The 112,449-nt window shown below is 72.4% G+C and carries 102 protein-coding genes and 1 pseudogene (1 of these 103 only partly in view); 49 read left to right on the forward strand and 54 right to left on the reverse strand.

Annotated features, from left to right (window positions below; genetic code table 11):
- The first annotated feature begins 128 nt into the window (after window positions 1-128).
- The 3 genes from ACNAW0_RS10375 to ACNAW0_RS10385 all read left to right on the forward strand — a co-directional run bounded on the left by ACNAW0_RS10375 (window position 129) and on the right by ACNAW0_RS10385 (window position 2,045).
- A complete protein-coding gene (locus tag ACNAW0_RS10375) occupies window positions 129-1,343 on the forward strand; it encodes a helix-turn-helix transcriptional regulator (RefSeq protein ID WP_416287534.1) in 1,215 nt (404 codons plus the stop codon).
- A 187-nt stretch (window positions 1,344-1,530) separates the two neighbouring features.
- Window positions 1,531-1,770, forward strand: coding sequence for a hypothetical protein (locus ACNAW0_RS10380; RefSeq protein WP_416287535.1), 240 nt, complete (start codon window positions 1,531-1,533; stop codon window positions 1,768-1,770).
- Window positions 1,767-2,045 carry a hypothetical protein gene (locus ACNAW0_RS10385; RefSeq protein WP_416287536.1) on the forward strand — a complete coding sequence of 93 codons (279 nt, stop codon included), beginning with the start codon at window positions 1,767-1,769 and terminating at the stop codon, window positions 2,043-2,045. Before ACNAW0_RS10380 ends, ACNAW0_RS10385 begins: the two co-directional genes overlap by 4 nt.
- A 205-nt stretch (window positions 2,046-2,250) precedes the next feature.
- Here ACNAW0_RS10385 and ACNAW0_RS10390 read toward each other — a convergent pair whose 3' ends face one another.
- From ACNAW0_RS10390 to glgA, 4 genes are all read right to left on the reverse strand, one after another.
- Complete coding sequence (locus tag ACNAW0_RS10390; protein ID WP_416287537.1) at window positions 2,251-3,741, reverse strand: M48 family metallopeptidase; 1,491 nt, start codon at window positions 3,739-3,741, stop codon at window positions 2,251-2,253.
- Window positions 3,742-3,818: 77 nt separating this feature from the next.
- Window positions 3,819-5,921, reverse strand: a complete 2,103-nt coding sequence (glgB, locus tag ACNAW0_RS10395) for a 1,4-alpha-glucan branching protein GlgB (protein WP_416287538.1) — start codon at window positions 5,919-5,921, stop codon at window positions 3,819-3,821.
- The gene (locus tag ACNAW0_RS10400; protein WP_416287539.1) at window positions 5,909-8,005 is read right to left on the reverse strand and encodes a maltotransferase domain-containing protein; all 2,097 of its coding nucleotides are present in this window, start codon (window positions 8,003-8,005) and stop codon (window positions 5,909-5,911) included. Before ACNAW0_RS10400 ends, glgB begins: the two co-directional genes overlap by 13 nt.
- A 63-nt stretch (window positions 8,006-8,068) precedes the next feature.
- Window positions 8,069-9,271 (reverse strand): glycogen synthase, encoded by a 1,203-nt coding sequence (gene glgA, locus ACNAW0_RS10405; RefSeq protein ID WP_416287540.1) that lies wholly within the window; start codon window positions 9,269-9,271, stop codon window positions 8,069-8,071.
- Between the two features lie 95 nt (window positions 9,272-9,366).
- Here glgA and glgC point away from each other — a divergent pair, with 95 nt between their 5' ends.
- The 3 genes from glgC (at window position 9,367) to ACNAW0_RS10420 (ending at window position 12,919) form a co-directional block, all read left to right on the forward strand.
- A complete protein-coding gene (glgC, locus tag ACNAW0_RS10410; protein WP_416287541.1) occupies window positions 9,367-10,599 on the forward strand; it encodes a glucose-1-phosphate adenylyltransferase in 1,233 nt (410 codons plus the stop codon).
- Between the two features lie 29 nt (window positions 10,600-10,628).
- Window positions 10,629-12,272, forward strand: coding sequence for a phosphoglucomutase (alpha-D-glucose-1,6-bisphosphate-dependent) (gene pgm / locus ACNAW0_RS10415; RefSeq protein ID WP_416287542.1), 1,644 nt, complete (start codon window positions 10,629-10,631; stop codon window positions 12,270-12,272).
- A gap of 128 nt (window positions 12,273-12,400) precedes the next feature.
- A complete protein-coding gene (locus ACNAW0_RS10420) occupies window positions 12,401-12,919 on the forward strand; it encodes a DapH/DapD/GlmU-related protein (RefSeq protein WP_416287543.1) in 519 nt (172 codons plus the stop codon).
- Window positions 12,920-12,943: 24 nt separating this feature from the next.
- Here the strand turns inward: ACNAW0_RS10420 and ACNAW0_RS10425 are convergent, their stop codons facing one another.
- Entirely contained in the window at window positions 12,944-13,873 is a 930-nt protein-coding gene (locus ACNAW0_RS10425) for an NAD(+)/NADH kinase (protein ID WP_416287545.1), read from the reverse strand.
- A 154-nt stretch (window positions 13,874-14,027) separates the two neighbouring features.
- On the opposite strand from ACNAW0_RS10425, the gene ACNAW0_RS10430 reads away from it, so the two are divergent.
- From ACNAW0_RS10430 to ACNAW0_RS10455, 6 genes are all read left to right on the forward strand, one after another.
- Complete coding sequence (locus tag ACNAW0_RS10430) at window positions 14,028-14,984, forward strand: NAD-dependent epimerase/dehydratase family protein (RefSeq protein ID WP_416287546.1); 957 nt, start codon at window positions 14,028-14,030, stop codon at window positions 14,982-14,984.
- Window positions 14,981-16,447, forward strand: a complete 1,467-nt coding sequence (locus ACNAW0_RS10435) for a lipopolysaccharide biosynthesis protein (protein WP_416287547.1) — start codon at window positions 14,981-14,983, stop codon at window positions 16,445-16,447. The genes ACNAW0_RS10430 and ACNAW0_RS10435 overlap by 4 nt, the downstream gene beginning before the upstream one ends.
- A 64-nt stretch (window positions 16,448-16,511) precedes the next feature.
- Complete coding sequence (locus ACNAW0_RS10440; RefSeq protein WP_416287548.1) at window positions 16,512-17,519, forward strand: glycosyltransferase; 1,008 nt, start codon at window positions 16,512-16,514, stop codon at window positions 17,517-17,519.
- 87 nt (window positions 17,520-17,606) lie between these two features.
- Window positions 17,607-18,764, forward strand: a complete 1,158-nt coding sequence (locus tag ACNAW0_RS10445) for a glycosyltransferase (RefSeq protein ID WP_416287549.1) — start codon at window positions 17,607-17,609, stop codon at window positions 18,762-18,764.
- A gap of 2 nt (window positions 18,765-18,766) precedes the next feature.
- Window positions 18,767-18,952, forward strand: a complete 186-nt coding sequence (locus tag ACNAW0_RS10450) for a hypothetical protein (RefSeq protein ID WP_416287550.1) — start codon at window positions 18,767-18,769, stop codon at window positions 18,950-18,952.
- A 113-nt stretch (window positions 18,953-19,065) separates the two neighbouring features.
- Window positions 19,066-20,490, forward strand: a complete 1,425-nt coding sequence (locus ACNAW0_RS10455; RefSeq protein ID WP_416287551.1) for a hypothetical protein — start codon at window positions 19,066-19,068, stop codon at window positions 20,488-20,490.
- An 86-nt stretch (window positions 20,491-20,576) separates the two neighbouring features.
- Here ACNAW0_RS10455 and ACNAW0_RS10460 read toward each other — a convergent pair whose 3' ends face one another.
- Genes ACNAW0_RS10460 through ACNAW0_RS10470 form a run of 3 tightly spaced genes read right to left on the reverse strand, consistent with a single transcriptional unit; the run spans window position 20,577 to window position 23,883 of the window.
- Window positions 20,577-21,491 carry a dTDP-4-dehydrorhamnose reductase family protein gene (locus ACNAW0_RS10460; RefSeq protein ID WP_416287552.1) on the reverse strand — a complete coding sequence of 305 codons (915 nt, stop codon included), beginning with the start codon at window positions 21,489-21,491 and terminating at the stop codon, window positions 20,577-20,579.
- Window positions 21,488-22,753, reverse strand: coding sequence for a glycosyltransferase family 4 protein (locus ACNAW0_RS10465; RefSeq protein WP_416287553.1), 1,266 nt, complete (start codon window positions 22,751-22,753; stop codon window positions 21,488-21,490). The genes ACNAW0_RS10460 and ACNAW0_RS10465 overlap by 4 nt, the downstream gene beginning before the upstream one ends.
- A gap of 35 nt (window positions 22,754-22,788) precedes the next feature.
- A complete protein-coding gene (locus ACNAW0_RS10470) occupies window positions 22,789-23,883 on the reverse strand; it encodes a polysaccharide biosynthesis protein (protein ID WP_416287554.1) in 1,095 nt (364 codons plus the stop codon).
- A 180-nt stretch (window positions 23,884-24,063) separates the two neighbouring features.
- On the opposite strand from ACNAW0_RS10470, the gene wecB reads away from it, so the two are divergent.
- Complete coding sequence (gene wecB, locus ACNAW0_RS10475; RefSeq protein ID WP_416287555.1) at window positions 24,064-25,188, forward strand: non-hydrolyzing UDP-N-acetylglucosamine 2-epimerase; 1,125 nt, start codon at window positions 24,064-24,066, stop codon at window positions 25,186-25,188.
- Between the two features lie 14 nt (window positions 25,189-25,202).
- On the opposite strand, the gene ACNAW0_RS10480 is transcribed toward wecB, so the two are convergent.
- Genes ACNAW0_RS10480 through ACNAW0_RS10490 form a run of 3 tightly spaced genes read right to left on the reverse strand, consistent with a single transcriptional unit; the run spans window position 25,203 to window position 27,707 of the window.
- A complete protein-coding gene (locus tag ACNAW0_RS10480; protein WP_416287556.1) occupies window positions 25,203-25,847 on the reverse strand; it encodes an acetyltransferase in 645 nt (214 codons plus the stop codon).
- Window positions 25,844-26,986: a DegT/DnrJ/EryC1/StrS family aminotransferase gene (locus ACNAW0_RS10485; RefSeq protein ID WP_416287557.1), complete on the reverse strand. Its 1,143-nt coding sequence runs from the start codon at window positions 26,984-26,986 to the stop codon at window positions 25,844-25,846. Before ACNAW0_RS10485 ends, ACNAW0_RS10480 begins: the two co-directional genes overlap by 4 nt.
- Before the next feature lie 19 nt (window positions 26,987-27,005).
- Window positions 27,006-27,707 carry a sugar transferase gene (locus ACNAW0_RS10490; protein ID WP_416287558.1) on the reverse strand — a complete coding sequence of 234 codons (702 nt, stop codon included), beginning with the start codon at window positions 27,705-27,707 and terminating at the stop codon, window positions 27,006-27,008.
- 196 nt (window positions 27,708-27,903) lie between these two features.
- Here ACNAW0_RS10490 and ACNAW0_RS10495 point away from each other — a divergent pair, with 196 nt between their 5' ends.
- On the forward strand, window positions 27,904-28,914 hold the full coding sequence (locus ACNAW0_RS10495; protein ID WP_416287559.1) for a DUF389 domain-containing protein: 1,011 nt from the start codon (window positions 27,904-27,906) through the stop codon (window positions 28,912-28,914).
- On the opposite strand, the gene ACNAW0_RS10500 is transcribed toward ACNAW0_RS10495, so the two are convergent.
- Complete coding sequence (locus ACNAW0_RS10500; RefSeq protein ID WP_416287560.1) at window positions 28,877-29,308, reverse strand: hypothetical protein; 432 nt, start codon at window positions 29,306-29,308, stop codon at window positions 28,877-28,879. The two genes, ACNAW0_RS10495 and ACNAW0_RS10500, sit on opposite strands and share 38 nt — an antisense overlap.
- A 221-nt stretch (window positions 29,309-29,529) precedes the next feature.
- Window positions 29,530-31,980, reverse strand: coding sequence for a Tex family protein (locus ACNAW0_RS10505; protein ID WP_416287561.1), 2,451 nt, complete (start codon window positions 31,978-31,980; stop codon window positions 29,530-29,532).
- A gap of 142 nt (window positions 31,981-32,122) precedes the next feature.
- Here ACNAW0_RS10505 and ACNAW0_RS10510 point away from each other — a divergent pair, with 142 nt between their 5' ends.
- Window positions 32,123-33,385 carry a nucleotide sugar dehydrogenase gene (locus ACNAW0_RS10510; protein ID WP_416287562.1) on the forward strand — a complete coding sequence of 421 codons (1,263 nt, stop codon included), beginning with the start codon at window positions 32,123-32,125 and terminating at the stop codon, window positions 33,383-33,385.
- A 65-nt stretch (window positions 33,386-33,450) separates the two neighbouring features.
- Window positions 33,451-34,962, forward strand: a complete 1,512-nt coding sequence (locus ACNAW0_RS10515) for a deoxyguanosinetriphosphate triphosphohydrolase family protein (RefSeq protein ID WP_416287563.1) — start codon at window positions 33,451-33,453, stop codon at window positions 34,960-34,962.
- A 1-nt stretch (window position 34,963) separates the two neighbouring features.
- Here ACNAW0_RS10515 and ACNAW0_RS10520 read toward each other — a convergent pair whose 3' ends face one another.
- The 4 genes from ACNAW0_RS10520 to ACNAW0_RS10535 all read right to left on the reverse strand — a co-directional run bounded on the left by ACNAW0_RS10520 (window position 34,964) and on the right by ACNAW0_RS10535 (window position 40,035).
- A complete protein-coding gene (locus ACNAW0_RS10520) occupies window positions 34,964-36,106 on the reverse strand; it encodes an MBL fold metallo-hydrolase (RefSeq protein ID WP_416287564.1) in 1,143 nt (380 codons plus the stop codon).
- 551 nt (window positions 36,107-36,657) lie between these two features.
- Window positions 36,658-37,419 carry a succinate dehydrogenase/fumarate reductase iron-sulfur subunit gene (locus ACNAW0_RS10525; RefSeq protein WP_416287565.1) on the reverse strand — a complete coding sequence of 254 codons (762 nt, stop codon included), beginning with the start codon at window positions 37,417-37,419 and terminating at the stop codon, window positions 36,658-36,660.
- Window positions 37,416-39,350, reverse strand: a complete 1,935-nt coding sequence (locus ACNAW0_RS10530) for a fumarate reductase/succinate dehydrogenase flavoprotein subunit (protein ID WP_416287566.1) — start codon at window positions 39,348-39,350, stop codon at window positions 37,416-37,418. The genes ACNAW0_RS10525 and ACNAW0_RS10530 overlap by 4 nt, the downstream gene beginning before the upstream one ends.
- 1 nt (window position 39,351) lies before the next feature.
- Window positions 39,352-40,035 carry a succinate dehydrogenase cytochrome b subunit gene (locus ACNAW0_RS10535; protein WP_416287630.1) on the reverse strand — a complete coding sequence of 228 codons (684 nt, stop codon included), beginning with the start codon at window positions 40,033-40,035 and terminating at the stop codon, window positions 39,352-39,354.
- Window positions 40,036-40,112: 77 nt separating this feature from the next.
- On the opposite strand from ACNAW0_RS10535, the gene ACNAW0_RS10540 reads away from it, so the two are divergent.
- Window positions 40,113-41,051 (forward strand): LysR family transcriptional regulator, encoded by a 939-nt coding sequence (locus tag ACNAW0_RS10540; protein ID WP_416287631.1) that lies wholly within the window; start codon window positions 40,113-40,115, stop codon window positions 41,049-41,051.
- A gap of 28 nt (window positions 41,052-41,079) precedes the next feature.
- Here the strand turns inward: ACNAW0_RS10540 and ACNAW0_RS10545 are convergent, their stop codons facing one another.
- The 3 genes from ACNAW0_RS10545 to hrpA are packed head-to-tail and all read right to left on the reverse strand — an operon-like array spanning window position 41,080 to window position 46,627.
- Complete coding sequence (locus tag ACNAW0_RS10545; RefSeq protein WP_416287567.1) at window positions 41,080-41,385, reverse strand: zinc ribbon domain-containing protein; 306 nt, start codon at window positions 41,383-41,385, stop codon at window positions 41,080-41,082.
- A gap of 15 nt (window positions 41,386-41,400) precedes the next feature.
- The gene (locus ACNAW0_RS10550; RefSeq protein ID WP_416287568.1) at window positions 41,401-42,537 is read right to left on the reverse strand and encodes an RNA-guided endonuclease InsQ/TnpB family protein; all 1,137 of its coding nucleotides are present in this window, start codon (window positions 42,535-42,537) and stop codon (window positions 41,401-41,403) included.
- Between the two features lie 49 nt (window positions 42,538-42,586).
- Entirely contained in the window at window positions 42,587-46,627 is a 4,041-nt protein-coding gene (gene hrpA / locus ACNAW0_RS10555) for an ATP-dependent RNA helicase HrpA (protein ID WP_416287569.1), read from the reverse strand.
- Window positions 46,628-46,725: 98 nt separating this feature from the next.
- On the opposite strand from hrpA, the gene ACNAW0_RS10560 reads away from it, so the two are divergent.
- Complete coding sequence (locus tag ACNAW0_RS10560) at window positions 46,726-47,193, forward strand: cytidine deaminase family protein (protein ID WP_416287570.1); 468 nt, start codon at window positions 46,726-46,728, stop codon at window positions 47,191-47,193.
- Here the strand turns inward: ACNAW0_RS10560 and ACNAW0_RS10565 are convergent, their stop codons facing one another.
- A complete protein-coding gene (locus ACNAW0_RS10565; RefSeq protein WP_416287571.1) occupies window positions 47,194-47,553 on the reverse strand; it encodes a YciI family protein in 360 nt (119 codons plus the stop codon).
- A 178-nt stretch (window positions 47,554-47,731) separates the two neighbouring features.
- Between ACNAW0_RS10565 and ACNAW0_RS10570 the strand changes: the two genes are divergently transcribed.
- The 4 genes from ACNAW0_RS10570 (at window position 47,732) to ACNAW0_RS10585 (ending at window position 51,837) form a co-directional block, all read left to right on the forward strand.
- A complete protein-coding gene (locus ACNAW0_RS10570; RefSeq protein ID WP_416287572.1) occupies window positions 47,732-48,778 on the forward strand; it encodes a FecCD family ABC transporter permease in 1,047 nt (348 codons plus the stop codon).
- A 109-nt stretch (window positions 48,779-48,887) separates the two neighbouring features.
- Window positions 48,888-49,937 (forward strand): FecCD family ABC transporter permease, encoded by a 1,050-nt coding sequence (locus ACNAW0_RS10575; RefSeq protein WP_416287573.1) that lies wholly within the window; start codon window positions 48,888-48,890, stop codon window positions 49,935-49,937.
- Window positions 49,938-49,942: 5 nt separating this feature from the next.
- Entirely contained in the window at window positions 49,943-50,857 is a 915-nt protein-coding gene (locus ACNAW0_RS10580) for an ABC transporter ATP-binding protein (RefSeq protein ID WP_416287632.1), read from the forward strand.
- Window positions 50,858-50,892: 35 nt separating this feature from the next.
- The gene (locus tag ACNAW0_RS10585; RefSeq protein WP_416287574.1) at window positions 50,893-51,837 is read left to right on the forward strand and encodes an ABC transporter substrate-binding protein; all 945 of its coding nucleotides are present in this window, start codon (window positions 50,893-50,895) and stop codon (window positions 51,835-51,837) included.
- 55 nt (window positions 51,838-51,892) lie between these two features.
- Here ACNAW0_RS10585 and ACNAW0_RS10590 read toward each other — a convergent pair whose 3' ends face one another.
- The 6 genes from ACNAW0_RS10590 to trmB all read right to left on the reverse strand — a co-directional run bounded on the left by ACNAW0_RS10590 (window position 51,893) and on the right by trmB (window position 59,927).
- Entirely contained in the window at window positions 51,893-53,863 is a 1,971-nt protein-coding gene (locus ACNAW0_RS10590; protein ID WP_416287575.1) for a zinc ribbon domain-containing protein, read from the reverse strand.
- A gap of 136 nt (window positions 53,864-53,999) precedes the next feature.
- Window positions 54,000-54,581: a hypothetical protein gene (locus ACNAW0_RS10595; RefSeq protein WP_416287576.1), complete on the reverse strand. Its 582-nt coding sequence runs from the start codon at window positions 54,579-54,581 to the stop codon at window positions 54,000-54,002.
- 187 nt (window positions 54,582-54,768) lie between these two features.
- Window positions 54,769-55,416, reverse strand: a complete 648-nt coding sequence (locus ACNAW0_RS10600; protein ID WP_416287577.1) for a hypothetical protein — start codon at window positions 55,414-55,416, stop codon at window positions 54,769-54,771.
- A 118-nt stretch (window positions 55,417-55,534) separates the two neighbouring features.
- Window positions 55,535-56,545: a CehA/McbA family metallohydrolase gene (locus ACNAW0_RS10605; protein ID WP_416287578.1), complete on the reverse strand. Its 1,011-nt coding sequence runs from the start codon at window positions 56,543-56,545 to the stop codon at window positions 55,535-55,537.
- Window positions 56,546-56,603: 58 nt separating this feature from the next.
- Complete coding sequence (locus ACNAW0_RS10610; protein WP_416287579.1) at window positions 56,604-59,108, reverse strand: DEAD/DEAH box helicase; 2,505 nt, start codon at window positions 59,106-59,108, stop codon at window positions 56,604-56,606.
- 102 nt (window positions 59,109-59,210) lie between these two features.
- Window positions 59,211-59,927: a tRNA (guanosine(46)-N7)-methyltransferase TrmB gene (gene trmB / locus ACNAW0_RS10615; protein ID WP_416287580.1), complete on the reverse strand. Its 717-nt coding sequence runs from the start codon at window positions 59,925-59,927 to the stop codon at window positions 59,211-59,213.
- A 112-nt stretch (window positions 59,928-60,039) separates the two neighbouring features.
- On the opposite strand from trmB, the gene ACNAW0_RS10620 reads away from it, so the two are divergent.
- Window positions 60,040-60,648 (forward strand): hypothetical protein, encoded by a 609-nt coding sequence (locus ACNAW0_RS10620; RefSeq protein WP_416287581.1) that lies wholly within the window; start codon window positions 60,040-60,042, stop codon window positions 60,646-60,648.
- A gap of 8 nt (window positions 60,649-60,656) precedes the next feature.
- A complete protein-coding gene (locus tag ACNAW0_RS10625) occupies window positions 60,657-61,328 on the forward strand; it encodes a class F sortase (protein ID WP_416287582.1) in 672 nt (223 codons plus the stop codon).
- 153 nt (window positions 61,329-61,481) lie between these two features.
- Here ACNAW0_RS10625 and ACNAW0_RS10630 read toward each other — a convergent pair whose 3' ends face one another.
- From ACNAW0_RS10630 to ACNAW0_RS10645, 4 genes are all read right to left on the reverse strand, one after another.
- The gene (locus tag ACNAW0_RS10630; RefSeq protein WP_416287583.1) at window positions 61,482-62,873 is read right to left on the reverse strand and encodes a S1 family peptidase; all 1,392 of its coding nucleotides are present in this window, start codon (window positions 62,871-62,873) and stop codon (window positions 61,482-61,484) included.
- A gap of 80 nt (window positions 62,874-62,953) precedes the next feature.
- On the reverse strand, window positions 62,954-63,292 hold the full coding sequence (locus ACNAW0_RS10635) for an antibiotic biosynthesis monooxygenase family protein (RefSeq protein ID WP_416287584.1): 339 nt from the start codon (window positions 63,290-63,292) through the stop codon (window positions 62,954-62,956).
- 17 nt (window positions 63,293-63,309) lie between these two features.
- Window positions 63,310-64,107 (reverse strand): exodeoxyribonuclease III, encoded by a 798-nt coding sequence (locus ACNAW0_RS10640; RefSeq protein ID WP_416287585.1) that lies wholly within the window; start codon window positions 64,105-64,107, stop codon window positions 63,310-63,312.
- Window positions 64,108-64,202: 95 nt separating this feature from the next.
- Window positions 64,203-65,123 (reverse strand): proteasome assembly chaperone family protein, encoded by a 921-nt coding sequence (locus ACNAW0_RS10645; protein WP_416287586.1) that lies wholly within the window; start codon window positions 65,121-65,123, stop codon window positions 64,203-64,205.
- A gap of 426 nt (window positions 65,124-65,549) precedes the next feature.
- Here ACNAW0_RS10645 and ACNAW0_RS10650 point away from each other — a divergent pair, with 426 nt between their 5' ends.
- Window positions 65,550-66,503, forward strand: a complete 954-nt coding sequence (locus tag ACNAW0_RS10650) for a peptidase M23 (RefSeq protein ID WP_416287587.1) — start codon at window positions 65,550-65,552, stop codon at window positions 66,501-66,503.
- A gap of 80 nt (window positions 66,504-66,583) precedes the next feature.
- Here the strand turns inward: ACNAW0_RS10650 and ACNAW0_RS10655 are convergent, their stop codons facing one another.
- A complete protein-coding gene (locus tag ACNAW0_RS10655) occupies window positions 66,584-67,453 on the reverse strand; it encodes a GDSL-type esterase/lipase family protein (RefSeq protein WP_416287588.1) in 870 nt (289 codons plus the stop codon).
- A gap of 223 nt (window positions 67,454-67,676) precedes the next feature.
- Here ACNAW0_RS10655 and ACNAW0_RS10660 point away from each other — a divergent pair, with 223 nt between their 5' ends.
- Window positions 67,677-67,940 carry a DUF6343 family protein gene (locus ACNAW0_RS10660; protein WP_416287589.1) on the forward strand — a complete coding sequence of 88 codons (264 nt, stop codon included), beginning with the start codon at window positions 67,677-67,679 and terminating at the stop codon, window positions 67,938-67,940.
- 12 nt (window positions 67,941-67,952) lie between these two features.
- Complete coding sequence (locus ACNAW0_RS10665) at window positions 67,953-69,365, forward strand: NADP-dependent succinic semialdehyde dehydrogenase (protein ID WP_416287590.1); 1,413 nt, start codon at window positions 67,953-67,955, stop codon at window positions 69,363-69,365.
- Window positions 69,366-69,401: 36 nt separating this feature from the next.
- On the opposite strand, the gene ACNAW0_RS10670 is transcribed toward ACNAW0_RS10665, so the two are convergent.
- The gene (locus tag ACNAW0_RS10670; protein WP_416287591.1) at window positions 69,402-69,935 is read right to left on the reverse strand and encodes a GNAT family N-acetyltransferase; all 534 of its coding nucleotides are present in this window, start codon (window positions 69,933-69,935) and stop codon (window positions 69,402-69,404) included.
- A 12-nt stretch (window positions 69,936-69,947) separates the two neighbouring features.
- The gene (locus ACNAW0_RS10675; protein WP_416287633.1) at window positions 69,948-71,204 is read right to left on the reverse strand and encodes an MFS transporter; all 1,257 of its coding nucleotides are present in this window, start codon (window positions 71,202-71,204) and stop codon (window positions 69,948-69,950) included.
- 215 nt (window positions 71,205-71,419) lie between these two features.
- Between ACNAW0_RS10675 and ACNAW0_RS10680 the strand changes: the two genes are divergently transcribed.
- On the forward strand, window positions 71,420-71,824 hold the full coding sequence (locus ACNAW0_RS10680; protein ID WP_416287592.1) for a VOC family protein: 405 nt from the start codon (window positions 71,420-71,422) through the stop codon (window positions 71,822-71,824).
- A 42-nt stretch (window positions 71,825-71,866) separates the two neighbouring features.
- On the opposite strand, the gene ACNAW0_RS10685 is transcribed toward ACNAW0_RS10680, so the two are convergent.
- The 7 genes from ACNAW0_RS10685 to ACNAW0_RS10715 all read right to left on the reverse strand — a co-directional run bounded on the left by ACNAW0_RS10685 (window position 71,867) and on the right by ACNAW0_RS10715 (window position 77,908).
- Window positions 71,867-72,469 (reverse strand): HAD family hydrolase, encoded by a 603-nt coding sequence (locus ACNAW0_RS10685; protein WP_416287593.1) that lies wholly within the window; start codon window positions 72,467-72,469, stop codon window positions 71,867-71,869.
- A 57-nt stretch (window positions 72,470-72,526) separates the two neighbouring features.
- Window positions 72,527-72,838 carry a hypothetical protein gene (locus ACNAW0_RS10690; RefSeq protein WP_416287594.1) on the reverse strand — a complete coding sequence of 104 codons (312 nt, stop codon included), beginning with the start codon at window positions 72,836-72,838 and terminating at the stop codon, window positions 72,527-72,529.
- Between the two features lie 15 nt (window positions 72,839-72,853).
- The gene (locus ACNAW0_RS10695; RefSeq protein WP_416287595.1) at window positions 72,854-73,174 is read right to left on the reverse strand and encodes a DMT family transporter; all 321 of its coding nucleotides are present in this window, start codon (window positions 73,172-73,174) and stop codon (window positions 72,854-72,856) included.
- A 123-nt stretch (window positions 73,175-73,297) separates the two neighbouring features.
- Entirely contained in the window at window positions 73,298-73,816 is a 519-nt protein-coding gene (locus ACNAW0_RS10700) for a putative immunity protein (RefSeq protein WP_416287596.1), read from the reverse strand.
- 101 nt (window positions 73,817-73,917) lie between these two features.
- Window positions 73,918-74,115 (reverse strand): DUF397 domain-containing protein, encoded by a 198-nt coding sequence (locus ACNAW0_RS10705; RefSeq protein ID WP_416287597.1) that lies wholly within the window; start codon window positions 74,113-74,115, stop codon window positions 73,918-73,920.
- Window positions 74,103-74,828, reverse strand: coding sequence for a Scr1 family TA system antitoxin-like transcriptional regulator (locus ACNAW0_RS10710; protein ID WP_416287634.1), 726 nt, complete (start codon window positions 74,826-74,828; stop codon window positions 74,103-74,105). Before ACNAW0_RS10710 ends, ACNAW0_RS10705 begins: the two co-directional genes overlap by 13 nt.
- A 470-nt stretch (window positions 74,829-75,298) precedes the next feature.
- The gene (locus tag ACNAW0_RS10715; RefSeq protein WP_416287598.1) at window positions 75,299-77,908 is read right to left on the reverse strand and encodes a glycoside hydrolase family 9 protein; all 2,610 of its coding nucleotides are present in this window, start codon (window positions 77,906-77,908) and stop codon (window positions 75,299-75,301) included.
- Between the two features lie 221 nt (window positions 77,909-78,129).
- On the opposite strand from ACNAW0_RS10715, the gene ACNAW0_RS10720 reads away from it, so the two are divergent.
- From ACNAW0_RS10720 to ACNAW0_RS10730, 3 genes are all read left to right on the forward strand, one after another.
- The gene (locus ACNAW0_RS10720; protein ID WP_416287599.1) at window positions 78,130-79,269 is read left to right on the forward strand and encodes an RNA-guided endonuclease InsQ/TnpB family protein; all 1,140 of its coding nucleotides are present in this window, start codon (window positions 78,130-78,132) and stop codon (window positions 79,267-79,269) included.
- A 15-nt stretch (window positions 79,270-79,284) separates the two neighbouring features.
- Window positions 79,285-79,590, forward strand: coding sequence for a zinc ribbon domain-containing protein (locus ACNAW0_RS10725; RefSeq protein WP_416287600.1), 306 nt, complete (start codon window positions 79,285-79,287; stop codon window positions 79,588-79,590).
- A gap of 64 nt (window positions 79,591-79,654) precedes the next feature.
- Window positions 79,655-80,380 carry a PP2C family protein-serine/threonine phosphatase gene (locus tag ACNAW0_RS10730; protein WP_416287601.1) on the forward strand — a complete coding sequence of 242 codons (726 nt, stop codon included), beginning with the start codon at window positions 79,655-79,657 and terminating at the stop codon, window positions 80,378-80,380.
- 6 nt (window positions 80,381-80,386) lie between these two features.
- Here ACNAW0_RS10730 and ACNAW0_RS10735 read toward each other — a convergent pair whose 3' ends face one another.
- Window positions 80,387-82,990 (reverse strand): ATP-dependent RNA helicase, encoded by a 2,604-nt coding sequence (locus ACNAW0_RS10735; RefSeq protein WP_416287602.1) that lies wholly within the window; start codon window positions 82,988-82,990, stop codon window positions 80,387-80,389.
- Window positions 82,991-83,190: 200 nt separating this feature from the next.
- Between ACNAW0_RS10735 and ACNAW0_RS10740 the strand changes: the two genes are divergently transcribed.
- From ACNAW0_RS10740 to ACNAW0_RS10750, 3 genes are read left to right on the forward strand one after another with little or no spacing between them, the layout of a single operon-like run.
- Window positions 83,191-83,817, forward strand: a complete 627-nt coding sequence (locus ACNAW0_RS10740; RefSeq protein WP_416287603.1) for a GOLPH3/VPS74 family protein — start codon at window positions 83,191-83,193, stop codon at window positions 83,815-83,817.
- 47 nt (window positions 83,818-83,864) lie between these two features.
- Window positions 83,865-85,388, forward strand: a complete 1,524-nt coding sequence (locus ACNAW0_RS10745; RefSeq protein ID WP_416287604.1) for an APC family permease — start codon at window positions 83,865-83,867, stop codon at window positions 85,386-85,388.
- On the forward strand, window positions 85,385-85,975 hold the full coding sequence (locus ACNAW0_RS10750; RefSeq protein WP_416287605.1) for a GNAT family N-acetyltransferase: 591 nt from the start codon (window positions 85,385-85,387) through the stop codon (window positions 85,973-85,975). Before ACNAW0_RS10745 ends, ACNAW0_RS10750 begins: the two co-directional genes overlap by 4 nt.
- A 152-nt stretch (window positions 85,976-86,127) precedes the next feature.
- Here ACNAW0_RS10750 and ACNAW0_RS10755 read toward each other — a convergent pair whose 3' ends face one another.
- Window positions 86,128-86,952 (reverse strand): SigB/SigF/SigG family RNA polymerase sigma factor, encoded by an 825-nt coding sequence (locus tag ACNAW0_RS10755; RefSeq protein ID WP_416287606.1) that lies wholly within the window; start codon window positions 86,950-86,952, stop codon window positions 86,128-86,130.
- A gap of 289 nt (window positions 86,953-87,241) precedes the next feature.
- Between ACNAW0_RS10755 and ACNAW0_RS10760 the strand changes: the two genes are divergently transcribed.
- Window positions 87,242-88,000 (forward strand): hypothetical protein, encoded by a 759-nt coding sequence (locus tag ACNAW0_RS10760; protein ID WP_416287607.1) that lies wholly within the window; start codon window positions 87,242-87,244, stop codon window positions 87,998-88,000.
- A 154-nt stretch (window positions 88,001-88,154) separates the two neighbouring features.
- On the forward strand, window positions 88,155-88,283 hold the full coding sequence (locus tag ACNAW0_RS10765) for a hypothetical protein (RefSeq protein ID WP_416287608.1): 129 nt from the start codon (window positions 88,155-88,157) through the stop codon (window positions 88,281-88,283).
- A 49-nt stretch (window positions 88,284-88,332) separates the two neighbouring features.
- Here ACNAW0_RS10765 and ACNAW0_RS10770 read toward each other — a convergent pair whose 3' ends face one another.
- On the reverse strand, window positions 88,333-89,319 hold the full coding sequence (locus ACNAW0_RS10770) for a pirin family protein (RefSeq protein WP_416287609.1): 987 nt from the start codon (window positions 89,317-89,319) through the stop codon (window positions 88,333-88,335).
- Window positions 89,320-89,329: 10 nt separating this feature from the next.
- Complete coding sequence (locus ACNAW0_RS10775) at window positions 89,330-89,812, reverse strand: MarR family winged helix-turn-helix transcriptional regulator (RefSeq protein WP_416287610.1); 483 nt, start codon at window positions 89,810-89,812, stop codon at window positions 89,330-89,332.
- Window positions 89,813-89,949: 137 nt separating this feature from the next.
- Here ACNAW0_RS10775 and ACNAW0_RS10780 point away from each other — a divergent pair, with 137 nt between their 5' ends.
- Entirely contained in the window at window positions 89,950-90,537 is a 588-nt protein-coding gene (locus tag ACNAW0_RS10780; RefSeq protein ID WP_416287611.1) for a DUF1684 domain-containing protein, read from the forward strand.
- Between the two features lie 12 nt (window positions 90,538-90,549).
- On the opposite strand, the gene ACNAW0_RS10785 is transcribed toward ACNAW0_RS10780, so the two are convergent.
- Window positions 90,550-91,131, reverse strand: coding sequence for a general stress protein (locus tag ACNAW0_RS10785; RefSeq protein WP_416287612.1), 582 nt, complete (start codon window positions 91,129-91,131; stop codon window positions 90,550-90,552).
- A 116-nt stretch (window positions 91,132-91,247) separates the two neighbouring features.
- Here ACNAW0_RS10785 and ACNAW0_RS10790 point away from each other — a divergent pair.
- Window positions 91,248-93,095, forward strand: a pseudogene (locus ACNAW0_RS10790) (glycoside hydrolase family 15 protein); the annotation flags it as partial.
- Between the two features lie 18 nt (window positions 93,096-93,113).
- Here ACNAW0_RS10790 and ACNAW0_RS10795 read toward each other — a convergent pair.
- A complete protein-coding gene (locus ACNAW0_RS10795; RefSeq protein WP_416287613.1) occupies window positions 93,114-95,255 on the reverse strand; it encodes a SpoIIE family protein phosphatase in 2,142 nt (713 codons plus the stop codon).
- Window positions 95,256-95,393: 138 nt separating this feature from the next.
- Between ACNAW0_RS10795 and ACNAW0_RS10800 the strand changes: the two genes are divergently transcribed.
- On the forward strand, window positions 95,394-95,843 hold the full coding sequence (locus tag ACNAW0_RS10800) for a hypothetical protein (protein WP_416287614.1): 450 nt from the start codon (window positions 95,394-95,396) through the stop codon (window positions 95,841-95,843).
- Window positions 95,844-95,871: 28 nt separating this feature from the next.
- On the opposite strand, the gene ACNAW0_RS10805 is transcribed toward ACNAW0_RS10800, so the two are convergent.
- From ACNAW0_RS10805 to ACNAW0_RS10820, 4 genes are all read right to left on the reverse strand, one after another.
- Window positions 95,872-96,132, reverse strand: coding sequence for a hypothetical protein (locus tag ACNAW0_RS10805; RefSeq protein ID WP_416287615.1), 261 nt, complete (start codon window positions 96,130-96,132; stop codon window positions 95,872-95,874).
- Window positions 96,133-96,182: 50 nt separating this feature from the next.
- Complete coding sequence (locus tag ACNAW0_RS10810) at window positions 96,183-96,644, reverse strand: SRPBCC family protein (RefSeq protein ID WP_416287616.1); 462 nt, start codon at window positions 96,642-96,644, stop codon at window positions 96,183-96,185.
- A 52-nt stretch (window positions 96,645-96,696) separates the two neighbouring features.
- The gene (locus ACNAW0_RS10815) at window positions 96,697-97,113 is read right to left on the reverse strand and encodes a DUF2795 domain-containing protein (protein ID WP_416287635.1); all 417 of its coding nucleotides are present in this window, start codon (window positions 97,111-97,113) and stop codon (window positions 96,697-96,699) included.
- An 86-nt stretch (window positions 97,114-97,199) separates the two neighbouring features.
- Entirely contained in the window at window positions 97,200-98,180 is a 981-nt protein-coding gene (locus ACNAW0_RS10820; protein ID WP_416287636.1) for a YihY/virulence factor BrkB family protein, read from the reverse strand.
- A 172-nt stretch (window positions 98,181-98,352) separates the two neighbouring features.
- On the opposite strand from ACNAW0_RS10820, the gene ACNAW0_RS10825 reads away from it, so the two are divergent.
- A complete protein-coding gene (locus ACNAW0_RS10825) occupies window positions 98,353-98,772 on the forward strand; it encodes a ChaB family protein (protein ID WP_416287617.1) in 420 nt (139 codons plus the stop codon).
- 61 nt (window positions 98,773-98,833) lie between these two features.
- Here the strand turns inward: ACNAW0_RS10825 and ACNAW0_RS10830 are convergent, their stop codons facing one another.
- Entirely contained in the window at window positions 98,834-100,267 is a 1,434-nt protein-coding gene (locus ACNAW0_RS10830; RefSeq protein WP_416287618.1) for an aldehyde dehydrogenase family protein, read from the reverse strand.
- Between the two features lie 72 nt (window positions 100,268-100,339).
- Here ACNAW0_RS10830 and ACNAW0_RS10835 point away from each other — a divergent pair, with 72 nt between their 5' ends.
- Entirely contained in the window at window positions 100,340-101,938 is a 1,599-nt protein-coding gene (locus tag ACNAW0_RS10835; protein WP_416287619.1) for a phytoene desaturase family protein, read from the forward strand.
- Between the two features lie 51 nt (window positions 101,939-101,989).
- Here ACNAW0_RS10835 and ACNAW0_RS10840 read toward each other — a convergent pair whose 3' ends face one another.
- Entirely contained in the window at window positions 101,990-102,757 is a 768-nt protein-coding gene (locus tag ACNAW0_RS10840) for a polyprenol monophosphomannose synthase (protein ID WP_416287620.1), read from the reverse strand.
- Between the two features lie 253 nt (window positions 102,758-103,010).
- Here ACNAW0_RS10840 and ACNAW0_RS10845 point away from each other — a divergent pair, with 253 nt between their 5' ends.
- From ACNAW0_RS10845 to ACNAW0_RS10880, 8 genes are all read left to right on the forward strand, one after another.
- Window positions 103,011-104,702 carry an HAD-IIIA family hydrolase gene (locus ACNAW0_RS10845; protein ID WP_416287621.1) on the forward strand — a complete coding sequence of 564 codons (1,692 nt, stop codon included), beginning with the start codon at window positions 103,011-103,013 and terminating at the stop codon, window positions 104,700-104,702.
- On the forward strand, window positions 104,699-105,673 hold the full coding sequence (locus tag ACNAW0_RS10850) for a glycosyltransferase (protein WP_416287622.1): 975 nt from the start codon (window positions 104,699-104,701) through the stop codon (window positions 105,671-105,673). The genes ACNAW0_RS10845 and ACNAW0_RS10850 overlap by 4 nt, the downstream gene beginning before the upstream one ends.
- A complete protein-coding gene (locus tag ACNAW0_RS10855) occupies window positions 105,658-106,875 on the forward strand; it encodes a glycosyltransferase (RefSeq protein ID WP_416287623.1) in 1,218 nt (405 codons plus the stop codon). The genes ACNAW0_RS10850 and ACNAW0_RS10855 overlap by 16 nt, the downstream gene beginning before the upstream one ends.
- Window positions 106,875-107,639 carry a D-sedoheptulose-7-phosphate isomerase gene (locus ACNAW0_RS10860; RefSeq protein ID WP_416287624.1) on the forward strand — a complete coding sequence of 255 codons (765 nt, stop codon included), beginning with the start codon at window positions 106,875-106,877 and terminating at the stop codon, window positions 107,637-107,639. The genes ACNAW0_RS10855 and ACNAW0_RS10860 overlap by 1 nt, the downstream gene beginning before the upstream one ends.
- Before the next feature lie 11 nt (window positions 107,640-107,650).
- The gene (locus tag ACNAW0_RS10865) at window positions 107,651-109,147 is read left to right on the forward strand and encodes a PfkB family carbohydrate kinase (protein ID WP_416287626.1); all 1,497 of its coding nucleotides are present in this window, start codon (window positions 107,651-107,653) and stop codon (window positions 109,145-109,147) included.
- 156 nt (window positions 109,148-109,303) lie between these two features.
- Window positions 109,304-110,032 carry an SDR family oxidoreductase gene (locus ACNAW0_RS10870; protein WP_416287627.1) on the forward strand — a complete coding sequence of 243 codons (729 nt, stop codon included), beginning with the start codon at window positions 109,304-109,306 and terminating at the stop codon, window positions 110,030-110,032.
- Window positions 110,029-111,012, forward strand: coding sequence for a glycosyltransferase family 9 protein (locus ACNAW0_RS10875; protein WP_416287628.1), 984 nt, complete (start codon window positions 110,029-110,031; stop codon window positions 111,010-111,012). The genes ACNAW0_RS10870 and ACNAW0_RS10875 overlap by 4 nt, the downstream gene beginning before the upstream one ends.
- A complete protein-coding gene (locus ACNAW0_RS10880; RefSeq protein ID WP_416287629.1) occupies window positions 110,996-111,982 on the forward strand; it encodes a DNA topoisomerase IB in 987 nt (328 codons plus the stop codon). The genes ACNAW0_RS10875 and ACNAW0_RS10880 overlap by 17 nt, the downstream gene beginning before the upstream one ends.
- 205 nt (window positions 111,983-112,187) lie before the next feature.
- Here ACNAW0_RS10880 and ACNAW0_RS10885 read toward each other — a convergent pair whose 3' ends face one another.
- Window positions 112,188-112,449 carry the 3' portion of a helix-turn-helix domain-containing protein gene (locus ACNAW0_RS10885; protein WP_416287637.1) on the reverse strand. Its footprint extends 809 nt past the window's final position, so the window shows 262 of its 1,071 coding nt (coding positions 810-1,071); its start codon lies beyond the right edge, outside the window — the gene reads right to left on this strand; its stop codon occupies window positions 112,188-112,190.

Here is a 112,449-nt window from a genome sequence, read left to right on the forward strand (position 1 = left end):
GCACTTATCCCGCGAATTTAAGGCGCAGGATACTAGCGACGTAGCTCAGTCCTGACGCACGTCCACCGATCATGACCAATGGGGCGTACGGTCAGGGGTACATGACGTACCCCGCGCGGAGGTGCCCGATGGTAGACCAGTCCGCCCCCACCCCCGGTCAGCGCGTTGAACGGCTCCGCCGCGCCGCCGGCATGTCCCAGAAGACGCTCGCGGGCCTGGCCGGCCTCAGCCCCACGACGGTGAAGTTCATCGAGAATGGCCGCCGGTCGCTGACGCTGAACGCGGCGCAGAGGCTCGCCCCGCACCTCAACGTTCACGATCTGGCCGACCTGTTCGGACCGCAGGTCACGCTCTCCCTCGACGGCCGGCCCAGCCACCCTGCCGTCGACGACGTCCGGAAGGCCCTCACCGCCTGGCACATCACCGTCGCCGGCGAGCCGGAGTCGCCGGAGTACCTGCGTGGGGCCGTCGACTCCAGCTGGCAGACCTGGCACACCAGCCGCCACCAGCGCACCGAGGCCGGCCTGCTCCTGCCCGGCCTGCTCGACGCCACCCAGCGCGCCGCCCGGCTGCACACCGGCGAGGCCCGGCGGACCAGCCTCGCCCTGCTCGCCCAGGCATATCACCTTGCGCAGGCGTACCTGGCCTGGCACGGCGACCGGGAGCTCTGCTGGCTGACCGTCGACCGTGGCATGGCCGCCGCGCTCGACGCCGACGACCCGCTCGCGATCGCGGGATCCATCTGGTATGCCGCGCACCTGCTCCGCGCCGTAGGCCGTGGAGACGAGGCGCTGGAGCGGCTGAGAGACGCCCGCCAGGTGATCGAGCCGCGGGTGGCCGACGGTGGCAGCGAGTACGCGGAGATGCTCGCCGACCTGCATCTCTGCATGGCTCTGACCCGGGCTCGCACCGGCGACCAAGGCGCCTGGACGGACTGGGACACTGCCCGACAGGTTGTCGAGCGGGCACTCCCCGAGGGGTACGTCGGCCTGCGCACGCGCGTGTCCCGGCCGCTGGTTGACGTGTACGCGGTGATGTGCGCTGTCGACCTCGGCGACCCCGACGAGGCGCAGCGACGTGCCCACGCGCTCGACCCGGCGTCGATCCCGTCGACCGAGCGGCGCGCCCGCCACCTGGTCGAGCTGGCCCGCTCCGCCGACCTTGAGGGAGCTCGGGAGGCGACGCTGCACCTGCTCACCCGGGCGGAGGCGATGTCACCGGAGACGGTTCGTTACTCCCCGGCGGCACAGGACATGGTCGACCGGCTGACTCGGGAGGCACCGGCGGCAGTGCGTGGCGAGGCGGTCGACCTGGCCCGCCGGATCACCGCCATGCAGCCGTAGAAGAGGTACACCCCGTCACCGGGTACGCCGCGTACCCATTTATTGCTGCCCGGCTACCTACCGTCACCGGTACTGATGACGGCGGGATTAGCACGCGTACGACGACTCGCCCCGCCGCCCGGATGGCGGGCGCGTGCCCATCCCCGTTGGACACAGGCCCGCGCCCCCGGAGGCAGGGAGGCAACCCGTGGCGGCGCCCATCCGAGCGCTGATACGGCGACTGGCCGGCCGGCCAGAGCCGGTACCGCCCGACACCGGCCAACGTATCCAGGCTCAAGAGCAGGCCGACGTCAAGCGGCGGCTGCTCCGCCAGGCAGGCGACCTCCGGTCCTTGAACGGTCCGGCGCTGATCCCGGCCGTGTCGCCGCTGATGATCCCGGAACAGCTCCAGCGGGCCGGTGACCGTGACGTGGAGGGCCTCCGATGACGGCCCGGCCAGCCCGCGCCGCCCGTGCGGTTGACGCCCTCGACGGGCGGCTGGGCGGCGGCGGGCATCAGCCGGAGCGGCCGAGGTGGGACTGCCTATCGTGCCGTCAGCCGTGGCCGTGTCCGCCCGCACGGGTTCAGCTCGGCGAGGCGTATGGGCCCGACCGGATCGGGCTGGCCATGTACCTGGGCGCGCTGCTGTTCGTGGCCGTCGGCGAGATTCCTGCCGCGAGCCCCGGCGAGCTGTTCGAGCGGTTCGTGGCATGGACGCGTTGACCCGCCAGCGTGTCCGCTGTCTTGGCTGCGTCGACGGGATCACCACCACTGAGCATCAGTGCGCCGGGGATCGGGAGCTGGTGCCGTACGGCGGAAAGTGCGGGTGCACCCGATCCGGCTGCGGACCCAACGCCAGCGACCGCCGGCCGGCTCGGCGCCGTACCACCGGAAGGGCGACCGGCGAGAGTGGGCGGCAGTCCGATGGTCAGGCGGTGTGAGCGGTCGCCGGGGTGGCCGACAACCGGATCCCGAGAGCGGCGAGTCGTTCCCGGGCGGCCGGCACGGTCGCGGGATCGGCCGCCAGCTCCACGAGTTCTCCCAGCGGTAGCGGTTCACCCGCCGTGGTGAGCAGCTCGGGCGGGCCGGACCAGGAGTGCCGCCACGCCGCAGCGCCGGAGTCGACCGCCGCCGCCTCCACCGCGCCCTCGAAGGCCGCCGTCAACGCCTGGAGGCCGTCCTCGCCGTCGGCGTCGGGCGTGAGTTCCCGGGCCAGGTCGGCGTACCGGTCGGCGGCGAAGAGGTCCAGCAGCAGGTCGAGATCGTCATCGGGTCGCCCGGTCAGCCGCGCCGCCGCCTGATACAGCGGGTGGGCGAGACCCCGCGCGGACAGGTACGCCAGGGTGGGGCCGAGCCGGTCCCAGGGCAGCAGCCGGACGCCGGGCCGCTCGAAGAGACCCGCCTGGAGCTGACGGCCCGTCGCGTCGGGTTCGAGGAGCAACACGGCCGCGGGGCGGCCGTCCGGCGCGACGGACACGTCCGGTACGAAGCGCAGCGCGGCGATCCGTTCGCCGATCGGCGGGTGGGACTCCCACCAGGCCGGCTCGGCCGGGGCCACCTCGACGCTGCGCTCGCGGATCTCCTCGCGGCACTCGGTCAGATACGCGACGAACCCGCCGAACAGGTCCTCCGGGAGGTGCCCGCGGTCGTAGGCGGGCAGCACATGCCGCTCCAGGTACTCGTCCCAGGCGGTGGCCACCACCCGGATCTCGAGCAGTGCGCTGACCATGGCGTCGCGGCCGGCGGCGCCCACGGCGTACCCGTCCGCCTCGAACTCCAGCTGCCGGCTGACGGCCTGCTCCACAGCTACGTACAGCTGGGCGTACCCGGAGAGGATCGCGCGTAGCACGCCGTCGGTGGTGTGCCGCACGGTCTCGCCGATCACCATCCGGCCCCGGTGGGCGAGGCGCACGGTCGCGGTGTGCTGCCCGGAGAAGTGCCCCATCTCGTGCGCGAGGACCGCCCGCAACTGGTCGACGGTGTACGCGCGCAGCAGCGGCAGCCCGACGATCACGGCCCGCCAGCCGGGGACCAGGCCGAAAAGTTTCGCGTCCTCGGTCACCGCGGCGTTCGCCTCGGCGACCAGCCGGATCTCGTCCGGCTCCTGGGTGCCGACCCGGGCCGCCAGGTCCCGCACGATCTCCCACAGCTCCGGCGCCCGCTCTGGGGTGAGCCGGACACCGGCCGGCGGGGGCGGACGCAGGGCCAGTACTCGGCCGAAGGCGAAGATCAGCACGAGGAGCAGGGCGATGGCGGCGCCGACCACCAGCGGCCGGATGCTGGTGGGGGCGCCGGAGCCGGCCCAGTCGGTGCCGTAGCCCAGGCCAAAGGCACCGACCGCCACGACCAGCCCGACCGCCAGTACGTAGAAGCCGATGAGCAGTGCGACGGACAGCATGGCCCGCAGCGTGGTCTTCATCCGTCGTTCCTCCCGTGTGTGCGGCGAGCAGGCTATCGACGGAGAAGGATGCGGAACAAGACCCTTTCCGGCCGGGATCAGGTGCGGCGGAGCCAGAGGACGCCGAGCGGCGGTACCCGCAGCGACGCCGATGCCGACATGCCGTGCCAGGGCACGCTCTCGGCGTGCACCGTGCCGAGGTTCCCCACGCCCGACCCGCCGTAGTGGTGGGCGTCGGTGTTGAGCACCTCGGTCCAGGCGCCGCCGGCCGGCAGGCCGATCCGGTAGCCCTCCAGCGGCAGGGCGGAGAAGTTGGCAACGCAGACCAGCGTGGCGCCGTCCGGGGCGATCCGGACGAACGCAACCGTGTTGTTGGCGGCGTCGTCGCCGATGATCCAGCGGAAGCCGGCCGGCTCGGTGTCCTGCGACCACAGCGCCGGGGTGGCCCGGTAGATCCGGTTCAGGTCGCCGACGAGGCGTTGCACGCCGGCCCGGGCCGGGTCGTGCAGCAGGTACCAGTCGAGGCCGCGTTCCTCGCTCCACTCCCGGTCGTCGGCCAGCTCGCTGCCCATGAAGAGCAACTGTTTGCCGGGGTGCGCCCACATGTACGCCAGCAGCGCCCGCACGTTGGCCAGCCGTTGCCAGGTGTCGCCGGGCATCTTGCCCGCGAGGGAGCCCTTGCCGTGCACGACCTCGTCGTGGCTGATCGGCAGCACGTAGTTCTCGCTCCAGGCGTACGCCAGGGAGAAGGTGAGCTGATGGTGGTGGTGCTGCCGGTAGATCGGGTCCTTCGACGTGTAGAGCAGGGTGTCGTGCATCCAGCCCATGTTCCACTTGAAGCCGAAGCCGAGCCCGCCCTCCCCGGTGGGGCGGGTGACGCCGGGCCAGGCGGTGGACTCCTCGGCCACCATCACCACCCCCGGGTGGTGCTTGTAGACGGTGGCGTTGACCTCCTGGAGGAACGCGATGGCCTCCAGGTTTTCCCGGCCGCCGTGCACGTTGGGCACCCACTGCCCCTCCTGGCGGGAGTAGTCCAGGTAGAGCATCGAGGCGACCGCGTCCACCCGCAGCCCGTCGACGTGGAACTGCTCGCACCAGTAGAGCGCGTTGGCGACCAGGAAGTTGCGCACCTCGCGGCGGCCGAAGTCGAAGACGTACGTGCCCCAGTCGGGGTGCTCGCCGCGACGCGGGTCGGGGTGTTCGTACAGCGGGGTGCCGTCGAACCGGCCGAGCGCCCAGTCGTCCTTCGGGAAGTGCGCGGGCACCCAGTCGAGGATCACCCCGATGCCGGCGGAGTGCAGCCGGTCGACCAGGTAACGGAAGTCGTCCGGGTCGCCGAAGCGGGCGGTGGGGGCGTAGTAGCCGGTGACCTGGTAGCCCCAGGAGCCGCCGAACGGGTGCTCCATCACGGGCAGGAACTCCACGTGGGTGAAGCCCAGCTCGGTGACGTACGCGGTGAGCTGTTCGGCCAGCTCCCGGTAGCCGAGGCCGGGCCGCCAGGAGCCGAGGTGCACCTCATACACGCTCATCGGGTCCTGGTGCGGGCGTCGCCGCGCCCGCCGCGCCAGCCAGGCCGCGTCGCCCCACTCGTACGTCGAATGGTGCACCACCGAGGCGGTGGCCGGCGGCAGCTCGGTACGCGCGGCGAGCGGGTCGGCCTTGTCCCGCCAGTGCCCGTCGGCGCCGAGGATCCGGTATTTGTATCGCGCGCCGACCGGTGCGCCCGGCACGAAGATCTCCCAGACCCCGCTGGCGCCGAGTGAGCGCATCGGCCAGCCGTCGTCCGGCGCCCAGCCGGTGAAGTCGCCGACCACCCGCACCCCGCGGGCGTTGGGCGCCCAGACGGTGAATGCCACGCCCTCGTCGAGCACCCGGGCGCCGAGCGCCTCCCAGAGCCGCTCGTGCCGCCCCTCGCCGATCAGGTGCAGGTCCAGTTCGCCGAGGGTGGGCGGGTAGCGGTAGGGGTCGTCGTGCGCCGTGCCGTCGACCTCGACCCGGTAGTCGAGCACCTCGCCGGGCAGCACGGCCTCGAAGACGCCGACGTCGTGCACCCGCTTCATCGGGTGCCGTCCGTCGCCGACGAGCACGGCCACGTCGGCCGCGCCCCGACGCATGGTCCGGATGGTGGTGCGCCCGTCGGCGGGATGCGCGCCGAGCACGGCGTGCGGGTCGTACGCCTCGCCGGAGATCAGCTGCTCCATCGTTCGTCTTCCTCTACGGCCGGTGCGGTCGGGGCGGTGCCGCCGGAGAGGTCGGCGGGCACGTCTTCGACGGTCAGGCCGGGCGCCGCCGGGTGTTCCGGCCCGGGGTCGCCCGGCGCGGCGGGGCGCCGCACGGTGAACACGTGCGCGGGTTGCAGGTACGGGTCGAGCCGGACCGTGTTGCGCTGCCCCCAGTCGTAGCTGGTCCCGGTCAGCTCGTCGTGCACGGTGAACCGCTCGTGCCAGTCGAGGCCGAGCGCCGGCATGTCCAGCGTAATGTTGCCCCACTGCACCTCGCGGGAGTCGAACGAGCAGACCACGAGCACCGTGTTGCCGGTGTCCGGGTCGTGCTTGGACCAGCAGAGCAGCGCCGGGTTGTCGATGTCGTGGAAGCGCAGGTTGCGCAGCCGGTGCAGGGCCGGGTTGTCGCGGCGTACCCGGTTGAGGGTGGCGATGAACGGGGCGAGGGAGCGGCCCTGTGCCTGAGCCTCGGCCCAGTCCCGGGGGCGCAGCTCGTACTTCTCGTTGTCGAGGTATTCCTCCGCGCCGGGGCGGGCGACGTGCTCGAACAGCTCGTAGCCGGCGTACATGCCCCAGGAGGGGGAGAGCAGCGCGGCCAGCACCGCCCGGATCTTGAACATCGGCGGGCCGCCGTGCTGCAGCGACTCGTGCAGGATGTCCGGGGTGTTGGGCCAGAAGTTGGGCCGCATGTAGTCGGCCGCCGCGACCAGCTCCGCGCAGTACGCCCGCATCTCCGCCGCCGACGTGCGCCAGGCGAAATACGTGTACGACTGGGTGAAGCCGATCTTGCCAAGGCCGTGCATCATCGCCGGTCGGGTGAACGCCTCGGCGAGGAAGAGCACGTCCGGCTCGACCTGCTTGACCTCCCAGATCAGCCAGTGCCAGAAGTCGACCGGCTTGGTGTGCGGGTTGTCGACCCGGAAGATCCTGACGCCCTCGCCGACCCAGTGCAGCACCACCCGCAGGATCTCCGCCCGGATGCCCGCCGGGTCGTTGTCGAAGTTCAGCGGGTAGATGTCCTGGTATTTCTTCGGCGGGTTCTCCGCGTACGCGATGCTGCCGTCGGCCCGGGTGGTGAACCACTCCGGATGCTCGGTCACCCACGGATGGTCCGGGGCGCACTGCAACGCCAGGTCCATCGCCACCTCCAGCCCCACGTCGGCGGCGGCGGCGAGGAACGCGCGGAAGTCCTCCGGCGTACCCAGCTCGGGGTGGATGGCGTCGTGGCCGCCCTCGGCGGCGCCGATCGCCCACGGCGAGCCCACGTCGTCCGGCCCGGCGGTGAGCGAGTTGTTGCGGCCCTTGCGGTTGATCCGGCCGATCGGGTGGATCGGGGGCAGGTAGAGCACGTCGAAGCCCATCGCGGCGACACCTGGCAGGCGGTCCGTCGCGGTGCGGAACGTGCCCGACCGGGCCGGCGCGTCGGCGGTGCCCGGGACCGCGCCCTCGGAACGGGGGAAGAACTCGTACCAGGCGGAGAAGAGGGCCCGGGGGCGGTCCACCCAGAGCCGGTACTCGTCGTCGGTGGTGACCAGCTCGCGGACCGGGTGGTCCCAGAGCAGCGGGGCCAGGTCGAGCGCAGGGCCGACCCGCCGGCGCAACTCCAGCTTGTCGTCGCGCAGCGCCACCGCCGCCGCCCGGACCCGCTTTCGGTCGGCGGCCGGGACAAGCTTCCGCGCGGCCTCCAGCACCCGGGCGCCCTCGGCCAGGTCGTTGGCCAGCTCGGCCGGGCCCTGGCCGGCGGCGAGCTTCTTGGTGACCGCGTTCTGCCAGGTCAGGTACGGGTCCTGGAACGCCTCGACGGTGAACCGCCACTCGCCGACCGCGTCCGGGCGGATGGTGGCCTGCCAGCGGTCCTGGCCGGGTTCGCCGGGGCGCATCCGGGTGAACGGGCGGGCCACGCCGTCCGGGCCGAGCCAGACCACGTTGCAGCCGAGCGCGTCGTGCCCCTCGCGGTAGGCGCGGGCCGACACCGGCACGACCTCGCCGACCACCGCCTTGGCCGGGTAGCGACCGCAGGAGACGACGGGGGAGACGTCTTCGATCGGAAACCGTCCAGTCACCGGTTCAACCTACTGCGCGAGATCGCTTCGCGCTCGGCTCAGCCGATGCTCGTTGGCCCCTCCTTACCCCAACACCGAGCGGTAGACCTCCAGGGTCCGTTGCGCGATCGCGTCCCAGGAGAAGTGCTCCACGGCCCGGCGCCGCCCGGCGCGGCCGAACTCGGCAGTCCGCGCCGGCTCGGCCAGCAGCTCGTTGAGCCGGGCCGCCAGGTCGGCCACGAAGCGCTCCGGGGCCAGCGGCGTACCGGTGCCGTCGGCGGCCTGCTCGATCGGCGCCAGCAGCCCGGTCTCGCCGTCGGCGACCACCTCGGGGATGCCGCCGGTGGCGGTCGCGACCACGGCCGTCTCGCACGCCATCGCCTCCAGGTTCACGATGCCCATCGGCTCGTAGACCGACGGGCAGACGAAGATCGTGGCGTGGGTGAGCACCTGGATCACCTCGTGCTTCGGCAGCATCTCGGCCACCCAGACCACACCCGAGCGGTTGGCCCGCAGCTCGGTCACCAGGCTCTCCACCTCGACGGCGATCTCCAGGGTGTCCGGCGCGCCGGCGAGCAGCACCAGTTGGGTGTCGGCGGGCAGCTCCCGGGCCGCGCGCAGCAGGTACGGCAGCCCCTTCTGCCGGGTGATCCGCCCGACGTACACCACACTGGGGCGGGACGGGTCGATGCCCAGCCGGTCCACCACGTCGGTGCCGTGGTCGGGGGCGTACTGGGCGGTGTCGATGCCGTTGTAGACCACCCGTACCCGGTCCGGGTCCACCGCCGGGTACGCCTTCAACACGTCCCGCCGCATCCCCGCGCTGACCGCGATCACCGCGTCGGCGGCCTCCACCGCGGTGCGCTCGCTCCACGAGGAGAGTGCGTACCCGCCGCCGAGCTGCTCCGCCTTCCACGGGCGCAGCGGCTCCAGGCTGTGCGCGGTGACCACGTGCGGCACGCCGTACAGCAACTTCGCGGTGTGCCCGGCCAGGTTGGCGTACCAGGTGTGGCTGTGCACCACGTCGGTGCCGGCGCAGCCGGCCGCCATCGCCAGGTCGACGCCCATGGTCCGCAGCGCCGGGTTCGCGCCGGCCAGCTCGGCCGGCTCGGCGTACGCGGTGACGCCCGGCTCGTCGCGCGGCGCGCCGAAGCAGTGCACCCGTACGTCGGCGAGCCGGCGCAGTTCGCGCGCCAGGTATTCGACGTGCACCCCGGCCCCGCCGTACACCTCCGGCGGGTACTCCCGGGTGAGTAGGTCGACGCGCAGGCGTGCGGAATCCGTCATGTCCGGCACCCTAATGCAGAAGCCCGTCACGCACCCGGCGCGGAACTGTGCGCGTACGAGTGGTGAAGTTGGGGCGGGATCGATAGCGTCGGAGCATGGCTGCCAAGGTGCTCGCGATCGTCCTGGCCGGCGGGGAGGGCAAGCGCCTGATGCCCCTCACCACCGACCGGGCGAAGCCGGCCGTCCCCTTCGGCGGGATGTACCGCATGGTCGACTTCGTCCTCTCCAACCTGGCGAACGCCGGCTATCTCAAGATGGTCGTGCTGACCCAGTACAAGTCGCACTCGCTGGACCGCCACATCACCACGACGTGGCGGATGTCGACCATGCTCGGCAACTACGTCACGCCGGTGCCCGCGCAGCAGCGCCGCGGCCCGTGGTGGTTCGCCGGCTCGGCCGACGCCATCTACCAGAGTTTCAATCTGATCTACGACGAGCAGCCGGAGTACGTGATCGTCTTCGGCGCCGACCACATCTACCGGATGGACCCGCGGCAGATGGTGGAGGACCACATCGCTTCGGGTGCCGCGGTCACCGTGGCGGGCATCCGCCAGCCGCTGTCCATGGCGAACCAGTTCGGCGTGATCGAGGTCGGCGAGGACGGCCGGCGGATCCGGGCGTTCCGCGAGAAGCCCACCGACGCGGTGGGGCTGCCCGACGCACCAGACCAGATCTACGCCTCGATGGGCAACTACGTATTCACCACCAAGGCCCTGGTCGACGCCGTCGAGCAGGACGCCGAGGACAAGTCCAGCAAGCACGACATGGGCGGCAGCATCATCCCGATGCTGGTCGAGCGGGGCGAGGCCAACGTCTACGACTTCAAGGACAACGAGGTACCCGGCAGCACCGACCGGGACCGCGGCTACTGGCGGGACGTGGGGACGCTCGACTCGTTCTACGACGCCCACATGGACCTGATCAACGTCCACCCGGTGTTCAACCTCTACAACTTCGACTGGCCGATCTACAGCAACCAGCCGCCCTACCCGCCGGCCAAGTTCGTCCACGCCTGGGGCGAGCGGGTCGGCCGGGCGGTCAGCTCGATGATCTCGCCCGGGTCGGTGGTCTCCGGGTCGCTGGTGGAGAACTCGGTCGTCTCGCCGAAGGTGAAGGTCCACTCCTGGGCGCACGTGGACGGCGCGGTGCTCATGGAAGGTGTCGAGATCGGCCGGCACGCGGTGGTCCGCCGGGCCATCCTGGACAAGAACGTCTACGTTCCGGAGGGCGCCGAGATCGGCGTCGACCTGGAGAAGGACCGCCAGCGCTACACCGTGTCCGACAATGGCATCGTCGTCATCGGCAAGGGCCAGCGCGTCGAGCCCTGACCGCCAATACTTCGAGGAGGATTCCCGCAGTGGCCCATCCCCGTGCCGGCCAGCCCGCCGAGCCCGCCGACCTGGTCGACGTGCCCCGGCTGGTCACCGCCTACTACGCCGAGCACCCCGATCCGAGCGACCCGGCGCAGCAGGTCTCCTTCGGCACCTCCGGCCATCGCGGGTCCAGCCTGCGCAACGCCTTCAACTCCGACCACATCCTGGCGGTCACCCAGGCGCTCTGCGACTACCGGCGGGAGCAGGGCCTCGACGGGCCGCTCTTCCTGGCCCGGGACACCCACGCGCTCTCCGCCCCGGCGGCGGTCGACGCGCTGGAGGTGCTCGCCGCCAACGACGTGACCGTGCCGCTGGACAGCCGCGACGGCTACACCCCGACCCCGGCGCTGTCGCACGCGATCCTCACCCACAACCGCGGGCGGACCGCCGGCCTCGCCGACGGCATCGTGATCACCCCGTCGCACAACCCGCCGGACGACGGCGGCTTCAAGTACAACCCCACGCATGGCGGGCCGGCGGACACCGACGTCACGAAGTGGATCCAGGACCGCGCGAACGCCATCCTCGCCGCCGGGCTCAAGGAGGTGAGGCGCATCCCGTACGCGCGGGCCCGCGCCGCCGACACCACCGGGGAGTACGACTTCCTCGCCCGGTACGTCGACGACCTGCCGGCCGTGCTGGACATCGCCGCGATCCGCGACGCCGGGGTACGTGTCGGCGCCGACCCGATGGGTGGGGCGAGCGTGGCGTACTGGGGGGAGATCGCCGAGCGGCACCGGCTCGACCTCACGGTGATCAACCCGACGGTCGACCCGACCTGGCGCTTCATGACCCTGGATTCCGATGGCAAGATCCGGATGGACTGCTCCTCGCCGAACGCGATGGCCTCGCTGATCGCCGCCCGCGATCAGTACCAGGTCTCCACCGGCAACGACGCCGACGCCGACCGGCACGGCATCGTCACTCCCGACGGCGGCCTGATGAACCCCAACCACTACCTGGCGGTGGCGATCGGCCACCTGTTCCGTACCCGGGAGCAGTGGGGCCCGTTGGCGGCGGTCGGCAAGACACTGGTCTCCTCCTCCATGATCGACCGGGTCGCGGCCGACCTGGGCCAGCCCCTGTTGGAGGTGCCGGTCGGCTTCAAGTGGTTCGTGCCCGGGCTGCTCGACGGCGTGGTCGGCTTCGGCGGCGAGGAGAGCGCGGGCGCGTCCTTCCTGCGCCGGGACGGGAGCACCTGGACCACCGACAAGGACGGCATCCTGCTCTGCCTGCTCGCCGCGGAGATCATCGCCAGTACCGGCCGGACCCCGAGCCAGCACTGGGCCGAGCTGGCCGAGCGCTTCGGCGCGCCCGCGTACGCCCGGCTCGACGCCCCGGCCACCCGCGAGGAGAAGGCGGTCCTCGCCAAGCTGTCGCCCGAGCAGGTGACGGCGACCGAGCTGGCCGGCGAGCCGATCACCGCCACGCTCACCACCGCCCCCGGCAACGGCGCGCCGATCGGCGGGCTCAAGGTGACCACCGAGTCGGGCTGGTTCGCCGCCCGGCCGTCCGGCACCGAGGACGTGTACAAGATCTACGCCGAGTCGTTCCAGGGGCCGGAGCACCTCGCCCGGATCCAGGAGGAGGCGAAGGCCCTGGTCGACACGGTGCTCGGGAAGGCCTGACGGCCCTCGGCTCCGTCACCTCGGCCCGGGCGGATCGTTGCGTAGTTGTGTTCGGGTCCCGGCTCCGGCCTTCCGCAGCCATACGCATCCGTAAGCGAGGACAGCAAATGCCCAGTTACGTTCGCACGATGATCCGCAGGGTCCAGGACCACCTGGCCGGCTCGCGTGATCAGGAGGCTTTTGCCAGCTCGCTGGGTGTGAACCTGAACGGGCGGGTCAAGTTCTACGCGGTGAACCGGGCGATGTTCGGCTCCGAGCCGTGGCTGATCACCATCGGGGACAACGTCTACATCAGCGCAGGGGTGCAGTTCGTGACCCACGACGGGGGCACTCTGATCCTCCGCAAGGACCACCCCGAGTTGGACTGGACGGCCCCGATCACGATCGGCGACGACGTCTACATCGGGATGCGGTCGATGATCCTGGCCGGAGTCAGCATCGGCAACAGGTGCGTGATCGGGGCCGGCTCGATCATCACTCGCGACATCCCGGACAACACGGTGGCAGCGGGGGTGCCGGCCCGGCCGCTGCGGACCACCGACGAGTACCTGGAGCGGCTGCAGGCCAAGTCGTTGAACATCGGCCACCTTCCGGTCCAGGCCAAGCACGAGGCGATCAAAAAGATCTACGGGGTGACCACGGCCTGAGCCCGCCGCTGGCGGTGCCGACACTCAGCGCGGCGGGGGCAGCTCGCGGCGGTTGAGCTGTTCCCGCAACTCGTCGGGAAGCAACTCCCGCAGTTGGTCGGGCAGCAGCGGGAGGTCGAGCAGGCTGAGCTTGATCTGGTTGCGCTCCTGGTGGCGCCGCGGATCGAGCCGGACCACCAGGCCGGCATTCGGGACGTACCGGATCCGCACGCTGCCCTCGGTCGCCGCGTCCCGGATCACCAGCCCGTCCATCTCCACTGCCACCGGCGCCGATTCGGGGCGCAGCTCCAGGTGGACGGTCTCCTCCGGGGAGAGCACCACCGAGCGGGAGATCCCGGCCATCGGGGCCGACGGGGTCACCACCACGGCCTGCGTGGCCGGCGAGATCAACGGCCCGCCCGCGGCGTAGCTGTACGCCGTCGAGCCGGTGGGCGTACTCACCACCAGCGCGTCGCAGCGGTAATAGCCGTAACGCTGGCCGTCCACGGCGAGCGTCGCGGTGACGAAGCCGGAGCCGGGATGGCGCACCAGCGCGACGTCGTTGAACGCCACCACGTCGTCGCCGCAGACGTCGCAGGCGAGGCAGGCGTGCGACTCGACGGTGTAGTCGTGCGCGGCCAGCCGGTCCAGCGCCGGGGGCAGATCCGGCGGCTCCACCTCGACCAGGAAGCCGAGCCGACCCAGGTGGACCCCGAGCACCGGCCTCGGGTCGCGCACCGCGCAGCGCAGCGCCCCCAGCATGGTCCCGTCCCCGCCGATACTGATCAGCGCGTCCGACCGCGCGGCCAGCTCCGCCGCGGCGACCGGCTCGACCGACGCGGGGACCCGGTGGCGGTCCTCGGCCCGGACGATGAGTGCCTTGCCATGTTGGGTCGCCCACCGGTCGATGATCTCGACCACCGCGGAGACGTCCCGGGTGGGATGCAGCACCAGACCGATCACGTACCCCGCCACCGGTACAGCTCACCACACGAGCGGCCGACCCGGTGGGCGTACGGGAAGGGCCGTGGCTTCCGCGTCGTTCGACCGAAATTGTGTGATTAGACCGTTACGGTGCGCGTCCTCGCTCGATGTACAGGTGATCGGTCCGTACACCGAGGGGTTGACGATGCGCATTCTGATCACCGGTGGGGCCGGCTTCATCGGTTCCAACCTGGCCCGCGCCGCGATGGTCGAGGCTGCCGTCAAGGAGGTGACCGTCCTCGACGACCTGTCGGTAGGGCTGCGCAGCAACCTCGACGGGCTGGACGTCGACCTCGTCGAGGGGTCGATCCTGGACCCGGCCGCCCTGGACGCGGCGATGATCGGACGGGAGGCGGTCGTCCACCTGGCGGCGCTGGCCAGCGTGCCCCGCTCGCTGCGCGATCCGGTGGCCTCCCACCACGTGAACGCCACGGGCACGCTCATGGTCCTCGAGGCGGCACGACGGCACGACGTCCGCCACGTGGTGGTCGCATCGTCCTCATCGGTCTACGGCACGAACCCTGTGCTGCCGAAGGCGGAGCTCACCTGGACCCAGCCGATGAGTCCCTACGCCGTCAGCAAGCTCGCCACCGAGGCGTACGCGCTCGCCTACCAGGCGTCGTTCGGCCTGCCGGCGCTGGCCTTCCGGTTCTTCAACGTGTTCGGTCCCGGGCAGCGGCACGACCATGCCTACGCCGCCGTCATCCCCCGGTTTGTCCACGCGGCCCTGCGCGGGGAGCCCGTCGTGCTGCACGGTGACGGCACCCAGTCTCGCGACTTCACCTTCGTCGGCTCGGTGTGCCAGGTCATCCTCGACGCGCTCCGCCGTCGGGTGCACCACCCGCACCCGGTCAACCTGGCCTTCGGGGCGCGGGCGAGCCTGCTGGAGGTCCTCGACGAAATCACCGAGTTGCTGGGCCGGCCGATCGCGCGCGAGTACGCGCCGCCCCGCACCGGCGACATCCCGCACTCGTCGGCCGACAACAGCACGTTGCGGGAGCTGTTCCCGGACATCGAGCCGGTCGTTCGCACGGACGGCCTCCGGGCGACAGTGGAGTGGATGGCCGGGCGGCTGGGCGTCGAACCCGCCGCACTACGGTGAGCCCGGCAGCGAGCCGGGTCGAGCGTGGGGAGCTGGCCCCCGACGCGCCCGCCCCACCCGCCGGTCCCGGCGCTCCGGCCGCGCCACGAGTCCGATCCCGGCTCCGCCTGGGGCGAGCACTGCCCGCTGGCCGGGGCCGCGCGCTCAGCGTGGACATCGCCACCTCGCTGGTGGCCAAGGGGATCGGTCTCGCCGCGCCGCTGGTCATCACCCCCGCGTGCTTCCGGTATCTCGGGGACCAACGCTACGGCCTGTGGATGGCGATCACCGCACTGACCGGCATGGCATGGTTCGCCGACCTTGGATTGGGCAACGGCCTGCTCACCCGACTCAGTCACCTCACCGATGACGCCCGCCAGCAGGCCCGAGAGATCTCCAGCGCCTACGCCACCCTCGGCGTGGTCGCGGTGGCCCTGCTGACCGGGCTCGTCCTCATCAATCCCCTGGTGCCCTGGGACCGGCTATTCGGCGTCAGCGATCCGACCGTCGCCGCGGAGGCATCGGCCCTGGTCCTGCTCTGCTTCGGGGCCTTCGCGGTCAATGTTCCGCTCTCCCTGATCCAGCGGATCCAGTACGCCCGCGCTCAGGTCACCCAGAGCAACGCCTGGCAGGCGGCCGGCGCCGTGGTCTCCATGGCGGCCGTTCTCGGCGCCATCGCCGCCGGGTGGGGCCCGCTGACGGTGATCGCCTGCACGGTGCTGGCCGTCCCGGTGACCAACCTGCTCAACACCGTGGTCTACTTCTGGCTCCAGGAACCCGCCACGCGACCAGGCCCCGGCCTCGTGCACCGGGCCACGGCGGTGGGCCTGCTCCGGCTGGGCCTGCAGTTCTTCGCGCTCACCGCGATGTCGTCGATCGCGCTCAACGTGGACAACCCGATGGTCGCGCACATCCTCGGGCTCACCGTCGCCGCGCACTACGCGGTCGTCGGGAAGCTCTTCGGTGTTCTCTCGGTGTTCGTCGGACTCGTCGGGATGGCGGTCTGGCCGGCCAACGGCACCGCCCTCGCCCGAGGCGAGATCGCCTGGGTACGCCGAACCACCCGACGGATGGTCGTGCTCTACGGCCTGGTGGTGGGAGCGGTCGGGCTCGCGCTGGTCGTCTACGGCCATCGGCTGGTCAAGCTGTGGGTCGGTCGGGTCGACGCGGCGGTGGTGCCGGTCGCGGTTCTCGCCGGGCTCGCGCTCTGGTCGTTCCTGGTGGCGGTCGCCTCCCCGCTGCTCCTCGTGCAGAACAGCATCGGCCTCCTGCGACCGCAGTTCGTCGGCTGGGCCGCCTTCCTGCTGCTCGCGACCGCGCTCAAGATCTGGGGACTGCGCGAGTTCGGGATCGTGGGCCTGCCAGCGGCCGGCTGCCTCGCCTACCTGCTCACCATGTGGCCCGCCGCCGTCGTCGGCTACCGGCGCGCGTTGGCCAGGTCCGGCCGGGCCACCGGGCAGGGCGGGCCCGGGGTGGCCGGGTGATGATCCGCGGTGCCGGTCGACCGGCGGTGCCGGCCGGCCTCTCAGCAGATGTGGGAGTCCTTCGATGAGAGAGACGCAGATCGTGATCGACGCCGCCGGCGGATCGGGTGGCGGAGCCGGACGTCTCAAGACCGAACTCGACGCCTTCCTCGCCGACGGCGCAGCTCCGGTTCGGGTGATCGGGGGGGATCGCCGGCTCACGCCGTCGTGGCTGGCGCTGCGGGAGGCCGCCGCCGGCCGCGCGCCCGTCGTGGCCGCGCTGAACAACGTGTCGTTCGCCTGGCGCGGCACCGAGCGGCGGGTGCTGGTGCACAACGCGCTGCACTTCCTGGCTCCCGCCGAGAAGCGGCTGCTGGGTCTGCTGCCCCGGTCGTTCCGGGCGCAGATTCCCGTCGTCCGCCGGGCGCTGCACCGGGCCGACGTGATCGCCGTGCCGTGCTCGGCGATGGCGGAACGGGTCGCCGCCCGGGTGCCCGCGGTACGCGACCGGCTGCTGGTGCTCGCGAACCCCGTCAGCCCGGTCGGCCCCCGTGCCACCGCCGACGAGGTGTCGATCCTCGTGCCGGTGGTGCCGTCGCCGTTCAAGAACGTGGTGAGCGAGCTGCGGATGTTGCTCGCCGCGCTCGACCAGCGCCGACACCCGGCTCGGGTCCGGATCACGGCGTATCCGCACGAACTCCCGGCCGGCCTGGCCCGGCACCCCCGGCTGGACCTGCTCGGGCGGCTGCCGCACCACGAACTCGCCAGGCACTGGCGTCGGGCGACCGCCGTTTTTTTCCCGTGCGTGCTGGAGTCCTTCGGCTACCCGCTCGCCGAGGCGCGCGTGTACGGGCTGCCGGTACTGGCGCCGGACACCCGGCAGTCGCGGGAGATCGCGGGCAACGCCCTGGTGCCGTATCGCCTGGCCGATGCGGACAGTCTTGCGGACGCCCTTGACGGCATCGACCGGCCGGTGGTTCCGGAACCGTACGCGTTCGAGCGGGCCGCGTACTTCACCCGGTTGCTGGGGCTCACCCGGAACTCCGCGACGTGGAGCGCGTCGGCCCCGGCGGCCCCGATCAGGACCCGATGAGGAGCATTGTTGTCTGATCACCACGAGCACCGTGACGCCCCCGCGCGGTCACCTGGAGAGCGACCTCGTTGTCGGGTGGTACGCGTCATGGGCGAGCTGAACTTTGGCGGAACGGAGCTGCGTACCGTCGATCTGCTTCCGCGCCTGGCCGCGGCAGGGGTCGTGGTCGACCTCGTCACGCTCTCCGACCGCATCGGTCCTGGTCCGCTCGCATCCGTGGCCCGCCGTCTCGGTGGCACCGTCCACGCGCTTCCCTTGGATCTGCGCTTCCCCGCTCGCTTCCTGCGGTTGCTCCGACGACTGCGGCCGGACGCCGTGCACACGGACTTCGGCAACTTTTCTGGAGTTCTACTCACGCTTGCGGCCCTCGCTGGCGTGCCGACCAGGGTTGCCCACTTTCGGGGTGACGACAACGAGCAGCGCTCGCTTCGTCGCCGGGTGCAGCGGGTGCTCTTCCGCCGGATGCTAGACCTGTTCGCGACCGACGTGCTGGGCGTCTCGCCAAGCGCGCTGACCTGCGGCTACTCTCCGACGTGGACGAACGATGCACGGTGCCGGGTCGTCCTCAACGGGCTCGACCTCGATCGCCTGCTCCGCCCGTCGAACGTCGATCTGCGTGCGACTGTCGGCGCTGGCCCCGGCGCTCTCCTCTGCCTGACCGTGGGGCGGGCATCCGCAGAGAAGCGGCGGTGGTTCGTCCCTCCTGTGATCGCGGCGCTGCGGGACATGGGCATCGAAGCCCACGCCGTACTCGTCGGACCGGCGGACGCCGCGGACGATGCCCGGGTCCGGCAGGAAGCGGTGTCGCGGGGCGTGAATCGCCAGGTCCATCTGCTCGGACCACGGGCAGACGTCGGTGGACTGCTGCGTCAGGCGGACATCGTGCTGGCGCCGTCGATCCTGGAAGGCCTTCCCGGCTCGGTGCTGGAGCCCGTGGCGATCGGTACGCCGGTCGTCTCGGTCGATCTCCCTGGGGTGCGATTCATCGCCGACCACCTTGCCGGCGTCACCCTCGTCGACCGCGACGCCAGCGCCGAGCAGTGGGCCGCGAACATCCGGACGGTCGTCACCGCGACGCGAGCGGACGACCGTGGCGAGGCGGTCACCCGATTTCGGGCGAGTGCCTTCTCCCTGGATGCCGCCGTGGCCGAGCACGTGACGATGTACCGGCGCCGTCTTGGTGCCGGAGGACCAGGACCAGAAGTCGAAGCGCCGGACGGGCGCATGGCGAAATCGGAGCCGTGAGGATGCACGACCAGACCCTGCACGAGACACCGCGCTACGCCGGCGCACCCGGACGCGAGGACCTGCTCGACTCTGACGGCGCATGGATGCGGATGAGCTTCGCCGCGCGTGACCTCGCCCGCAGATCGTTCGACTACCGGGTGTGGCAGGCGTCCCTGGCCCGATTCGTGCGGTCGTCGGCGCGATGACCGTCAGGACACCGCTACCCACGGGGGCGACCACCGGCACGCCCGGCGAAGGCATGGTCTCGTCCAGTCACGCCCGAGCGCGCTCCGGCGAGCGGTCGGCGTACGCGCTGCTGGTGAGTGTGCTCTGGGCGGCGCTCGGCGTCGGTGCCGTCGGCCTCGGCGCGACCGAGGATCCCGGGGACACCAGCCGCGCCCTGATCCTGATCAGCCTGCTGGCTCTGCTCCTCGGTGTCTGGGTCTTCTGGCGTGACGGCGGCAGGGCCATTACGGCGGTCGGTCTCTACAACCTGGCGTTCGCCTTGTTCGTCGGCTTCTCCGGGCTGTACCAGGCCGATGACGTCGCGTGGACCGGCCTCTCTCGGTCGTTGCTGACAGCCGTCGCCTTCTGCTATTTCACTCAGGTCGCCACCTGGGCCCTGTTCTGGCGCGAATCGGTACGCCTGGAGGCCCGGTCCCCATTGCCGGTGAATGTCGGCCCCCTGCGGTGGGCGGTGGGAGTTGGTGCCGCTCTGCTCATCGCCGCCACCGCGACGGCGATGGCCCGCCCGGACTCCCTGCCGCCGCTCGTGGAGCCCGCGGGTTTCGTCGGCGTGCTGTTGATGACGGCGGGTCTGGTGAGAGGGCGCCTTCGTCGCCAGTGGGTGGTCTGGGGGGTGCTGCTGGTCGGAGCGATGATGCTCTACTTCGACTTCCTCTTCAACGACTACGGGCGCATCAAGCTGGCCTCGCTGGCGCTCGGTATCGCGGTGCTTCTAGCCGGTGGGCGCAACGGCCGCTGGGTGAAGAGTGGTGTGCTTGCCTTCTCGGCCCCGGCGTTGTGGTTCTTCGCCCAGCTTCGGGTCGATCCCACCAACGACGAGAGTGGCCTCGGCTCGGTCATGAGTCCGCTACGCGAGTTCGCCCGCGTGCTCGAGCTGAACGACCTCGGCGGGTTCCCCAAGGGCTGGGGGCACACGTTCTGGGCCTCGCTGGTGGCGCTCATACCCCGAGGCATGTGGCCCGGCAAGCCCGTCGGATTCGGCACCGAGATCGTGGCCTACGTGCGTCCCGAACTGGTGGACACCGGGCATTCCAGTGCCGTGCTGTTTCACGGCGAGTGGGTCTTCAACTTCGGTCTGCTCGGCCTGGTGGCTATGGTTCCTGTCGTCGGCTACGCGCTTCGCGGTCTCGACCGGCTGCTTGTCTCCTGCTGTTCTCAGGGCATTTCGGATCGGCGACAGGTGCTGTGGCAGGTGGCCGTCGTGGTCGCGACAACCGGCATGGTGGACCTCATGTGGGTCGGCTCTTTCACATACGTGGCGAGGGTCGGCAGTCGTCTGCTGGTGATCCTGGCGCTCATTCTCGTTTTCGGCCAGTTGGGGAGCCGCCGTACGGAACAACCCGACGCGGGGAGGCGGGCGGCGAGGCCGGGCGAAATGTCGACACCACCTCGCGCGGCTCACCGGACCGGCCTTCCCCGTGAGGCTCCCGGGCCGACGAGCGGCGCGACGCCCAGCCCCAGCAGGCGCCCGGGCAGACACGGCGGCCCCGCGCGGTAGCGGCTGATTCCGGCGAACGGCGGCACATCCGACGACGCGCAGCTCTGGCTTTCATCCCCGCGGCACCAGCGCTGACGGAGCCTCGTTCACATCCGGGTGGCGGGCCGTCCCACCAGGGCGCCGGGCATGGCCCACCGGGCGCGGGCCTCGTGCATCAGCCGGATCATGTCGGGCCAGGTCGGCGGGCGGTACCCGGTGGCCTCCGCCAGTGCGTCCGCGCGCATCGACCGGTCACACCGGAAGTCGTCGTCCGGCACGAGTTCGCCCCGCCAGCCGTACACGTCGGCGACCAGCCGGAGGAGATCGTGCTTCGAGACGGGTTCCGCGGCGACGTGGTAAAGCCCGGTCAGGTCCTCGCGAGGCAGGATCACCTGGCGCAGCAGTCGGGCGAGCTCCACCGTCGTCACGCCGCTGTAGATGGCCCTGGTGAACCCAGGCACCTGGCCGTCCTGCGAGAGGAACCAGTCCAGCAGCGACCGCTTCGTGGTCAACTCGTGGCCGATGATCGACGTCCGCAGGGTGAGCGCGGGGGCGCTGGTCGTCTCGCCCAGCAGCTTGGACCGTCCGTAGAGGTCGGCCGGGTCCGGCCGGTCGTCCTCGACGTAACCGCCGCGATCGCCTGAGAAGACGCAGTCGGTGCTGACGTGGACCAGCCGGCTGCCGAGCCGGGCGCACGCGTCGGCGAGCAGGTGGGGCAAGAGGGCGTTGAGCATCACGGTGGGTACGGCGTCCTGCACGTCCGGGCGCTGCTTGATCACCCCGACGCCGTTGACGACCACGTCCGGCCGGACGCTGTCGAGTACCTGGCGCACCTGGTCGAACCGGGTGGCGTCGACGGCCGGGGTGATCCGGGCGAGCAGGCCGGCCGGGTAGAGGTGCCCCCGCCCCTCCATGCTCCGCGCGGCGCCGTACACGTCGAGTTCCGGATCCTCGCTCAACTCCCGGAGAAGAGCGTGGCCCAGCATCCCGGTGGCTCCGAGGACGAGGACGCGTCGGGTCATCGTGACTCCTTGTCCCGGCGGGCGGCGATCCTGGCCCGCCGTGCCGCATCGGTGAGCAGGTCGGCGAGGACCCGCACGTTGGTCGCTTCACTCAGGTGGGCCAGGTAGTGGCGGCGTCCGGCCCGTCCCATTGCCCGCAGCCGAGGCCGCGGGGTCTCCCGGGCCAGCCGGATGACCTCGGCCAGGCTCGCCGCGTTCTCGGGCGGGGCGTCGAAGCCTGCGCCGGCGTCCCGGATGATCCGGGCCGCATCGCCGGGCGCGCAGGCCAGCACGGGCTGGCCGCAGGCGAGGATCGACTGGACCTTGCTGGGCAGGGTGATCCGGAACAGCGGCTCGTCCGCCAGGGACACCAGATGCAGGTCGGCGGCGGCCATTCGAGCCGCCAGGCGGTCCGGCGGGACCGGGTCGAGGAAATGCACGTGACCCGGCCGAATCCGCGCCGCCCGGGTCGTCAGCGCATCCTTCTCCACCCCGTCGCCTACCAGGACCAGATGGACGTCCGGCAGGTCGGTCAGCCGGGCCATGGCCTCGATCACGACATCGATCCGCTGCGCCGGGCCGTGGTTGCCGGCGTACATGAGCACGAAGTCGTCGTCGCCCAGGCCGAGCCGGGTCCTTAGGCCCGGCTCGGGCTCGGTCGGCTGCATGACCTTCTCGTCGGCCCAGTTGTAGACCACCGAGACCTTCTCGGCGGGCACACCTCGCGCGATGATCATGTCCCGCAGCCCGGGGGCGGGAACGGTGACGTGGTCGGCCCAGCGGTAGGTCCGGTCCGTGAATCGGCCCAGGACCGCCTCGGCGAGGCGGCGCGCTGGCCCGTCGGTGAGGAATCCGGTGGCGAACACCGAGTCCGGCCAGAGGTCCAACACCATCGTCACGTACGGGGTGCCCCAGCGCCGCCGCGCCGCCATGGCCGCAGCGGTGGCGGTCACCGGCGAGGAATACACCAGGGCGACGTCGGCGTCGCGCAGGACGGACATGCCGAGCAGAGACGAGGATGCCGACCAGCTCAGGTAGTTGACGGCCCGGCCGAGCGCGGACCGGTCGTGGCTCGGGTAGAGCGGGGTGCGGACGATCCGCTTCCCGTCGCGCGCCTCGACTGTCCGGCGCCGGGCCGAGTACCCGTCGTACACGACGCCTTTCGGGTAGTTCGGCACTCCAGTGAGGACGTCGACGTCGAAGCCCTGCCGGTGCAGTGCGTCGGTGATGCCCTGGGCGAACGGTGCCGGCTCCGGGGGGAACCATTGGCTGACCAGCGCCACCCGGTCAGGTCGTCCACCACTTCCGGCCGGGGCCCTCACGCTGCGGTGGCGGCCGAGGCGGCGTCGTCGAGCTGTGCCCGGACCTCCGGCAGGGCCAGCAGTAGCGACTCGATTTCCGTAACCATGAGGCGCCGGGTGTTGTGCGAGTTGAAGTCGATCCGGTCGCTGCGGTCGACGTTCCCCTCCTCGAAGTAGAGGGCGTAGTTCAGGTCCCGGCTGTCCACCGGCACCCGGAGGAACTCGCCGAAGTCCTCGGCGCGGGACAGGTCCTCGCGGCTGGCCAGGGTCTCGTACAGCTTCTCGCCGTGCCGGATGCCGAGGACGTTGAACTTGGCGGGCACCCCGAACAGGTTGCACAACGCCGTGGCCAGGTCGCCGATCGTGCAGGCGTCGGCCTTGCGGATGAAGACGTCCCCCGGCTGGCCGTGCCGGAACGCGTGCTCCACCAACTCCACCGATTGCTCCAGCGACATGAGGAAGCGGGTCATCCTCGGCTCGGTCACCGTCAGCGGCATTCCCTTGCGGATCTGGTCGATGAACAGCGGGATCACGGAGCCGCGCGAGTACATGACGTTGCCGTAGCGCACGCAGCAGACTCGGGTCCGGGCCGCGGGGTTGTTGCGCGAGTGCGCCTGGGCGACCTTTTCCATCAGTGCCTTGGTCATGCCCATTGCGTTGACCGGGTAGACCGCCTTGTCGGTGCTCAGCAGCACCAGCGCCTCGACACCGTTGCGCTCGCAGGCGTCCACCACGTTGGCGCTGCCCAGCACGTTGGTCCGCAGCGCCTCGAGCGGGAAGAACTCGCAGGAGGGCACCTGCTTCAGGGCCGCGGCGTGGAAGACGAACTCGATGTCCCGGCTGGCCTTGGCCACCGAGTCGTAGTCGCGGACGTCGCCGACGTAGTAGCGGACCCGGTCATCCCCGAGTCGGTGTCGCATCGCGTCCTGCTTGGACTCGTCCCGGCTGAGAACGCGTACCTCGGCCGCTCCCGAATGCAGCAGTCGGGAAACCATCGTCTGGCCGAATGAGCCGGTGCCACCGGTGATCAGAAATCGTCGGCCCGAGAGCAAGGATGTCAACTTCTCCTCCTGTCTTCCCGGCCGGGCGTACGATGCCGGGTCGGGTCTCACCGAACCGGACGATACCGCCCAACAAGTGCAATACCCGGCATAAAACGGAAATCCCTTAGAGCGAATAAAGCGACAAAAATTCGCTCTTTATTGCCGTGACCGCCCAGCGATTCCATTCGTTGAGTGACGGATAGGAGAGCCGGCCCGTCGGCGGAGCCGGCCGGTGCGGAAGGTGCGGCGATGACGCGGGTAATGACAGTGGTGGGTACCCGTCCGGAAATCATTCGCCTCTCCCGGGTCATGGATCGGCTGGACCGGACCATGGAGCACGTCCTCGTCCACACCGGGCAGAACTGGGACCGCACCCTCTCCGACGTCTTCTTCGCAGAGTTGCGGCTCCGTGAACCGGACCGCTTCCTGAAGGTCGACACCACGTCGCTCGGCCGGGTCCTCGGTGGCGTACTGGTCGGAATGGAGGAGGCGATCCGGGACATGCGGCCGGATGCGCTACTCGTCCTCGGCGACACCAACAGCAGCATCGCGGCCGTCATGGCCCGTCGGATGCGCGTCCCCGTCTATCACATGGAGGCCGGCAACCGGTGCTTCGACCTCAACGTGCCGGAGGAGACCAACCGACGCCTGGTGGACCATGTCTCGGACTTCAACCTGGTCTACTCCGAGCACGCCCGGCGCAACCTTCTCGCCGAGGGGCTGCATCCGCGTCGGATCCTGCACACCGGCTCACCGATGCGTGAGGTCCTCGAGCACTATCGTGCCGACATCGAGTCGTCGACGGTCCTACGGCGACTGGGCCTCGAACCCGCGGGCTATTTCTTGGTCAGCGCCCACCGGGAGGAGAACGTCGACAGCCCCACCCGCCTGCGCCAGTTGCTCGACTGCCTCCGGGCGGTACGGCGGAGGTGGGAGTCGCCGGTCCTGGTCTCCACCCATCCGCGTACCCGCAAGCGGCTGGAGGCGCTGACCGGTGACGTCCTCGACCTCGACGGGATCGCCTTCCACGAGCCCTTCGGGCTCTTCGACTACGTGCACCTGCAGACTCGGGCGCGCTGCGTGCTGTCCGACAGCGGGACCATCAGCGAGGAGGCGGCCATCCTCGGCTTCCCGGCGGTGACGCTGCGGGACTCGATGGAACGGCCGGAGGCGCTCGACGTGGGCGGCATCATCATGACCGGCCTCGAGCCCGCCGGGGTGGTCGAAGCGGTACGCGTGGCGGTCGACCAGGTCGGGACCTCCGGGATGCCCTGCCCGGCGGACTACCAGGTGCCGGACACCTCGCGCCGGGTAGTGGACTTCATCCTCTCCACCGTTCGACGGCACCACGACTGGGCCGGTATCCGGCAGTAGGCGCGGTGCGGTGGTCAGCGCGCCGGTATGCCCTTGACCACCGCCCCCTCCGGTATGTCCCGGACGACGCACGCGCCGGCGCCGACGGTGCTGTCCCGGCCTACGCGCAGTCCCTGCAGCACGGCCGCCGTCGTGCCGATCAGCACCCCCTCGGCCAGCCGGCAGTCACCGGAGACGGCGGCGAGCGGGTTCACCGAGACGAAGTCCGCCAGGACCGAGTCATGGCCGACGGTCGAGTTCTGGTTGAGGTGCACGTGCCGGCCGATGGTGACGTTGGTGGTGACCCGCGCGCCGGGAAAGGCGACGAAGCCCGGTCCGAGTTCGGTGGCCGGCCCGATCGTCGCGGTCGGGTGGACCAGGCTGGCCGCCGGTATCCCGTACCGGTCGACGCGGGCGGCAACCGCCCGCCGGACCCGGGGGTCGCCGATCCCGATGACGTGGTGCGTGTCGGGGGGCGCGTCCCGTAGCCGGTCGGTCCCGCCGAGGTAGGGGACGTCCAGCCGCTGGACGCGTTTCAGGTTCTCCTCCGAGGGGCGGTCGTCGACGAACCCGAGCAGGTGCCACCCCGGCCCGGCCGGGTTGACGTTCACGTCCCGCGCGATGGTCAGGACCTCCCGGCCGTGTCCCCCGCAGCCGATGACCACCAGCGGTACGGTCACCGGGCCGCCCCGCCCGGCCGTCCGGTCAGGAAGTCGTCGATGGCACCGAGGACGCGGGTGATCTGCCGCTCGGTCAGCGCGCTGCCGCTGGGCAGGACCAGGCCGTCGGCGAAGAGCCCGTCGGCCACCCCGGTCAGCAGGCTCTCCGCCCCGGCGTACGCCGGTTGCCGGTGCATCGGCTTCCAGACCGGGCGGGTCTCGATGTCTCGCGCGGTGAGGTGCTCGGCCAGCTCGTCCGCCCGCCAGCCCGACCGCTCAGGATCCACGGTCAGCGCGGTGAGCCAGCAGTTGGAGCCGCCGTCGTCGGCACCGAGGAGCGTGACCCCCGGTACGGGCGCGAAGAGCTTCGCGTACCGGTCGCGGAGCTGCCGCCGGCGGGCGATCATCCCGTCGAGCCGGGCCAGCTGGGCACGGCCCAGCGCGGCGAGCAGGTTGCTCAACCGGTAGTTGTAGCCGGTCTCCCGGTGCTCGTAGTGCCGGGCCGGTTCCCGGGCCTGGGTGGACAGGTGCCGCGCCCGGGCGAGCAGCGCCAGGTCGTCGGAGACCAGCGTGCCGCCGCCCGAGGTCGTCATGATCTTGTTGCCGTTGAAGGAGAGCACCCCCGCCCGCCCGAAGGAGCCGGCCGCCCGGCCGCCATGCGTGGCGCCGAGCGCCTCCGCGGCGTCCTCGACCACGGGGACCTCGGCGGAGGCGCAGACGGGCAGCAGCGCGGTGTAGTCGGCGCAACTGCCGAAGAGGTCGACCGGGACGACCGCCCCGACCCGCTGCCCGCGGGCGCGGAGCCGGGCCAGCACCTCGGCGACGAGGGCGACGTCGACGTTGCCGCTCTGCGGGTCACAGTCCACGAAGACCGGTCGGGCTCCGGTGTACCGGACCGCGTTGGCCGTCGCGACGAACGTCAGCGTCGGCACGACCACCGCGTCTCCCGGTCCGACACCGACGCCGAGCAGCGCCAGATGCAGGGCGGCCGTGCCGGAGCTGACGGCGACCGCGCCCTGCGTGCCGGCCCGGAGCGCCAGCTCCCGCTCGAAGGCGTCGAGGTCGGGACCGACCGGCGCGACCCAGCCGGAACGCAGCGCCGCGATCAGGTACGACTCCTCGAGCGGCCCGACGTCGGGCGCTGACAGGTGGATGGTCATCGGTCACCTCCGGCCGGAGTCATACCGGCGCCCGGTCCCGGCCGCCGGTCTCGGCCAGGCTTCCCGTACCGAGGAACTCGGGTGCGGTCGCGGTGCCCGCCGCCGAGATCCCCTCGCGGCGCAGCACCGTCCGGACCGTGGCGCGGAGGATGGCGAGGTCGACCCGCAGGTTCCTGGTGTCCACGTACCGGACGTCGAGGTCCAGCTTCTCCTCCCAGCTCAGGCTGTTCCGGCCGGTCACCTGGGCCAGTCCCGTCACCCCGGGCCGTACCTCGTGACGGCGGGCCTGCCAGGGGGAGTAGCGGGGCAGGTACTCGGGCAGCAGGGGGCGTGGGCCCACCAGGCTCATGTCCCCGCGCAGCACGTTCCACAGGGTTGGCAGCTCGTCCAGACTGGTGGCTCGCAGGAAACGCCCCAGCGAGGTGAGTCGGTCGGCGTCCGTAACCAGACCGCGCCGCGGGTCGATCGGCAGCATCGAGCGGAACTTGACCAGCTCGAAGATGCTGCCGTCCCTGCCGACGCGGGCCTGACGGAACAGGACGGGCCGGCCGAGGCCGACGGCCACCACGAGCGCCACCACCGCCACCAGCGGAGCGGTGAGGACGAGTAGGAGCAACGCCGCCACCACGTCGAACGCGCGCTTCAGCCGCTCTGGCCGGGCCTCGACCACGGGACGGACCGGTGCCTCCAGCAGACCGGACATCGGCATCGTCGTCGCCACCTCCACGCATCTCGTCCGAACCGGGCATGCCAAAACGTTCTATCAGCCACAAAGGCCCCACAAGGGGAGAAACCTCCAATCGATCTCAGCCTCGGCTGGATCAACCGATCACCCCGGTCTGAGGACGCGGCCTCGCGCGACGGCATCCGGCCAGCCGCAGTAGAGTGGCTCGCCCTCCGTCGGCGAGAGGAGAGACGTGCTGCACCTGCGGGTGATCGCACCCCCGGACCAGTCGGACGCGGTCGCCGACCTGCTGGCGGCCGAACCCGGCGTCACCCACCTCGTGGTGCTGCCGGGCGCCGCCCGCCAGCCGGCCGGCGACTACCTCACCTGTGACGTGGTGCGGGAGAGCGCGGACGGCGTGCTGCGCAAGCACCAGGAGTTGGGCGTCGAGGCGCACGGGGCGATCGCCGCGGACGACGTGGAGCTGGTGCTGTCCGCGGCGGCGGAGAAGGCCGCGCGCGACGCGCCCGGGAACGGCGAGGACGCGGTGGTCTGGGACGAGATCGCCGCGAAGACCGGGGAGCAGATGGTGCTCACCGGCACCTTCCTCGCGCTGATCATCGTGGCCACCATGATCGCCGGCATCGGGGTGCTGCTGGACCAGCCGATCCTGATCGTCGGCGCGATGGTGGTCGGCCCCGAGTTCGGCCCGCTCGCGGCACTCTGCGTCGCCCTGCTCCGGCGGCAGCCGCAGGTCGTTGCCCGGTCGATCAAGGCCCTGGTGGTCGGTTTCCTGGCCGCGACGGCGGCCACCGTGCTGAGCACCTGGGCGCTCACCGCGGCCGGACTGGTCAGCCGCGACATGCTGCTGGCCGACCGGCCGTTGACCGACTTCATCTGGCGTCCCGACGCGCTCTCCTGGGTGGTCGGCGTGTTGGCCGGGATTGCCGGGATGCTCTCGCTGACCGCCAAGAAATCCGGCTCGCTGGTCGGGGTGCTGATCTCGGTGACCACCGTGCCGGCGGCGGCGAACGTCGCGGTCGCGGCGTCGTACGGGGTCTGGCCCGAGGCGGCCGGCTCCGCCCTCCAATTGGTGATCAATTTGGCCGCGATCGTGCTGGCCGGCCTGCTGACCCTGGTCGCCCAGCTGTGCTGGTGGCGGCGGGTGCGGCGGCGTACGGACCGGAGGATGCCCCGCCAGCGGGCCGACCGGGAGCCGGCGCGGGTCACCGCCAGTCGTCGCCCGCCTCAAGGCGCCGGCTGAGCAGCGCCGCCAGTGGCAGCGACTCGCCGTCCCGACCGCCCCGCCCGACCAGCAGCGGCGGCGGGGACGGCTCGGGCTCGGCCCCGAACAGCCGTGACCGCAGGCTGGCCGGCACGGTCAGCAGGTAGAAGTGTCCCTCAGTGTCGACCGCCCGGCTGCGGGCCCGGTCGACGTACCAGCCGGTGACGCGGGTGCGGTACCGGCTTCGCCCGTCGTAGGCGGTCACATTGAGCCGCTCGGTGCGCAGCCCGCGCCGGGTCGCCTCGGCCGCGAACCGGGCCACCAGCTCGGCCGCCTCCGCCTGCTCGGCGGCCCGCTGCCGGGCGTCAGCCTCCGCGTGCGCCCGCACCGCGTGGCGTCGCTGCTCCCGCCACCGCGGGCCGTCGTCGGTCACGCCCGCCACCGTACGCGGTTCCGCCCCGGCCGCCGTGCGCCGAGAGCGTTGGCCACCCCGGAGGCACCGCCGGCGTACGCGGTCCCGCCCCGGCGTCGGGGTTCGTCCGGTCGACGGCCCGCACTGTCAGCCCCGGGCTGGGCTCCACGGCCGCGCTGTCGAGCTGAGTCGTCCCCGACTGATCCGTTGACGACATCAGCTCGACAGCGTGCGACCGAGGGTCAGGCCAGGCCGGCGCGGCGCAGCGCGTCCGCCATGGCGTCGTTGGTCGGTGCGGCGGCACCGCTTCGGCCCTGCCGTTGCTGCGGCCCGCCCTGGGAGCCGCGGTCTCCGCGCGGCGCGCCGCCCTGGCCGCCACGGGGCGTGCCGCCCTGGCCGCCGCGCGGGCCGCTGTCCTGGCCGCCGCGCTCGCGCCGGCCGTCGGCCGGGCGGCCACCGCCGGTGGGCGCCTCGTCGTCCAGCCGCAGGGTCAGCGAGATCCGCTTGCGGGGCACGTCGACGTCGAGCACCTTGACCCGTACCACGTCGCCGGACTTGACCACGTCCCGCGGGTCCTTGACGAAGGTGTGGGACATCGCGGAGACGTGCACCAGGCCGTCCTGGTGCACGCCGACGTCGACGAACGCGCCGAACGCGGCCACGTTGGTGACCACGCCCTCCAGCACCATCCCGGGCGTCAGGTCGCTGATCTTCTCGACGCCCTCGACGAACGTCGCCGTCTTGAACTCCGGGCGCGGGTCGCGGCCCGGCTTCTCCAGCTCGGTCAGGATGTCGGTCACCGTGGGCAGGCCGAAGGTGTCGTCGACGAAATCGGTGACCTTGAGCCCGCGCAGGATCTTGCTCTGCCCGATCAGCGTGCGCAGGTCCTGGCCGGTGCGGGCGAGGATCCGTCGCACCACCGGGTACGCCTCGGGGTGCACGCTGGACGAGTCCAGCGGGTCGTCCCCGCCGGGGATACGCAGGAAGCCGGCGCACTGCTCGAACGCCTTCGGGCCGAGCCGGGGCACCTTCTTCAGGTCGGCGCGGGTCCGGAACGGCCCGTTGGCGTCCCGGTGCAGCACGATGTTCTCCGCCAGCCCGGCGCCGATCCCGGAGACCCGGGTGAGCAGGGGAGCGGAGGCGGTGTTGACGTCGACGCCGACGCCGTTGACGCAGTCCTCGACCACCGCGTCCAGTGAGCGGGACAGTTTCACCTCGGACAGGTCGTGCTGGTACTGCCCGACGCCGATCGAGCGCGGGTCGATCTTGACCAGCTCGGCGAGCGGGTCCTGGAGGCGGCGGGCGATGGACACCGCGCCGCGCAGCGACACGTCCAGCTCGGGCAGCTCCTGCGAGGCGTACGCGGAGGCGGAGTAGACCGACGCGCCGGCCTCGGAGACCACCACCTTGGTCAGCTTCAGCTCCGGGTGCCGCTTGATCAGGTCGCCGGCCAGCTTGTCGGTCTCCCGGCTGGCCGTGCCGTTGCCGATCGCGATCAGCTCGACCCGGTGCGCGGCGGCCAGCTTGGCCAGGATGTCGATCGACGCGTCCCACTGCCGGCGCGGCTCGTGCGGATAGATCGTGTGGGTGGCGACCACCTTGCCGGTGGCGTCCACCACGGCCACCTTCACACCGGTACGCAGACCCGGGTCCAGGCCCATCGTCGGCCGGGTGCCGGCGGGCGCGGCCAGCAGCAGGTCGCGCAGGTTGGTGGCGAACACCCGGACGGCCTCCTCCTCGGCCGCCTGCCAGAGCCGCATCCGCAGGTCCGCGCCGAGGTGGATGAGGACCCGCGTACGCCAGGCCCAGCGCACCGTGTCGGCCAGCCACTTGTCGGCCGGGCGCCCCTGGTCGCTGACGCCGAATCGGCCGGCGATCGCCGCCTCGTACCGGGTCGGGCCGGTGACCGCGGCGTCGGAGTCGCCCTCCGGCTCCGGGTCCATGGTCAGGTCGAGCATGCCCTCCTTCTCGCCCCGGAACATGGCGAGGATCCGGTGCGAGGGGAGCTTCGGGTACGGCTCGGCGAAGTCGAAGTAGTCGGCGAACTTGGCGCCGGCGGTCTCCTGGCCGTCGCGTACCCGGGCGACCAGCCGGCCCCGCGACCACATCTGCTCCCGGAGTGTGCCGATCAGGTCGGCGTCCTCGGCGAAGCGCTCGATGAGGATGGCTCGCGCGCCCTCCAGCGCCGCGTTCGGGTCGGCGACCCCCTTGTCCGCGTCGACGTATCCGGCGGCTGTCTCGCGCGGGTCCTGCGTCGGGTCGGCGAGCAGCGTGTCGGCGAGGGGCTCCAGCCCGGCCTCGCGGGCGATCTGCGCCCGGGTGCGCCGCTTCGGCTTGTACGGCAGGTAGATGTCCTCCAGCCGGGACTTCGAGTCGGCGGCCATGATCTGCGCCTCAAGGGCCTCGTCGAGCTTCCCCTGGGACCGGATCGACTCGAGGATCGCGGCGCGGCGCTCGTCCAGCTCGCGCAGGTAGCGCAGGCGCTCCTCCAGGGTGCGCAGCTGCGCGTCGTCGAGCAGGCCGGTGGCCTCCTTGCGGTAGCGGGCGATGAACGGCACGGTGGCGCCGCCGTCGAGCAGCTCCACGGCCGCCCGTACCTGACCTTCGGCGACGCCGAGTTCCTCGGCGATCCGCTGATGAACAGACTGGGTCACGATCTTGATCCGCCTTCTCGGGTGGGTTCCGTCGTGCATTCTGCCGCCCACCTCCGACGCCCCGCACCCCGGCGCGCTCATCGGCGTCGGTCCGCCGCCGATATCACCAAAACGGACATACGACACCATAAGTACCTCTAGTCTCCTGATCAGGTGATTCGTTCTTCCAACAGGAGCCCGGGTGAGTGCTGAGAAGCTGGTCGTCATTGGTCAGGGTTACGTCGGTCTGCCGCTGGCCATGCGGGCCGTCGAGGCGGGCCTGGACGTCGTCGGTCTGGACGTCGACTCCGACCGGGTCAAGCGGCTCGCCTCGGGAGAGTCGTTCGTGGAGGACATTCCGGCTGACCGGCTCGGCCGGGCGCTCGGCACCGGCCGCTACCGTCCGAGCACGGAGTACGCCGACGCCGAGGGGTTCGACGTCTGCGTGATCACCGTGCCGACCCCGCTCCGCGACGGCACCCCCGACCTCAGCTACGTGGAGCAGGCCGGCATCGGCATCGGCCCGCACGTGCGGCCGGGCTGCGCGGTGGTGCTGGAGTCGACCACGTACCCGGGCACCACCGAGGAACTGCTGCGTCCGCTCCTGGAGTCGGCCAGCGGATTGCGTAGTCCCGGCGACTTCCACCTCGGCTACAGCCCGGAGCGCATCGATCCGGGTAACCCGACCTGGCGGCTGGAGAACACGCCGAAGGTGGTTTCGGGGGTGGACCCGGCGGCGCTGGCCCGGGTGGACGAGTTCTACCGGCGCATCGTGGCGCGTACGGTGCCCGTGACCTCCACCCGGGTGGCCGAGCTGACCAAGCTGATCGAGAACACCTTCCGGCAGGTCAACATCGCTCTGATCAACGAGCTGACGATGCTCTCCCACCATCTGGGCATCGATGTCTGGCAGGCGATCGAGGCCGCCGAGACGAAGCCGTTCGGGTTCATGCCGTTCCGACCGGGGCCCGGTGTCGGGGGGCACTGCCTGCCGATCGACCCGTGCTACCTCTCCTGGCAGGTCAAGCGGCGGCTGGGCCGGCAGTTCCGTTTCATCGAGCTGGCGAACGACGTCAACCACGAGATGCCGGAGCATGTGACGCATCGGATCATGGCCGGACTCAACCGGACCGGCCGCGCCGTCAGCGGTGCCCGGCTGCTGCTGCTCGGCCTGGCGTACAAGAAGAACACCGGCGACATGCGCGACTCGCCCGCCGTGGAGGTGGCCCGGCAGCTGTGCGACCTCGGCGCCGAGGTCCGCGCCGCCGAGCCGTACGCCGAGCCGCACCACGTTCCCGGTGGAGTGCTGGTCGTGCAGCTGAGCGAGGCGGAGGTCGCCGCGGCCGACGCGGTGATCGTGGTCACGGACCACGACGTCTTCGACTACGACATGGTGACCCGTTGCGCACGCTATGTCTTCGACACCCGGAATCGGTGCTCCGGGCCGATGGTGGAGCGCCTGTAGCACAGGTCGGCCGGGTCCGACGCGTGGCGGCCACACCGCCGTCCGCTGCGCTACCGTGGGCGATCGTGGAGCAACCTGCCGATCCGCGGGCCCGACGGCTCTTCGGGGGCAGCGCCCGGGCGCTCGGCGACCTGGCCGCCAGCCCGTTCCGGGCCGACCGGGACCGGATCGTCGCGTCGCCGTTCTTCGCCCGGCTGGGCGGGGTGACGCAGGTGATCAGTCCGGGCGGGTCCGGGCTGCTGGTGCACAACCGGCTCACCCACAGCCTCAAGGTCGCCCAGGTGGCCCGGGCGATCGCCGAGCGGCTCACCGCCGAACCTGCACACCGCGACCTGCTGGAGAAGCTGGGCGGCTGCGATCCGGACGTGGTGGAGGCGGCAGCACTGGCCCACGATCTCGGCCACCCGCCCTTCGGGCACCTGGGGGAGCGGGTGCTGGACCGGCTGGCCCGCCAGCGGCTCGGGCTGCCCGACGGCTTCGAGGGCAACGCCCAGTCGTACCGGATCGTCACCAGCACCGAGATCCGCGGCGCGGCGACCACCGGGCTGGACCTGACCGCGGCGGTCCGGGCGGCGACACTGAAGTATCCGTGGACCCGCCTGGACCACCCGGACCCGCACCCACGGCACCTGGGCCCGGCGCCGCGCGGCGCGGCGGTCCCACCCGACGACCCGGAGAGCGGGTCGGCGAAGTTCGGTGCGTACCGGACCGAGCTGGACGACCTGCGGCAGGCCCGGGAGCCGTTCGCCGGGCGGATCCCGGACTGGCAGCAGACCCCGGAGGCGTCGGTGATGGACACCGCCGACGACATCGCGTACGCCATCCACGACGTGGAGGACTTCTACCGGGTCGGGGTGCTCCAGCAGGGCGCGGTGGCCGCCGAGCTGATGGCCTGGCAGCGGGAGAGCGGCCATTTCCGCTCCATCACCGATGCCGCACTGGCCGCCGCCGGCCGCCGCCCGGGGGAGGCCATCGAGCGGCTGCGGCGCCAGCTGCACCGTAAGGACGCCTGGATCGCCGACGACGAGGCGTTCGCCGCCGCGGTGGAACACGTCCGCGAGGAGCTGGTGGAGGGGCTGCTGGCGCTGCCGTTCGACGGCTCGATCGAGGCGGAGCAGTACGTGGCCCGCTTCTCCGCCCGCTGGTCCACCCGATTCGTCGAGGCGATCACGGTCACCCCGGAGCCGGACGTCCGCTCGGGCCACGTGCTGCTGGCCAAGGCGCAGTGGCACGAGGTACAGGTGCTCAAGTTCGTCCACCACCGGTTCGTGCTGGCCCGCCCCGACCTGGCCCTGCACCAGCGCGGCCAGGCGCGGCTGCTCGGCGCCCTGGTGGAGGCACTCTGGGAGTGGCTGCTCGACCCGGAGGAGGAGTCCCGGCTGCCGCGTCGCCTGCACGACCTCGTCGAGCTGGCCGAGGCGGAGCTGCATCCGCGTACGTCGGACCGGATCGGTCGGGCCCGCGGCCGGGCCATCATCGACTTCGTCGCCCAGCTCACCGACGGGCAGGCGGTGGCGATGCTGGACGCCCTCTCCGGCCGCTCCGGCGCACTCTGGACCGACGCCTTCGTCCTCTGAGTCAGGCGATGGCCTGCCACCAGCCGTCGACCGGCGGCGGGTCGTCCACCACCACCCGCTCGCCGGGGCGCGGCACCGCCAGCCGGACGTCCCGGGCCTTCGCCTCGGCCCAGAGCCGGTCCACCGGTTCGGACCAGCCGTGCAGGGCCAGGTTGAAGGTGGCCCAGTGCACCGGGATGAGCAGGTCGCCGCGTAGGTCGAGGTGGGCGGCGACCGCCTCCTCCGGGAACATGTGGATGCTCGGCCAGGCCCGGTCGTACGCCCCGATCTGCATCAGCGTGACGTCGAACGGGCCGTGCTCGGCACCGATCGGCGTGTAGCCGTCGAAGTAGCCGGAGTCGCCGGTGTAGAAGACCTTCCGGTGCGCCCCGGCCACCACCCAGGAGCTCCACAGGGTGCCGTCGCGGCGCAGGCCGCGCCCCGAGAAGTGCTGGGCGGCGGTGGCGGTGAGGGTCAGCGCGCCCACCCGGTGGCTCTCCGACCAGTCCAGTTCGACGATCCGTTCCTCCGGCACGCCCCAGCGGTCCAGGTGCGCGCCGACCCCGAGCGGGACGACGAACGGCGCGGACTGGTGGGCGAGCAGCCCGCGTACGGTCGCCAGGTCCAGGTGGTCGTAGTGGTCGTGCGAGATGAGGATCGCGTCGAGGCGGGGCAGTTCGTCGAGGCGTACCGGTGGCTCGTGGATGCGGCGCGGACCGATCAGGGGCGACGGGGAGCAGCGATCACTCCACACCGGGTCGACCAGCACCCGGTGCCCCTCGACCTCGATCAGGAGCGAGGCGTGGCCGTACCAGACGATGCCCAGCTCGCGGGCAGGGTCCGCCAGGGCCGGATCGGCCGGCCGCAGCAGCGGCACGTCGCTGCCGGGCCGCCGCTTCTGCTTGCCGAAGATCAGCTCCTTGAGCAGGTTGCGGCCGGGGTCGGCGACGATGGTGCGGGTGCTCGTCGGGTTGTGGAAGGTGCCGTCCCGGAACTGCGGGGAGCAGGCGGCTCGTGCCAACCGGGCGCCGGTGAGCCGGCCGCCGAGTTGTGCCGGCACGTCGCGGCCCACCCAGGCCAGCCCGGCCAGCGCCGCGACCCCGGCCGACTGCCACATCCGGCGGCTCAGTGCCCGCTCGACCGCCTGCTCCTCCGCTGCGCCCATCGCCGTCCCTCCGCCGTGTCCCACAGGCCACCATCACGGCCGCCAGGCCGCCGCCGAGTACACGGTAGCCACCGCGACGCCGGTTCGCCGCCGCGCTCAGCGCAGCCGCCGCAGCACTCGTCGCGTACCTGGGCCAGCGTGGCGGGGAGCGGGCTGCGAGGACCGGCTGGTGCCCGCCGGTACGTCCTCGGCCCGGAGTCGCGTTTTTTGTGCCAGGTCAGTGCCTTCATGCCTGAATGCCCCTCTCCTGTACCGCCAAACCGGTGCTACCCGGAGAGGAGGACTTGAACCGGACCGGTGGCGCCCGCGGCTCGGCCCCAGGAGTCCCGCTCCGGCCGCCACCCGGGTGTGGCTCAGGCGGGCTCCCGGCACCCCGAGGCGCGGTACGCCTGCCGGGGCATGACATCACAGCCGATTCAGCTCCAAAGGAGGTCGCTGACCATGCCGCCGGCCGGCCACGGCGCGACGTACCCGGAAACGGCCGACCGCCGCGCCCCGGTGCGGGGCACGGCGGTCGGTGGGGTCGGACGGCGGGCGTACCCGCCGCGGGCTCAGGAGCCCGGGGTGCCGGCGCGCTTCGACGTCGCCGTGAGGTAGTCCCGGTTGAGCCGGCCGATGGTGTTCAGCGGGATGCCCTTCGGGCAGGCCGTCGCGCACTCGCCGATGTTGGTGCAGCCGCCGAAGCCGGCCTCGTCGTGCGCGTCCACCATGCCGATCACCCGGGTGTGCCGCTCCGGCTGGCCCTGCGGCAGCAGCGAGAGCTGGGTGACCTTGGCGGCGGTGAACAGCATGCCGGAGCCGTTCGGGCAGGCCGCCACGCAGGCGCCGCAGCCGATGCAGGCGGCCGAGGAGAAGGCGGCGTCCGCGTTGGCCTTGGCCACCGGCACCGAGTGCGCCTCCGGGGCGCTGCCGGTCGGCGCGGTGATGTAACCACCGGCGGCGATGATCTTGTCGAAGGCGTTCCGGTTGACCACCAGGTCCTTGACGACCGGGAAGGCCCGGGCCCGCCACGGCTCGATGTCGATCGTGTCGCCGTCGGAGAACTGCCGCATGTGCAGCTGGCACGCGGTGGTGCCCCGCTGCGGCCCGTGCGCCTCGCCGTTGATCATGAGGCTGCACATGCCGCAGATGCCCTCGCGGCAGTCGTGGTCGAACGCGACCGGCTCCTCGCCCGAGAGGATCAGCCGCTCGTTGAGCACGTCGAGCATCTCCAGGAAGGACATGTCCGGCGACACGTCGTCGACCTGGTAGGTCACCATCCGACCCTTGTCCTCAGGGCCCTGCTGGCGCCAGATGCGCAGGGTCAGATTCACTTGTAGCTCCGCTGCGTGGGGTGGACGTATTCGAACTGCAGGTCTTCCTTGTGCAGCACGGGCTGGTCGCCGGTGTACTCCCAGGCCGCCACGTAGGCGAACCGGTCGTCGTCGCGCTGCGCCTCACCGTCGGGGGTCTGGTGCTCGGCCCGGAAGTGGCCGCCGCAGGACTCCTCGCGGTGCAGGGCGTCGATGCACATGAGCTCGGCCAGCTCGAAGAAGTCGGCCACCCGGCCGGCCTTCTCCAGCGACTGGTTGAGCCCCTCGCCGTCGCCCGGGACGCGGACCCGCTGCCAGAACTGCTCGCGCAGCGCGCGGATCTCGTCGATCGCCTTGCGCAGCCCGGCGTCGCTGCGCTCCATGCCGCAGTGCTCCCACATGATCTGGCCCAGCTCCCGGTGGAACGAGTCCACCGTCCGGTCGCCGTTGATGGAGAGCAGCTTCTGGATCCGCTCCTCGACGGCCGCCCGGGTCGCCATCACCTCGGGGTGGCTGGCGTCGACCTTCCCGAACGAGCCGGCGTTCGCCAGGTAGTTGGGCAGCGTGTTCGGCAGCACGAAGTAGCCGTCCGCCAGGCCCTGCATCAGCGCCGAGGCCCCGAGCCGGTTCGCGCCGTGGTCGGAGAAGTTCGCCTCACCGATCACGAACAGGCCCGGGATGGTCGACTGGAGGTCGTAGTCGACCCAGAGGCCACCCATCGTGTAGTGCACGGCGGGGTAGATCCGCATCGGGACCTCGTACGGGTCCTCGCCGGTGATCCGCTCGTACATCTCGAAGAGGTTGCCGTACTTGGCCTCGATGGCCTTGCGGCCCAGCCGGTTGATCGCGTCGGCGAAGTCCAGGTAGACGCCGAGCCGGGTCGGGCCGACGCCGCGCCCCTCGTCGCAGACGTTCTTCGCGGCGCGGGAGGCGATGTCCCGGGGGACCAGGTTGCCGAAGGAGGGGTAGATCCGCTCCAGGTAGTAGTCCCGCTCGTCCTCGGGGATGTCCTTCGGCTTGCGGTCGTCGCCCTTGGCCTTCGGCACCCACACCCGGCCGTCGTTGCGCAGCGACTCGCTCATCAGGGTCAGCTTCGACTGGTGGTCGCCGGAGACCGGGATGCAGGTCGGGTGGATCTGCGTGTAGCAGGGGTTGGCGAAGTGCGCGCCCTTGCGGTGCGCCCGCCAGGAGGCGGTGACGTTGCAGCCCTTGGCGTTGGTGGAGAGGTAGAAGACGTTGCCGTAGCCGCCCGAGGCGAGCACGACCGCGTCGGCCATCTCAGTGGTGATCTCACCGGTGACCAGGTCCCGCACCACGATGCCGCGCGCCCGGCCGTCGACGACGACCAGTTCGAGCATCTCGTGGCGGGCGTTCATCTCCACGTTGCCCAGGCCGATCTGCCGCTCCAGCGCCTGGTACGCGCCGAGCAGCAGCTGCTGGCCCGTCTGACCCCGGGCGTAGAAGGTGCGCTGTACCTGCGCGCCGCCGAAGGAGCGGGTGTCCAGCAGGCCGCCGTACTCGCGGGCGAACGGGACGCCCTGGGCGACGCACTGGTCGATGATGTTGACCGAGACCTCGGCCAGCCGGTGCACGTTCGACTCGCGGGAGCGGAAGTCGCCGCCCTTGACGGTGTCGTAGAAGAGCCGGTGCACCGAGTCGCCGTCGTTGCGGTAGTTCTTGGCGGCGTTGATGCCGCCCTGGGCGGCGATCGAGTGGGCCCGGCGCGGGCTGTCCTGGTAGCAGTAGGACTTGACGTGGTAGCCCTGCTCGGCCAGGGTCGCCGCGGCCGAGCCGCCGGCCAGGCCGGTGCCCACCACGATCACGGTCAGCTTCCGGCGGTTGGCCGGGTTGACCAGCTTCGCCTCGAAGCGGCGGCGCTCCCAGCGGGTCTCGATGGGGCCGTCCGGGGCCTTGGTGTCGGCGACCGGGTCGCCTTCGGTGTAGAGATCCATGTCAGGCCACCAATCCGGTGAGTACGGCGAACGGGACCACCAGGTAGCCGGCGATCAGCACGACGGCGAAGACCAGCGCGGCGGTCCGGGCCCGGCGCTCGCCCTTCGGGGTCTGCTGGCCGAGGCTGCGGAACGCGCTGAACGCGCCGTGGCGCAGGTGGAAGCCGAGCGTGACGAGGGCCAGGACGTAGAAGAGGGTGACGTACCAGCGCGACGGGGCGAAGTCGGCGACGACGTTGCCGTAGGGGTTGCTCGGGTCGCCCTGCGGGTTCAGGTGACCGGTGGTCAGGTCCAGGATGTGGTAGATCACGAAGAGCAGGATGATCACCCCACCCCAGCGCATCGTGCGGGCCGCGTAGTTCACGTGGATCTTGCGGCGGTGCGCGTACGGCACCGGGCGGGCGGCGTGGGCGCGCATCGACAGCACGGTGGCGGCGCCGATGTGGGCGAGTACGGCCACGGTCAGCACGGTGCGCTGGATCCACAGGTACCAGGTCGACGGCAGCAGCGGCGTCCCGATCTCGCGCAGCCAGTGCGCGTAGTGGTCGAACGAGGTCTCGCCCGTGAACACCTTCAGGTTGCCGAGCATGTGCGCGACGAGGAACAGCACAAGGAGAATGCCCGTCACCGCCATGACGGCCTTGAGGCCGACGTTGGAGCGGATGGGCGACCGAGTTTTCGTGATTACCACACGACCGACGCTAGGAGTAGTTTGATCAGTCGTCCAATGCATCGACCCCGCAGTCTTGATAGCCATAAGCTATCGAGATGCAGCTCCATCAGCTCCGATACTTCGTTGCGGTCGCAGAAGTACGACATTTCACCCAAGCGGCCGACTTGGTGGGCATCACCCAGCCGTCATTGAGTAAGCAAATTCACGCCCTGGAGGCCGACCTCGGGGCCCCCTTGTTCGAGCGGGTAAGGGGCAACATCGCCCTCACCGCGGCGGGCGAGGTGCTGCTCCCGTTGGCCAAGCGGATCCTCGCCGACGTCGATACCGCCACCCGGGAGGTGCAGGAGCTGGTCGGGCTGCGCCGCGGCCGGGTGCGGCTCGGCGCCACGCCCAGCCTGGCCACCTCGCTCGCCCCGCCGGTGCTTCGCCGGTTCCGCGACGCCCACCCCACCGTCGACCTCGAGGTGGAGGAGAGCGGCTCCCAGGACCTGGTCCGCGACCTGCTCCGCGGCGACCTCGACCTGGCCCTGATCATCATGCCGGCGGCGGGCACCGACCCCGGGCTACGCACCGACCCGATCCTGCGGGAGAGCCTGGTGGTCGCCTCGGTGGACCCGCTGCCCGGCGCCTCCGATACCGGCGAGCTGGGCATCACCGACCTGCGCGACCAGCCGCTGGTGATGTTCCGCGAGGGGTACGACCTGCGCGACGCCACCCTCCAGGCGTGCCGGGAGGCCGGCTTCGAGCCGCGCCTCTCGGTGGACGGCGGGGAGATGGACGCCGTGCTCAGCTTCGTCGAGGCGGGGCTCGGCGTCGCGCTGGTGCCCGGCATCGCGGTGGCCCGCCGGCCCGGCATCCGGGTCACCCGGCTCGCCCGGCCCGGCGTACGGCGCACCATCATGGTGGCCCGCCGCCGGGACGTGGTCCCCACCCACGCCGGCCGCGAACTGCGCCGCATCCTGCTCGAGTACGTCCACGACGCCACCGTCGGGAACGGACTCCCGCCCGGCGTCGAGCCCCTGCCGTGACTACAGCGTGTCTCAATAGTTTGTTGGGTCATGAGACACCGCCCTTCTCGGGCGTCCCTGCCGTCACGGATATTCGTGGCGACGGGGTTCCTCCGTCATCGGGGCTGGTTTCACCGGCGCGTGGGCGCCGGCCAGAGCCGTCCCCTCGGGAGGCGTTGGTGACCGGGCCTCGTACTTCGGGGTCCCGGGTCTGGGCATGGTGTTGCTCGGCCCAGACGGCGAGGTTGACCGCCGCGTTGACATCCCGATCCGCCGTATGCCCACACGTCTCGCAGCGGAAGATACGCACCGACAGGGGCAGGGCAGGGCCGACGGTGCGGCAGGCACTGCACATTCTGGTGGACGGATATCACCGAGGTGCCGCTGTGGCCTGCCCGCCCCGCCAGCGTTGTTTGTAGCCGATGATGCGGGCCAGGTCAGCCCAGCCGGCATCGGAGATGGCGGCGGCCAGACGCCGGTTACGCAGCATGCCGGCGGTGTGCAGGTCTTCCAGAGCCAGCCGGTCGTGGGTCTTGACCAGCCGGTTGGCGACCTTGTGCAGGAAGTGTCGACGGATGTTCGCGACACGATGGTGGGCGCGGCCCAGCCGGGCGACAGCCTCGGCCCGGTTGCGCGAGCCTCGCTGTTTGCGGCTGACCTGGCGGGATAGACGCCGTAGCCGGGGCAGGGCGTTCCGCAACGGCCGCGGCGCATCATCGACACGCGCCACCTGCCGGGCGGTGGTGTCGGCGGCCACGACGAGAGTGGCAAGACCGCGATCGACACCCACCCAACCACCGTCATCGGCGTTGGGGCGGGCCGGGTGTTGGTAGGCGGGGTGCAGGCCAGCCGCCTCCACTGTCACGGTGATGGTCCATCGGCTGGCCCGGCCAGAGACGGTGGCATACCGGATGTGGGCTCGGCCTGTGCGGATCATCCGCCGGAGCCGGCGGGTGTCCTCCTGCACCCTCAGGATCCCGGTCCTCGGCAGACAGACACTCCGAGGTCCCGTCGTCGGATCCCCCACCCGGATACTCGCCCGACCCGCCTTGGTTTTGCAGCGGATCCGGAACGACAGCCGGGTCCGGCCCTTGCGCTTGAATGTCGGGAACCCCACCCGACGGCCCGGCCGCTTCCCCCGCCGGGACTCGGCCCAGGCAGTCAAGCCACGACCCAAGTCGACAGCGGCTTCCTCACACACCTGCTGACACACCTGCGCCCGCCACGACAACCCCGTCACCACGACCTCAGCCGAACCAGCCGAGTCGACCACGAACCGGCGACCCGCCTGCACCGAACACTTCCAGGTGTTGAACGCGTTGATCAAGTCGAAGCCCGACCACGGCACCACCACCGACCCGCCCCGACGCTTCGCATCCAGGGCTTCCTTCACCAAAGCCAGACACTGGTTGAACGCGAACCGAGCCGCCCCCGCATGACGAGCCAACACCACCACCTGCGACGGCGACGGATCGACCGTGAACCGGAACGCAGTAAACCTCCCCACAACCCCACAGCATGCCCGCCACCTACGACAGTTCCGAAACACGCACTAGCTAGCGCCCCTCGGCCTCGTCCATCGCCCGGTAGATGCGCTGCTCAGAGACCGGATACGGGGTGCCGAGCGCCTGGGCGAACACGTTCACGCGCAGCTCCTCGATCATCCAGCGGATCTGCCGGACCGCCGCCGACTGCCGTCTCGCCGGCGGCAGGGCGTTCAGCATGTCCTGGTACTCCCGCTGCACCACGGCGATCCGGTCCTGCTGCTGCTTGTCCCGCTGCGGGTTCCCGGGCAGCCGGTCCAGCCGGCGCTCGATCGCGGTGAGGTAGCGCAGCAGGTCGGGCAGGCGGGCGTACCCGGCCTCGGTGATGAAGTTCTTGTGCACCAGGCCACCGAGCTGGTTGCGGATGTCGGCCAGGGCGGCCACCACGGCCAGGTTCTTCGTCGCGCCGAGCCGCTGCTCCACCGCGTACGCGGCGGCGAGCACCTGCCGGACCCGGCCCATCACCTCGACCACGGTGTCGACCAGGTCGGCGCGGACCTTGTCGCGCAGCGCGGCGAAGCCCTCGGCGTCCCAGGCCGGGCCGCCCGCGTCCGCCATCAGCCGGTCGATCGCCGCGCCGGTGGCGTCCTCGATCAGCGCCTGCACCCCGCCGTGCGGGTTGCGGGACAGCGCCAGCTTGGCCTCGTTGGAGAGACGCCCCTGGAGGAACTTCGCCGGGGACGGCAGGGTCAGCCGGAGCAGCCGGCGGGTACCCGCCCAGTGCGCCGCCTCCTGCTCGGCGGGGGAGTCGAGCACCTTCACCCCGACCGTTGCGCCCTCGTCGACCAGCGCCGGGTACGCGGTCACCGCGTATCCGGCGCGGACCTGCTCGATGGTGCGAGGAAGATCGTCGATGCTCCACTCACGAAGGCCCATCCGGGCGACGTCGGGCGCGGCGGCGGCGACGACCTGGCGTACCTCCTGGCGGAGCTGGCGTTGCAGGGCCGGCAGGTCCTTGCCCTCGGCGACCGGCTTGTCGTCCTCGCCGAGCACCCGGAAGGTGACCCGCAGGTGTGGCGGCAGCTTGTCCAGGTCCCAGGCCTGCGGCGGCACGGTCACCCCGGTCATCCGGCGCAGCTGCCGGGTGAGCGCGTCGAGCAGCGGCTCCTCGCCGGGGGTGATCGCGGCCAGGGTCGCCCGGGCGTAGTCGGGCACTGGGACGAAGTTGCGCCGGATCGCCTTGGGCAGCGAGCGGATCAGCGCGATCACCAGCTCCTCGCGCAGCCCGGGTACCTGCCAGTCGAAGCTCTCCGCCGGCACCTGGTTGAGCAGCGGCAGTGGGATGTCCACGGTGACGCCGTCGGTCGTGGTGCCCGGGTCGAAGGTGTAGGTCAGCGGCAGGGTGACCCCGTCGGCCCGCCACTCGTCCGGGTAGTCGGCCTCGTCCACCCTGCCGCGGCCGGAGTTGATCAGCAGCTCGCGGGTGAAGGTGAGCAGGTCGGGCCGCTCTGGGCGGGTCTTCTTCCACCACGAGTCGAAGTGCCGGCCGGAGACCACGTCGGCGGGGATCCGCTGGTCGTAGAACTGGAAGATCGTTTCGTCGTCGACCAGGATGTCCCGCCGCCGGGCCCGGCTCTCCAGCTCCTCCACCTCGGTGAGCAACTTCTGGTTGTCCCGCCAGAACTGGTGGTGGGTCTGCCAGTCGCCCTCGACCAGGGCGTGCCGGATGAACAGCTCCCGGCTCAACGCCGGGTCGATCCGGCCGAAGTTGACCTTGCGGGAGGTGACGATCGGGACGCCGTACAGGGTGATCTTCTCGTAGGCCATCACCGCGGCCTGCTTCTTCTCCCAGTGCGGCTCGCTGTAGCTGCGCTTGACCAGGTGCTGGGCGAGCGGCTCGACCCACTCGGGCTCGACCCGGCCGGCGACCCGGCCCCAGAGCCGGGAGGTCTCCACCAGCTCGGCGGCCATCACCCAGCGCGGCGGCTTCTTGAACAGCGCCGAGCCGGGGAAGATTGCGAACTTCGCCCCGCGCGCACCCAGGTACTCGTGCTTCTGGGCGTCCTTGAGCCCGATGTGGGACAGCAGTCCGGGCAGCAGCGACTGGTGCACCTTCGGGGTGTCGATCTCCTCCGGCAGATCCGCGCCGGCCCCGCGCCGGCCGCCGTCGGCCGCGGCGTCGATCGCGCCGCGCCGGCCCCGCCGCCCGTCGCCCTGCTCAGGCGTACGCAGCACCTGGCGCAGCTGGCTGACGATGTCCTGCCACTCCCGGACCCGCAGGTAGTTGAGGTATTCCGCCTTGCACATCCGCCGGAACGCGCTGGAGGACAGGGCGCGCTGCTGCTCGCGCAGGTACCGCCACAGGTTCAGGTACGCGACGAAGTCCGACTCCTTGTCGGCGAACCGGGCGTGCGCCTGGTCGGCCTGGGCCTGCTTCTCAGCCGGCCGCTCGCGCGGGTCCTGGATGGAGAGCGCCGCGGCGATCACGACCACCTCGGTGGCGCAGCCGTTCCGCTCGCCCTCCAGGACCATCCGGGCCAGCCGCGGGTCGACCGGGAGCTGGGCCAGCCGCCGGCCCAGCGGGGTGAGCCGATTCGCCGGGTCGGTCTCGTCCGGGTTCAGCGCGCCCAGCTCGTGCAGCAGGTTGACGCCGTCGGTGATGTTGCGCCGGTCCGGCGGGTCGATGAACGGGAACGCCGCGATGTCGCCGAGCCCGATCGAGGTCATCTGCAGGATGACCGAGGCCAGGTTGGTACGCAGGATCTCCGGGTCGGTGAACTCGGGTCGGGACTCGAAGTCCTGCTCGTCGTAGAGGCGGATGCAGATGCCGTCCGAGGTACGACCGCAGCGCCCCTTGCGCTGGTTGGCCGACGCCTGGGACACCGGCTCGATCGGCAGCCGCTGCACCTTGAGCCGGCTGGAGTAGCGGGAGATCCGAGCCGTGCCCGGGTCCACCACGTACTTGATGCCGGGTACGGTCAGCGAGGTCTCTGCGACGTTGGTGGCGAGCACCACCCGGCGCCCGGCGTGCGGGGCGAACACCCGGTGCTGCTCGGCGGTGGACAGCCGCGCGTACAGCGGGAGGATCTCGGTGCCCAGCAGCGACCGTTTCTTCTCCACCAGCTTGCCGAGCGCCTCCGCGGTGTCCCGGATCTCCCGCTCGCCGCTGAGGAAGACCAGGATGTCGCCGGGTCCCTCGGCGGCCAGTTCCTCGACCGCGTCGCCGATGGCCTGGATCTGGTCGCGGACGTTCTCCTCGTCGGCCTCGTTCTCCTCCTCGGCCTCGGTCACCTCGACCAGCGGCCGGTAGCGCACCTCGACCGGGTAGGTCCGGCCGGACACCTCGACGATGGGCGCGGGGTTGCCCTCGGCGTCGGCGAAGTGCTTGGCGAACCGGTCGGTCTCGATGGTCGCCGAGGTGATGACCACCTTCAGGTCGGGGCGGCGGGGGAGGAGCTGCCTGAGGTAGCCGAGGATGAAGTCGATGTTGAGGCTGCGTTCGTGCGCCTCGTCGATGATCAGCGTGTCGTACTGGCGCAGCATCCGGTCGGTCTGCAGCTCGGCCAGCAGGATGCCGTCGGTCATCAGCTTGACCAGGCTCTGCTCGCTGACCTGGTCGGTGAAGCGCACCTTGTAGCCGACCACGTCGCCCAGCTCGGTGCCGAGCTCCTCGGCGATCCGGTCCGCCACCGTACGCGCGGCGAGCCGGCGGGGCTGGGTGTGCCCGATCAGCCCGTTGATCCCGCGCCCCAGCTCCAGGCAGATCTTGGGCAGCTGGGTGGTCTTGCCGGAGCCGGTCTCGCCGGCCACGATCACCACCTGGTGGTCGCGGATGGCGGCGGCGATGTCGTCCTTGCGCTCGCTCACCGGCAGCTGTGCCGGATACGTGATCGCCGGCACCGCCGCCTTCCGGGCGGCCAGCCGCGCCTCGGCCCGGGTCACCTCGGCCGCGATCTCGGCGAGTGCCGACTCGCGCCGCTGCGGGTCGCGCAGCTTGCGGACCCCGTCGAGGCGCCGCTGGAGCCGGCGCTGGTCGCGGAACATCAGGGGGGAGAGACGGCGGTGCAGGTCGCGGGCGGTCTCGGGTGCGGCGGGTGCGGCTGGATTCTGCATGTCGTGGCCAAGGATAGGCAGCCGCGCGTCGGAGCGCGCCCGGGTTACCGCCCGACTAGAGTGGCCGCCGATCGAGTCGACGACGGGACGTGATGATCATGCGGGATACCGACCGGGCGCTGGTGCAGGCCGCCACAGCCGTGGCCAAGCTTCGCTGCCGCAGTGACAACCACACCGTCGCCGCCGCCGCGCGGACCACCGACGGCCGGCTGTTCACCGGTGTGAACGTCTACCACTTCACGGGAGGCCCGTGCGCCGAGTTGGTGGCGATCGGGGCCGCGGCCACCCAGGGCGCCGGCGATCTGGAGACCATCGTCGCGGTGGGTGACCGGGGTCGGGGCGTCATCCCGCCGTGCGGTCGTTGCCGGCAGGTGCTCTTCGACTACTTCCCGTCGATCAAGGTGATCGTCGGCCCGATGGACGCGCTGCGCGCGGTTCCGGTGGCCGACCTGCTGCCCGAGACGTACGTCTGGTCGGATCATCAGGTGGAGGTGCCGGCCGTGCCGCGTACCGGGGTGTGGCCGATGCCGGTGGTGCCGGGCAGCCGCCAGGCCGCGGAGGATTAGTCAGTCCCCGGAGGCCATCTCCAGCATGGATGTGGGCACCGGGACCGACTCGAACCGGAGCACGCCCTCCGGCACCTGCCAGCTCATCACCCTGGCGACCAGTTGTCCGGAGCTCACGGCCGGGTCGTTGGCGTAGAGCTCGCGGGCCATCTGCGGGTCCACCCCGAGCACGGCGAAGCCGCGGATCCGCTCGTCGTCGCCGCCGAGGAACGGGCCGGCGGCCAGCACGGCCCCCTGCTCCACCAGCCCGGCCTGGTGGGCCAGGTGCGCGTTCTGCAACCGGTCGGCCGCGTCCCTGGGCAGCTCGGGCGGGTCGTCGGGGCGCACCAGGAGGACCACGGTGTGCTGGTCGAATCGCATGTCCTCAGCGTAGGGGGCGAATGGGGCGAAAAGGGGTTAGCCCTGGGTTCGGGCTCGCAGGGCGCGGATCGACCAGTCGAGGACCGGCGCCAGGCTCTCGTCCGTCGACCCCAAGTTAGGCCTGCCTAACCTTATTCGCTAAGGTAAGGCGGACCTAACCTGAGAGGGCGGGAGTTTCGTGGCCACCGTCGCCGTCCGGCCCGCACGGGCCCACATCCACAGTCGCCGAGGCGTCCGGCGCCGCCTCGCGGTCACCCTGGCGGCGGCGCTCCTGCTCACCGTCGCGCTGCTGGCCAGCCTCGCGCTCGGCAGCCGCCCGCTCCCCGTCGACGCGGTGTGGGCCGCGCTCACCGCCCCGGACGGCGGCGACGCCAGCACGATCGTCCGCGAGCTGCGGCTGCCGCGTACCGCCCTGGGGTTGGTGGTCGGGCTCGCCCTGGCCGTCGCCGGGGTGCTCTTCCAGGCCGTCACCCGCAACCCCCTCGCCGAGCCGCGCATCCTCGGCGTCAGCGCCGGCGCGTCCGTCGGCGTGGTGCTGGCCATCGCCGTCTTCGGCATCGGCACCCTCACCGGGTACGTCTGGTTCGGCGTCGCCGGTGCGCTGCTGGCCGGCCTGCTGGTCTTCGCCGTCGCCCACCGCACCCGCGAGGGCGCCAGCCCGGTCACCCTCGCGCTGGTCGGCGCGGCCCTCGACGCCAGTCTCGGCGCCATCGTGTACGCGCTGCTCAGCATCGATGCGCGCACCTTCGAGGAATACCGGTTCTGGGTGGTCGGCGGCCTCACCGGCCGGGATGTCGGCGTCGCCGGGCAGGTGCTTCCGTTCGTCCTCGCCGGGGTGGCAATGGCTGCCCTGGTCGCCCGGGGCCTCGACGCGCTCGCCCTCGGCGACGACGTCGCCCGCGGCCTGGGCCACCGGATCGCCCTGGTCCGCCTCGGCGCCGGCATCGCCGGCGTGCTGCTCACCGGGGCCGCCGTGGCCGCCGCCGGGCCGATCGCCTTCGTCGGGCTGGCCGTGCCGCACCTGGCCCGGGCCCTGGTCGGTGCCGACCACCGGTGGGCCCTGCTGGTCGCCGGGCTGCTCGGGCCGGCCCTGCTGCTCGGCGCCGACATCGTCGGCCGGCTCGTCGCCCCGCCCAGCGAGATCCCGGCCGGCATCGTCACCGCGCTGCTCGGCGCCCCGCTGCTCGCCGTCCTGGTTCGCCGCGCCCGGACGGTGACCGTGTGACCCCGCCGGCCCCCTCCCTGGCGATCTTGCACGTCCGGCCCGAGCAGAGCGGGCACGTGCCTCGAATCACTGGTCCGAAGTGCAAGATCGCCGTGGTTGGCGGGGTCGCGTGAGTGCCGTTAGGGGGCTGGCGCTGCCGGGGCGGGTGGTGCTGCGGGTGGGGGCGGTGGCCGTGCAGGTCCGCCGCCGCCCGGTGCGCGTCGCCGCCGTCCTGCTCGTGCTGCTCGTCGCCGCCGTCGTGGTCGGCCTCTCGCTCGGCACCCCATACGTCGCCCCGGTCGACGTGCTGCGTGCGCTCTCCGGGGCCGGCACCCCGTACGACCTCGTGGTGCTGAACCTGCGACTGCCCCGCGCGGTGCTCGCGGCGCTGGCCGGGGCCGCCTTCGGCGTGGCCGGCACCCTGATCCAGAGCATCGCCCGCAACCCGCTGGCCAGCCCCGACGTCATCGGTGTCACCCAGGGCGCCGGGCTGGCTGCGACGCTGGCCCTCACCGGCGGCGCCGCCGCCATCCTGGTCGCGCCGGCCGCGCTGCTCGGCGGCCTGGTCGCGGCGGCCCTGGTGTTCGCCCTGGGGGCCCGGCACGGGCTGGCGGCGCAACGGTTCGTCCTCGCCGGGGTGGCGGTGGCGTTCGCCTTCCGCGCGCTCACCGAGGTGGTGATGCTCGCCGCCGACCCGATCGACGGGCTGCGCGCCCAGCTCTGGGTGATCGGCACCCTGGGCGGCAAGGGCTGGACCGAGGCGGCCTGGATCGGCGCCACCCTCGCCGTGCTGCTGCCCGTGCTCGCCTGGGCCGGTTGGGCGCTGCACAGCACCGCGCTGGACGACGACACCGCCCGGGGCGTCGGGCTGCGCCCGGTGGCCCGCCGGATCGGGCTGGCCGCCACCGGTGTGCTGGTCGCCGCCACCGTCACCGCCCAGATCGGCGCGGTGGACTTCGTCGCCCTGGTCGCCCCGCAGGTGGCTCGCCGGCTGGTCCGGGCGGAACGGCCACCGATGCTCTGCGCGGCGCTGCTCGGGGCGCTGCTGCTGGTGCTGGCCGACCTCGCCGGCCGCCGCCTGTTCGCCCCGGTCCAGCTCCCGGCCGGGGTGCTCACCGCCGCGATCGGTGGGCCGTACCTGATGTTCCTGCTGCTGCGTACCCGAGGGAGGCGGTCGTGACCGCGATGCTGTCCACCCGCGACCTGGTCGTCGGCTACGACGGCCGGACGGTCCTGGACGGGCTGGATCTCGACCTGCCCGCCGACGCGTTCACCGTCATCGTCGGCCCGAATGCTTGCGGCAAGTCCACCCTGCTGCGAGCCCTGGCCCGGCTGCTCACCCCGCGTCGCGGCAGCGTGCTGCTCGACGGCGCGGCGATCCGGGAGCTGCCCACCCGCGAAGTGGCCCGCCGCCTCGGCGTGCTGCCGCAGAGCCCGCTCGTACCGGAGGGGATCACCGTCGCGGACCTGGTCGGCCGGGGCCGGCAGCCGTACCAGCGCTGGTGGCGGCAGTGGTCGACGGAGGACGGCCGGGCCGTCGAGCGGGCCATGGCACTCGCCGACGTCGCCGGGCTCGCCGACCGGCCGGTGGACACCCTCTCCGGCGGGCAGCGGCAGCGGGTCTGGATCGCGATGACCCTGGCCCAGGACACCGAGGCGCTGCTGCTGGACGAGCCGACCACCTTCCTCGACCTCGCCCATCAGGTCGAGGTGCTGGACCTGCTGCACCGGCTGCGGGTCGAGCGCGGCCGGACCGTGGTCGCCGTGCTGCACGACCTCAACCAGGCCGCCCGGTACGCCGACCACCTGGTCGCCATGCGGGCCGGCGCGGTGGTCGCGGCCGGTCCGCCGCGCGAGATCCTCACCGCCGACCTGGTCCGGGAGGTCTTTGGGCTCGACTGCGTGGTCGTGCCCTGCCCGGTCACCGGCGCCCCGCTGGTGGTGCCCGCCCTCACCCAGGGCACGGCCCTTCCGCCCGCCAGCCCGGCTGCTGTTCCGGCCGCCGAACCGGCTGCTGTTCCGGCCGCCGATTCGGCTGTTCCGGCAGCCAGTCCGGCCGTCGTGTCGGCTCCGGCCGATTCCTCCGTCGGCGAGGCCTGAGCGCCCGTCGACCCGTACCGCACGAAAGGACCCTGATGCTTCGTCTCGCCGCCGCCCTCACCGCGGCCCTCGCCCTCGGCGTCGGCCTCACCGCCTGCGGGAAGAGCGACCCCGCACCCGGTACGGCCACCGGGGAGACCCGGGAGATCATCCACGCGATGGGCACCACCAGGGTGTCCGCCGAGCCGAAGCGCGTGGTGGTGCTCGACACCGACAAGATCGACACCGCGCTGTCGCTGGGGATCACCCCGGTCGGCGCGGCGACCGCCGGTGAGGCGAAGAGCTGGCCCACCTACTTCGGGGCGGAGAAGCTCGCCGGCATCAAGGAGGTCGGGGTGCTCACCGAGCCCGACCTGGAGGCGATCAACGCGCTCAAGCCCGACCTGATCCTCGGCAGCAGGTTCCGCCAGGAGAAGTTCTACGACGAGCTGTCCGCCATCGCGCCGACCGTCTTCACCGAGAAGGTGGGCGTCACCTGGAAGGAGAACTTCCTCCTCGACGGCCGGGCCCTCGGCCGGGAACAGCAGGCTCGAGACCTTCTCGCCTCCTACGAGAAGCGGGCGAAGGAGTTCGGCGCCTCGCTCGGCGATGCGGCCAGCCGGGAAATCTCCGTCGTGCGCTTCATCCCCGGCAACATCCGGGTGTACGGCCCCGAGTCGTTCTCCGGCATCGTCGTCGGTGACACCGGGCTGGGCCGCCCCGCACGGCAGCGCCTCGACGGCAAGGCGGACAAGCGCTTCGACCTGGTCAGCCCCGAGCGGGTCAACGAGGTGGACGGCGACATCATCTTCGTGACCGCGTACGGCGAGAAGGCCGCCGCCGAGCAGGCGAAGGTCACCGCCGGCAGCCTCTGGCAGGGCCTCTCCGCGGTCAAGGCGGGCAAGGCCCACGTCGTCTCCGACGAGACGTGGATGACCGGCATCGGCGTCACCGCCGCCACCAAGATCCTCGACGACCTGCAGAAGCACCTTGCCTCCTGATGCACCCCCACAAGATCGCGCTCGATCCAGGATGTAGTGGCCTCAGCGTCTCTGATTAGCTTAGCGATCCTGGGTCAGAATCAGTTTCCGGGATCGTTTCCCACCTGGGTGGGGAGGCGTGGGCGTGGAGATGGAATCCTGCGCCCAGTGCTGCTCCTCCCGGCTGGTGGCCGGTGGTGGGTGTGCTGATCGTGGTCACGTTCTGGTGCCGGTGGGCTGCGCGGGGCAGCCGGGTCCGGTCCGTTGGTGCGTGTCCCTCCGGACGCTTGCCCGCCTGACCGTGGGGTCGGGTGGGGGAGGGTGCCCTGCGTCGCCTGGGCGCGGGGCGTGGTGGCTGGTGCCGGGTGGGGCCGGTCTTCGACCGTTCCTCCCGACTGGCTGTGGTGGGGGTGACGACGGCTGCGGTTTCGAGCTGGTCCACGACCGTGCGGATCACCATGGCACCGCTGGTCTTGTCGATGACGGTCTTGGCCTGGTGGGTGAGGCCGCGGGCGGCGATGCGCCGCCACGCGCCGTGGTCGCGGTCGCCTTGCCAGCCGCAGGTTCGGTGGGGGCAGATGGCCCATTTCCAGCCCGCCACGGTCGGCTTGTCGGGGGCTTTGCAGTGTCGTAGCGGGGTGAGGCACTGTGGGCAGTGTTTGGAGGTGTTGCGGGCGGGGACGGTGACCACGGCGACACCCGCCTCGGCGGCGAGGTGCCGCATCCGGTCGACGATTTTTCCGCGGACCTGCTGGGACAGGCGGGTGTTCATGGTGTGGCCCATCCCCCGTGCTTCCATCGACCGCAGGTCTTCCACATAGATGACGCTCGCCCGGGCGGCGATCGCCTGGTCCACCGCCCAGCGGGCGGCAGCCCAGGCGAGCGCGTCGTTCAAGTTCGCACGGCGGGCGGACACATGGCGGATCTCGTCGCGTAGCAGCTCGTGTTTGCCGGCGAGGTTGTGCTGCTGGTCGCCGCCGGTGAGTCGTTGGTAGTGGTCGGCCTTGGCGTGCAGCCGCTCACCGTGGCGGCGCAGGCGGTGCTGCTTGGCCAGGACACCGGCGGCGCGGAACTGGCCGCCAGCCCCCAACGCGGTGATCCGACCGTCCTCGTGTAGTCGCAGGGCTCCGGCGGACAGCAGGGTGTTGAGGCCCCAGTCCACGCCAAGCGCCACCGTGTGACCGGTGCGCTTCGCTTTCCGCACCGGGTGCGTGTACGCCATGTCGGCGCGCACCTGCCGGCCGGTCAAGCGGAGGGTCGGTAGGTGCAGCAGCGCTGAGGCGGGCACCGTGGGCGGCAGACTGATCGGACAGGCCACCCACGTCCAATCCGAATACGAGCGCGGATCCGCACGCGTGGGCAACTGCACGCGCAGCAGCACCCTGCCCGGGTCGGTGTCGCAACGCTCGATCGTGGCCTGCTGCCGGTCACACGCAGCCAACAACAGCATCCGCGGAACCCTCGCAGCGCCTTCAAGCTCGAACACATCCACCGGCAGACGACCATTGACCTGGAGGAACGTGACGGCCTGCCGGGTCCGGCCCTTGATGACACTCGACGGCAGCCCCTCCCCGCCCGGGACCGCCGCACGCACCTGCCCCCACTCGACGGAGGTGCGTTTACGCGGATCGGACGGCCACGACGCCAAAATCCCGGCAGTCAGGTCAGCACGCCACTTCACCGAACGCAGGGCGCGTCCGGCCTGCTCCTGCGCCACCCGCACGACCCGGTCATTAACCCGCACACCCGCAGGCGTGGCGGTGGCCCAGCCCAGACGACGCAACGCCATCCACGCGTTCGACGGCAACCTCCGACCACCCGCATCCACCCCGGAAGCCAACACCCCCACATCCACACTGTTCCAGTGCTCGCTGATCAGGGCGCCCACCATGCCCGCCACCAGATCAGCACACCAGCCCACCCGCTCCGCCAGCACCGACCGGGACACAACGACGCCGGTCTCCTCGTCCACCCCCGCACGCAGCAGCGCGCGGGCACACGCCGTACGGGAGACCTCACCCTCGGCCAGCGGCAGCCTCCGACTCACCGGCCACCCCACGCCACCGGAACCTTCCCCGCACCAGCCCACAAACACAGCGCCACCGGCTGGAATCCACCCAAACGCTTCGCGGCCTTCCACAGCCGGAGAAATCCCACCCGAGAATTCTACGTCCACTGAGGATTCATAGCCAACCTCGTGAGCTGCGGGCCAGCAGGCCGTCGATGAGCACGACCGCCTCGACCACATCGAGCCATCGGGCCAGGTCCCAGCAGGTACGCGCTGGCGAGGTCGTCAGGATGCCGCCCCGGTCCAGGACGTCGCCAGGGTCCACCTCCGCACGGTGAACTCGCAGGCCGGTCACCGGCCCACGCCGCTTTGCGGTTCTGCCCGGCGTTGCCGAGGCGGAGATCGGTGCTCCGATCGCATCTGTGGCCGGTTCTGAACCGGGCGCGGACAGTTCGGCGGGCGGCTTGGGCATCAGCACGTCAACGGGTTCCTCGGGAGAGACCTGCCCGACATCGTAGAGGGCAGCGGCCGAACGGCCGGCGATGGCGGTGCCGCCGGGGACCAGCCAGCGGATCACAGCCCCGCAGCGGTCTCGACGGGTAACTCTCAGGTGCGCGTCCACGTAGACGTCGCGGAAGAGCGACCGCCACGCCGAGCTGCGGAGATCGTTGCGGGTCAGCAGACCACGGCTCACCGCGACGGAGCCACGAAAGATCCGACCGCGCAGTTGGGGCGGTCGCCGAGGAGCTTTGGGCATACGTTCACGCTGCCCGATCGCCTGCCCTCAGCACCGCCCCTGTGGATAACCCGGGATGCCGCTCGCCAAGATCGTGCTCAAACGCGGAAGTAGTGGCCTCCCGGGCGCGGGAGACCACTACTTCCTGGATCGAGCGCGATCTTGGCCGGGGCGGGCTCGTGCGCGGATCTTGAAGGGTGGGTGGGGGTTAGGCGGCGGTGGACCAGATGGCGCGGAAGGCGGCGGCCTCGCCGGCCAGCCACTGCTCGATTTGATCGGGCTTGACGTCGGCGGGCATGCGGTGGGTCAGGCCACGCCGGACGTCGACCAGGACCGGCTCGGCGTGTGGCAGGACCGCGTCCATGTGTCGGGCCATCAGGTGCAGGGTGGCCAGGGTCGCCTCCTCGCTCGGCGGGGCCTCGTCGAAGTGCAGGCGGACCGCCTCGGCGCGGCCGTCGGCGTACCGGATGCCGAACTGCGGGTTGATCTTGACGGGCAGGTCGCCCAGCATGGCCAGGGCGTCCCGGGCCTGGGCCAGGTCGACGCCGGCCGGCTCGCCGAGGGAGTGCAGCCAGGTGGTCGCGCCGGGCACGAGCGCCTCGTAGAGCGGGCGCCAGCGGGGCTTGACCAGATCGGCGACCTGGGCCAGGTGGGTGCCGCCGGTGTGGAAGGCGACGTCGGCCTTGAGCGCCTTGACGAACTGGCCGTGCGGGTTGAAGCCGTGCCGGCTCGCTCGCTGCTTGCGCAGGCCCCCGACGAAGGTGGCCTTGGTCGGCCCGGTGCGGTCCACGTACCGGGTGAAACCGAGGAGGGTGGCGTAGGGGGTGACGGGGGCGGTGGAGGTGGGCGTGGTCACGAGCATCCTCCCAGGTCAACGGCTTGATTAGTACATACATTCTAATCGACCGGACTGACATTGCCCAGGGTGCGAAAGGGGCCGCCCGGGCATCCCGGACAGCCCCTGGAAGAAATGCTCAGACGAGGATCACCGGGTTGGTGAGGGCCGCCATGTGCCCTCCGGGGTGGCGTACCTCGACCCGGACGAACATCGATTCCACCGCGCTGGCGTGCCAGGTCACGGCCGCCGGCTCGCCGCCGGCCAGCGACTCGCGATGCGCGGTGCCCCGGTCGGTGTGGAAGCTGACGGTGCCGCCGGGGACACCCGTCACGTCGACCCGGACCACGGCCGGTTCGGCCTCGGTCACCAGCCGCTCACCGATCCCAGCGCTGCGGTGACCGGCGGAGACGCTCAGCGAGAGCTCGATCTCGACCGATCCGGCGATCCAACTCCGGCCGGCACGGATGCCGGCGAGGACCGCGTCCACGCTCAGCTCCTCGGCGAGCACGACGGTGTGCGGTACGCCGAGCTGGCCCGCGAGGTGCGTGTCGCTGTTGCCCATCGCCGGCCGCCACCGTCCTCGGTGGATGTCGAAGGCCAGGGTTCGGCCCCATTCGGCCAGCGCTGCCTCGTTGTCGGCGTTCCACGGCAGGTCCGAGCGCCACTGTCCGTTCCACACCTCGACCACGTCGAATCCCTGGTACGGGTACATGAAGACGCCGGAGGGGTAGGGCGCCTGGGGGTGGGCCGCCACACCCAGCCCGCCGCCGCGATGCACCTGGTCCAGCTGCCGCCCGATCAGGTCGTCGCGGATGCCGTAGCGCCACTCGACCAGCTGCCCGGCGGGGATGCCGAGCGCCAGCCAGTGCCCGGTGCGGGTGGTGACCTCCTGGCCGAGGATCACCAGCAGGTCGTCCCCGGCCGGCTGGGCCCAGTCGGCGTGGGTATCGCACGTGTTGTGCTCGGTGACCGCGAGGAAATCCAGCCCTGCCGCACGGGCGGCCTCCACGAGCTGCGCCGGCGTCAGCTCCCCACCGGTCGAGCGCAACGAGTGCACGTGGCAGTCGCCGCGGTACCAGCCGAGCCCTCGGCCGGCTACCCGCCTCGGTGGGAACTCCGGCGAAGGGATCTCGTCGTCCGTGGCCATCCCGGCACGCTACCGAGGCGACCGCGGGCGGCGCTGCCCCACGACAGAGGGCAGCCCGCTACAGCTGCCCGACGGAGGTGACCCGCACGACGGCCGCGCCGACCTCGTCGGAGGCCGCGAGGTCGATCTCGGCGCTGATCCCCCAGTCGTGGTCGCCCTCCGGGTCGTCCAGGATCTGGCGTACGGTCCACTTCTCCCGGCCCTGCTCGATCATGAGCAGCGCCGGCCCGCGGGCGTCCGGCCCGACCCCGATCCCGTCGTACGACTCGAAGTACGGCTCCAGCGCGTCCGCCCACGCGTCGGCGGCCCAGCCGGAGGCGCCGTCGAGTTCGCCCAGCTCATCCCAGCGGCGCAGGGCGGCCAGTTCGACCCGGCGGAACAGCGCGTTGCGTACCAGGACCCGGAACGCCCGGGCGTTGCGGGTGACCGCCGGCGGCCGGTCGTCCAGCGACGCGGCGACCGCCTCGACGTCGGACGGGTTGCGCAGCCGCTCCCACTCGTCGATCAGGCTGGAGTCGACCTGGCGGACCAGCTCGCCCAGCCACTCGATGAGGTCGACCAGTTCCTCGGTCTTGGCGTCCCCGGGGACGGTCTGCCGCAGCGTCTTGTACGCGTCGGCGAGGTACCGCAGGACGAGGCCTTCGGACCGGGACAGGCCGTAGAACTGCACGTACTCCGGGAAGGTCATGGCCCGCTCGTACATGTCGCGGACGACCGACTTGGGGGAGAGCTGGTGGTCGGCGACCCACGGGTGGCCCTGCCGGTACATCTCGTACGCCGACTCCAGCAGCTCGGCGAGGGGCTTGGGCCAGGTCACCTCGTCGAGCAGTTCGAGGCGGGCCTCGTACTCGATGCCCTCGGCCTTCATCGCGGCGACCGCCTCGCCGCGGGCCTTGAACTGCTGGGCGGAGAGCACCTGGCGGGGGTCGTCGAGGATCGACTCGATCACCGACAGCGCGTCGAGGGCGTACGACGGGGACTCCCGGTCGAGCAGCTCGATGGCGGCCAGGGCGAGTGGTGACAGCGGCTGGTTGAGGGCGAAGTCGAGCTGTAGATCGACGGTGAGCCGCACCCGACGGCCCTGCTCGTCCGGCTCGGGCAGCTCCTCGACCACCCCGCCGGCCTTCAGTGCCCGGTAGATGGCGATGGCCCGGCGGATGTGCCGTCGCTGGGCGGCCCGGTCCTCGTGGTTGTCGGTGAGCAGGTGGCGCATCGAGGCGAACGCGTCACCGGGCCGGCCGATGACGTTGAGCAGCATCGAGTGGCTGACCTGGAAGCTGGAGGTCAGCGGTTCCGGGTCGGCCTCGACGAGCCGGTCGAAGGTGGGCTTGCCCCAGCCGACGGACCCCTCGGGGGGCTTCTTCCGTACGACCTTGCGGCGCTTCTTCGGGTCGTCGCCGGCCTTGGCGAGGGCCTTCTCGTTCTCGATGACGTGTTCGGGGGCCTGCACCACCACCCGGCCGAGGGTGTCGAAGCCGGCCCGCCCGGCCCGGCCGGCGATCTGGTGGAACTCGCGGGCCTTGAGCAGCCGGGTCCGCGTCCCGTCGTACTTCGACAGGCCGGTGAAGAGGACGGTGCGGATCGGGACGTTGATGCCGACGCCGAGGGTGTCGGTGCCGCAGATGACCTTGAGCAGTCCGGCCTGGGCCAGGGTCTCCACCAGGCGGCGATACTTGGGCAGCATGCCGGCGTGGTGCACGCCGATGCCGTGCCGGACCAGCCGGGACAGGGTCTTCCCGAAACCGGACGTGAAGCGGAAACCCCCGATCGCCTCCGCGATCATGTCCTTCTCGGCCCGGGTGCAGACGTTGACGCTCATCAGCGCCTGGGCACGTTCCAGCGCGGCGGCCTGGGTGAAGTGCACGACGTACACCGGGGCCTGCTTCGTCTCCAGCAGTTCCTCAAGCGTCTCGTGCAGCGGCGTCATCGCGTACGAGAAGAGGAGCGGGACCGGCCGCTCGGCCGAGCGGACGACGGCGGTCGGCCGCCCGGTACGCCGGGTCAGGTCGTCGACGAAGCGCGTGGTGTCGCCCAGCGTGGCGGACATCAGGATGAACTGCGCCTGCGGCAGCTCGATCAGCGGCACCTGCCACGCCCAGCCCCGGTCCGGCTCGGCGTAGAAGTGGAACTCGTCCATGATCACCTGGCCGACGTCGGCCCGGGCGCCCTCACGCAGGGCGAGGTTGGCCAGGATCTCAGCGGTGCAGCAGATGATCGGGGCGTCGGCGTTGACGCTGGCGTCGCCGGTGAGCATGCCGACGTTCTCCGCGCCGAAGACCTCGCAGAGCGCGAAGAACTTCTCCGACACGAGCGCCTTGATCGGCGCGGTGTAGAAGGTGGTGCGGTCGTCGGCCAGGGCGGCGAAGTGCGCGGCGATGGCGACCAGACTCTTGCCCGAGCCGGTCGGCGTGTTCATGATCACGTTCGCCCCGGAGACGATCTCGATGACCGCCTCCTCCTGGTGGGGGTAGAGGTCGAGGCCGCGCTCGGACGCCCAGCCGGCGAACGTGTCGAAGAGGGTGTCGGGGGTGGCGCTTGCGGGCAGCGCGGCGGTGAGGGTCATAGCCCGTCCATGGTGCCTGGATCATGACCCTCCGCGCCAACCGGGTTGCCCCGCCGGTGTTAATGCCGGTGTTAATAAGGGGCCCCTGTACCACGCCAGGCGTTAATAGGGGGCCCCTCCTTTCACGTGGATGAGGTCGAAGATGTCGCGGCCGGCGGTGAGGGCGCGGCGCTCGAACTTGGTCACCGGGCGGTGCGCCGGGCGGGGGGCGTAGTCGCCGTGCACGTCGACCAGCTCCGGGTCGGCGGTCAGCGTCTCCCGCATCGACGCGGCGTACTCGGCCCAGTCGGTGGCGCAGTGCAGCGTCCCGCCGGGTGCCAGCCGGGAGCGCAGCAGCGCCACGTGGGTCGGCTGGATGATCCGGCGCTTGTGATGGCGGGACTTCGGCCAGGGATCGGGGAAGAAGACGTGCACCGCGTCCAACGACCCCTCCGGCATCGCCCGGACCAGGTCCAACGCGTCGCCCTTGGCCACCCGGACGTTGGTCAGCCCGTCCCGGTCGACCAGGTCGAGCAGGTTGGCGATTCCGGGCGTATGCACCTCTACCGCCAGATAGTGTCGGTCCTGGTCGGCCGCCGCCATCGCGGCGGTGGCGTCGCCCATACCGGAACCGATCTCCAGCACCAGGGGGGCTCGCCGCCCGAACAGCGCTGCCGGATCGTATGGCCCGTCGAGGTCGGCGATGTCCAGACCGTACGCGGGCCAGAGCCGGGCCAGCGCCGCGCGCTGCCGGTCGGTCATCCGGCCGCGGCGCGGATGGAAGGTGCGGATGCGGGCGGCGTGGGCCGGCGGCGCGGCGTTCTGGTCGGTGGTGGTCACAGCGACCCGAGCGTACGCGACCACCGCCGCGGAACGGATGTGATGTGCGACCGAGGGTGAGAGGATTCATCCCGTTACGGCAGGACGGGTGGCCCAGAGCCCGGGAGGGGTCATGGTGTCAGTCACGCGACGCACGGCGCTGCTGATCGCGGCCGCCGCGTGCACCGCCCCGCTGCTCGCGGCGGGGCCGGCCCTGGCCGGCCCGACTGGCACCCGGCTGCCCGTCGCCGAGCCGGTTCCGGGTCCGTCGGATCAGGGCCAGCGGCCCGCTGACCTGATCTTTGTCGAGGTCACCCCGAGCACTGTGGAAGCCGGTTACCTGGTCGGCCTCCGGGCCAGCTGCCGGGACAATTCGGTGCCGGCGATCGTGGTCTCCGACGCCTTCGGCCGGGTCCAGGTGCAGCCGCAGCGCGGGCTGCTCACCGCCTCGCCGATGGTCGGTGAGCGCACCCGGCCCGGCAACTACCGGGTCAAGCTGGAGTGCCCGAGCGGGCAGACCGCCTCGACGATGCTGCAAATCGTCAAGGCGGTGAAGTCCAGCAGTGGGCCGGCGACCGGCTTCGCCAGCCGCGGGCCGGCGACCGGCTTCGGCGGGACGGCCGGGACCGGCTCCGGCAAACTCCTGGTGCCGTTCGGGCTGGCGCTGACCGTGGCCGGTGCCGTGGTCGGCGTGGCGGCGGCGCGTCGACCCCGTGCCGGCCGTGGCGCCGCCCCCCGCTGAACCCCGCCATGGTCGCCCAACCCGCCCCCCGAGCGCCCGCCGGAGCGCCCCGCGCCCAGCGACGCCGTCCCTGGTCGGTGCCGCTCGCCGTGGTGCTGGTGCTGGTCGGGGTCTTCGCCACCGGGGCCGGGCTGGGCCGGACCGCCGGGCCGTTCGACTGGGTGGAGGCGACGGGGTCGACGGCCGGCGGCGCCGAGCCGGCCCGGGCCCGTCAGCCGGCGAGCCGCCCGGTGAGCCTCTCCGTGCCGGCGATCGAGCTGACCGCGCCGATCACCCCGGTCGGCCAGGCCAAGGACGGCTCGGTGGACGTACCGCCGTTGAGCCAGCATGACCAGACCGGCTGGTACGACCGTGGCCCGGTCCCCGGGGAACCGGGCCGGGCCATCATCGTCGGGCACGTGGACACCAAGAGCGGGCCGGCGGTCTTCTACCGCCTGCGGGAGCTGAAGCCGGGCGACCGGATCGAGGTGACCCGGGCGGACCACAGCGTCGTGACCTTCAAGGTCGACACCGTCGAGTACTTCGACAAGGCCAAGCTCCCCGCCGACCGGGTGTACGGCAACGACGGCCCGCCCGGGCTGCGCCTGATCACCTGCGGCGGCGAGTGGGTCGGCGGGCGGACCGGCTACGAGGACAACGTGATCGCCTTCGCGTCGCTGGCCGACACCCCTGAACCGTGACCAGCTCAGCCGCAGGCGACCAGCAGGGAACGCGGTCGGCCGAGGAAGCGGGGTCGCACCGGGCGATGATCAGATCCTCCTCGCGGGTCTGCTCATCGATCCTTCTCGGTGCGCCCCCGCTCCATCTTGGGTCCAGGGCTCAAAGACTAGGCACTAGTTGTACTTGATAGTGCCCTCCAGGGCATCTTCGGCCGTCAAGATGTCGGTGAAGTAGTCGTAGCAGTGACCACTGGTGTTGTCGGTGCCACCACTGAGGATGCCCCTGGCGGTGATCGAACCGTCGCTCTTGATGTTGTAGATCGGCGCGCCCGAATCGCCGCTCCGGGTGCAGTTGCCGTAGCGGTATCCCTTGTTGGCGTTGCGCAGGACCGCGCCGTCCGTGTACTTCACGGTTATGCGCGTGGCGATCACCTTGAAGCCGCACATTTCGCCGGTAACTTGGCCGCTGACGCAGTAGGTTTCCCCATTCTGGGAGCGCCGCTTCAACTTGCCGGTAACTGGCCGTGAGGTGGTGGACGTAGGCCCGCCGCTGTAGACGCGACCGCGAGACGTCGAGGTCAGCCTGATGCTGGACGCGTCACCCGAGTAGTAGTTATGGCGGGGGAGGAGCTTCACCGAGCCGGTCGTGTTGTTCCAGTTATCGACCACGACGGTACCGAGGGTCCCGGTCGGGTTGTACGCCTTACCGTTCAACGAGGTGCAGTGGCCGGCCGTGAGAAGGGAGTCATGACCCCCATGGGTCCAGGCGAAGGCGATCGTGCATGAGCCGACCGAGGTGTAGAAGTACGCCCCGCCGTAGTAACCCGGTGGGGGGTCGCTGTGCCGCCCCCACTTCAGTTCCGGCAGCGTCATCCCCGGCACCAACTGGAGGGCGACCCGGGTGGCGCCGTAGCGGGTGGCCAACGCCTCGCGCATTTCCTGCGTTACCGTCGCCGCCTCGATGATGACCCGGTTGTTCACCGGGTCAATCGCGGCCGTGCGCAGGTTGCTCGCGCCGGCCAACTGGTCGTCGCCGAGGTCGAGCACCTCGTCCTGAGTGGCGACCAGTTGGTCCACCGTGTACGGCACCACCTCGACGATTGGCTCGATGATGACCTCGGCCTTCATCGGGGTGAAGGTTACGGGCGCCGGGCTTGCCGGGGCGGCCGGGGGAGTGCCCTTGTCTTCCTGCGTGCTGGGGGTGTCTGGATCGTCCGTGATCGTTCCGGTGGACGTCGGCGTGACGACCATGTCGGCAGACGCGGCGGCAAGCGTCTGCTCCGAAGCGGTCTCAGACACCGGCACCATGAGCTGACGGTTCAGCACATAGGGCATCGAATATTCGGTTGGGTTCGCGTACGCCCGTTCCACCGCGATCTCCAGGGCCTCGGCGTAGCCGGACAGGAGCGTTTCGTCGGTTGTCGGCGGGGTGGTCGTCACGGCCACCGCGGTGCTGGTGGCTGGCTGATCCGTGGTGATCTCGGCCTGGGCGGGCGAGGGGAGCCAAACGGCTCCGGCGACGGCTGTGAGAGTGAGGGCGAGCCCTCGGGTGGTAACTTTCCTCATCCGGCCATGATCAACGTCCTAAGTGGATCGGTCAAGCGTGGCTCCGCCTTGCCGACACCCGCGAACGCATGATTCAGTTCTCAGTCCTTGCCGGGCACCTGCTGGACCACCTCGAACTCCAGCAGTGTGGCCCCGATGGTGACCGGCTTGCGTGGCTCGCCGCCCTCGCCGCCCTCGCCGCCCTCGCCGCCGGCGTGCGCGGCGCGGGACGGCCCCTGCGCCCACGCCTGGTAGGCCTCCTCCGAATCCCACTTCGTATAGACGAAGTAGCGGTTCTCTCCGGCGACCGGGCGGAGCAGCTCGAAGCCGAGGAAGCCGGGCGAGTTCTCCACCGCGCCGGCCCGGGCGGCGAACCGCTTCTCCAGCTCCTCGCCGGCACCCGGCGGGACGTCGATCGCGTTGATCTTCACCACTGCCATGGCTCCCACCCTACTTTTCAGAACGCCTCGACGACCGGCACCAGGTCGGCGTCCACCACGATCGGGGCGTGGTCCGAGGGGGCCTTGCCCTTGCGCGCCTCCCGGTCCACGTACGCGGAGCGGACCGCGCGGGCGAACGGCGCGGAGGCGTACACCAGGTCGATCCGCATGCCCTTGTTCTGGTGGAACATGCCGGCCCGGTAGTCCCAGTACGTGTAGGGGTGCGGGCCCTTCATCGGGGTGGGCACGACATCGCTGAGCCCGAGGTCGCGCAGTGCGGCCAGGGCAGCCCGCTCGGCCGGGGTGACGTGGGTGGAGGTGACGAAGAGCGCCGGGTCCCAGACGTCGGCGTCGGTCGGGGCGACGTTGAAGTCCCCGCAGACCGCGAGCGGCGACCCGGCGACCAGTTCCGGCTCCAGCGCGTCGCGCAGCGCCGCCAGCCAGGCGAGCTTGTACGCGTAGTGCGGGTCGTCGGGGGAGCGGCCGTTCGGCACGTACACCGACCAGACCCGCAGCCCGTCGCAGGTGGCCGAGAGCGCCCGCGCCTCGGGCAGGGGGAAGCCCGGCTCGCCGGGGAAGCCGACCGCCACGTCGGCCAGCCCGACCCGGGACAGCACAGCCACCCCGTTCCACCGGCCGTCGCTGTGGCTGGCCGCCTCGTAGCCGAGGGCGCCCACCTCGGCGACCGGGAACGCCCCGTCGGGGCATTTGGTCTCCTGCAGGCAGACGACGTCGGGCTTCGTGGTGGCCAGCCAGTCCAGCAGCCGGGGCAGGCGGGCCTTCACCGAGTTGACGTTCCACGTCGCCAGGCGCATGTCCCCAGCCTGCCCCATCGCCGGCCGCCCCGCCGGTCCGGCGTCCCGGAGTGTCGCGCGGTCGGCGAGCCGGGGCGGTGCCTCCCGCGAGGCGGTCAGCGCTCGGGGGTGTCGCCAGGATGGGGCTGCTCGGCGAGGAAGCGTTCCAGCTCGGCGCCCAGCTCGTCGGCGGTGGGCAGGGGGCCGGTCTCGTTGGCGAGCAGGTTCTTCTCGCCGCGTCCGCGGGCGAACGCGTCGTACTGCTCCTCCAGGGCCTGCACCAGGTTGGCCGCCTCCTCGGTCTGGGCGACCTGGCGGTCGATCTCGACCCGGACCACCTCGGCGGCCGAGCGCAGCCCGTCGCGGGGCAGCAGCAGGCCGGTGCTGCGGGACACCGCGGCGAGCAGCGCCTCGGCGGCGGCCGGGTACTCGGTCTGGGCGACGTAGTGCGGCACGTGCGCGGCGAAGCCGAGGGCGTCGCGACCCTGCTCGCCGAGGCGGTACTCCAGCAGGTGGCCGACGCTGCCCGGTACCTGGACCCGCTGGAGCCACGGCTCGTGCCCGGCGATCAGCTCGCGACGGGTCGCGTGCGCGGTGACGCCGCTGGGTCGGGTGTGCGGCACCGCCATCGGGATCGAGTTGAGGCCGACGGTGAGTCGGACGCCGAGCCGGGTGGCCAGGCCGGCGACCGCCGCCACGAAGCGTTCCCACTGCAGGTCCGGCTCCGGACCGGTGAGCAGCAGGAACGGGTTCTCGTCGTCGTCGCGCAGCAGGTGCAGCTCCAGCGCCGGGGCGTCGTAGTCGGCCCAGTGGTCCTCGACGAAGGTCATCACTGGCCGCCGGGAGCGGTAGTCGAAGAGCTGATCGACGTCGAAGCGGGCGATCAGCCGGGCTTCGAGGGAGGTGAGCAGCTGCTCCCGGGCCAGCCGGGTGGCGTTGCCGGCGTCGACGAAGCCGGTGAGCGCCTGGATCAGCACCGGTTGGCCGAGGCCGGGCAGATCGTCGGTGAGTTCGTAGAGCTCGTGTGGGTCGAGCACCGGTGGAGACCTCCCTGGGACGCGCGTACGGGGCCGGGCCGTGCCGGCACGGCCGCCCCGTCCGGGCCAACGTACCGGCCGTCGTGGTCCATTCCGTTACGGGCTGGACGATGATCACGATTCGGCCACGCCGGCATGCCGGGCGGCCCGAAAACGCTGATCTTGCTCGTTCATCCACCAATAGGGCGATGTCGGCATTCGGCCGAAAGTATGAGTTAGTCGATCATCGACTGACGTCTGGGCGGCTGCGAGGTTTCTGCCCCGAGGGGTGCGCCTCGGTAGGGACCGGAGGTTCGACCGCTTCGCGAGGACTCATCCACATGGCCCCAGGCTGTGGCGCGGCATCCGATCTGGAAGGCAAAGACTGTGGCCAGGGTCACGTGATCACCCTCTTTTGCGGGGGTTTCTCCCGCTTAGCCTCGTCGAATGCGTGACGACGGCACCCTCGACGACCATTCCGGCCACGGCGGATCGGCTGACCGTTCGGACGATGTTTCCTCCACCGTTCGGTCAACCGGTCTCCCGGAGCCGGCCAACCCCCAACCCCTCTCCCCCGAATCCCGCCCTACCCGTGTCGGCGACCGCGTAAACCCCCGCGCTGCCCGGTCCGGTCGCGCCCGGCTGGCGGTCGCCGCCAGCGCGGTCTGCTGCCTCGGCCTGATCGGGTTCAGCCAGGTCGGCGCCGGCGCGATCAGCGACTTGGTGGCCCCAGTGTCGGCACAGGAGATCGCCCAGCGGACGGCCGCCGACGCCGCCTCCCGCGGCATGGCCCGGCAGGCACCCATCCCGGCCATTCCGTCCGCCGACCCCACCGACACCCCGACCGCCGACCCGGTCGTCACCTCGTCCCCGACGGCGCAACCCACACCGACCGCCAAGCCCAAGCCCAAGCCGAAGCCCAAACCGAAGCCCAAACCCAAACCGAAGCCCAAGCCGACGCGGATCGCCCCGGTGGCCGGGCTCGACCAGGACCAGATGGACAACGCCACGACGATCGTGCGGACCGGCCGGGCCATGGGTGTGCCGCGCCGCGGCCTGATCATCGCGGTGGCCACCGCGATGCAGGAGAGCGAACTCTACAACTACGCCAGCGGCGTCCTGACCGAGTCGCTGAACTACCCGCACCAGGCCGTCGGCTGGGACCACGACTCGGTCGGGCTGTTCCAGCAGCGCCCGAGCAGCGGCTGGGGCGAGGTGGGCGACCTGATGCGGCCCGCGTACGCCACCCAGCAGTTCCTCAACGCCCTGCTGCAGATCCCCGGCTGGGATTACATGGCGCTCACCGATGCCGCCCAGGCCGTGCAGGTCTCCGCGTTCCCCTGGGCGTACGCCCAGCACGAGGACCGGGCCACCCAGGTCGTCGACGCGATCCTCGGCTGACCACGACGGGCCTGGCGGCCGCTGTGGAACCGTGGCCCGGCCGGACCGATGGCGGTCCGGTCGGGGCCCAACCGGGGTGGTCAGTCGGTGGCCCAGCCGGCGGCGGCCCAGGTCACCTCGGCGAGCCGGTTCTGGCCCGCGGCGTCGGGGTGGAACCAGTCGAGCGAGTTCACCTCGTCCAGGCTGAACCGGGCCCGGTGCGCCGCGCCGCCGTCCCAGCGGCACCGTGATCCGTACGCCCGGCAGGCGGCGCGGAGCTGGTCGTCGTAGTCGTCGATCCGCTCCCGGAACCGGGCCCGCCGGGCCACGTCGGCCGGCGCGGTCGAGGTCGCGTCGGCCAGCAGGGCCGGGCAGACGCCGTGCGACCAGGCGCGTACCGCACGGGGCTCGGTGTGCCCGAGCTCCCAGAGCCGGTACAGGTCGGGAATGCTCACCACCAGCACCCGGGCCTTCGGCCGGCCCTCCCGCAGCATCCGCAGGCCGGCGTCGACCTGCTTCCGGAACGTGGCCACCGAGGTCATCGCGTCGACGTCGGCGCGGCAGGCGTCGTTCGCGCCGATCAGCACCGTGACGTAGTCCGCCTTGTCGCGTACCGCCGCGCGGGCCTGCTCGGCGAGGCCGACCGCGCGGGCTCCCGGCGTCGCCCGGTCGTACGCCCGCAGCCCCGGCGCGCGCTCGCGCAGCCGGCGGTAGTGGCTGCGGACCCGGGTGCCGTTCCCGGTCGACCAGGAGTTGCGCTCGCAACTCACCAGCACCAGGCAGGAACCGAAGCCGGTGGTGATCGAATCGCCCAGCGCGGTCATCACGGCCGGGCTGCCGGGGCGCGCGGAGCCCGACGGCCGGGGAGTCGCCGAGCCCGAGGGCCGGGGGGTTCCCGAGCCGGCGCCGTCACAGGCCAGCGCGACCAGCGCCGCCAGGCAGGCCAGCGCGGCGACACCACGTCGAGGCATCCCGCCCTCCCGTCCGCCGACGAAACGGCACGCCGACCCTACGCACACCGACCGTGCCGGCAGAAACCTCCTGTCACCTATCCGCCATAGACAACCATCGTTAACGCTTGCGTGCTAAGGCGTGTCCCTGGATCTTGGCGGGCGAAGTTCCGGGAGACAGACCCTAGGCGCAGGGGGTGGGTGGGGTCGGTTAGGGCGGTCGCTGCGGGGGTAGCCCGAAGGAATGACGCGATCACAGCCCCGCCGTGCCCGTGGCACGGTCGGCCACGCGTACAGCGCGCTGAACCTGCGGCTCGCGCTCGCCCTCTTCGGGCTGGTCACCATGACCGGCGTCGCGGTGGTCGCCTTCGCGGCGCACGTGATCTGGCTGGGCGTGGTCTGCGTGATCCTCGCCGTGGTGGCCGTGGTCGACCTGATCATCATCCAGCGCCGCCGCGCCGCCCGCCACCGGGAGGAGCCGGGCGCGCGGCACTCACTGTTCGAGTGACAGGAGTACGACATGTCCATCGCCACCACCAATCCCGCCACCGGACAGGTACTCAAGACGTACGACCCGATGTCGGACGAGCAGATCGACGCCGCCATCGAGCGGGCCGACCTGGCTTTCCGGCAGTTGCACGGCACCACCATCGCGCAGCGCGGCCGGTGGCTCATCGCGGCGGCCGACCTGCTGGAGGCCGAGCGGGACGAGACCGCCCGAATGATGACCACCGAGATGGGCAAGACGTACGCGGCGGCGAAGGCCGAGGTGACCAAGTGCGCCACGGCCTGCCGCTTCTACGCCGCCAAAGCCCCGGAGATGCTCGCCGACGAGCCGGCAGACGCCGGCGCGGTCAAGGCGAAGCGAGCGTTCGTCCGCCACCAGCCGATCGGGCCGGTGCTCGCGGTGATGCCGTGGAACTTTCCGCTCTGGCAGGTCATGCGTTTCGCCGCGCCCGCCCTGATGGCCGGCAACACCGGCCTGCTCAAGCACGCCTCCAACGTGCCGCAGGCCGCCCTCTACCTGGAGGAACTGTTTCGCCGGGCGGGTTTTCCCGAGGGCGCGTTCACCACGCTGCTGGTGGGCTCGGAGGCCGTCGACCGGATTCTCAGCGACCCGCGGGTCCGCGCGGCCACCCTCACCGGCAGCGAGGTCGCCGGCCGCTCGATCGCCCAGATCGCCGGCCGGGAACTGAAGAAGACCGTGCTGGAACTGGGCGGCAGCGACCCCTTCGTGGTGATGCCCTCGGCCGACCTGGACCGGGCCGCCGAGGTTGCCACCACCGCCCGCTGCCAGAACAACGGCCAGTCCTGCATCGCCGCCAAGCGGTTCATCGTCCACACCGACGTCTTCGACGCCTTCGCCGAGAAGTTCGCCGCGCGGATGTCCGCGCTCACCGTCGGCGACCCGATGGACGACGGCACCGACGTCGGCCCGCTGGCCTCCGACCGGGGCCGCGCCGAGGTGCACGCGCAGGTCCAGGACGCGGCGGACAACGGGGCGACCATCCTCTGTGGCGGGGAACTGCCCGCCGGCGAGGGGTGGTTCTACCCGCCGACTGTGGTCACCGACCTGCGCCCGGGGATGCGGATGTGGTCCGAGGAGGTCTTCGGCCCGGTCGCCGGTCTCTACCGGGCGTCCTCCTACGAGGAGGCGATCGAGATCGCCAATGGCACCACCTTCGGCCTCGGCTCGAACGCCTGGACCACCGACCCGGCCGAGCAGGAGCGCTTCGCCACCGACCTGGACGCCGGCAACGTCTTCATCAACGGCATGACCACCTCCTACCCCGAGCTGCCGTTCGGCGGTGTGAAGAATTCCGGCTACGGCCGCGAACTGTCCGCCGTCGGCATGCGGGAGTTCTGCAACACCAAGACCGTCTGGGTCGGCGAGGGAGAGGCCGGTGCCGGCGCCGGCGCGCACGCCGAGTAGCAGCCGGCCTTCGTCGACCGGGTCGCGCCAGGATCCTCAGTCCAGGCGACGGGCCAGCACCTGGCCGGGCCACGGGTCGCGGCCGGGCCGGTGCACCGTGAACGGGTCGGTGGCGGTGAAGCCGCAGCCCTCATAGAAGCGGACGAGCGCCCGGTCGTCGCCGCCGTAGCAGTCCACCCGCAGCAGGCCCAGGCCCCGGTCGCGGGCCAACTCCTCCGCGTATGCCAGCAGCCGCGCCCCGATCCCGTGGCCGACGTGCGCCCGGTCGGTGACCAGCAGGTTCACGTACAGCTCCGGCTCGGTGGCCGGCGGCACGTAGTCGGTGGCCGCGCCGACCACCAGGGCGCCCACCGCGGTGTCGCCGAGCATGGCCAGGTACAGGCCGCCGCCGGTGGCCCACGCGTCGGTCTGGGCGATCCGCTGCGGGTCGGCCGACGCGGGCTCGGTGCCCCACTGGCCGCTCCGGCCGCGCGCCGCCAGCCAGGCGATGGCGGTGTCGAACAGCCGCAGCACGGTGGGGGCATCGTCCGGCCCGCCCGGCCGGATGGTGAGGGTCGACTGGTCCGTCATGCAGTCATGCTGCTACACGGCAGCTGCCGGCTGATCACCGACCACCGCCGGTCGCTCGGCGCCCCGGTTCGCCAGCGCCCACCGGGCCAGCGCCGGAGCGGCCAGGCCGACGCCCGCGAAGAGCGCGCCGAGCGCCAGCCAGCCCGGCACCCCGCCGTCGAGCAGCAGCAGGGTGAGCAGCGCCGGGCCGACCGCGCGGGCCAGCCCGGCGAGCAGCCCGTCCACCCCCTGGTACGCCCCGATCGCCTCGGACGGGGCCAGGTCGTAGGCGAGACCCGCTCCGGCCGTGCCGTGCCACAGGTCGCCGAACGTGTAGACCACCGTGGCGACGAGCAGGAGCGCGACCGCAGGGACGGTGGGCAGGCCGGCGGTGGCCGCGTAGAGCGGCGTCGCCGCCGCCAGCACCAGGCCGGCCCGACGCAGCTGCCGGGCCGCGGGCGCGGCGGTGTCCGCGCCGCGGCTCAGCCGTACCGCGAGCAGCACGGTGAGCACCGTGTTGGTGAGCAGCACCGCCGACACCACCGGCGGTGGCGCACCCGCCCGGCTCACCGTCCACAGCGGCACCACGAGGGTGAGCACCGTCCAGTGCAGGGCGAGCACCGCCGACGCCCCGCTGACGGCGATGAACCGGCCGTCGCGCAGCGCCCGGCCTCGGCGTACGCCGGCGGCTGCCGGGTCGCGGGGCTTCGGCGGGTACGCCGGCAGCCGCAGCAGCAGCGCCGCCGACAGCAGGTAGGTGGTCGCGTTGCCGGCCACCAGCAGTTGGTACGCCACGTGTGTGTCTGCCGCCAGCGCCATCCCGGCCAGCGCCGTACCGACCGCGATGCCCAGGTTGGCCGCCGCGCGCAGGGTGGCGAAGGCGTGTACCCGGCCCTGCGGACCGGCCACGGCGGCGACCAGCGCGGCGCGGACCGCCAGGTTGCCGGAGGTGAGCAGCGCGTCGAGCACGGCCACCGCGAGGAACGCCGGGAACGAGCCGACCAGCAGGTACGCCGCCGCCACGATCGCCTGGCACACCTGCAGGACCGCGCGGAGCGTACGCGGGTCCCGGCGGTCGGCCAGCCCGCCGAGCGGCACGCTGGCGGTGAGCCCGACCAGGCCGGCGACGGTCAGCCCAGCGCCGACCGAGGTGGGGGAGAGCCCGACGTCGCGGGTCAGGTAGAGGGCGGCCCCGGCCAGCCACAGCCCCGAGCCGACGGTGTTGGCCAAGGTGGCCAGGGACAGGGTGCGCAGCCGCCCCGGTGGCGGGATCGGCAGGGCACCGCGCATCAGCGCCGCCCGGGCACGGCCGCGGGTACAGGCTCGCCGCTGACGCACATGCCACCGACCCTAGGCACGGCCGGTCGGGGCCGGTGGTCCCGAGCGACGCGACGCCGGTCACATCGGGCCGTCCACCACCCTGGAGCCGCCGTCCGGTAATCCGGCCCGCTCGTCGCTCGGATAAAGCAGTCGCGCCGGCTCTCGATCGTCGGCATTCTGGCCGGATGTCTGCCTACATCTCTCATACCAGCATCGACTGCGCCAACGCCTACGCCTTGTCGTCCTGGTGGCGAGTCGTCCTGGACTACGCCGAGGACCCCGACGACCCCAACGGGCCAGGCCATGAGGAGTGCATGATCTCTTCCTCAGACGGTCGACACCGTTTGCTGTTCATCGAGGTCCCAGAACGGAAGCAGACCAAGAATCGGCTCCACTTCGACTTGCGCCCGGCGGACGGCTCGCGCGATGAGGAGCTGACGCGGCTGATCGGCCTCGGTGCGACGCAAGTCGACGACCGGCGGAACCCCGACGGGACCGGATGGGTGGTACTCGCCGATCCGGAGGGCAACGAGTTCTGCATCCTCCGCAGTGACGCCGAGGTTGCCGCTGCTGCACACCCTGCTACCTGATCGCTTCGGTGCGGCTCGTGGCTGCCTTCGTGCTCGGGGTCGTCATGCCGCGCCGGCCCGCTCCCACGGCGCCGGTACGCGGACCGATGCCATGCCCGCCGCCGTCGCGGCCTGGATGCCCAGGTCGGTGTCCTCGAAGACCAGGCAGTCCGCCGGGGGTACGCCGAGCCGGCGGGCGGCGAGCAGGAACGCCTCCGGATCGGGCTTGGCCCGCGCGTAGTCCCCGGCGCAGACCAGCGTCTCGAACCGGTCGAGCAGGCCCAGCATGCCGAGCGAGGCGGTGACGCCTTCCCGGGTGCTGCCGGAGACCACCGCGAACGGGATCCGCCCGTGGGCGTCCTCGATGTGCGCCAGCACCTCCGGCACGCCGGTCAACCCGGGCAGCGACCGCTGGTACAGCTCCTCCTGGCGCTGCGCGACCGTGTCGACCGGCATGGCCAACCCGTGCCGCTCGTTGAGCGTGGCGATGATGTCGGCGATCGGGCGGCCGCCCCAGGCGTAGAAAAGCTCCTCGGGGAAATCGCAGCCCCACTCGTCCAGCGCCGAACACCAGGCCGCGTAGTGCAGCGGCATCGAGTCGACGATGGTGCCGTCGCAGTCGAACAGGTACGCACGGAAGTCGCCGGTCGGCAGGGGGATAGCCATCGGTGCAGGGTACTGCGGTCGCCGGAAAATGCGTTGGCCCGGACCCGGGCTGAGGAATCAGCGGCGGCCGGGGCGCGGCCCCCCGTACAGGTGCACCCGGTCGTCCCGGTCACGGGTCCACTCGGCGTCGTGGAAGAGGTCGGGTCGGGCCAGCGCCTGGGCGACGTGCACGGTCCACTGCTCGTACCACCAGCGGGCGGCGCACTGGCAGCCGGTGAACCGGAAGTTTGCCCGCCAGCGGCACAGCTGGCCCGGGGCGAGCGAGAACAGCCGGGTGCCGACCCGCCGGACGGGGAACGAGGCCCTGCTCGGCAGCCGGTCGACCACCGGCGTGCCGTCACGATCGCGTACGTGCCGCGGCGCGTCCACCCGATTCGGTGCGGCTCAGTGGGCGCCGCCGAGGTTGAGCACCACCACCCCGGCGATCACCAGGCCGGCGCCCATCACCTTCGCGACGCTGAGCGGCTCACCCAGGAAGGCCGCCCCGATCGCCATGATCGCGGCGGTGCCGAGCCCGGACCAGATCGCGTACGCGACGCCGACCGGGATCTCCCTCACCGCCAGGGCGAGCAGCCCGAACGATGACACGTAGGCCACCGCCAGCCCGAGCGTCGGCCAGAGCCGGGTGAAACCGTCGGTCGACTTGAGCAGGCTGGTGCCGATCACCTCCGCGGTGATCGCGGCCAGCAGGAACACGTACGCCATGACTTTCCTTCGCGTCGAGGGTGCGCTGATGGTGCCATGCCATCACGTGCACTATTTGCGATCCGCCGACCGGCGAGATCATCCGTTCATTTAAGGCGATGAACGCCTCGGCTGGCGCAACCTTCAGAAGTGGCTGCGCAGGGCCTCATCCAGATCGCGAAGCAGCTCCCCGACGCGCCCTCCACCAGGCGGTGCCGCAGGGTAGCGGCTGAGCACGTCAACGACGACTGGTGTCGCGCGCTGGCGAGCTTGCCCAAGGTGATGAGCGCCGACCTCTCGATCATCGCCCGCAATAAGCTCCGCTGCCCCCAGAATGTGCTTCACCTGGTGACGGTCGGCCAGTGGATGCAGGTACGCAGCGGATGCCGCGCACATCGCTGCTCGTGCCGCCTCGCCCGCAGCCGCAGTGTCTGCCTCTCGGGCCGCCTTGTGCGCCGCCCACCCGGTGTCGCGCAGTGACTTCCCGCGTTCGCCACCTCGTGCGAACGCCCACGCGGCGTCGACCGCCTCGCGAGGCCGCGAGTCGGCCGGGTGTGCTCTCTCGAAGATCTCCAGGACTTCCTGGGCGCTCTCAGCGGCGTAACCGGTGACTTCGCGAAGGTCCTGCTTGCTCAGGATGATCCCGCTGATGTCGTTCGCCACGGGTACTATCCTCGTCCACCGCACTGAGCGTCGCCAGTCAGCTACTCAGCACTCGCTACCCCGAATCAGCCGACCGCCATGAACGTGTCAGCCGAGTACAACTAGCCGCGGTAGTCCCGGACGACGTCGACGAACGCGTGCCAGGCGGCGGGGTTGAAGTGGAGCGTGGCGCCGGTGCGGTCCTTGGAGTCACGGACCAGGATCACGCCGGGGAGGTTGTCGGCGACCTCGACGCAGTTGCCGCCGTTGGAGCTGCTGCGGGTGCTGGTGCGCCAGTGGGCGCCGGTCAGGTCAGCCATGGTCGCGCCTTCAGGAGCTGGATCGTCTGGTCGCGCGGCAGCGCGATCGACCTCAGAGTGTCCCAGACCTGCCACAGCGGAGCAACGTCCTTTGTCGTCCGCCCGGCGGCCTGGTCGTCCAGGTAGGCCACGTCGTCGCCGTCGTCAACGGTGGCGATGACGAACGGGCCGGCCTGCCCGGGGTGGAAGCCGGCCCGCAGCGGCAGCACGTGCAGCAGCACGCGGGGTCGCTGCGCCATGGCGACTAGGTGGTCGAGCTGTGGCTGCATGATCTCCGGCTCGCCCCGGCGCAGCGCGGCCTCGTCGATCACGAAGATGGCCAGCGGTGGCCGGGCCCGGTCGAAGACGGCGGCCTGGCGGGCGAGCCGGGCGGCCACGTAGCCCTCCACCTCGTCGTCGGCGAGTGGGCCGCTGCTCAGCACCGCGTGCGCGTACGCCTCGGTCTGGAGTAGGCCGGGCAGCACGGACGCTTCGAACGAGCGGAGCGCGCTGGCCTCCTCCTCCACCTCGGCCCACCGCCGGAACCAGTCCGGCTCGCGGCGGCGGACCACCTCGGGCCACAGGTCGCCGACCTCCCGGCCGAGCGCTCTGGACACCGCCGCCCGGTGTCGGGGGTGCGGGACCCGCCCCGGCGTGACCCAGCGGGCGGCCGTCTTCGGGTCCACCCCGACCCGCTCGGCGAGGGACTCCGCCGTCTCGCCCGCCTCGGCCATGGCCACCCGCAGCGCGTCGTTCACACCGGCCTCCACGAAGGACGTTCCAGACGTCCGCCGACCCTACCGCTACACGGTGTGTCCGTCTCGCGACGCGCGGCAGGCTTCTGCTCAGCGGAACCGTCGCCGTGGCCCGAACCGTCGGCGGGACCGCGGGCCGCCCGGCCAACGCCGTCCGGGCGGCCCGTCCAGTAAACCGCCGAGAGGAGGGCCGATCATGCGTATCCGGTGCTGGCGTGAAGGGAGGCGGGGGTGAGCCGGCCGGGGCGACCGCACGTACTCAACTGCCACACCCGCCCGCCTGGCCTGACCGACCGCTTCCTCACCTGGGCCCGCGCCCGCGGCCAGGACCCGCCCGATCCCCCGGCATGATCACGCTTGAACATGGAAGTAGTGGCCTCCCGGTGAGCTGGAGGCCACTACTTCCTGGATCGAGCACGATCTTGCCGCTGGGGCGGTGCCCCGGGCGGTCAGGAGAGGGTGCAGGCGTGGTTGTTGAGGGTGATCAGGGTGGGGGTGGGGTTGGGAGCGCCGGATGTTGAGCCGATCAGGCCGAAGGTGATCTCGGCACCCGGGGTGATCGTGGCGTTCCAGGACTCGTTCGTCGCGGTGACCGTGGCACCGGATTGGCTGACCTGGGCCGACCAGAAGCTCTGCACCTTCTGGTCGCCGGTGAAGGCCCACCGTACGTTCCAGCCGTTCACCGCGGACGTGCCGGTGTTGCGCACGGTGACCTGGGTGTTGAAGCCCTCCGGCCAGCTTCCGTGAGTGGTGTACGTGACGGCGCAGGTGGGCGCCGGCACCGCCGCCGCGTCACGCTGGTCGGCGAGGAACGACGCCAGCCACGCCAGCGCCGAGTTCCAGTTGATCGCCACCTCGTTGGTCGAGTACGAGTTGATGTCGTCGACGTAGCAGAACATAGGCTGGCAGCCGGCCAGCAGGTTGGCCGCGTACGGGTCCTGGAGGGCGGCGTTCGCGCCCCCGGCCAGGGAGCCGGCCGGCGGGTGCGGCAGGTTCGGGTCGAGCTGGTGGGCGAAGAGCCGGCTGTGCTGGTTCCGCGCCGCGTGCTCACCCCACCCGGTCACGTACGAGATGTTCAGCGCGTTGCGGCCGAGCAGGTAGTCGGCGCTCTGCACCGCCCCGTCCCGGTACTTCGCGTCCCGGGTCAGGTCGAACGCGGTGGCGAGCACGATCGCGTTGTTGATGATGTTGCTGTTGCCGCCCCAGACGTACGCGCCCGCGTCGCCGGGCAGCGGCAGCCCGTACGCCTGGCCGCGCAGGGTGGCCAGGTAGCGGTCGGCGGCGGCGGTCACCGATGCGCGGATCCGGGCCTGCTCGGCGGCCGGCAGCGCGTTCGGCACGGTGGCCAGGTCGAGCCGGCCCAGCGCGGCGACGCTCTGCCAGCCGAAAGCGCCCCCGGCGGCGAAGACATCGGCGGTGTGCAGCGGTGACGCGGTGAGGTCGGTCAGGTAAGCCGGCTCCCCGGTGGTCAGCCACAGCTCGACGGCCGCCCAGTAGAACTCGTCGGTGACGTTCGAGTCGTCGTACGCGCCGCCGCCGTTGCCGTCGGCCGCCGAGGCGTAGCTCTTCGGGTGCGCCTTGGCCGCCGCGTACGCGGTCTTCGCGGCGGTGCCGCAGCGGCCCGCGAAGGCGGCGTCGTACGGGGCGAAGAGCCGGGCGCACTGGGCGGCGACGGCGGCCAGGTTGAGGGTGGCGGCGGTGGACGGCGGGTGCAGCTCACGCGGCTGCGGGTCGTCCTGCGGCGCGAGCGGCAGCCCGGTCCAGTTCCGGTCGTGGATCTTGTGGTGGGCCATCCCGGCGAGCGGCTGGCCGGCCGGCACCTGCATCCGCAGCAGGAACTCCAGCTCCCAGCGGGCCTCGTCGAGGATGTCCGGGACCTGGTTGCCCCACTCGGGCACGCGCAGGGTCGAGTCGCCGAGCGCCGCGCCCCCGGCGGCGGTCTCCGCGGTCTTGGTCCGCTCGAAGGCGCTCAGCAACTGGTAGGTGGCGATGCCGCCGTTGACCACGTACTTGCCGTGGTCGCCGGCGTCGTACCAGCCGCCGCGCACGTCGAGGGAGTAGTCGCAGACCCCGGGTTGGCAGGGCACGTAGGTGTCGCCCTGGTTGGGTGCCACGCCGAGGTGCCCGGCCGGACGGGCGTACTCGGTGCCGATCAGGTCGCCGTCGATCGCGATGCCGCTGCGCTGGGCGTAGAAGAACTGGAGCGAGTCGGCGCGCAGCCCGTCGTAGAGGGTGCCGGAGATGTCGAACGGGTGGCTGGTCTCCCCGTCGGCGACCAGAGTGTAGCCGGTGCCCGGGGTGCGGAACGAGGAGAGGTCGACGGTGTGCACGTGCTGCTGCGAGGCCGCGTCCACGCCGCGCGGGGTGGTCTGGCCGCCGGCCACCACCGTGCCGGCCGCGGATTTCAGCTGCCACGGCATCGGGTCGGTGGCGTCGGTGACGACGGTGGCGTGCTTCGGGCCGCCGGGCAGGTAGCCGACCTGGTTGACCCGTACGCGCGGCCCGGTGTCCGGCTCGTACGGCGGGGCCGCCTCGCCGCCGCGCAGCGAGACGTTGTCCAGGCAGACGGTCTGTGCCTGCGGGCTGCCGCCGACCTGGAAGATGAGCTGCGCGTTGGGGTTGTCGGCCGGGGCGGTGAACGTCTTGGCGACGTGCTGCGCGGTGCCGGTCGCGGTGGCGTTGACGCTGGCGTACGTGGTGTAGGGCGCGCTACCGAGCTGGAGCACCGCCGTGAGGGCCGTCCCGGTGGTGGCGGAGACGTCGAAGGAGAGCTCGTACTCGGCGCCCGCGATCAGCGGGACCGCGTCCTGGCCGATGCCGGCGTCCCAGGGGTTCGCCAGGCCGCCGGGGACGGTGGTGCAGAGCCGGCCGTCGGTGACCCCGAGGTCGCCGGTGCCGTACGAGAACCAGGGGCTGGTGCCGGCGCTGAAGTCGCCGTTGCGGATCTGCTCGGGCGCGTCGGGGGGTACTTCGGCGTGGGCCGGGACGGTAGTGGTGCCGGTCAGGACGAGGGTGGTGGCCGCGGCGAGCGCCGTGAGGCGACGTCGGGATGGGGTCACGGAGATTCCTTCCGTACGTCGGGGGCGGTGGTGGTGGGGGCAGGGACTGGGAGCGCTCCCATATAGGATCGATGTTTCCAGCGCATTCCCTCGCTGTCAATCGACCCGAAACGATGAGGTTGCGCCCCGCCCGGCAGTGAGATTCACCGCGCTGCGCGGCATCCTCCTGATCTCCTAGCGCGTTTCGGAAGTGTCGTAGGTGGCGGGCATGGTGTGGGGCTGTGGGGAGGTTTACCGCGTTCCGGTTCACGGTCGACGCATCGCCGTCGCAGGTGGTGGTGTTGGGCCGTCATGCGGGGGCGGCTCGGTTCGCGTTCAACCAGTGCCTGGCTCTGGTGAAGGAGGCCCTGGATGCGAAGCATCGGGGCGGGTCGGTGGTGGTGCCGTGGTCGGGTTTCGACCTGATCAACGCGTTCAACTCGTGGAAAACCTCGGCTGCGGCGGGCCGCCGTTTCGTGGTCGACTCGGCCGGTTCGGCCGAGACAGTGGTGACGGGGTTGTCGTGGCGGGCGCTGGTGTGTCAGCAGGTGTGTGAGGAAGCCGCTGTCGACCTGGGCCGTGGCCTGGCCGCGTGGGCGGATTCCCGTGGGGGGAAACGGGCGGGCCGTCGGGTGGGGTTCCCGACATTCAAACGCAAGAGCCGCACCCGCCCGTCGTTCCGGATCCGCCGCAAAACCACCAAAGGTCGGCCAAGCATCCGGGTGGGGGATCCGACGGCAGGGCCTCGGAGTGTCTGTCTGCCGGTAGTCGGGGTCCTGGCAGTGCGGGAGGACACCCGTCGGCTCCGGCGGATGATCCGCACCGGCCGGGCCTGTGTCCGGTATGCCACCGTCTCTGCTCGGGCGGGTCGGTGGACCGTCACCGTGACGGTGGAGGCGGCGGACCTGCATCCCGCCCGCCAGCACCCGGCCCGCCCCGACGTCGATGGCGGTGGTGGTTGGGTGGGCGTCGATCGAGGTCTTGCCGCTCTCGTCGTGGCCGCCGACATCACCGGCCGGGAGGTGGCGCGTGTCGATGATGTGCCGCGCCCGCTGCGGGCCGCCCTGCCAAAGCTACGGCGTCTGTCCCGCCAGGTCAGCCGCAAACAGCGAGGCTCGCGTAACCGGGCTGAGGCTGTCGCCCGGCTGGGCCGTGCCCACCTGCGTGTCGCGAACATCCGTCGACACTTCCTGCACAAGGTCGCCAACCGGCTGGTCAAGACCCACGACCGGCTGGTTCTGGAAGACCTGCACACCGCCGGCATGCTGCGTAACCGGCGTCTGGCCGTCGCCATCTCCGATGCGGGTTGGGCTGATCTGGCCCGCATCATCGGCTACAAACAACGCTGGCGGGGCGGGCAGGCCACAGCGGCACCTCGGTGATATCCGTCCACCAGAATGTGCAGTGCCTGCCGCACCGTCGGCCCTGCCCTGCCCCTGTCGGTGCGTGTCTTCCGCTGCGAGACGTGTGGGCATACGGCGGATCGGGATGTCAACGCGGCGGTCAACCTCGCCGTCTGGGCCGAGGAACAGTATGCCCAGACCCGGGACCCCGAAGTACGAGGCCCGGTCACCAACGCCTCCCGAGGGGACGGCTCTGGCCGGCGCCCACGCGCCGGTGAAACCAGCCCCGATGACGGAGGAACCCTGCCGACACGAATGTCCGTGACGGCAGGGACGCCCGAGAAGGGCGGTATCTCATGATCCAACTGACTATTGAGACACGCTGTAGAGACAACTGCGCCCTTCGCCTGGCAGGCTGCCTCCCATGACCCTGAAGCTTCGTTCCCTGGGGGCGAGCGACCGTGGGCTGATCCGCAGTGGGAACCAGGACGCCCAGCACTCCGGCAGCTGGCTGGTCGCCGTCGCCGACGGCATGGGCGGCATGGCCGCCGGTGACCTGGCCAGCCGGATCGCCATCGACGCGGTCACCCCGCTGGACGTGGAGACGCCCGAGGACGCGTTGGTCGCCGCCCTGCAGGGCGGCATCGAGCTGGCCACCGCGCGGATCCGGCAGGCCGTCGCGGAGGATCCGGAACGCCAGGGCATGGGCACCACCCTGACCGCGCTGCTCTTCGCCCGCACCGGCAGCTGCCTGGCCCTGGCCCACGTCGGCGACTCTCGGGCGTACCTGTTCCGCGAGGGCGTGCTGAAGCAGATCACCCGCGACGACACCTTCGTGCAGATGCTGGTCGACCAGGGCGTGATCACCCCCGAGGAGGCGAGCAGCCACCCCCGGCGGGCGGTGGTGACCCAGGCGTTGCAGGGCGACGAGGTCTCCCCGGCGTACGCGACGATGGTGCCCCGGGCCGGCGACCGCTGGCTGTTGTGCAGCGACGGCCTCTCCAACATGGTCCGCGCGGACACCCTCGCCGAGGTGCTCGGCGGGTACGCCGACCAGCAGGCGTGCGCGGCCAAGCTGATCGACCTGGCGCTGCGGGCCGGCGGCCCGGACAACGTGACCGTGGTGATCGCCGACGTGGTCGACGAGTAGCCGGGATCAGCGGCGGCGCGGCGCGGCCCGCCGGGTCGGCTCGGCGGTGGTCGGGTCCTCCGGCCACGGATGCCGTGGATAGCGCCCGCGCAGTTCCGCCCGGACCTGCGGGTAGCCCACCTGCCAGAACGAGGCCAGGTCGGCGGTGACCGCCACCGGCCGGCCGGCGGGCGAGAGCAGGTGCAGCAGCACCGACACCCGGCCGTCGGCGATCCGTGGCGCGTCCCGCCAGCCGAAGGTCTCCTGAAGCTTGACCGCGAGCACCGGGGTGGCCGGGTCGGCGTAGTCCACCCGGATCCGGGAGCCGCTGGGCACCGGCAGCCGCTCCGGTGCCAGCTCGTCCAGCCGGGCCGCCTGCCGCCAGTCCAGCAGCCGGCGCAGCGCCGCCGCGACGTCGATGCGGGCCAGGTCGGCCCGGCGCCTCGCCCCGGCCAGCTCGGGGCCCAGCCAGGTGGCCGCGCCGGCGAGCAGCGCAGCCTCGGACACGTCCGGCCACTCGTCGCCGAGCGCCTGCCGGCAGAAGGCCAGCCGCCGGCGCAGTGCGGTCGCCTCCGGCGTCCAGGTCAGCAGGCCCAGCCCGGCCCGGCGCAGCCCGGCCAGCACGGCATCGGCGACCAACTCCTGGTCGGGCGCCGCGAGGGGCCGGTCGGCCAGCTCGATCGCGCCGAGCCGGACGACCTCCCGGGCCACCACGTCATCGCCCGACCAGCCGACCTCTCGGTCGGTGCGCAGCAGCGGCCCGCCGGCCTCCCGCGCGGTCGCCTCGTCCACCGGGGCGGCGAGTCGCACCCGGGCGCTCGGCGCGCCGGGGGAGCGGTCGGCCACCGCGATCGCCAGCCACGTCGACCCGGCCAGCGCCGACCCGGCCGCCAGCTCCGCGGCGGTCCCGCCCGCCATCAGGTACGCGGACCCGCCGACCCGGCGCGTCCGGGCGAGCCGCTCCGGGTACGCCAGCCCGACCAGCAGCCCGGCGGCGAGGTCATCGGGTAGGCGGTCCGTACCGGGGGTAGTCCGTGGCCCGGTGGGCAGGGCGGCGCGGAGGCGGCGTACCTCGGCGCGCCAGCGCGCGGTGGCGGCGGGGTCGGCGTTGCCGCGCAGCCGGCGCCACAGGGCGGTGAGGTCGTCGCCGGCGCCGGTGCGGGTCTCCTCGGCGAGCAGCGCGACCACCTCGGCGGCCCGGTCCGCGCCGACCCGTTCCGCCCCGTCCAGCAGCGCCCGGGCCAGCCGGGGATGGGTCCCGGCCGCCGCGATGGCCCGCCCCCGCGCGGTTATCCGGCCGCCCGCGTCCACCGCGGCGAGCGTGGTCAGGGACTCCCGGGCGACCGTGAGGGCGGCCGGCGGCGGGGGGTCGGGCAGCGCCAGCCCGCTGCCGTCCGGGTCGCCCCATGCGGCCAGCTCGAGCGCGAACCCGGTGAGGTCGGCGGTGGCGATCTCGGGCTCGGGCTGCGGGGCGAGGTGGCCGTGGGTCGCCTCCGACCAGCACCGGTAGACCGCGCCGGGGGCCTCCCGCCCGGCCCGGCCGGCCCGCTGGGTGGCCGCCGCCCGGGATACCGGCACGGTGACCAGCGCGCCCAGCCCCCGAGCCAGATCGGTACGGGGCACCCGGCTCAACCCGGCGTCCACCACCACGCGTACCCCGGGCACGGTCAGGCTGCTCTCCGCCACCGCGGTGGCCAGCACGACCCGCCGCCGGTCGGCAGTTTCCGGGCGCGGCGCGGCGTCCGAACCGTCGAGCCGGAACGGTCGAGCCGAGCCGTCGGGCGCGTCGGTCCCGACCGGTCGGAGCCACAGCGCGGCGTCCTGCGCCGCGGCGGGCAGCCGGCCGTGCAGCGGCAGCACGGCGACGGCGTCGCGCAGGTCGGCCAGGCGGGCGGCGACCGCCGTGATCTCGCCGGCACCGGGCAGGAAGACGAGCACGTCCCCGTCCCGCTCGCGCAGCGCCCGCCGGACCGTGGCGGCCACGTGGTCGAGCAGTGCCGGGTCGACCCGTCCTGCCCCCGGCGCGGCGACCGGCCGGGGCGGGGGCGCCCAGATCCGGGTCACCGGGTGCAGGGACGCCTCGGCCCGGACCACCGGCGCGGGCCGGTCGGGCCCGGCCAGCAGCGCGGCGAACCGGTCGGCGGGCGGAGTGGCGGACATCGCCAGCAGCCACAGGTCCGGCCGGAGCGCGGCCCTGGCCTCCACGCTGAAGGCCAGCGCCAGGTCGGCGTCGAGCTGCCGCTCGTGGCACTCGTCGAGCAGCACCGCGCCGACCCCGGGCAACTCGGGGTCGTGTTGCAGCCGCCTCACCAGCAGGCCGGTGGTGACCACCTCGACGCGGGTGTCCGGCCCGACCCGGCGCTCGCCGCGTACGGCGTACCCGATCCGGCCGCCGACGCGCTCGCCGAGCAGGGCGGCCATCCGGTGGGCGGCGGCCCGGGCGGCCATCCGGCGGGGCTGGGCGACCACCACCCGACCGGCGACCTCATCGACCACCGCCAGCGGCGCGAGGGTGGTCTTGCCGGTGCCGGGCGGCGCCACCAGGACCGCCGCGCCGGCGGTGGCCAGCGCCTCGACCAGCGCCGGCAGCACCGCCCGGACCGGTAGGTCGAGGGCCACGTCGGAGAGCACGTGCCCACTCTCGCATCCGGTGCTCAGGCTCGCGCAGTTGGCGGAGTTCCCGGGCCGGTCACCCTCCGAGTCTGCAACGGCAAGATCCGCAGGTCGTTCCGGTACGGAGTGCAACGATCGAAGGTGGGAGTTGCATTGCCGGAGCCTGCGGTGCATTCTCTTCGCGGTATCGATTGTCTCTGGACAGCCAGGAGGCTCGTTTGCTCATCGCTGACGAGTTCTTCCTGATCGCCCACAATGACAGCCGGGGCAAGGCCAAGCTGCACCCGGCGGCCACCGGGCTCGGGCTCGCCGCCGGCCTCCTCGGCGAGTTGCTCCTTTTCCGACGGATCACCATCGAATCCGGACTGGTCACCGTGATCGACCGCCGGCCACCGGACGACGCGCTCGCGCACACCGTGCTCGACCAGTTGATGGGCGAGTCCCAGCACCGGGCGGTCCGCACCTGGCTGAGCTTCCTGGCCCAGACCGGGGTGAGCGCGGTCGGCGAGCGGCTGGCCCGTGCCGGGGTGCTGCGCCGCCAGGAGAACCGCCGGCTGCTGCGGACCAGCGTCAGCTACGTACCGGTCGACGCGAACACGGCGGCCTGGCCGGCGGCTCGGCTGTGGACCCTGATGGACCGCCCGGAGCCCATCGCCGTGCCGGACGCGCTGCTGCTTGGCCTGGTCGCCGCCACCGGGCTGACCCGCGAGGTGCTGTTCAGCGCCGGACCGCAGGCCCACCAACGGCTAAGCGCGCTCATCCCGGCGCTGCCCGCGCCGCTGAAGGAACTGGTCGGGCACACCGAGGCCGCCGTCGGCGCCGCGGTGCTGCGCGGCGTGCCCTGACCTCCGGGTCCCCGCCCCCATTCCCCCTTCCCACCGGAGCAGCCCCCATGCCTCCCACAATCACAGCCGACCGTCCGAGCAACGTCTCCGAGGCCCTGGCCCGTGGCCGGCTCGGCGTACCGTCGGTCATCTTCTTCGTCCTCTCCGCCGCCGCCCCGCTGACCGTGGTGGCCGGCCTGATCACCACGGGGTACGCCGTCACCGGGGTCACCGGCATCCCGCTGGCGTTCCTGGCGGTCGCGGTGGTGCTCACCCTCTTCGCGGTCGGCTACGTGGCGATGGCCCGCCGGCTGACGAATGCCGGCGCGTTCTACGCGTACATCGCCCGTGGGATCGGCCGACCCGCCGGGGTCGGCGCCGCGTGGGTCGCGCTGATCGCGTACAACGCGCTGCAGGTCGGGCTCTACGGCGCGATCGGCGCGGCCGCCGAGCCTGTGCTGGGCCGGCTCTTCGGGGGATCGCCCGCCTGGTGGGTGGTGGCCCTGGTGGCCTGGGCGCTGGTCGCGGTGCTGGGCGTGTTGCGGGTGGACGTGAACGCCCTGGTGCTCGCCGTGCTGCTGCTGGCCGAGATCGCGGTGATCCTCGTCTTCGACCTGGGGCAGGTCACCCACCCGGCCGGCGGCTCGATCAGTTTCGCCAATCTGTCGCCGGACAACCTGCTGGTGCCGGGGGTCGGCGCGATCCTGGTGCTGGCCACGACCGGCTTCACCGGCTTCGAGTCCGCGGTGGTGTTCAGCGAGGAGAGCAAGGACCCGAGGCGGACCGTCCCGCTGGCCACGTACCTGTCGGTGGCGATCATCGCCGGGATGTACGCCTTCTCGGCCTGGACGATGACCGTCGCCACCGGGCCGGACCGGATCGTCGAGGAGTCCCGTGAACAGAGCACGGGCCTGATCTTCAGTCTCGCCGGCGCGCACTTCGGCGACACCGCGGTGGCCATCGGCGAGGCGCTCTTCCTCACCTCGCTGCTGGCGGCGATGATCTCGTTCCACAACACCACCGCCCGGTACGCCTTCGCGCTCGGCCGCGAGCGGGTGCTGCCGGCGTTGTTCGGGCGGACCTCGCCGCTGACCGGGGCCCCGCGGGTCGCCTCGCTGGCGCAGAGCGCCCTTGGACTGGTCGTGATCGTCCTCTACGCGGTCAAGGGCTGGGACCCGCTGGTGCAGCTGTTCTTCTGGGGCGGCACCGGCGGCGGGTTCGGCGTGCTGCTGCTGATCACCGCCACCGCGGTGGCGGTGATCGCCTTCTTCGCCCGGACCCGTACCGAGGAGACGCTGTGGCGGCGGGCGATCGCCCCCGCCCTCGCCGCGATCGCGCTGGTCGCCATCATCGTGGTCGCGGTGAACAACTTCGCCAACCTGCTCGGGGTCGACCCGGACTCGCCGCTGCGCTGGAGGATCCCGGCGGTCTACCCGGTTGCGGCGCTGCTCGGGCTGCTCTGGGGGCTGGTGCTGCGCGCCTCGCGGCCGGACGTGTACGCCCGGATCGGGCTGGGCGCGGAGAGCGCCGTCGCCGGTCTGCCGCGGGACTCCGACGAGGTGGCCCCGGTGGGGGCGGAGGTGGCCCGGTGACCGAGGTGCCGGTCGAGCGGCTGGGCCCGGCGGAGACCCGGTCGGTCGCCGAGCGGATCGCCGGGGCCTTCCGGCCCCTGCCCGTCACCCGGTGGCTCGTGCCGGACGAGGCGAAGCGGAAGGCGGTGCTCGCCGGCAACTTCGAGATTCTGGTCGACCACGCGATGCGGCACGGGATCGTGCACGGCACCGCCGACCGGGCGGCGGTCGCGGTCTGGTTCCCGCAGACGGGCGAGCCGGCCCCGCCGCCGACCGACTACGACGCCCGGCTCGCCGCCGCCTGCGGCGAGTGGACGCCGCGGTTCCAGCACCTCGACGAGTTGTTCGAGGCACACCACCCGCACGCCGACCACCACCATCTGGCGTTCCTGGCGGTCGTGCCGGAACGGCAGGGCCGGGGGCTGGGCACCGCGCTGCTGCGGCACCATCACGCCCTGCTCGACGTCGAGGGTGTGCCGGCGTACCTGGAGGCGAGCAGCGAGCGCAGCCGCGACCTGTACGCCCGGCACGGCTACCGGGCCGCCGAGCCGTTCCGCGTCCCCGACGGTGCCCCCTTCTATCCGATGTGGCGCGACCCGGAAGGGTGAGCGGTACGCGGCACGCCCGTCGGCCGCCCACTGAGATCGGGTCTGCCGGTCACCGCATGGAACGGAGTACGGCCCGGCCGGCGAACCGCCGACCGGGCCGCGTAAACGCGGCGGTGGTCGGGCCGGTCGGCCCGACCACCGCCTTCCACCCGTCAGTACGTTCCGTCGAGCTGCCCGCGCAGCTTCGTCAACGCCCGGGCCAGCAACCGGGACACGTGCATCTGCGACACGCCGACCTGCTCGGCGATCTGCGACTGAGTCAGGTTGCCGTAGAAGCGCAGCGTGAGGATTTTCTGCTCCCGCTCGTCCAGCGTCGCCAGCGCCGGGCCCAGGGCGACGCGCAGCTCGGCCAGCTCGAACTCGACGTCCTCACCGCCGAGCAGGTCGCCCAGCTCGGTGGCCCGGTCACCCTCCCCGGTCGGGGTGGACAGCGACACCGCGTTGTAGGCGCGGGCGCCCTCGAGGCCCTCCAGGACCTCTTCCTCGGTGAGGTTGAGGTGGGCGGCGACGTCGGCGACCGTCGGCGAACGGCCGAGGCTCTGCAACAGCGCGCTGTTGGCGTCGGAGATGGCGAGCCGCAGCTCCTGGAGACGACGGGGCACCCGGACATCCCAGGTGCGGTCGCGGAAGTGCCGCTTGAGCTCGCCGATGATCGTTGGGATGGCGTAGCCGGCGAAGTCGACGCCCCGGGAGGGGTCAAACTTGTCGATCGCCTTGATCAGGCCGACCGCGGCGGTCTGCGCCAGGTCGTCGGTGGGCTCGCCCCGGCCGCTGTAGCGGTGGGCGAGGTGGTTGGCGAGCGGCAGCCAGGCCTCGATCGCCTTGTCGCGCATCGCGGGGCGCGACGGATGGTTGGCGGGTAGCGCGGCCATCGCGTTGAGCAGATCGGCGGCGCTGTTGGTGAGCGCGCGGGTGTCGAGCTTCTCGACCGTGGACGGCGGTGTGGTCCGCTGCTCGCTGATCGTGTGCGCAGTCATGGGTGGTCCTCCCTTGCACCTCGTCTGCGAGGAAGAGACATGAGGCTTCAGTTCAGCTTCAGTTGGTCCGTTCGGAAGCCACCCTAACCCGATTGGCCAGCGAAAATCTAGCCGAAAGTACGATGCGTTTCTGGCGGTCCATGCCTGACTGCCCGGTCAGGGCCGCACTGTCGGCCGTTCGGCCAATGAGAAAACCGACAGGCGGCTCGCATTGTCAGCTTTCGGTTGTTGTCTCGCTGACGGGACCGTCCGTACCGTCGCTGGTATATCCGGTCTACGGAGGCGCGTCGTGCTCGATCCCGCCGCTCCGCAACTCGTCGTCAACGCCCGGGCGCTCCAGTTCAGCTGGCTCCCGGCGGACCCCGACGCGGCCGCGGCGCTCGTGCCCGTCGGGCTGCGGCCCCGCCCCGATCGCCAGGTGTTCCTGTGGCAGTACGTGGTGGACGACGAGTCACAGACCTCCGGCTTCGGGGCGTACTCCCTCACCTACCTCGGCCTCGCCCTCGATGGCGTCGGCCCGCCGCGGGCAGGGGACACCCCCGGCGGCTGGTGGACCCACTACCTCGCGTCCAGCCCGCTGGTACGTGCGTACGCCATCGCCCGGGGCGCCCCGGCGGCACCCGGCGAGACCCGGCTCGACCTGCGGGGCGAGTGGCTCACCACGGAGACCCGCGCGGACGGGACGCCGATCATCCGCACCGTGGCCCGCGTCGGGCACACCGGCAGCCGGGTGTGCAGCGGGCACCACCGGTACCTGACCGTCCGGGACGGGGAACTGCTCACCGCCGACCACCCGTACGTGGCGGAGCCGGTGACCCCGTTCGAGGTCGAATTGGTCGAGTTTCTCGCGCCGGAGCACCCGGTCTACGCGCTGCGCCCCGCCAATCCGCTGGTGATCTGCGGGGGCTTCTATTCGCCGCGGGTGTCGTTCGCCTACCCGCCCGGGCCAAACGCGCTCGACGACCCATCGGCGGCACCGGACCTCCGGCACGTCGGGCCGGCAGCGGCCTCCCCCGTCCGGTTCCTAGCCGATCAAGGGCATCCGTGAGTCGCGGGCTCGGCGAGGTTTCCCGTCGCCCAAACGGGTAACTCCCACGGCAGGACGCCGGACGGCTCCGCACCCCGATCACCCCTGGTCCGGTCGCGGGCGCCCTTCGCGCGGCCCCGCCGAACCCCAGCCGAACCAGGAGGAGGCCACCCGCATGCCCGGCGAGACGACGAACACCGTGACCGAGTACCGCGACCAGGCGGTGGAGGGGGAGCGGGGTGCGTTGGTTGCGGTTCTGTTGATGGTGATCCTCGGGGTCGCCGGCATCTTCGCCGTCTCCTGACCGCGGGGCGCCCCGGGCAGGCCCGGGACGCCCGTCTGGTGTGGAGCGATCAGGGCCGGGCGTCCTCGCCGCCCGTGTGCGGCAGCCGCCCCGCCGGGATCACGCCGAGCCGGCCGGCCTGGTAGTCCTCGAACGCCTGGATCAGCTCGTCGCGGGTGTTCATCACGAACGGGCCGTAGTGCGCCACCGGCTCCCGGATCGGCTGCCCGCCCATGATGTAGAGCTCCAGAGCCGGGGTGTTGCCGTCCTGCTTCGCGTCCGCCGTGACCCGCAGCGCGTCACCCGGGCCGTGCACGGCCAGCTGGCCGAGATGGATCGGGCGGCGGTCGGTGCCCACGGTGCCCCGGCCGGCCAGCACGTAGACCAGCGCGTTGAAGTCCGGCCGCCAGGGCAGGCTCAGCTCTGCCCCGGGCTGGAGCGTCACGTGGGCGATGGTGATCGGGGTGTGGGTCGAGCCCGGGCCCTGGTGCCCGGCGATCTCCCCGGCGATCACCCGGATCAGCGCGCCGCCGTCGGGCGTGGTCAGCAGCGCCGACTCCCGGCCGCGGATGTCCTGGTAACGCGGCGGGCTCAGCTTCGCCACCCGGGGCAGGTTGACCCAGAGCTGGAGGCCGTGGAAGAGGCCGCCGCTCATCACCAGGTGCTCCGGCGGCGCCTCGATGTGCAGCAGGCCGCTGCCGGCCGTCATCCACTGGGTATCGCCGTCGGTGATCGTCCCGCCGCCGCCCTGCGAGTCCTGGTGGTCCATGATCCCGTCGATCATGTAGGTCACCGTCTCGAAGCCGCGGTGCGGGTGCCAAGCCGTTCCCTTCGGCTCACCCGGCGCGTAGTCGACCTCGCCCATCTGGTCGAGGTGGACGAACGGGTCCAGCTCGGTCAGCGGTACGCCGGCGAAGGCCCGGCGCACCGGGAAGCCCTCGCCCTCGTAGCCGCTCGGCGCGGTGGTCAGCCGGCGGACCGGGCGGAAGGTGGTGGACTCGTCCAGCTTCGGCAGGCGGGGCAGGACGAGGACGTCGTCGACGGTGATGGCGGGCATCGTGGGCTCCTTAGTTGTCGGCCGGGGTGGACGACGCGTCGCGGTCGGCGCGCAGGCGCTGACCGAGCCGCTCGAAGACCCGGGTGAGGCAGGCGACCTCGGCGTCGTCGAGGTCGTCCATCAGGTGGGCGCGCACGGAGCGCAGGTGGTGCGGCGCGGCCTCGCGCAGCGCCAGCAGGCCGGCGGCGGTCAGCACGGCCTCGCTGCCGCGCCGGTCCTCCGGGCAGGACTGCCGGGCGACCAGGCCCCGCTTCTGCATCGATGAGATCTGGTACGTCAGCCGGCTCGGCGAGAAGATCAGCCGGCTGGCCAGCTCACCCATGCGTAGCCGCTGCCCCGGCGCCTCGGAGAGCAGCACCAGCACGTGGTAGTCGGCGAAGCTCAGCTCGCTCACCGTGCGTAGGTCGTCCTCGACCTGGGTGAACAGCCGCTGGCTCGCCTCGATGTAGGCGCGCCAGGCGGCCATCCGCTCGGGGCTCAGGCTCTCGGTCACGGCTACGAGATTAGCACTACTTCAAATTTAAACAAGCCCCTTCGCGGGTGTGTGAGCAGCGCGACAACGACCCAGAGGGCAGCTACTATTGGAATTTGAACGAGGTGGGGGATCATCGGTCCGGCTACGGTCAGGGGATGGATGATCTCGACCTGCTCGACTGGCGGGAGCGGTTGGCCCGGCTCTACCTCTCCGACCGGGACCTGGCCGGGTTCCGGGCCGCCCGGGACGAGCTGTTCCGCACCCATCCGTGCAGTCCGCTGCCGGCCGCCGACCGACCCGGTTTCCCCGGGCTGCGCTGGTTTCCGCCCGACCCGGCGGCCGTGGTCGAGGCCCCGCTGCGGCCCGCGTCCGGTGCGGAGAGCATCGACACCGGCGGGCCCGACGGGGTCGTCCGGTACCGCCGTGTCGCGGTGGCCGAGACGCCGTGGGGCCCACTCACCGTGTGGTGGATCGAGGCGTACGGGGGCGGGCTGTTCGTGCCGCTGCGCGACGCCACCTGCGGCGCCGAGACGTACGGGGGCGGGCGCTACCTGACCGACACGGTCAAGGGCACCTTCGGGCGGGGCCTGACCGTGCTGCCTGGTGGACGGGTCCGCCTCGACGCCAACTACCTCTACAACCCGAGTTGCGCGTACGACGATCGCTGGGCCTGCCCCCTCGCCCCGCCGGAGAACCGCGTCGACGTCCCGATCCGGGCCGGGGAACTGGCGTACCACGACTGACGGACCACGCAGTCAGCGGGCGACCGTGCCGGTCGGGGTCAGGTGCATCCGGGCGAGCAACTGCCGGGCCTGGTCGGCCAGGTCGGCCTCCACGGTCACCGCGTACTGGCTGGCCCGCAGGGAACTGGACGAGGTGAAATCCCGTCGGCCCCCGGCCATCGCGTGGGCCACCGCGCCGAACACGGCACCCCAGATCGCGCCGATCACCAGCCCCAACACGATCACCGCGACCCAGTTCCCCGCGGTGAAGATGCCGAAGAGCAGCCCGATGAAGAGCCCGAACCAGGCGCCCGCGCCGGCACCCACCAGGGCGGCCCGGCCGGTGGTCAGCCGGCTCGTGATCGTCTCGACCAGGGTGAGGTCGGTGCCGACGATCGACGTCCGCTCCACCGGGAACCGGTTGTCCGCCAGGTAGTCCACCACCTGCTGCGCCGACGGGTAGTCCGGGTATGACCCGATAGTGACGGTCGGCGGACCCGCCTGGGGTCCGTGTCCGTCCTTGCTCGGGGCGGCGGGACGACCAGCCGGACCGGACGGGAGGTTGTCGCCGCCGGGCATCCCGGGTCGCCAGGCCGGCGTCGAGGGTCTGGACATGAGCATCCTCCTTCGTCAACGCGGCGTTCCCGGCAGGCCGACGCGGTAACGCCCGCAGGGCGCCGGACGACGGCCGACCCCCCCCCGCATGCCGCGGAGCCTGGTGGGTAGCCACGGGCGTGGACGCCGGACGGATCAGCGAGCACGGGTTCCTCGCAGACGGACGTAGCGCCGCGCTGGTCGACCGGGCCGGTGCGGTGAACTGGTGGTGCCCGTCCCGTTTCGACGGCCCCTCGGTCTTCGGGCGGCTGCTCGACGACTCCGCCGGGCACTGGAGCATCCGGCCCGAGGACGATTTCACCAGCGAACGGTCCTACCTGGACGACACGTTGGTGCTGCGTACCGTCTTCACCACCCGGACCGGAACGGTGGCCGTCACCGACGCCCTGGGGCTGGAGCCCGGCGCACGCGGCCACGAGATCGGCCTGAGCTCCCCGCGGGTGCTCGCCCGGGTCGTCGAGGGGCGCTCCGGTGAGGTGCCGATGCGGGTGGAGTACGAGCCCCGCTTCGAGTACGGCCGGGTCCGCGCCTACCTCCACGGCAGCCCGGACATCCTCGACGCCGTCGCCGGCGGCACGCGGCTGAGCTTCCGCACGAACGTTCCGATGACGTGCGGCGACGGTGCCGCGTCCGGGCGGTTCACCGCCCGCGCCGGCTCCACCCACCACTTCACCCTCGGGTACGCGCCGACCTATGACGGTGGGGAGCCGGCGCTGCCCGACGCCGACCAGGTGGTGGCCGACGCGGTCGCCGGCTGGCGGTCCTGGGCCGACCTGCATCGGGACCAGTACCGCGGCCTCTACCGGGACCAGGTGCGGCGCAGCGCGCTGGTGGTGCAGGGGATGACCTACCAGCCCAGCGGCGGAGTGGTCGCGGCGGCCACCACCTCGCTCCCCGAGGAACTGGGCGGCGACCGCAACTACGACTACCGCTTCGTCTGGCTCCGCGACTTCAGCCTCACCATCCAGGCGCTCTGGCTGGCCGCCTGCCCGGACGAGGCAGACCGGCAGTTCGCCTGGGTGTCCCGGGCCATGGGCCGGATCGACGACGAGCCCGTGCCGATCATGTACGGCGTGGAGGGCGAGCGGGACCTCACCGAACACCGCCTCGACCACCTCGCCGGGTACGCCGGCAGCCGGCCGGTCTTCGTCGGCAACGACGCCTGGCGGCAGCGGCAGCATGACGTGCTCGGCGAGATCCTCGACGCCGCCTGGTTGATGCGGCACTACCTCGACCCGATGTCGCCCGAGGTCCGGCACCTGCTGCACGCCCTCGCCGACCGGGCGGTGCGGGTCTGGCACGAGCCGGACGCCGGGATGTGGGAGGCCCGGGATGCCGAGCGGCACTACCTGTCGTCCAAGGTGCAGTGCTGGACCGCGCTGGACCGGGCAGTCCGCTTCGGGCGGCGGATCGGCGATGACGGTGACGTGGCCCGCTGGGCGGCGGCCCGGGACGAGGTGCGCCAAGAGGTGCTCACCCGGGGCTGGAACGAGCGGCTCGGCGCGTACACCGGAGCCTTCGACTCGGACAACCTGGACGCCTCGGTGCTGCTCATGCCGCTGGTCGGCTTCCTGCCCGCCGACGACCCCCGGATGCGGTCCACGATGGACGTGGTGGAGCACCACCTGTCCCGGGATGGCCTGCTGCGACGCTGGGACACCGACCCGGCCGGCTTCGTGATCTGCTCGTTCTGGCTGGTCAGCTGCCTTGCCATGGCCGGCGAGCTGGACCGGGCGTGCCGCATGTTCGAGCAGCTCGTCGCCCGGGCCAACGACCTGGGCCTGTACGCCGAGCAGATCGACCAGGCCACCGGCGAGCAGCTGGGCAACTTCCCGCAGGCCTTCTCGCACATCGGCCTGGTCAATGCCGGGGGTTGTATCACTGACGCCGCCGAACGGCTCGGCCGCGCCGGGCGAGCGGCCGTGCCGACCGGTACGGCGACCACGGAGGGAGCACGCGGATGACCGGACGACTGGCGCGACTCACGCAGTCGGGATGAGGATCTCGAACCAGACAGTCGAGCCGCGCACCGTCGGGTCGGTGCCCCACGCGTCGCTCAGCTCCTCGATCAGCCCCAGGCCCCGCCCGCGGCTGCTCAGGGTGTCGGTCTGCGCCCGGTTCACCTGACCCCGGGTACCGGAGTCGGCGACTGAGACCAGCAGCCGTTCCGCACTCAGGTCGATCTCCACCCGGGCGGCGGTGCCGGCGTGCAGCAGCGCGTTGGTGGTCAGCTCGCTGGTGCACAGCACCGCGGCGCTGATCACCCCCTCGGGTACCTGCCATTCGGTGAGCCGTGCGTTCATCCAGTGGCGCACCCGGCTCGGCGCGGTCGGCTCCGCCGGCACCTTTATGCCGGCCGAGCGGCTCGGCTTGATCGCGTGCTCCACGGCCAGCACCGCCACGTCGTCCTCCGTCGCGCCGGGCACGGCGGCGGTGGCCACCGCGCAGAGCGCCCGTGGGTCGCCGCTGCTCGCGGCCGTCACCGCCGCGCCCAGTCCGGCCAGCCCGCTGGACAGGTCCTGCCAGCGCCGCTCCACCACCCCGTCGCTGTACAGCAGCAGGGTGTCGCCGGGCCGGAACGGCACGGTGGTGGTGCCCGAGCGGTAGCCGAGACCCAGCGGCGGGCCGGGGGACAGCTCGACATACTCGGCCGTTGGCTCGCCGTCGACCGGGCAGCGCCGGATCAGCGGGGCGGGATGCCCGGCGCTGGCCAGGGTCATCCGCTCCTGGTCGGCCTCGATCACCCCGAACACCACCGTGACGAAGAGCTCCGGCGTGCCGCCCTCGACGCCGAGGCTGGCGACCAGCCGGTCCAGACCGGCGAGCACGGCGTCCGGGCGGGGATCGGTGAGCGCCAGCGCGCGCAGCGCCGCGCGTACCTGGCCCATCCGGGCGGCGGCCTGGACGTCGTGCCCGGCCACGTCGCCGAGGACCACGCCGAGCGCGCCGGTGGGCAGCACGAACGCGTCGTAGAAGTCGCCGCCGGCGGCGTTGCCGTCCACGCCCGGGTCGTACCGGGCGGCGATGCGCAGCCGGGGCAGGTCGGGCAGCCGCTCGGGGAGCATGCTGCGCTGCAGCAGTTGGGCGGTGCCGTGCTGGGTCTCGAAGCGGCGGGCCCGTTCGGCGGCCTGGCCGACCAGCTCCGCCGAGGCGGCGAGCAGCGCGCGTTCCGCCGGCGACCAGGGATGCGACGTCTGGTAGCCGACGGCCAGCGCGCCCCGGATCACCGCCGAGCGCAGCGGCAGGGCGGCGAGCGACCGGATCTTCTGGTCATGTCGGTCCGCCGCGGACTCCCGCAACGGCTGCCCGTCGGCGGTGAAGACGGGCACGCCGCTGCGGGCGGTCACCACCATCGGCAGGGGCGAGTCGGCCGGCACCCGTCGCCACAACGGCGGGAGCCGTTCGTCGGCCTCGTCCAGCAGTTCGCCCCGGATACGGCGGACCATGCGCCAGGCCGACCCCTCGTCGATCCCGAAGCTGACCTGGTCGGCGCCGAAGGCGTCGAGGCCGTAGCGCAGGGTGACCCGGGCGACGTCGTCGAGGGTGAGCGTGCCGGATAGCGCGGCGGCGAAGTCGCTCAGGCTCTGCAACTGTCGGGTGACCTGGGTGGTCTGCGCGGCCACGCTGAGCACGCCGATGGTCCGGCCGGCGCTGTCCCGCACCGGTGAGAAGCCGCGGGTGAACGTGGCCGGCTCGGTGGGGCCGGTGTGGTCCCGGTCGACCGGCAGCACCGCCTCGCGCTCCAGGAAGGGCTCGCCCCGCCGGTACGCCCGTTCGATCACCTCTCCGGTGCCCGGTTCGTGCCAGATGTCGGCGAACACCTCCGCCGCCGGCCGGCCGAGCGCCTGCGGATGCCGCGCCCCGATCAGCTCGGCGTACCCCTCGTTGTAGACCAGGACCAGGTCGTCGCCGTAGAGCAGGGCCATCGGCACGGGCGAGGCGAGCACCAGGTCGACCACGGCGCGGACGGCCGGATCCCACTCCTCGGGTGCGCCGAGCGGCGTGTCGGCCCACCGGAGGGTCGACGCGGCGGCCGGCGTGCCGAACGCGGTGGCACCCGGGCCCGTGGGCGCTCCCGAGGTGGGTGCAGATGGCGTCGGAATCCGCCCAACCGTGCCTGGCATGACGGCAGCCTATCCGGAGAGTGGCCTGAAAGTTCCGCTCAGGTGGCTGAGCGTGGCCCCCCCGGCCGCACGGAGGGGATTGATCCGCTCGTCAGAGGGCAGAAGGAAACCCGGGGCGACCCGGGTGGAGGAAACGCGATGGCGCAGCAGGCGGACGGACCGGACGAGGCGCACCGCCGGCCGGCGGGCGTGAGTGACGAGACCGTCACGGCGCTCGGCAAGCTCAGCGAGGCCCTGGAGGCGGTGGAACGGGCCCGTGGGCACCTCTATTCGCTGCACCAGCTGATCGGCCATGCCGACCTGATGCTCGACGACGCGGTGGAGCTGTTCCGGTCCGCCGGCCACCACGAGATCGCCGACCGGATCGGCCGGGACCTGATCGGCCGTAACGTGATCGCCGGGCGCTGGACCTTCCAGATCGTCGAGGACTTCGACGACGGGTACCACGCGCTCTTCCAGGAGTTGGACCGCCGAGCCCGCGACGAACTGGTCGGCGGCCGGCGTCACCTCTACGAGGCGGAGATGAAGGAACGCCGGCGCAGCCGGGGACGGCCGGGGCACGAGGCGCGCCCCGGCGCCGACGGCTAGTCGCGGTGTCCGGCGGCCGGAGCTCCGCTCACACGTCCGGGCCGGTCCGGCCGGTGGTCGACGGCCGGTACGCCCGGTCCGCGTCGGTCATCTCCCGCCGCTCGGCCTCCGGGCCGGCCCCGCGGTCCACCGCCTCGGGCCCATGGCCGAACGCGGCCTCCTCACCGGCTTCGTTGCCGGTGACGTCGTCGGCCTGCCCGTCGACGGTCGACCGGGCCAGCGCCCGATCCAGCTCGTGCAGGGGAGTGCGGGTCTCGTCGCGCCACACGTGGCGGTCGTTGTCCGTCATTCTCCAGCGGTACCCGGGCGCGGTGATCGCAAACGGCCGGATCGGCGACGTCAGGGCGTCGGCCGGTCGATCGTGCCCCGCCAGGCGCCGGTCTCCTGGCCGCGTCGCTCGATGAACTGCTTGAACCGCTTCAGGTCGCCCTTGGCGCGGCGGTCCACCATGCCGAACCTGTCGCCGGCCTGCTCGACCACGCCCTGCGGCTCGAACTCCATCTGCAGGGTGACCCGGGTGTGTCCGTTGTCGAGACGGTGGAAGGTCACCACGCCGGCCTGCCGGCTGCCCTCGGTCGACCGCCAGGCCACCCGCTCGTCCGGTAGCTGCTCGGTGATCTCGGCGTCGAACTCGCGCTTCACACCGGCGATCTCGATCGTCCAGTGCGTCATCGTGTCGGAGAGCTGTCGAACCTCCTGGACGCCCTCCATGAAATGCGGAAACTCCTCGAACTGCGTCCACTGGTCGTACGCGGTGCGGATCGGAACGGAAACGTCAACATGCTCCATCACGCCGCTCATCGCGGGATCCCCCCTTCCGCCGGTGTCGTGTTCGGATCGTGGGCCGATCCGGTCACCAGCGGGTCGTCTCGTTTTTGTGTCCGAGTGCTGCCCACACCTCGGAAACCGTCTGGTAACGGGTGCCGTCCGGCAGGCCCTCCAGGGCGGCGACGATGTCCGCCGGCGCCTGGTTCTCCCGCGCGTTGGCCACCAGGGTGTCGCGGTCCCCGGGCAGGGCCGACATGGTGATGAACCGGCCGAGGCGGCTGCGTGCCTCGACGTCGTCCATGCTCATCCCCTGCGGGTTGCCGCCGCGGCTCGCGCCGGCCGTCAGCGTCTTCGGCTCCGGCTGGTCCTCGCCCGCGGGCTCCGGCTGACGGGACTCCTCGACGCGGGAGCCGCCCGCCCCCGGCCCCTGCAGGAGGCCGCTGACGTCCTGGACCATGTTGTCGTCGACCCTGGGCGAGTGCTTGCTGCTGCCACGTTCCATGCCGACAGACATGCCCGAGGGGACCGCCGGTAAACCGGGGGCGGCCGGCCGAGCCGGTCATCGGGCCACGAACCGGCCGAACCCGCTCACAGGTCGGCCGCGGCACGTGGCGGCGGCGCCGGCTCGCCCGGGTCCCCGGCGCCGGACCGCGTCGCCCGCCCGCGCTGGAGCTCGGCGTTGACCTCTACGCCGAGCATGAGCGCGCAGTTGGAGAGGTAGAGCCAGACCAGGAAGGCGATGACCGCGCCGAGACTGCCGTACGTCACGTCGTAGGCGCCGAAGTTGGCGACATAGACGCCGAAGCCGGCGGAGACGAGTACCCAGGCCAGCAGGGCGAGGACGCCGCCCGGGGTGAGCCAGCGGAACCTGGGCGGCCGGACGCTCGGGGCGATCCAGAACAGCAGCGACAGCAGCGTCATCGCCACCAGGGCGAGCAGCGGCCACTTCGCCACCGTCCACACCATGCGTGCCAGCCCGCCGACGTGCAGCCGGTCCCCGACCGCGTCGGTGACCGGGCCGCTGACGATCAGCCCGGTGGCGACCACGGCGAGCAGCAGCAGCGACAGCGCGGCCAGGCCGATCTGCAGCGGGCGGAGCCGGTAGAACGGCCGCGCCTCCTCGACGCGACAGACGGCGTTGGACGCCCGGGTGAACGCGCCGATGAACCCGGACGCCGACCAGAGCGCGCCGAGCAGGCCGAAGCTGAGCAGCACCTTGACCGCCGACCCCCGCTGCTCCACCACCCCGCGTACGGCGCTGACGAAGCCGTCGTTGCCGACCACCGAGCCCGCGCCGATCTCCCAGGCCAGGCCGATCACCGTGTCGACGGTCCGCTCGCCGTCGGAGACCAGCCCGACCAGGGCCACCACCACGACGGTGGCGGGGAAGAGGGCCAGCACCCCGTAGTACGTCAGCGCCGCCGCCCAGTCCGCGCAGTTGTCCTTGACGAAGTTCCGCCCGCTGCGGGCCAGCACCCCGCGCCAGGTGGACCAGCTCAGCTGGCGTATTTGCCGGGGGATTCGGGCCCGCTGCCGGCCGGTGACCATCGGTTCCGTCGTCGCCCCCATGACCGCCTCCTCGACGCCGGCGCGCACCTGCGGCGCGTGGCCCGCCACGTCCGCCACGGCGCGCTGGTGCCGTTCGGTACCCCGCCGGGAGAATCGACAAACCGGGTGCCGGTTTGCCGCCGGAGCGTGCGGGAACCGTCATAAGGAATCCATCGAGACGGAGGAGGACGAGATGCCAGGGCGCGAGGTACTGCCCAGCACGCTGCGGCGCTCCCCGGACAAGGCGCAGCGGACCTGGGCGAAGACGCACGACTCGGCCGTGGAGACGTACGGCGAGGGACAGCGGGCACACCGCACCGCGTTCGCCGCGCTGAAGCACGAGTTCGAGAAGGTGGGCGACCACTGGGAGCCGAAGGGCCGCAAGGGGCCGAGCGACCGGCAGGCAGCCGGAGGTGGCCCGGCGCGGCGGGCACCCACGGCGGGCGGGGTGGACGCCAACGCTCCCAAGGAGCACCTGATGGAGGTCGCCAAGAAGCTGGACGTGCCGGGCCGGTCCCGGATGACCAAGCCGGAGCTGGTGAAGGCGATCCAGAAGGCGAACCTGCGCCAGACCACCAAGACCCGCGAGAACGCCAAGGCGCGCGGCCGCTGACCCGCACCTGGAAAGAGTGGCTGCCCAGGGCGGGCAGCCACTCTCCTCGCGTACGAGCCGGTTACCAGTGACCCCCGCCCGGGGCCTCGATGTGCACTGTCTTCACCGTGCTGAACTCGTCGAGCAGCTCCGGGCCGTACCCGAAGCCCTGTCCGCTGCCGCGGCGCGGCTGCGCGGCACCGCCCGGCGCGCCCCCGAAGACCGAGTTGACCTTGACCGTGCCCACCGGCAGTTCCCGCCAGGCCCGCTGGGCGTGGCTCATCGAGCCGGTCAGCACCGTGGCGGCCAGCCCGTACGGGGAGTCGGCGGCGCATCGCAGTCCCTCGCTGAACGAGTCGACCACGACCACCGCGGCGACCGGTCCGAACGTCTCCTCGCGGACCAGGACCATCTCGTGCCGGCAGTCGGCGACCACGGTCGCCGGGTAGAACGCGCCCGGCCCGTCCGGGATCTCCCCGCCGGCACGGATGCGCGCTCCCTCGGCCGCCGCCACGGTGACCTGCCCGTGCACGTGGTCCCGGTGCCGCCGGTCGACCAGCGGCCCGAGCTGCGTGCCGGGGTCCCGGCCCGGACCCAGCCTCAGCGCCTCGGCCCGATCGACCAGCGCGTCGACGAAGTCCTCCGCCACGTCCCGGTGCACGTAGATCCGTTCCACCGCGACGCAGATCTGCCCGGCGTTGGCGAAGCAGCCCAGCGCCGCCTGCTCGGCCGCCCAGACCGGGTCCACGTCGGCGTCGATCACCAGTGGGTCGCTGCCGCCGTTCTCCAGCAGCACCTTGGCGCCGGTGCGGGCACCCGCGGCGGCGATCGACCGGCCGGTGGCGGTCGAGCCGACGTTGGCCACCACGTCCACTTCCTGCTCGGCCAGTGCCGCGCCCACCCGGCCGCCGCCGGTGAGCAGCGACAGCACGCCGGCGGGCAGCGCGGAGTCCAGGGCCCTGGCCAGCAGCCAGCCGGTGGCGGGGGTGCGTTCGCTCGGCTTGTAGAGCACCACGTTGCCGGTGACCAGGGCCGCACCGAGCAGCCCGCAGGAGACCGCCACCGGGTCGTTCCAGGGGGTGATCGCGGCGACCACGCCGCGCGGTTCGGGGGCCATGAAGTCGAGGGCGGAGTGGCCGCCGTGCAGCGTCCGCCCGCCGCGCACCGGGCCCAGCTCCGCGTACTGCCGCAGCGTGCCGACGCCGGCCGCCACGCCGGCGCGGGCGTCGTCCAGCGGCTTGCCCATCTCCGCCGTGGTGGCCTGGGCCAGCTCCTCGGCGCCGGCCGCCACCGCGTCCGCCGCCCGGTGCAGCGCCGCCGCCCGGTCCGCCGGGGCGGTCGCCGCCCACGCCGCCGCCACGCCCCGGGCGGCCTCGACCGCCTTGGCCACCTCGTCCGCCGTCGCCACCGGCATGTTGGTCACCGGGGAGCCGTCGGCCGGATCGTGTACGACCAGCTCGCCTCCCGCGCCCCCGGCACCCCACACTCCACCTATGAGCTGTGCGACCGTGTACATGCGGCGGTGGATGCCCCGGCCCGGGCAAGCCAAACGCGTTTCGTCCGGTAACCAGCCGGGTAGGCGGATCCGGTGAATCCCACCGGCACGGCGGACGCCGTCGTGGTCGGCGCCGGCCACAACGGGCTGGTGGCCGCGAACCTGTTGGCCGACGCGGGCTGGGAGGTCCTCGTGCTGGAGGCCACCCAGGCGCCCGGCGGGGCGATCCGGTCCGCCGAGGTCACCGCCCCCGGCTATCTCAGCGATCTCTACAGCTCCTTCTACCCCCTCGGGTACGCCTCACCGGTGCTGCGCGGGCTCGGCCTCGACCGGTACGGGCTGGCCTGGACACACGCCCCGGACGTGCTGGCCCACCTGTTTCCCGACGGACGGGCGGCGGTGGTGAACCGGGACCCGGACGCCACCGCGGCCTCGCTGGCGGCGTTCGCCCCCGCCGACGGGGACGGCTGGCGGCAGGCGTACGCCGACTGGGGCCAGGTGGCCGAACCGATGCTCGATGCCATCACCACCCCCTTCCCGCCGATCCGCGGCGGGCTGAGCCTGCTACGCCGGCTGCGCGTGTCCGGCGCGTTGCGGCTGGGCCGCCGGTTGGTGCTGCCGGTGCGCAAGCTCGGCGACGAGCTGTTCGCCGGCGAGGGCGGCCCGGCGCTGCTCGCCGGCTGCGCGCTGCACACCGACCTGTCCCCCGAGGAGGCCGGTTCCGGGGTGTACGGGTGGCTGCTCGTCATGCTCGGCCAGCAGGTCGGCTGGCCGGTGCCGGTCGGCGGCGCCCAGAAGATCACCGACGCGCTGGTGGCCCGGCTGGTCGAGCGGGGCGGCCGGATCGACTACGGCGCCCGGGTCGATCGGGTGCTCATCGCCCGGGGCCGGGCGATGGGGGTGCGCACCGCCGGCGGCGCCGCCTGGCGGGCCCGCCGGGCGGTGCTGGCCGACGTGCCCGCCCCGGCGCTCTACCTGGACCTGGTCGGTGCCGCGGCGCTGCCGCCCCGGCTGGTCGAGGATCTGGCCCACTTCCGCTGGGACGGCTCCACGCTGAAGGTGGACTGGGCGCTGTCCGCGCCGGTGCCGTGGAAGAACCCGGCCGTGGCGGGTGCCGGCACCGTGCACCTCGGCGCCGACCTGAACGGCCTCACCACGTACTCGGCGGCGCTGGCCCGGCGGGAGGTGCCCCGGGACCCGTTCCTGCTGGTGGGGCAGATGTCGGTGGCCGACCCGAGCCACTCGCCGGCGGGCACCGAGTCGCTCTGGTCGTACACCCACCTGCCGTTCCGGCGGCACTGGCGGGCCGAGGAGATCGCCACCCACCTGGAGCGGATGGAGGAGGTGCTGGAGGAGGCCGCCCCGGGCTTCCGCTCGCTGATCGTCGGGCGACACGTGGCCGGCCCGGCCGACCTGGAGGCGGGCGACCCGAGCCTGGTCGGCGGCGCGGTCGGCGGCGGCACCTCGGCCGCGTACCAGCAGCTCTTCCTGCGGCCGATCCCCGGCCTCGGACGGGCGGACACCCCGGTGGACCGGCTCTTCCTGGCCAGCTCGTCGGCGCACCCGGGCGGCGGGGTGCACGGCGCCCCCGGCGCGAACGCCGCGCGGGCCGCCCTGGCCCGGGACCGTACGGTCACCGGCGGCCTGTACGCGAGCGCGATCGGCGCCGCCCACCGGGCGGTCTACCGCTGATCCTCGCCCCGCTCGGTGCCCGCGCAGCGTGAGCTGGCGGTCGACTGCCGCTCAGCGCTCCAGTTTGCGGTGCCGGCTACGCAGCTTGAACGGCATCAGCGCACTCTCGATCTTGGTGGCTGTGGTCATCTTCGAAACGCCCTCACGGCGCTCCTCGAAGCGGATCGGCACCTCCAGGATGGTGTGCCCCAGCTTGGTGGCGAGGTAGTGCATCTCCACCTGGAAGCTGTAGCCGTTGGACTGCACGCGGTCCAGCCCGATGTCGCGCAGCGCGTCCGCCCGCCAGATCTTGAAGCCGGCGGTGAGGTCCCGGATCCGCACCCGCAGCAGGGTGTGCACGTAGAGGTTGGCCCAGCCGCTGAGCGCGCGCCGGTACAGCGGCCAGCTCTCGTCCAGCTCGCCGCCGGGCACGTAGCGTGAGCCGATGACCACGCTGGCCTGGGTGGCGAGCAGCGCGCCGAGCATGCCGGGCAGCGCCGCCGGCGGGTGGGACAGGTCCGCGTCCATCTGCGCCACGAATTCCGCGCCGTCGTCGAGCGCCCGGCCGATCCCGTCCACGTACGCCCGGCCGAGTCCCTCCTTGCCCGGGCGGTGCGCCACCAGCACCCGGTCCGGGTGCTCGATGGCCAGCTTGTCGGCCACCTCGCCGGTGCCGTCCGGAGAGTTGTCGTCGGCGACGAGCACCTTCAGCCCGGGCAGCGGCAGGGCGAGGAGCCGCTCGACCAGCGCAGGAAGGTTGCCCGCCTCGTTGTAGGTCGGAACGACGACGGTCAGGCGTGCGTCGCGCCACGGAGAGGGCAACTGCACGGGTTCGATCATCACGGACATCCTCGGTCGGCCGACAGGTTCACCTGAGAGGGTAGCCAGTCGTCGCTGTCAGTTCCGCACAGACGTCCGGTCAGCACCATGGAGGCGGCCTGCGGCGACAGCCCCCATGGGTTAGCTTCTCGGGGGCGGCGGGTATCGCGGGACCGGGCCGGGCGCGGCGGGGACAGCAGCCGGCCGGGCGGCACGGGCGGCGGCTGCGCCGGAGTTGATGTTTACTCCTCGGGGGGTCGGGAACCCGCCGCCCGTGCGACGGGACCACGAGCGGGATCAGTGCAGGTCAGCCCGGGTTGACCCGGCTGCTGACCGGTTCCCGTCCGGCCTGTACGACGCGGTGCTGCTGGACCGCGACGGCACGCTGATCGAGGACGTGCCCTACAACGGCGACCCGGAGAAGGTCCGCGCGGTGCCCGGCGCGCGGGAGGCCCTGGACCGGCTGCGCGCGGCCGGCCTGCGCCTGGCGGTGGTCAGCAACCAGTCCGGCCTGGCCCGGGGCTACTTCACCGTCGACGAACTGCGCCGGGTCAACGCCCGGGTGGAGGAGCTGCTCGGGCCGTTCGACAGCTGGCAGATCTGCCCGCACGGCGAGCCGGACGGCTGCGCCTGCCGCAAGCCGGCTCCGGGCCTGGTGCACGCCGCTGCCCGGGCGCTGGGCACCACACCGACCCGGTGCGTGCTGGTCGGCGACATCGGCACCGACATGATCGCCGCCGCCGCGGCCGGCGCCACCGGCATCCTGGTGCCCACCCCGGCCACCCGGCCGGCGGAGGCGGCCGCCGCGCCCACGGTCGTCGGCGACCTGCCGGGCGCGGTCACGGAGATCCTGCACCGGATCCGGCTGGTGGCCGCGCCCGCCGCCGCGCCCCGGCGCGGCACGGTGCTGGTGGCGCGCAGCGACGCCGCCGGGGACGTGCTGGTCACCGGCCCCGGCATCCGGGCGATCGCCGCCGGCGCCCAGCGGGTGGTGTTGCTCTGCGGGCCACGCGGCCGGGCCGCCGCCGAGATGCTGCCCGGCGTGGACGAGATCATCGAGTGGCCGCTGCCGTGGATCGATGCCCCGGCCGGCGCGGTCGATCCGGCGGACCTGCGCCGGCTCACCGCCCGGCTCGCCGCGCTCGGGGCGGAGGAGGCGGTGATCTTCACGTCGTTCCACCAGTCGGCGTTGCCCCTCGCGCTGCTGCTGCGGATGGCCGGGATACCCCGGATCAGCGCGATCAGCGACGACTACCCGGGCTCCCTGCTCGACGTCCGGCACCGCGTACCGGTCGGGGTGCCGGAACCGGAGCGGGCGCTCTCGCTCGCCGCGGCGGCCGGCTACGCGCTGCCCGCCGACGACGAGCCGGGCCTGCGGCTGCGCGTCGACCGGTTGCCGCCCGCCCCGGCCGGGCTCGGCGAGCCGGGCTACGTCGTGCTGCACCCGGGTTCCTCGGTGGAGACCCGGGCCTGCCCGCCCGAGCTGGCCACCAGGATCGTCCGGGTGCTCAGCGCCGCCGGCCACCGGGTGGTGGTGACCGGCGGCCCGGACGAACGGGAGCTGACCGCTCGGGTCGCCGCCGCCGGCGGCCTCGACCTGGGCGGGTGCACCGGGCTCGGCGAACTCGCCGCGGTGATCGCCCGGGCCGGCGCGCTGGTGGTCGGCAACACCGGGCCGGCGCACCTGGCCGCCGCGCTCGGGGTGCCGGTGGTCAGCCTGTTCGCCCCCACCGTCCCGTTCGGGCAGTGGGGGCCGTACCGGGTGCCGGTCGTCCGGCTCGGCGACGCGGGGGCGGCCTGCCGGGGCACCCGGGCCACCCGCTGCCCGGTGCCCGGCCACCCCTGCCTCTCGGCCGTCGAGCCGGGCCGGGTGCTGGAGGCGTTGCGGCTGCTCGGCGTACCCGCCGACGCACCGGAGCCCCTGGCCGCGGGGCCGGCCGTACCCGCCGGCGGGGTGGTGCGATGAATGTACTGGTCTGGCACGTGCACGGTTCCTGGACCACGTCGTTCGTGCACGGCAAGCACCACTACCTGGTGCCGGTCACGCCGGACCGGGGCCCGTACGGCCTCGGCCGGGCGCGCACCTACCCGTGGCCGGAAAACGCCGTCGAGGTGACCCCAGCGGAGCTGCGCCGGGCCGAGGTGGACGTGGTGCTGCTGCAGCGCCCCGAGGAGTTCGACCTGGCCTGCGAATGGCTGGGCCGCCGGGTGGGCCGCGACGTGCCGGCGATCTACGTCGAGCACAACACCCCGAAGGGTGACGTGCCGAACACCCGGCACCCGATGGCCGACCGGGACGACCTGCTGCTCACCCACGTCACCGGATTCAACGAGCTGTGCTGGGACAACGGCCAGACCCGCACCGCTGTGGTCGAACACGGGGTGGTCGCCCCGGCCGTCGAGTGGACCGGCGAGCTGGACCGGCTCGCCGTCGTCATCAACGAGCCGGTACGCCGCTGGCGGGTCACCGGCACCGACCTGCTGACCCGCTTCGCCGAGATCGCCCCACTGGACGTCTACGGCATGGGGGTGGCCGGACTGGCCGACCGGCTCGGGCTGCCGCCGGAGCGGCTGACCAGCCACGACGACGTGCCGCAGCACGCCATGCACGCCGAGCTGGCCCGGCGGCGGGCGTACCTGCACCTGTGCCGGTGGACCTCGCTCGGGCTGAGCCTGATCGAGGCGATGACCATCGGCATGCCCGTGGTGGCGCTGGCCACCACCGAGGCCGTGGAGGCGGTACCGCCGTCCGCCGGTGCCCTCTCCACCCGGGTCGACGTGCTGCTGGACGCGGCCCGTGGCCTCGTCGACGACCCGGCGGCGGCCCGCCGGGCGGGCGCCGTCGCCCGGGCCGCGGCCCGGGACCGCTACGGCCTGGAGCGTTTCCTCGCCGACTGGGACCGGCTGCTGGAGGAGGAAGTATGCGCATCGCGATGATCTCGGAGCACGCCAGTCCGCTCGCCGTCCTCGGCGGCGAGGACGCCGGCGGCCAGAACACGCATGTCGCGGAGCTCTCCGCCGCGCTCGCGGCCGCCGGTCACGACGTCCGCGTGTACACCCGGCGCGACGCCGTGGACATGCCGGTGAAGGTGCGCGCCCCGGACGGCTACGCCGTGGTGCACGTGCCCGCCGGGCCGGCCGAGCCGGTCGCCAAGGACGACCTGCTGCCGTACATGCCCGCGTTCGGGGAGTGGCTCGCCGAGCGGTGGCGGGCCGGCGACTGGCAGCCCGACGTGGTACACGGGCACTTCTGGATGAGCGGCATCGCCGCCCTCGCCGCCGGCCGGCGGACCGGGGTGCCGGTGGTGCAGACGTACCACGCGCTCGGCACGGTCAAGCGGCGCCACCAGGGCACCCAGGACACCAGCCCGCCGGGCCGGATCGGGCACGAGCGGGAGCTGGGCCGTTCGGTCGACCGGGTGGTCGCCCAGTGCCAGGACGAGGTCGCCGAGCTGGTCCGGCTGGGGGTGCCCCGCTCCCGGATCACCGTCGTCCCGTCCGGGGTGAACCTGAGCACCTTCGCCCCGCTCGGCCCGGTCGCCGAGCGCGACGGCACCCGGCAGCGCATCCTCACCGTCGGGCGGCTGGTGGAACGCAAGGGTTTCCAGGACGTCGTCCGGGCCACCGCGCTGGTGCCCGGGGCCGAGTGTGTGGTGGTGGGCGGGCCACCGGCCGGGTTGCTGGAGACCGACGCGTACGCGCTGCGGCTGCGGGCGCTCGCCGAGTCCTGCGGGGTCGCCGACCGGGTCAAGCTGATCGGCGCGGTGCCCCGCGAGGAGATGGGTCGCTGGTACCGCTCGGCGGACGTGCTGGTGGCCGCGCCCTGGTACGAGCCGTTCGGGCTCACCCCGTTGGAGGCGATGGCGTGCGGCGTACCGGTGATCGGCACCGCGGTCGGCGGCCTGATCGACACGGTGGTGCCCGGGCGGACCGGTGACCTGGTGCCCGCCCGGGACCCGGTGGCGCTCGGCGCCGCGATCCGCCGGCTGTTCGCCGAGCGGATCCGCCGCTTCGCGTACGCCACGGCGGCGTTGGAGCGGACCCGCACCCACTACTCCTGGTCGACCACGGCGGAGCGGCTCGCCGCGGTGTACGGCGAGGTGGCCGCCGTGCGCCGGCCCACCCGGGTGGTCGCCTGATGGCGGCGCCGGACTCCAGCGGCAGCCGGCCGTCGGCGGCGGCGCCGGACTCCAGCGGCAGCCGGCCGTCGGCGGCGACGCTCGGGCCGGCCGTCGGCGGGACGGTGCTGGAGGACCACCTGACCCAGCTGGCCGCCGCCCTGCTGCCGCTGCGCGGGTCGGAGCAGCTGCTGGCCCGCTGGGGCGGGGAGCTGGCGCACCGGCTGGCCGCCGGTGGGCGACTGCTGGTGGCCGGCAACGGCGGCAGCGCCGCCGAGGCCCAGCACCTCACCGCCGAACTGGTCGGCAAGCTGCGCGACGACCGGGCGCCGCTGTCCGCGATCGCGCTGCACGCCGAGACCTCCGCGCTGACCGCCATCGGCAACGACTACGGCTTCCCGGAGGTCTTCGCCCGCCAGGTCCGCGCCCACGGCCGCCCCGACGACATCCTCCTGCTGCTCTCCACCAGCGGCGCCAGCGGCAACCTGCTCGCCGCCGCCCGCGCCGGACGCGAGCACGGCCTGCGCTGCTGGGCCCTGACCGGCCCGACCCCCAACCCGCTCGCCGACGCCTGCCACGAGACGCTCGCCATCGATTCGCCCGAGGGCCAGGTGGCGCAGGAACTGCACCTGGTCGCCATCCACGTGCTCTGCGAGTACGTCGAGCGGGCCCTGCCGGTCGCGCTCACCACGCCAGCGGCGGAACCGGCGCCGGCCGGTCCGGTGCGTACCGGCGTCGAGGTGGTGCTCGGCGACGGTGCCGGCCGGGAGGTGCAGCCGGGATGAGGAGGTCGAGCGTGACGGGACCCGTGGTGGTGCTCGGCGACACCCTGCTGGACCGGGACGTCGAGGGCGTGGTGAACCGGCTCTGCCCGGACTCCCCAGGGCCGGTGCTCGACGAGTCCACGTACGCCGATCGGCCGGGCGGCGCAGGCCTGGCCGCCGTCTTCGCCGCCGCCGGGGGCGCCGAGGTCGCGCTGGTCACCGCGATCGCCGACGACGCGGGCGGGGCCCGGCTCGGCACGCTGCTCGCCGCCGCCGGCGTGCAGCTGTACGCGCTGCCGCTGGCCGGGGCCACGCCGGAGAAGGTCCGGCTGCGGGCGCGGGGGCGGGTGCTGCTGCGCCACGACCGGGGCGGGCCGGCCAGCCCGCCCGGCGAGCCGAGCGAGGCCGTGCTGCGCCTGCTCAGCAACGCCTCCGCGGTGCTGGTCAGCGACTACGGCCGGGGCCTGGCCCAGCTGCCGGCGTTGCGGGCCGCGCTCGCCGCCACCCGCGCGCCGGTGGTCTGGGATCCGCACCCGCGCGGCCCGGCCGCGGTGCCTGGGGTGCACCTCGCCACCCCGAACGAGCCCGAGGCTCGCGAGCTGGCCAAGGTACGACCGGGCGAGTCCCGGCTGGTCACCGCGTCGCGAAGCGCCCAGGCGCTGCGCGAGCGCTGGCGGGCCGGCGCGGTGGCGGTGACCCTGGGCGGGGACGGCGCACTGCTCTGCCACGCCGGCTCCACCCCGCTGGTGGTGCCCGCCCCGGCCAGCGCCGAGGGGGACACCTGTGGGGCCGGGGACCGGTTCGCCGCGGCGGCCACCCTCGCACTGGCCCGGGGCGCGCTGGTCTCCGAGGCGGTGCAGGAAGCGGTCGTCGAGGCGTCGGCGTACGTGGCCGGCGGGGGAGTGGCCGCCGCGCTGCCCGCCCCGGTCCGGGCCGCCTTGCCGCCGGCGGTCAACGGTGGCGGGGAGCGGATCGGGGCGGCCGCCGCCGGCGCCCTGGTCGCCGAGGTACGCGCCGCCGGCGGCACGGTCGTCGCCACCGGCGGCTGTTTCGACCTGCTGCACGCCGGGCACGTGGCGACCCTTCAGGCGGCCCGCCAGCTCGGCGACTGCCTCGTCGTCTGCCTCAACTCCGACGCCAGCGTGGCCGGGCTGAAGGGACCGGAGCGACCGGTCGTGCCGCAGGGCGACCGCTGCCGGCTGCTCGCCGCACTGAGCTGCGTGGACGCCGTGCTGATCTTCGAGGAGTCCACCCCGCACGCGGCGCTGTCCTGGCTGCGCCCGGACATCTGGGTCAAGGGCGGCGACTACGTCACCGGCGGCGGCGAGCAGACCCTCCCCGAGGCGGACATCCTGGCCCGCTGGGGTGGCCACACGGTGGTCGTGCCGTACCTGGACGGCCGGTCCACCACGGACATGATCGCGGCGGCCCGGTCCGGGCGCGGCTCCGGCATCTGGCCCAGCCCGGAGCCGGCGGCGACGCCCCACCGGACGGCGGCCAGCCGGCCCACGGCGGAGGGAGCGCGATGAGCGAGCGTCAGCGAGCGAATCATCGGTGCAGTGCCGTGGTGCCTCATGCCGGCGCCGAGCGGAGCGAGGGGGTGGCATGAGCAAGCGTCAGCGAGCGAATCATCGGTGCAGTGCCGTGGTGCCTCATGCCGGCGCCGAGCGGAGAGAGGGGGTGGCATGAGCAAGCGTCAGCGAGCGAATCATCGGAGCGGCAGTCCACTCGGGTCCGGCCCCACCGTCCTGGTCACCGGCGGATCGAGCGGGCTGGGGGCGGCGGTCGTCGCCGCGGTGGCCCGCGCCGGCGGTCGCCCCCTTGTGCTGGACCGGCAGCGACCCGGCGACGGGGTGCCCTGGATCGAGTGCGACCTGGCGGACACCCGGGCCGCCGAGACGGCCACCAGGGACCTGGCGGAACGCTCCGGCGGCCTGGACGCGGTCGTCACCGCCGCCGGCCTGGACATGCCGGGAAAGCTGGCCGACGTGCCGGGCGAGACCTGGGAGCAGGTCGTCATGGTCGACCTGCTCGCCACGGCCGCGGTGATCCGGGCCGCGCTGCCGTTCCTGGAGGCGTCCCGGGGGAACATCGTCACCATCGCTTCCACCCTGGGAGTCAAGGCGGTCAGCGACGCCACCGCGTACTGCGCGGCGAAGTTCGGGGTGGTCGGCTTCACCCGGGCGCTCGCCGCCGAGCTGGCCGGCGCGGTCGGCGTCACCCTGCTGGTCCCCGGCGGCATGCGTACCGCCTTCTTCGACACCCGGGACGAGCGGTACCAACCCGGCCCGGACGCCGTGCTCAACGAACCCGCCGACACCGCCGCCGCGGTCATGTTCGCCCTCTCCCAGCCGCCCGGCTGCGCAGTACGCGAGATGGTGGTCTGCGCCGAGCAGGAGTCGTCGTACCCGTGATCCTGGTGCTGCGGGCGCTCGGCGTCGGCGATCTGGCGGCGGCCGTGCCGGCGCTGCGTGGCCTGCGGGCCGGCCTCCCCGGCCGGGAGCTGGTGCTGGCCGCGCCGGCCTGGCTGGCGCCACTGGCCGACCTGGTCGGCGTGGTCGACCGGGTGCTGCCCACCGACGGGCTGGCCGACCGGCCGTCCTGGTCGATTCCACCGCCCGAGGTGGCGGTCAACCTGCACGGGCAAGGGCCACGGTCGCACCGGATGCTCGCCGCCACGCGGCCCGGCCGGCTGCTCGCCTTCGCCAACGCCGTCGCCGGGCACGCCGGCGGCCCGGCGTGGCACGACGACGAGCACGACGACGAGCACGAGGTCCGCCGCTGGTGCCGGCTGCTGCACTGGTACGACCTGCCGGCCGACCCGGCCGACCTGGCGCTGCGCCGCCCACCGATGCCCGGGCACCCGGCCGCCGCCACCGTGCTGCACCCGGGGAGCAAGATCCCCGCGAAGCGCTGGCCGGCGGAACGGTTCGCGGCGCTCGCCCGGACGTTGACCGGGCGGGGGCACCGGGTGGTGCTTACCGGCTCCGCCGACGAACGAGACCTCGCATGCCGGGTGGCCCGAGGCGCCGGCCTGCCGCCGGACGGCGTACTCGCCGGTCGGACCGACCTGGCCGAGCTGGCCGCGCTGGTCGCCGACGCCCGGCTGGTGGTCAGCGGGGACACCGGGGTGGCCCACCTGGCCACCGGATACGGCACCCCATCGGTGGTGCTCTTCGGCCCGGAGCCGCCGGCCCGCTGGGGGCCGCCGGCGGACCGGCCCCGGCACCGCGTGCTCGGCGTCACGCGACGGGCGGAGTCCGACCGGCACCGGCACGGTTCCGGCGGGGAAGGAATCCACCCGACGCTGGCGGCCATCGGGGTCGACGAGGTGCTGGCCGCCGTGGACGACGTGGAATGGACGGTGCGGGGCTCCGGTGCGGTTGCGGCGTAGCGATCCGGGCGGGCCGGGGTACGGACGCCGGCGGCGCGGGAAGGGCTGGCTCTTCGTCGATCCGTTGGGCGAGCCGGTACGCGACGTCGACGAACGGGTCCGACTGCGCGAACTCGTCATCCCGCCGGCCTGGCAGGGCGTCTGGATCTCGCCGTACCCGAACGGGCACATCCAGGCCACCGGCATCGACGCGGCCGGGCGCAAGCAGTACCTCTACCACCCGCAGTGGCGCCAGAAGCGGGACGAGGCCAAGTTCGACCACATGCTGGAGGTGGCGCATCGGCTGCCGGTGCTGCGCGACCGGGTCGATCGCGACCTGGCGCTGCGCGGGCTGGGACGGGAGCGGGTCCTCGCCACCGTCGCCCGGTTGCTGGACATGGGCATGTTCCGGGTCGGCAACCACCAGTACGCCACCGGCGACGACCCCACGTTCGGTGTGTCCACCCTGCGCCCGGAACACGCCCGCCCCCGGGGCGGCTGTGTGGTCTTCGAGTTTCCGGCGAAGGGCGGCGTCGAGCAGGTACGCCGGATCGAGGACCCCGAGCTGTGCCGGGTGCTGACCAACCTGCGCCGCCGGCGGCGGGCCGAGGAGCGCCTCTTCGGCTACTGGGACGGCCGGACCTGGCGGGACGTCCGCAGCGACGAGGTGAACGACTACCTGCGCTACGCCAGCGGCGGGGAGATGACCGCCAAGGACTTCCGCACCTGGCACGCCACCGTGCTGGCCGCCACCGAGCTGGCGACCGTCGGCACGCAGCGGTCGGTGACCGCCCGCAGGCGGGCGGTCGCCGCGGTGATGCGTTCCGTCGCCGAGCTGCTCGGCAACACGCCCACCGTGGCGCGTACGTCCTACGTGGATCCGCGGGTGGTGGACCTCTACCACGACGGGGTGGTGGCCCCGGTGCGGGCGCGGATGCCGCGGGAGGCGGTGGAGAAGACCGTCCTGACGCTGCTGGAGGAGGAGGCGTGACCGGCCCCGTCGTCATTCTTGGGGGAGCGCGACGGGGCCGGAGTCCGCCGTGGGCGTCACCCGGCCGGTGATGGCAGGGGTCCGGCTCCGCCCTCGGGTCGGCGGGGTCGGTACGGGCGGTCGCCCGCGACCGACTCGCCGCGGGCGCCACGCCACGGCCCCCCGATACCAGAAGCCGCACCTGGTTTCCAGCCGTGGCCCGCAGTCAGTATGTCCGCTCGGAGTTGACCACGGATGCCTGAGTGTTGACGTTGCGTGCCGCTTCGAGGCACCGCACCCGGTACGCCTTCGGGGTCTCGCCGTGGGCGGCCCGGAAGGCGCGGCTGAAGTGCGCCTTGTCCCGGAACCCCCAGCGGCTGGCGATCAGCTGGATGGGCCGGTCCCCCAGGGCGGGGTCGGCGAGGTCGCGCCGGCACCGTCCCAGTCGCTCGTCCCGGATGTACGCCGCGACCGTGGTCTCCTCCGCC

Origin of the sequence: Micromonospora sp. SL1-18, assembly GCF_047921505.1 — a bacterium.
Classification (GTDB): domain Bacteria; phylum Actinomycetota; class Actinomycetes; order Mycobacteriales; family Micromonosporaceae; genus Micromonospora.

Excerpts from the sequence above, each read along its gene's own strand:
- ACNAW0_RS10800 (WP_416287614.1), top strand. The coding sequence starts at position 95,394 with ATGGCGCAGCAGGCGGACGGACCGGACGAGGCGCACCGCCGGCCGGCG.
- ACNAW0_RS10850 (WP_416287622.1), top strand. The coding sequence starts at position 104,699 with ATGAATGTACTGGTCTGGCACGTGCACGGTTCCTGGACCACGTCGTTC.
- ACNAW0_RS10710 (WP_416287634.1), bottom strand. The coding sequence starts at position 74,828 with ATGGCCGAGGCGGGCGAGACGGCGGAGTCCCTCGCCGAGCGGGTCGGG.
- ACNAW0_RS10635 (WP_416287584.1), bottom strand. The coding sequence starts at position 63,292 with ATGGCAGTGGTGAAGATCAACGCGATCGACGTCCCGCCGGGTGCCGGC.
- ACNAW0_RS10695 (WP_416287595.1), bottom strand. The coding sequence starts at position 73,174 with ATGGCGTACGTGTTCCTGCTGGCCGCGATCACCGCGGAGGTGATCGGC.
- ACNAW0_RS10485 (WP_416287557.1), bottom strand. The coding sequence starts at position 26,986 with ATGACCATCCACCTGTCAGCGCCCGACGTCGGGCCGCTCGAGGAGTCG.
- ACNAW0_RS10585 (WP_416287574.1), top strand. The coding sequence starts at position 50,893 with ATGCTTCGTCTCGCCGCCGCCCTCACCGCGGCCCTCGCCCTCGGCGTC.
- hrpA (WP_416287569.1), bottom strand. The coding sequence starts at position 46,627 with ATGCAGAATCCAGCCGCACCCGCCGCACCCGAGACCGCCCGCGACCTG.
- wecB (WP_416287555.1), top strand. The coding sequence starts at position 24,064 with ATGACGCGGGTAATGACAGTGGTGGGTACCCGTCCGGAAATCATTCGC.
- ACNAW0_RS10560 (WP_416287570.1), top strand. The coding sequence starts at position 46,726 with ATGCGGGATACCGACCGGGCGCTGGTGCAGGCCGCCACAGCCGTGGCC.
- ACNAW0_RS10765 (WP_416287608.1), top strand. The coding sequence starts at position 88,155 with ATGCCCGGCGAGACGACGAACACCGTGACCGAGTACCGCGACCAGGCG.
- ACNAW0_RS10860 (WP_416287624.1), top strand. The coding sequence starts at position 106,875 with ATGGCGGCGCCGGACTCCAGCGGCAGCCGGCCGTCGGCGGCGGCGCCG.
- ACNAW0_RS10375 (WP_416287534.1), top strand. The coding sequence starts at position 129 with ATGGTAGACCAGTCCGCCCCCACCCCCGGTCAGCGCGTTGAACGGCTC.
- ACNAW0_RS10450 (WP_416287550.1), top strand. The coding sequence starts at position 18,767 with ATGCACGACCAGACCCTGCACGAGACACCGCGCTACGCCGGCGCACCC.
- ACNAW0_RS10815 (WP_416287635.1), bottom strand. The coding sequence starts at position 97,113 with ATGGAACGTGGCAGCAGCAAGCACTCGCCCAGGGTCGACGACAACATG.
- ACNAW0_RS10805 (WP_416287615.1), bottom strand. The coding sequence starts at position 96,132 with ATGACGGACAACGACCGCCACGTGTGGCGCGACGAGACCCGCACTCCC.
- ACNAW0_RS10810 (WP_416287616.1), bottom strand. The coding sequence starts at position 96,644 with ATGAGCGGCGTGATGGAGCATGTTGACGTTTCCGTTCCGATCCGCACC.
- ACNAW0_RS10430 (WP_416287546.1), top strand. The coding sequence starts at position 14,028 with ATGCGCATTCTGATCACCGGTGGGGCCGGCTTCATCGGTTCCAACCTG.
- ACNAW0_RS10870 (WP_416287627.1), top strand. The coding sequence starts at position 109,304 with ATGAGCAAGCGTCAGCGAGCGAATCATCGGAGCGGCAGTCCACTCGGG.
- ACNAW0_RS10610 (WP_416287579.1), bottom strand. The coding sequence starts at position 59,108 with ATGACCCTCACCGCCGCGCTGCCCGCAAGCGCCACCCCCGACACCCTC.
- ACNAW0_RS10830 (WP_416287618.1), bottom strand. The coding sequence starts at position 100,267 with ATGTACACGGTCGCACAGCTCATAGGTGGAGTGTGGGGTGCCGGGGGC.
- ACNAW0_RS10670 (WP_416287591.1), bottom strand. The coding sequence starts at position 69,935 with ATGACGGACCAGTCGACCCTCACCATCCGGCCGGGCGGGCCGGACGAT.
- ACNAW0_RS10840 (WP_416287620.1), bottom strand. The coding sequence starts at position 102,757 with ATGATCGAACCCGTGCAGTTGCCCTCTCCGTGGCGCGACGCACGCCTG.
- ACNAW0_RS10580 (WP_416287632.1), top strand. The coding sequence starts at position 49,943 with ATGCTGTCCACCCGCGACCTGGTCGTCGGCTACGACGGCCGGACGGTC.
- ACNAW0_RS10595 (WP_416287576.1), bottom strand. The coding sequence starts at position 54,581 with ATGCCCAAAGCTCCTCGGCGACCGCCCCAACTGCGCGGTCGGATCTTT.
- ACNAW0_RS10420 (WP_416287543.1), top strand. The coding sequence starts at position 12,401 with ATGATCCGCAGGGTCCAGGACCACCTGGCCGGCTCGCGTGATCAGGAG.
- ACNAW0_RS10855 (WP_416287623.1), top strand. The coding sequence starts at position 105,658 with ATGCGCATCGCGATGATCTCGGAGCACGCCAGTCCGCTCGCCGTCCTC.
- glgC (WP_416287541.1), top strand. The coding sequence starts at position 9,367 with ATGGCTGCCAAGGTGCTCGCGATCGTCCTGGCCGGCGGGGAGGGCAAG.
- ACNAW0_RS10440 (WP_416287548.1), top strand. The coding sequence starts at position 16,512 with ATGAGAGAGACGCAGATCGTGATCGACGCCGCCGGCGGATCGGGTGGC.
- ACNAW0_RS10655 (WP_416287588.1), bottom strand. The coding sequence starts at position 67,453 with ATGCCTCGACGTGGTGTCGCCGCGCTGGCCTGCCTGGCGGCGCTGGTC.
- ACNAW0_RS10755 (WP_416287606.1), bottom strand. The coding sequence starts at position 86,952 with ATGACTGCGCACACGATCAGCGAGCAGCGGACCACACCGCCGTCCACG.
- ACNAW0_RS10725 (WP_416287600.1), top strand. The coding sequence starts at position 79,285 with ATGTGCAGTGCCTGCCGCACCGTCGGCCCTGCCCTGCCCCTGTCGGTG.
- ACNAW0_RS10650 (WP_416287587.1), top strand. The coding sequence starts at position 65,550 with ATGCGTGACGACGGCACCCTCGACGACCATTCCGGCCACGGCGGATCG.
- ACNAW0_RS10620 (WP_416287581.1), top strand. The coding sequence starts at position 60,040 with ATGGTGTCAGTCACGCGACGCACGGCGCTGCTGATCGCGGCCGCCGCG.
- ACNAW0_RS10385 (WP_416287536.1), top strand. The coding sequence starts at position 1,767 with ATGACGGCCCGGCCAGCCCGCGCCGCCCGTGCGGTTGACGCCCTCGAC.
- ACNAW0_RS10565 (WP_416287571.1), bottom strand. The coding sequence starts at position 47,553 with ATGCGATTCGACCAGCACACCGTGGTCCTCCTGGTGCGCCCCGACGAC.
- ACNAW0_RS10730 (WP_416287601.1), top strand. The coding sequence starts at position 79,655 with ATGACCCTGAAGCTTCGTTCCCTGGGGGCGAGCGACCGTGGGCTGATC.
- ACNAW0_RS10640 (WP_416287585.1), bottom strand. The coding sequence starts at position 64,107 with ATGCGCCTGGCGACGTGGAACGTCAACTCGGTGAAGGCCCGCCTGCCC.
- ACNAW0_RS10605 (WP_416287578.1), bottom strand. The coding sequence starts at position 56,545 with ATGGCCACGGACGACGAGATCCCTTCGCCGGAGTTCCCACCGAGGCGG.
- ACNAW0_RS10445 (WP_416287549.1), top strand. The coding sequence starts at position 17,607 with ATGGGCGAGCTGAACTTTGGCGGAACGGAGCTGCGTACCGTCGATCTG.
- ACNAW0_RS10520 (WP_416287564.1), bottom strand. The coding sequence starts at position 36,106 with ATGGGCGCAGCGGAGGAGCAGGCGGTCGAGCGGGCACTGAGCCGCCGG.
- ACNAW0_RS10745 (WP_416287604.1), top strand. The coding sequence starts at position 83,865 with ATGCCTCCCACAATCACAGCCGACCGTCCGAGCAACGTCTCCGAGGCC.
- ACNAW0_RS10825 (WP_416287617.1), top strand. The coding sequence starts at position 98,353 with ATGCCAGGGCGCGAGGTACTGCCCAGCACGCTGCGGCGCTCCCCGGAC.
- ACNAW0_RS10545 (WP_416287567.1), bottom strand. The coding sequence starts at position 41,385 with ATGTGCAGTGCCTGCCGCACCGTCGGCCCTGCCCTGCCCCTGTCGGTG.
- ACNAW0_RS10625 (WP_416287582.1), top strand. The coding sequence starts at position 60,657 with ATGGTCGCCCAACCCGCCCCCCGAGCGCCCGCCGGAGCGCCCCGCGCC.
- ACNAW0_RS10505 (WP_416287561.1), bottom strand. The coding sequence starts at position 31,980 with ATGCACGACGGAACCCACCCGAGAAGGCGGATCAAGATCGTGACCCAG.
- ACNAW0_RS10460 (WP_416287552.1), bottom strand. The coding sequence starts at position 21,491 with ATGACCCGACGCGTCCTCGTCCTCGGAGCCACCGGGATGCTGGGCCAC.
- ACNAW0_RS10770 (WP_416287609.1), bottom strand. The coding sequence starts at position 89,319 with ATGCCCGCCATCACCGTCGACGACGTCCTCGTCCTGCCCCGCCTGCCG.
- glgB (WP_416287538.1), bottom strand. The coding sequence starts at position 5,921 with ATGGAGCAGCTGATCTCCGGCGAGGCGTACGACCCGCACGCCGTGCTC.
- glgA (WP_416287540.1), bottom strand. The coding sequence starts at position 9,271 with ATGACGGATTCCGCACGCCTGCGCGTCGACCTACTCACCCGGGAGTAC.
- ACNAW0_RS10680 (WP_416287592.1), top strand. The coding sequence starts at position 71,420 with ATGTCTGCCTACATCTCTCATACCAGCATCGACTGCGCCAACGCCTAC.
- ACNAW0_RS10390 (WP_416287537.1), bottom strand. The coding sequence starts at position 3,741 with ATGAAGACCACGCTGCGGGCCATGCTGTCCGTCGCACTGCTCATCGGC.
- ACNAW0_RS10660 (WP_416287589.1), top strand. The coding sequence starts at position 67,677 with ATGACGCGATCACAGCCCCGCCGTGCCCGTGGCACGGTCGGCCACGCG.
- ACNAW0_RS10665 (WP_416287590.1), top strand. The coding sequence starts at position 67,953 with ATGTCCATCGCCACCACCAATCCCGCCACCGGACAGGTACTCAAGACG.
- ACNAW0_RS10780 (WP_416287611.1), top strand. The coding sequence starts at position 89,950 with ATGGATGATCTCGACCTGCTCGACTGGCGGGAGCGGTTGGCCCGGCTC.
- ACNAW0_RS10630 (WP_416287583.1), bottom strand. The coding sequence starts at position 62,873 with ATGAGGAAAGTTACCACCCGAGGGCTCGCCCTCACTCTCACAGCCGTC.
- ACNAW0_RS10685 (WP_416287593.1), bottom strand. The coding sequence starts at position 72,469 with ATGGCTATCCCCCTGCCGACCGGCGACTTCCGTGCGTACCTGTTCGAC.
- ACNAW0_RS10705 (WP_416287597.1), bottom strand. The coding sequence starts at position 74,115 with ATGGCTGACCTGACCGGCGCCCACTGGCGCACCAGCACCCGCAGCAGC.
- ACNAW0_RS10530 (WP_416287566.1), bottom strand. The coding sequence starts at position 39,350 with ATGGATCTCTACACCGAAGGCGACCCGGTCGCCGACACCAAGGCCCCG.
- ACNAW0_RS10785 (WP_416287612.1), bottom strand. The coding sequence starts at position 91,131 with ATGTCCAGACCCTCGACGCCGGCCTGGCGACCCGGGATGCCCGGCGGC.
- ACNAW0_RS10795 (WP_416287613.1), bottom strand. The coding sequence starts at position 95,255 with ATGCCAGGCACGGTTGGGCGGATTCCGACGCCATCTGCACCCACCTCG.
- ACNAW0_RS10675 (WP_416287633.1), bottom strand. The coding sequence starts at position 71,204 with ATGCGCGGTGCCCTGCCGATCCCGCCACCGGGGCGGCTGCGCACCCTG.
- ACNAW0_RS10820 (WP_416287636.1), bottom strand. The coding sequence starts at position 98,180 with ATGGGGGCGACGACGGAACCGATGGTCACCGGCCGGCAGCGGGCCCGA.